The organism is Paraburkholderia sp. SECH2 (assembly GCF_030464795.1).
In the GTDB taxonomy this organism is placed as follows: Bacteria; Pseudomonadota; Gammaproteobacteria; order Burkholderiales; family Burkholderiaceae; genus Paraburkholderia; species Paraburkholderia aspalathi.
In genome coordinates this window covers 115344-230686 of the sequence record NZ_JALPRH010000003.1, presented here as the reverse complement: position 1 = coordinate 230686, position 115343 = coordinate 115344, and the positions used below count along the sequence as shown (strand labels likewise).

Sequence of the window (115343 nt, the reverse complement as noted above, 5' to 3'; positions counted from 1 at the left end):
CTTGTCCTGGGAAAGCTCGCGTTTCTTCAGCACACCGGCAGTATGCATCTTGCATGGGACAAGAGTAAGTGCCAAAGCGCTAACTCGGTCGACAGGAGACAGACATGAACGTCAACGCAGGGCCACGGCTCGACCGTTTGCCGATGTCGGGATTTCATCGGCGCATCATGTGGTTGATTGGCATCGGCATGTTCTTCGACGGCTTCGACATCTACGTCGCGTCGACCGTGCTCGGTGCAACGCTCAAAACCGGCTTCTCGACACTCGGCCAGAGTGCGCTGTTCGTGTCGCTAACCTTTCTAGGCATGATGCTTGGTTCGCTTGGCACCGGTTTTCTCGGCGACCGCTTCGGCCGCCGTTTCACGTATCAGGCAAATCTTGCGGTGTTCGGACTCGCGTCGCTCGGTGCGGCCCTCGCGCCGAACATGAGCGTGCTGATCGCGTGCCGCTTCGTGATGGGCCTCGGGCTCGGCGCGGAAAATGTCGTCGGCTATTCGACATTGACCGAATTCGTGCCGCCACAAAAACGCGGCAAGCTGCAAGGACTGATGGCCGTGTTCGTCGTGTCCGGGTTGCCGGTCGCCGGGCTGATCGGTTTGCTGCTGATCCCCGCGTTCGGCTGGCGCGCGATGTTTGTGCTCGGCGGCTTCGGCGCGCTAGGTGTCTGGTATGCGCGCAAGTCGCTGCCCGAGTCGCCGCGCTGGCTCGACTCCGTCGGTCGCCATGAGGAAGCCGACGCGATCCTGAATCGCATCGAAGGCGAAGTCATCGAAGCGCGCGGCGGCGAGCCGCTGCCGCCGCTTGTTGTGGCAAAGACGCCCGGGCAAGCGGCAACCTTGCTATCGTTTGGATCGCTTTTCAGCGGCACGATGCTGCAACGGATGATCGTGGGCTGCGTCACCCTCGTCGTCATCAATACGCTGCTGTACGGCTTCGTCACCTGGTTGCCGACCTTTTTCGTGCATCAGGGCTTCAGCATCGCGAAGTCGTTCGGCTTCGCACTCGTCATGTCGCTCGGCGCGCCAATCGGCTCCGCAATCGGCGCATTGACGGCGGACTCGTGGGGCCGCAAGCCGACCATCATCGGCGCGTCGTTCGCTGCAATCGTGTTCGGCGCGATCTATCCGTTCGTTTCGGATCCGCTGCTGCTGCCCCTTGTCGGCCTGTTACTGACCATTCCGATCTACGTGCTGGTCGCTCTACTGTTCGCGATTTACGTACCGGAACTCTTTCCGACCGAAGTCCGGCTGCGTGCATCGGGCATCTGCAACACGCTGGGTCGCGGCGCAACTATCGTCACGCCGTTTATCGTCGTCGCACTGTATGCGCAGCACGGCATTGTCGGTGTGCTGGCGTTGATGATCGGCCTGCTCGTCATTCAGATCGTCGTGGTTGCGTGGCTCGGCGTCGAGCCGACCGGCCAGCGTCTCGAAGACCTACAGCCCACCAACCTGCAAGCAAGCGATGCGATGCGCACCGACGCGCCGGGCGCCGATGCGCATGCATCGTCTCTCAAGTGAACCACCTGGAATTGATCTCTATGGACACAGTGAACCAGACACATCTCGATGCACAGCTTTTCATCGACGGCGCATGGATAGACGCCGACACCGGCCGCACGCTCGACATCGTTAATCCAGCGACGGGTGAAGTGATCGGCGCGCTCGCGGCCGCGTCGCAACAGGACGTGGACCGCGCGGTGCGCGCGGGCCATCGTGCGTTCGAAAGCGGTGCGTGGCGCGACATGCCGATCCAGCAACGCGCGCGTGTGCTAAACCGCTTCGCCGATCTGTTCGAAGCGGACCTCGAACAGTTTTACAAACTCGAAACGCTGAACAACGGCCGACCGATCTCGGAGACGCGCGCGCAGATCTCACGTCTGCCGCAGTTCTACCGCTATTTCGCGGCGCTTGCGCTGACGCGCCGCAGCGACGTGATTCCGATCGAAGGGCCCTACCTGTGCTACACGCAGCGCGTGGCGCTCGGCGTCGTCGCGTTGATGACGTCGTTCAATCATCCGCTGATGATTCTGTCGAAGAGTCTTGCGCCCGCGCTCGCTACGGGTAACAGCGTCGTCATCAAGGCATCCGAGCAGACACCGCTGACCACGGTGCGCCTTGTGCGTCTGCTGGATGAAGCAGGCGTGCCGAAGGGTGTCGTCAACGTCGTGAACGGCGAAGGACGCGAGGCAGGCGCGGCGCTCGCGCAGCATCCGCTGATCCGCAAGGTCGTGTTCACGGGCGGCACGGAAGTCGGCCGCTCGATTGGCGAAGCGGCGGCACGCACCTTCGCGCTGACGACGCTCGAACTCGGCGGCAAGGGCGCGGTGATGCTGTTCGACGATTTCGACATGGAGCGCGCGGTCAACGGCGCAGCGTTCGCCGCCTTCATCGGTGCGGGGCAGACCTGTGTGTGCGGCGCGCGGATTCTGGTGCAGAAGTCGATCTATTCGGAGTTTCTCGAACGTTTCCGCGCGAAGGCCGCGAGCATTCGCGTGGGCGATCCGGCCGATGTAAAGACCCAACTCGGGCCAGTGATTTCGGACCGTTCGCGTCAGCGCATTCTCGCGATGCTGGAGCGCGCGCAGGCGGCGGGCGCGAAGGTGCTGACGGGCGGCGGCGTACCGTCCAACCTGAAGCAGGGCTTTTTCATCGAACCGACCGTGCTGTATGACGTCGATCCGCGCTCGGAGATCGGTCAGGATGAAGTGTTCGGACCCGTCACCGTCGTGATGCCCTTCGACGACGAGGCGGACGCGATCCGCATCGCCAACGACACGCAGTTCGGCCTCGCCGCTTCCGTGTGGACGCAGGACGTCGCGCGCGCGCATCGCGTTGCGAGCAAACTCGAATTCGGCATGGTCTGGGTCAACGATCATCACCGGCTCGACCCGGCCTCGCCGTGGGGCGGTTTCAAGAACAGCGGCGTGGGGCGCGAGACGGGCGTCGAATCGTTCGATCAGTTCAGCGAGCCACGTGCGGTGACGATCAATGTAAGCGGCAAAACCGTCGACTGGTATGCGGACGATGGTGAGCTGAAACGTCTTAATTGATTCTTCCGAAATGACGCAAGAGGCTAGTGTGGGCGACCGGATTGTGCGAAGCGGTTCCTCGCGGGTCACGTAGCATGCATCGCGCAATGCCGAACCACGCTGTCGCCGCACTGTATGTCATCAATACAGTGAAATACCGGCCTAGGAAGCCCTATCGCGCGCCGCTATCGCCTGTAGTTGGCTAACACGGCGCGTATCGCCGGGTCATTCAAGTTTTCGCGTGTCACCGTCACCACGTCGACAAATATCTTGGGACGAGGCGGCTGGCCCTGCAAGGCAGCGACCAGCGTCTCGACCGACCGATAACCCATACGGTAAGAATCTTGCACAACGTCCGCGTGTATCACGCCGTGCTCAAGCGCATGCAGAAATTCCGGGCGCCAATCGAACACAACCAGACGAGGACGAGTACTCACGGGCATCTCTTCGACGACGTGCAAGGCCCCATAGGCTATCGTCTCGTTCGGAGCGAAGACCGCGTCGAGGTGCCCTACGTCACCGGACAGTGACTTGCGCACCTGTGCTTCCGTCTCGCGAAACTGATACCCGACGTAAGGGGCGATGACCACACGCCACCCCATTTCACGCGCGACAGCCAAAAACCCCTCTTCTCGCGCGGTTGTCGAACTGATATTCGGCGCGAGTCTTAGCACTGCAATTCTGGCGCCCTTGTGCAGAACGGGTACCAGACTCAGGGCCGCCGTTCTACCTGCTGCGAAATTGTCAGTGCTGACTGTGGAAATCGCGTTGTAGTCCCTGCTGCTCCGGTCGACGAATACCGTAGGAACGGCGATCGGAATCGGCGTCGCTACGTCTTGCAGTGGTTCGGGCGCCAACACGATACCCGCTACGCCGCTCTTCACCAGGTAGTCGATCATTCTCAACTGGATATTGGGTTCTGCGCCGAGTGACATTCCGTCGGAAGGGCTGCGCATTAGCAGTTCGACATGAAGATCGTCAGCGGCACGATGCATACCCCTGCTCATCGGCCCCCAGAAATCCAGGCCCGAGCCGGCGAGCACCACACCGATCTGGGTGGCAGACGCCGCCTGCACTATCCCCGCCAATACAGTAACCACTATAAGAAGTGAAAGCGTTCTGCGCATTGAGTATTGCCGTCGTACCGAATATGGGTTCTGCTGTGTACGCAACGCGGCTCAAAAGGGCCGCAACTGATTTAGCCCGTGTCATCGCGGAATAACCCGGATGACTTGTCCCAAGCATTGGGAAATTAATTGCACCCGAAGGAAGTGTCAATGCATTTCGGATATCAATCCCTCCGCCTCCAGCTTGCCTCGGCGACCTGAAAGGCCCGTGGTCATTCCCTTAGCGGATTAGGGGTAACCCCAAAAACCGAAATACATCCTTGCGAACAATGCGCTTAATTATCAGCGACCGCTTTCCTAAACTTTGCTTTACCTGCTATGGCCCTAGGCAGCGATCTGTGGTTTGCGTCATGTTATTACCGTGAAAGGTCGCGTGAGTTTATTTGATCGCCACGAGCCAGGCGTGCAACGACGCTACGGAAAAATATGAATGAGTCGTTTGCGTCGAAATTCCAGTCAAAACAAGGAGGAACCGGTCATGAAGAAGACAACCAGCACATTAATCGCGGCCGTCGCCGCACTCACGCTGTCGGGTGGCGCTTATGCACAGGCCAACAACACGCTGGCAACCCCGAGTGTAGTGTCGCCGGCCGCAGCGTCGCCAGCCAATACAACGAGCGGCTACGGCACGCCTGGCGCCACCAATTCGGACAGCGGCATGAGCACCGCGTCGCCGAACTCAGGCATGCCGAATGGCACGAGCAATAGCTCGACGTCCCTCACCAACCTTCCCGGGAGTCACAACACGCTGGCGACTCCGAGCGTAACGTCGCCGGCCGGCCAATAGTCCGAGTCCCTCGTTCGCCACCCGTCATAAGAAAGACCGCTGTCCGTAAGGGCAGCGGTCTTTTGTTTTTCTCCCCGTCCTCTTCCTGCCCTCATCCTGGCAGCGGTCGGGAATGGCCCTGGGTAGCCTCGATGCGTCAGATAAGAGCGTTGCTGGCGGCGGCCGCGCGGCCGCGCAGCCAGTTAATGCTCGCGAAGAGCAGCACGGCGAACACGATCAGCATCGTCGCCACCGCGAGGATCGACGGGTCGATCGAGTCGCGAATACCGCTCCACATTTGTCGCGGCACGGTTGTTTGATCCGGGCCGCCGATAAACAGAATCACGATGACTTCATCGAACGAGGTCGCGAAAGCGAAGACGCTGCCGGTCGCGACCGCCGGCGTGATGAGCGGCAAGGTCACACGCCTGAATGTGACCCAGGGCGTCGCGCCGAGCCCGGAAGCCGCGCGCAACAGACTCTGATCGAACGAAAGCAGTGAGGCCGTCACGGTGATCACGACGAATGGCGTGCCGAGCGCCGCATGCGCCAGCACCACGCCGGGATACGAGTTCACAAGACCAAGCGGCGCGAAGATCAGATAGAAGCCCGCGGCGACGACGACAATCGGCACGATCATCGGCGAGATGATGATCGGCATGATCAGCGAGCGCAGCGGAAACTGCGCGCGCGAAATGCCCAGCGCCGCGAGCGTGCCGAGACACGTGGCGATCAAAGTCGAAGCCGCGCCGATGCCGATGCTGTTCAGGAGCGATCGTTGCCAGGCCGCGCTCGTGAGCGCCTGCTCATACCAGCGCAGCGAAAAGCCCTGCAATGGGTACGAGAAATACGAGCCTGAATTGAACGAGAGCGGGATGATCGCGAGAATCGGCGCAATCAGGAAGAATAGGACAAGTGCTGTATGCAGCCGCACCCAGCGCGCGGCGACGCGTTCCGTCAGCACCGTGTTGCGTTTATCTGGCATATCGTTCCCTCGTCGTATCCGCGTGTGTCAACCGGGTCTCAACCGAAGCGCAAACGGTCGATGCCGACAATGCGGTTGAACAGGAAATAGAAGATCGCCGTGAAGATCACGAGATAGGCTGAGAGCGCACCGGCGAGGCCCCAGTTGAGTTGCGTGTTGGTCTGGATTGCGATGAGCTGACTGATCATCTCGTCGCCTGCGCCGCCGAGCAGCGCGGGCGTGATGTAGTAGCCGAGCGCGAGCACGAACACGAGGAAGCAGCCCGCCCCCACGCCTGGCAGCGTCTGCGGCATGTAGATCCGCACGAACGCAACGAACGGGTGCGCCCCAAGCGATTGCGCGGCCCGCACATACACGGGCGATACGCTCTTCATCACCGAGTAAATCGCGAGAATCATGTAGGGCAAAAGTACGTGCGTCATACCGATGAGCACACCCGCGCGATTGAAGATGAGCGGCAGTGGATGGGTAGTGAGACCAAGGCCCATCAGCAGGCTGTTGATTACGCCACCAGGTTGCAGCAAAACGTACCACGCAGTTGTGCGCACGAGCACCGAGGTCCAGAACGGCACGATCACAAAGAGCATCAGGCGGTTACTGCTTTTTGCGGGCAAATTCGCGAGCAGCCATGCGACCGGATAGCCGAGCACAAGGCACAACAGCGTGACCGTGCCGCTGATCGAGATCGTGCGTAGGAACGCTTGCCGATAGATCGAAGCGTTGTCCGGCACGAACGCGACCGAACCTTGCGGCGTCACTTGCGCATCGACGGCCGCGAGCAGAAAGTCGGGCGTCGGCGACGTGGCGGCGCGCTTCAGCAAGCGCCAGATTTCCGGCGAATTCCAGCGTGCGTCGAGTTCGACGAGCGCCGGTTTCCACGCGGGCGGCGCATCGGGGGGCAACTGGCGCGCGGTGCGCATCAACAGGCTACGAAACTCGGCCTGATCGAAGTTCAGCCGCCGCGCGACAGTCCCGAGCTGCCCGCTTTGCTGCGCCTCTTTGAGCCCCGCAGCGAGCAGAGCGAACATCCGCTCGTCCGGCACGCCCTGCCCGTCCCATGCATTGAGCGCGCGTGTGAGCGCGGGCATGCTGTCGGGCACTTCATGGTTCTCCACGCTGCGCGCGAGCAGGAGCGCAATCGGAGCGATGAACGTCGAAAGCAGAAACACGATCAGCGGCAGCGCGAGCAAAAGCGCTTGCACCGACGCACGGCGGCGCGCCTTTTGAAACGACGCGCGGCCGTCGGCCCTCGTCGGAGAGCCCGGGGCCGTGGCTCGGGCCGAAACGGGCATGTGGGTAGTCACGTTGGGCTCTCGTTGGACGATCGTGTTACTGCGTCAGCCACACCTGGAAACGCTTATTGATCTGGTCTGCGTTGTCGGCCCAGAAGTTCGCGTTGATCTGCAAGGCGCGCTTGAAGTTCTCGGGGGCAGTCGGCAGATCGGCGAGGCGTTGCTTGTCGACCAGCGCGATTGCATCCTTGCGCGGCGGCGCATACGCGATGTACTTCGACAGATCCGCATACGCCTTCGGCTGCGAAGCGGAGACGATGAATTTCGCGGCGGCGTCGGCGTGCTTCGCGCCCGTCGGAACGGCCCACCAGTCGAAGTCGTAAACCTGCGCGTCCCAGACGGTTTTGAATGGCTTGTTGTCCTTCTTCGCGGCGTCGGAAATGCGGCCGTTGTAGGCCTGCGTCATCACGACCGCGCCGTCTGCGAGCAACTGCGGCGCCTGGGCACCCGACTCCCACCACACGATGTTCGGCTTGATCGTGTCGAGCTTTTTGAACGCGCGATCCACACCGGCGGGCGTAGCGAGCACCTTGTAGACATCCTTCGGATCGACGCCGTCCGCAATCAACGCCCATTCCATCGTTACCTTCGGCGACTTGCGCAGGCCGCGTTTACCAGGGAATTTCTGCAGATCGAAAAAGTCGTTGACGGTGGTCGGAGCCGTTTTCAGCTTGCTCGTGTCGTACGCGTAGACCGTGGACCAGACCATGCTTGCAACCGCGCAATCGCTGATCGTGCCGGGGATGAAGTCGCTCGTCTTGCCGAGCGTCTTCTTGTCGAACTTCTGCAGCAGGCCTTCGTCGCAGGCAGTGATCGCATCGTTCGTTTCGAGGTCGATCAGGTCCCACGTGGTGTTCTTCGCCTGCTCCATCGCGGAGAGCTTCGCGAGGCCGCCGTCATACGATTCGGTCGAGAAGCCAATGCCGGTGGCTTGCGTGAACGGTTCGAAATAGGCCTTCTTGGCAGCCGCTTCATACGCGCCGCCGAAGGTCACGACGGAAAGCGTCTCCGCCGCCTGGACGGTCACTGTAGCGAATGCGAGTACGGCGAGTGCGGCGCTTTGTGCTTTGATGAGAGTGCGCATGTCAGTTGGCTCCTGCTGGTGCGGTCGTGATGATGGAAGGTGAGAGCGGTGTGGATGCGGGAATCACGGGCGCGCTGCGTGGCACGCTCATCGCGAGAATCTTGCAGTCGTCGTGGCGCCATGCGATCTCGATCGCGCTGCCGGGCGAAGGCAGCGCATGGCGCTGCGTATTGGGCACTTTCACGACGAAGGAGTCGCGCGAACCGAGCGCGAGGTGCACGCGATGATGATCGCCGCAATACACCAGCTCCTCGACGCGTGCGCGCACCACGTTGCTGTGTTCGTCGACGGGCACGCCCTCGGCGCTCGGGATATGTGCGCGCTCGGGGCGCAGCGCGAGCATCGCTTCGTCGCCCGTGCTCAGACCGGGTTCGCAACGGCCACGAATGACGCTGCCGTCCGAGAGCGCGAGCGTCGCCCACTCCTTGTTCGCATTGACGACGCGCCCGGTCAGCCCGTTGTTTTCGCCGACGAAGTTGGCGACGAAGGCGTTCTGCGCGTTCTCGTAGAGTTCGCTGGGCGTGGCGGCTTGCTGAATACGGCCATCGGAAAACACGGCGACGCGGTCCGACATGGTCAGCGCTTCGGCCTGATCGTGCGTCACGTAGACGATCGTAAGCGACAACTCGCGATGCAGGCGCATGATTTCGTATTGCATGGTTTCGCGCAGGCGTTTGTCGAGCGCACCGAGCGGCTCATCCATCAGTACCACGCTCGGCTCGAACACGAGCGCGCGAGCGAGGGCCACGCGCTGCTGCTGCCCGCCGGAGAGCTGCGCGGGACGCCGGTTCGCCAGATGCGGCAGTTCGACCATCTCGAGCGCGCGCTTCACGCGCGTCTTCTGCTCGGCGCGGCTGACGCGCCGCACAGAGAGCGGAAACGCGACATTCTCTGCAATCGTCAGATGCGGAAAGAGCGCGTAGTTCTGAAACACCATGCCGATGTCGCGCTGATGCGGAGGCTTGTCGTCGAGCCGCCGTCCGTCGAGGCGTATCTCGCCGCGCGTGGGCGATTCGAATCCCGCAAGCATCATGAGCGTCGTCGTCTTGCCTGAACCGGACGGACCCAGCAGCGACAGGAATTCTCCCTTGCTCACGTCGAGGTTCAAGTCATCGACGACGTATTGCGCGCCGTCATACGACTTGCTTACGCCCGAGAACGAAATGAAGGAAGGGTTTGACATCGTGATCGCGTCCTGTCGATGATGCGTCTTGATCAATGCGTTTTCTCGAACTGCATCGCGGCGATTTTGCTGGCGATGTAGCGGGCGAAATCATAGTTGGGCCGTTCGAGATGGCTTAAGTGACCGGGCTTCGCGAGCGGCGCGTGCACGCCGCGAAAGACGGCTTCCACGCCGCGTTTGTCTTCCGCGTTCACGTCGTCGAGCAGCTTCTTCAACGTCGTCATGTGCGCGTTGGCCTCGGTATCCGCGACGAACTCCGGCGCAAGCCCGCCGCCGAAGCGGATATGCACGCGATCCACGCCGTGAGGTTGCAGCACGAGATACCAGAAGTAGCCCGGCGTAAGCGTGACGAGATGCGTCGGGTAGATCGCGAGCAGCGCTGTGGTCTTGCGCCAATGTCCCGTGAGGCGCGTATTGTCCGGATGCGCGTTGCCGATGGGCAAGGACGCTTCCTTCGTGATCCAGTGATAGTTAAAAGCTGGATACCCCGGCGGACATTCCATTTCATCGAGCCGCGAATGCGGTCCTACCGTCGCGCGATGCAGCATGGGCAGGTGATAGCTTTCCATGAAGTTTTCCGCGAGGATCTTCCAGTTCGTGTCCCACACGTGCTCTTCATAGAAAGTTTCGATGTAGTCCGACATGCCGTACGCACCGATGAGCTCGTTTAGTTTGGCGAGTTGCGCGTGAACGGGCGGCGCGTTTTCGTCGAGTGTCACGTAGATCCAGCCTTGCCATTCTTCGCAGCGCACGACGGGCAGCTTGTAGCTTTCCTTGCAGAAGCCCTCTTGCCGATCCATGAGCGGCGCGCCTTGCAGGGCGCCATCCAGCGAATAGTTCCAGGCGTGATAGGGGCAGACGATGCGGCGCACGTTACCACGTCCTTCGAGCAGCACCGACATGCGATGCAGGCACACGTTCGACATCGCCTTGATCTGCATCTGTTCGTCGCGCAGTACGACGATCGGTTGCGCTCCAAGTCGCGCCGTCATGTAATCGCCAGGCACCTTGAGCGCACTGGCGCGGCCGACGCATTGCCATTCGCGCTCGAAGATAGCGCGCTCTTCCAGCGTGAGGAATTCGGGCGACGTATAGACACCGGGCGGCATTGCATGCGCATCGCCGAATGACCGTTCGCAACCCGTCTGCAGTTCGTCGACCAGCGCTTGCACTGCGATCGTCCTTGCCGGGTTGGCCATGGTGTCCCCCTTGATTCTTCACGGTGAAAGCGCGGCAACGCAAGGCTTTACGGCGTAGCGCTCAACATGGACACCAATCTATCAAGCCAAATTGCAAGCCAAAATATTGTTTTTAGATACAAAGCAAAGGTTTTGCCTATGCAGCGCGCGCAGACCTAAAGCAGACGATCGCGCTTTCCTGATCATGCGTCGATATGCAGGCGCCGTATATAGGTTTCGCAGAATGACGTGAAGCGATGCACGACCTGGCGCGGCTTCATCGTGCGCGATTGCGCGATGCCGAGCATCGTGGCGTTGACGTTGTCTTTGAAACGCTTAATGACGAACTCTTCGCCATCCACAGTGCGATTCGATTTGAGCGGAAAGTTCAGGAGGCTATAGCCGAGACCGTTGGCCACCATGCCGCGCACAACTTCCGGCTGCGACGAGCGGAACGCGGGCACGGGGCGGCTGCCCACCGCATCGAAGAGCGCGGCGAAATACTCGCGGCTGTGCGGCAGGTCGAGCATCACGTAGGGCTCGGGCAAGAGATCCGCGAGCGATACCTTGCGTGCGCGTGCCAGACGATGCGTCCTCGGCAGGATTGCGTAAGGCGGCAGCGAGAGCAGCGGCGTGAAGGCGATTTCCTCTGTCAAATCGAGGCTGTAGGTGAGCGCAATGTCGAGCGAGCCGTCGTGCAGGCCACGCAAGAGGCCATCCTGATGCGCCTCGACAGTGCGAAACGAGATACCCGCGTGCTCGTCGACGAATCGGCTAATCAGCCGCGGCATGAGCGGCGGCGCAAGCGAGACGAGGCAACCGAGCGTGATGACGCCCGTCATGCCGCCGTCCATTTCCTTCGCGGTCGTCTGCAATTCCTCTGCAATCTTCAGCAGATTACGCGCTTGCCCGAGCAGATCGCGACCGGCTTGCGTGAGCGAGAGACCGCTCGCGTGATGCCGTATGAAGAGTTGCACACCGAACGACACTTCGAGGTCCGCGAGCGCCGTCGAGATCGACGGCTGCGAAATGTGCAGACGCTTCGCGGCGGCAGTGAAAGACAGCGCTTCCGCGGTGACCACGAAATAGCGCAACTGGCGCAACGAGTAGCGCAACGGTTGACTCTCCATCTGCAACGCTCCGTGTTCAAAGTCCCCAATGGGCGGCATTGTGAAGCGATCAAAAAGGCTTGCATAGGTAAATCCGATGCTATGCATTTTTTAAATATATTTTTCAGATTCTGAATGGGCGCGTAGATTTTCACGAAAGACGAACGGACCAGGTGGCGACGCGCTGTCGGAAAACACTACCGGGTCCGCCACGATCGCGAGCCCTCGAAGGCCGCTACGCCGTGACACCGCGATCGAATCGAAACATTCCGCGTTTTCAGAAGGACACAGCTATGACAGTGGAAACAACGTCAATCGACACGCTCGTCGTCGGCGCCGGCCAGGCCGGCGTCGCCATGAGTGAACATTTGAGCAAGCTTGGCGTGCCGCATCTTGTGCTCGAACGCGCTCGTATCGCCGAGCGCTGGCGCACGGGACGCTGGGATTCGCTGGTTGCCAATGGTCCCGCGTGGCACGATCGTTTCCCCAATCTCGAGTTCGCCGACTTTGACCCCAACGCATTCGCGTCGAAGGAGCAGGTCGCGGACTATTTCGTCGCTTATGCGGAGAAGTTTGAAGCGCCGATCCGCACCGGTGTGGAAGTGAAAAAGGTCGTGCGCAATGCGGGGCGCCCAGGCTTCACCATCGAAACATCGGAGGGCACGATCGAGGCCAATCGCGTGGTGGTCGCGACGGGGCCCTTCCAGCGCCCTGTCATTCCGCCAATCGCACCGCAAGATTCGAGTCTCACGCAGATTCATTCCGCCGACTATCGCAATCCCGGGCAATTGCCCGAAGGGGGCGTGTTGGTGGTCGGGGCCGGATCGTCAGGCGTGCAAATCGCGGACGAGTTGCAACGTGCGGGCAAGCGCGTCTATCTGTCGGTCGGGGCGCACGATCGTCCACCGCGCGCCTATCGCGGCCGCGACTTCTGCTGGTGGCTCGGCGTGCTCGGCGAATGGGATGCAGAGGTCATGAAGCCCGGCAGAGAGCACGTCACCATTGCAGTGAGCGGTTCGCGTGGCGGCCATACGGTGGACTTTCGGCGTCTCGCGAATCAGGGCATCACGCTCGTGGGTCTCACGAAATCGTTCGATAACGGCGTGGTGACCTTCGAAGCCGATCTCGCGGAAAACATCGCGCGCGGCGACGAAAACTATCTGTCGCTGCTGGACGCGGCCGACGCGTACGCCGAGCGTAACGGTCTCGATCTTCCCGAAGAGCCCGAAGCCCGCGTCATTCCTGCGGATCCGGAATGCGTGACGCACCCGTTGCACGATCTCGATCTGGCGAAAGCCGGCGTGACATCGATTGTCTGGGCGACCGGATATGCAGTCGATTTTAGCTGGTTGAACGTCAACGCCTTCGATGAAAAGGGTAAGCCGAAACATCAGCGCGGCGTATCGAAGGAGCCCGGCATCTATTTCATCGGCCTGCCCTGGCTATCGCGCCGAGGGTCCGCATTCATCTGGGGCGTGTGGCACGACGCGAAGCACATTGCCGATCACATCGTCACGCAGCGTAAATACCTGGCTTACTACGACGACTCGCAAGGCCAGGCACCGAGCCGCGGCGAGGAAAGGGTTGAAAGCGTTGACAACACCTCCGCCGGCTCACGCATCCACAAAGTCAGCGAGATGGGCGTGAATTGATGCGTACGCCTCTTTAATCCGCGATCCATTTCTTCCTACATTAAGGTGCATTGATGAGCCAACCTACGCATGCCCGTATCCGCATGTTCAACACGAAGGATACGTATCCGAACCAGACGCTCGACAACGATCTTTGTCAGGCCGTGCGCGCCGGCAATACAGTCTATGTCCGCGGCCAGGTGGGCACGGACTTCGAAGGTCGCCTGATCGGCATCGGCGATCCGCGCGCCCAGGCCGAGCAAGCGATGAAGAACGTCAAGCAGTTGCTCGAAGAAGCCGGCAGCGACCTGTCTCACATCGTCAAGACCACAACGTTCCTGACTGACATCCGCTACCGCGAGCCGGTCTATCAGGAAGTCGGCAAGTGGTTAAAGGGCGTGTTTCCTATTTCGACCGGCCTGGTGGTGGTCGCGCTGGGTCAGCCGCAGTGGTTGATGGAAATCGACGTTATCGCGGTCATTCCGGATGGATGGACGCCGCCGACGGCCTAAGGAGCGGGACATGACATTCTCAATCGTCGGACGTTGTCCGGAATCCGGGCAGCTTGGCATCGCGATCAGTTCGTCCAGCATCGCGGTGGGCGCTCGATGCCCATGGTTGCGCGCAGGCGTGGGCGCGGTGGCGACGCAGAACGTCACGCTGCCCGCGCTTGGCCCGCAGGTTCTCGATCTTCTGGAGAACGGGCAACTCGATCCCACTACCGCATTGGACCGTGTGCTCGGCGCGAGCGAGTGGAGCGAGTACCGCCAGGTGACGGTGATCGATGGCCAGGGGCGCACGGCGTTCTTCAGCGGCAAGGAAGCGCTCGGCACGTATCACGCTGTCGCCGGCAAGCAGTGCGTAGCCGCAGGCAACATGCTCGCCGGCATCGAAGTAATCGAGGCAATGCTTCCGGCGTTCGAGCAGGCATCCGGCACGCTGGCCGATCGCCTGCTCGCGGCCATGCATGCCGCGATGGCTGCTGGCGGCGAAGCGGGGCCCGTGCATTCGGCGGCGCTCAAGATCGTGGGCGACGTGAGCTGGCCGATCGTCGATTTGCGGGTCGATTGGATCGATGACGACCCCATCGGTCAGCTCGACACGCTATGGCAAGCGTATCGGCCGCAGATGCAGGACTACTTGACCCGGGCGTTGAATCCGACCGCCGCGCCCAGCTACGGAGTGCCCGGCAATGAATGACAGATCCAGCCGGGCGCTGCTCGAACGGCTGATCGGCTTCGCCACGGTCAGCCGGGACTCCAATCTGGACATGATCGAATTCATTCGGGCTTACCTGGAAGAACTCGGTGTCGAAAGCGAGCTGTTCTACAACGCCGAGCGCACCAAGGCGAATCTGTTCGCGACCATCGGTCCGCGTGAGCACGGCGGCATCGTGCTGTCCGGCCACACCGACGTGGTGCCTGTCGATGGTCAGGCGTGGACCGTCGATCCATTCCGTCTCACTGAACGCGACGGGCGGCTGTATGGCCGCGGCACGGCCGACATGAAGGGCTTCATCGCTTCGGTGCTGGCAGCGGTGCCCGGGTTTCTCGAGCGCGAGCTGAAACAGCCGGTGCACCTCGCCTTTTCGTACGACGAGGAAGTCGGCTGCCTCGGCGTGCGGCCGATGCTGGCGGAACTTGAGCGGCGTGCGCACAAGCCGGCCCTGTGCCTGATCGGCGAGCCGACCGAGCTTAAGCCGGTGCTGGGCCACAAGGGCAAGCTGGCGATGCGCTGTCAGGTGAAAGGTGCGCCTTGTCATTCGGCTTATGCGCCGTATGGCGTCAACGCGATTCAATACGCGGCGCGGATGATCGGCCGCCTGGAAGAGATCGGCGAGCAGTTGGCGCAGCCTCAGCATCACGACGAGCGATTCGATCCGCCCTTCTCGACCGTGCAGACGGGCGTGATAAAAGGCGGCCGTGCGCTCAACATCGTGCCGGCCGAATGCGAATTCGACTTTGAAGTGCGCGCGTTGCCTGGTTTCGACGCAAATCAGGTAGCCGACGAGTTGCTGACCTACGCCGAGGTTGAGCTGCTGCCGAAGATGCGCGCCGTGCAGTCCGATACCGACATCCGCCTTCAGCCACTCTCCGCTTATCCGGGATTGGCTACGTCGCCTGACAGCGAAGCGGCGCGTCTTTTGGCGCTGCTTAGCGGTTCCACTGAGTTCGGCACGGTCGCATTCGGCACCGAGGGCGGGCTGTTTGATCAGGCGGGCATTCCAACCGTGGTCTGCGGACCCGGCAGCATGGACCAGGGACATAAGCCGGACGAATTCGTCACGGTCGAGCAATTGCGTAATTGCGATGCGATGCTGGCTCGGTTGGGAGATTACATTTCGGCCGCGGCCGCGTCGCGAGACGTATGCGTCAAATAGCGAGGCCACTGTCTCGCGCCAAAGTTAGATGATCTGCAAGACCACGTAACTCAAATACTTTCGAATGCCAGGCATGGCGATTCGGTGGACCGAACACGCCTGATTACGCAAGGCGCAGAGCATGCGACAGGAGTAAGCGCTTTGCACGGGACCAGAGTAACGCGCTAACTCCTGTCAACACTGGAGACAAACTTGAATACTTCCGAACGCGACGCTTCGCCGTTGATCGAAAAACACACCATCGGCTACGTGCCGCCAGAAGATCGCCATGGCAAGGTGCGCGACCTGTTCACGCTATGGTTCGGCGGCAATATCGCGCCATTGCCCATCGTTACTGGCGCACTCGGCGTGCAGATATTCCACCTGAACTTGCTGTGGGGCATCGTCGCGATCATCGTCGGTCAGGCCGTCGGCGGCGTGCTGATGGCGTTGCACTCGGCACAGGGCCCTCAGATGGGCATCCCGCAGATGATTCAAAGCCGTGCGCAGTTCGGTTCATGGGGCGCGCTGCTCGTCACCGTGATCGCAGGCGTGATGTACGTGGGCTTCTTCGCGTCCAATATCGTGCTTGCCGGGAAGTCTCTGCATGGCATCGAACATGGCATCCCGGTTCCTGTCGGCATCGTGATCGGTGCGGTGGGATCGGGGCTGATCGGGGTCATCGGTTACCGGCTCATTCATATTCTGAATCGCATCGGAACCTGGGTGCTTGGAATCGGGATTTTCGTCGGTTTCGGCTATATCCTCACGCATATCTCTACAGGCGATTTCCTGACGCGCGGCGGATTCAACTTCGCCGGCTGGCTCGCGACTGTTTCGCTGTCGGCGCTCTGGCAAATTGCATTCGCCCCCTACGTGTCCGACTATTCGCGCTATCTGCCGCAGAACGTGCGCGTCGCATCGACGTTCTGGGCGACCTACCTCGGCTGCACGATTGGCTCAACGCTCGCGTTCGTCTTCGGCGCGGTAGCCGTGCTCGCGGTGCCGCCCGGCGCCGACGCGATGGACGCCGTCAAGCAGGCCACCGGACCGCTCGGGCTGCCGATGCTCGTCCTCTTCCTGCTGAGCGTGATCAGCCATAACGCGCTGAATCTTTACGGCGCGGTGCTCGCGGCCATCACGTCGCTGCAGACATTCGCTTATCGCTGGATTCCCACGGCGAAGGCGCGTGCCGTGCTGTCGATTGCGATTCTCCTTGCATCCTGCTACGGAGCGATTGGCGCTTCGACGAATTTCGTCGGCAATCTGGTCGATCTCGTGCTCGCGCTGCTGGTTGTGCTGGTGCCGTGGACCGCGATCAACCTGATCGACTTCTATGTGATCCACAAGGGGAAATACGACATCCAGTCGATCTTCCAGGTGGACGGCGGCATCTACGGCCGCTTCAATCCACAGGCGCTGATTGCCTATGGGATCGGCATCGTCGTACAGATTCCGTTCATGAGCACGCCGATGTATACGGGTCCCGTGCCGAAGTATCTCGACGGCGCGGATCTCTCGTGGGTGATCGGCTTGCTTCTGACATCGCCGCTGTATTACTGGCTCGCGTCGCGGGACACCGCCTATCGGCGCAGACAGTCCGGCGCAAGTGTCACGCGTGGTCCGGCGAGACAGTCATGAGCATACTGCGCGGTCACGACGACCGTGCCGATTTTCTCGCCGGAATCGATCTCATGCTTCGCGGGATCGAGTCAGCGGGCCGTCGCTGATCTGCCATAGCCGTACCCTGCTGCTCACTTGCCGCCAGTAACATCGAGGAACGTGCCGGTGATGAAGGAAGCCTCGGCGCCTGCTAGCCATAGGATCGCCCGTGCAACCTCTTCAGGTTGACCGCCTCTTCCCATGGGGATCGAGTCTTTAACGCGATCCACCCGTCCCGGCTCGCCGCCGCTAGCATGCATCTCAGTGTAAATGTGCCCAGGGCGAATGCAGTTGACGCGTATCCCATCCCGCGCGACTTCTTTGGCGAAGCCGATAGTGAATGTTTCAAGCGCACCCTTCGACGCCGCGTAGTCGACATATTCGTTCGGACTGCCAAGCCGGGCCGATGCCGATGAGATGTTGATCACGGCGCCGCCCCGCCCGTTGTGGCGATACGACATCCGCTTCACCACCTGCTGCACACAGAGGATAGGGCCGATCGAGTTGATCGCGAAGATACGCTGCATCCGCTCGAATTCGAAATCCTCCAGCCGGGACTGCTGCGCAATGATCGCGGCGTTGTTCACCAGCACATCGATCCGGCCAAACTTCCGGTCGATCGCGGCGAATAGCTCAGCGACCTGCTCTGGATCTGCGCTGTCTGCGCGCATGGCTAAAGCCCGGCGCCCGAGCGCTTCCACATCAGCCGCCACCGCAAGGGCGGCAGACTCGTTGGAGACGAAACTGATCGCTACATCGTAACCTTGTGCGGCGGCAAGCCGCGCAGTCGCCGCGCCTACGCCGCGACCTCCACCCGTTATCAGAATCAACGGGGCCTGCGGAACAGCATTCATTTAGTGATCCTCCACGTGATAGTGCCGGTATAAAAGAGCGCAAACGCGCAATGTCAAAGGCCCAAACAAACCGCCCCACCCGCGACGATCACGCACGCGAGCCAGCGTTTTCCACTGACCGTTTCACGCAGAAACCCACGCCCGATCAGCACCGCGAACACCACACTGGTCTCGCGCAAGGCCGATACCGCACCCATCGCGCCCGACTGCAGCGCCCATATCACGATGCCATACGCCGCGATCGACACGAGGCCCCCGAAGAGCGATGAGCCGATTGCTATTGGCACCGTCTTTACAGGAGTCCACAGCGCCGCAATCCCACGCGTTGCGACGAACAGCATCGGCATCAGCCAATAAAACAGGAACATCCACGCGGTGTAGGCGAGTGCCGCGCCACCGGATAAACGCACGCCGATGCCGTCGATCACGGTATAGATGGCGATCGTCACGCCGGTCGTCAGCGCGGCCAGCAAACCTGTACGCGACACGCGCCCCCTCTCCAGGGCGATTGCGACGATGCCACCCGATATCATCACGATCCCGAGCACATGCAACGGACCGATCGACTCATGCGCAAAGAGCGCCGCGCCGAGCGTGACGAGCAGGGGCGACGAGCCGCGCGCGATCGGATACGCCTGCGCCAGATCGTTGCTGCGATACGACCGTACGAGCGTCACGTTGTAGACGATATGCACGAGCCCCGATGCGACGATGTACGGCCAGGCCGTGTCGGACGGTAACGGCGTGAACAGAATCACGACCGTAGAGGCTGCCGCGATGGCGATGCTCATCCATGTCATGGACAGGAACCGGTCGTCGTTGCCGTGCAGCATCGCGTTCCAGCTCGCGTGAAGCAGAGCGGCGAGGAGAACGAAGCCGCCGGTATAACTGAGCATTCGAGTTCCGGAAAGAGAAGGGATTAGGAAGAATATCTAGCTTGTGGCGGGCCATCAAACCAGATAAATTGGCCATTCGCGTTAGATAAACTATTTCGAATGAAGCGGACGTTGCCTCCACTCAATGCATTGCGTGCCTTCGAGGCCGCAGGCCGACTCGGCAGCTTCAAGGAAGCCGCTGCGGAATTGCACGTCACTCACGGCGCGGTGAGTCAGCACGTTCGACTGCTCGAGGAGTGGCTCGGCGCATCCTTATTCGAACGGCACAACCGGCGCGTGGTGCTGACCCCGGCGGCCGAGGCCTACCTGGCGGAAGTCGGTCCTTTGTTCGAGCAGCTCTCGCAGGCAACCGCCCGATATGGTTTGCTCGAAACGGTCTCGCGAACACTGTCCGTGAACGCGCCCGCGACCTTCACGTTGCGCTGGCTGGTGCCGAAACTGGCGCAATTTCGCGCCGAGCATCCCGACGTGGACGTCAAGGTGGAGACGTCGAACGAGTCGGTGGAGAGCTTGAAAGAGATCTATGACGTCGTTATCCGGGGTGGTCCGGACACGTTTTATGGCTACTCGATGCAGCTTTTCCTGTCCGAGGAGAGACTCCCGGTCTGCAGTCCGGCACTCTTGCAACGACTGCCGCTTCGGACGCCAGACGACCTACGGGAGCATACGTTGCTGCACACGTCGAGTCTGCCGCGACTCTGGCCGGACTGGCTGGCGAAAGCACAGATTTCCGCACTCCGGCCGGCTGCCACCCTCACCTTCGATCACTTCTACCTGACGTTGCAGGCTGCCATCGACGGCATAGGCATCGCGATGGGACCGACTGCGCTTGTCTCAGACGACCTTGCTACCGGCCGGCTTGTCGCGCCGTTCGCCGGCCCTCGCCTACCGTCGCGGAGCTATTGCACTTACGTTCCGGATGGGAGGTCTGCAGATGACGTGATCGTGCTGTTCCGCTCATGGCTCGAGCGCGAGGGGATGCGATCAGGACCGGAAACGGCCCCTTCGATGTGAGCTCGCTGCGCGCTATCGGAGCGGGGCGACTGAAGCGCTCCGACGCCTAGCTTATCGAGTCGACTGAAAACGCGATGTCCTTCTGCGCTTCGAGCACCCTCAGCCGCTCAGCCAGCGCAGCCCTGATCGAGTCGTAGGCACCGCCGCCAAGCGTCAGGCGTAACGGCGGATGTGCCGAGTCCGCCGCGACGATCATTGCGGTGACCGTCTTGCCGGCATCGCCCCGAATTGCAAAGCTGTTGGATGCGATTGCCCGCCTGACGTCGCCCGCCGGGGTATCGTCGTACTCGGGCATCGGCACCGCGTGATCGAGACCGGCACCGAACTGCGTGCTCGTCGGCCCGGGCTCCACGATCACGAAGTCGATGCCGAATGGCCCCACCTCCTTCGCTACCGACTCCACGAAACCTTCGATGCCCCATTTCGTAGCGTGATAGAGGCTGAAATTCGGGTAAGCGATCTGTCCACCTTCGGACGAAACCTGAACGATCCGGCCGCCGCCCTGGCGGCGCAGGTGAGGCAGCGCCGCACGGATGACCTGAATCGATCCTGTGAGATTGGTGGCAATCTGCCGCTCAATCTGTTCATCAGTCACTTCCTCGGCCGCGCCGAATAACCCGTAGCCCGCGTTGTTCACGACCACATCGATGCGGCCCATCGCTTCGAATGCGGCGGAGATGTTCGTGTGCACCTCGCGGATGTCGGTGACATCGAGTGTCAACACATGCAACCGGTCGTCGTACTGTTGTTTCAGCTCATCGAGCGCCCCCTCGTGCCGCAGCGTCGCGACGACCCGATCGCCGCGTTGCAGCAGGCGCTCCGCGAGTAGCCGGCCGAGGCCTGACGACGTGCCGGTGATAAACCAGGTCTTCACCATGGTGTGTCTCTCCATAGAGTGGATGGAATGGCATTGCCTGATCACCAGTCTAGGGACCCGTCATTGGTCAGAGAAGTCTCTATAGTACGTATGACCCCGTGAAAATTCGCCACCAATGACCAAGCCGACACTTGCCGATCTCACCGCGTTTTCCGCTGTCGCAACGCATCGGAGTTTCCGCCGTGCCGCCGATGCACTCGGCGTTTCGCGCTCCTCGCTAAGTCACGCCATGCTCGCCCTGGAGCGCGAATTGGGCGTACGCCTGCTCAACCGCACGACGCGCAGCGTGTCGCCGACAGAAGCCGGCGAAGCATTGCTCGCCCGGCTTGCGCCCGTGCTCCGCGATCTCGACGAGGCACTGGACGCCGTCGCCGATGCGCGCGGCAATCCGAGCGGCACGCTCAGGATCAACGCCAATGAGGGTGCAGCGCGACTGTTATTGAAAACGGTGGTGCCGCGTTTTCTGAAGCGCTTTCCCGGCATGGCGCTCGATCTGGTTGCAGAGGGGCGGCTCGTGGATATCGTCGAGCAAGGTTTCGATGCCGGAGTACGGCTTGGCGAGTCGGTCCCGCGCGACATGGTGGCGGTGCGCATCAGCGACGATCTTCGCTTCGTAGTCGTTGCGGCGCCTTCGTATCTCGCGGGTCGAACACCACTCATCACGCCCGACGACCTTCACAGCCACGACTGTATTCGCCAACGTCTGCCGAGCGGCAAACGCTACCGCTGGGAGTTTCGCAAGCACGGGCAGGAGGTGGCGATCGATGTTCCCGGCGTGCTCACGCTGGATCACAACGGTCTGATGGTCGAGGCCGCGTCCGATGGTTTGGGCCTCGCGTATGTACCGGAGTCCACGGCCCGCGACTGGCTGGACGACGGCCGGCTGGTTACCGTGCTGGAAGATTGGTGCCCGTTCATCCCGGGGCTCTGCCTGTACTATCCCGGGCATCGCCACGTGCCTGCTGGCTTGCGGGCGTTCATAGACGTGCTGAGAGAGGTCAATCACTAGCGCATGTGGATGTCCGTTGTCGAGGAGACTGGCCGACCGCCCAGGTCGCATGCCGTCTGCGCCGCCGTTGAAGACGGCGGCGCAGCTCCTTCAACTGAAGCTATTGCGCTGTCGGCGCGCTAACGCCATCGATGTCCGGCGCCCAACCCGAAGGGTTCGAGAAAATCAGCGCGTTCGTGTTGCCCGCCTTGAACGTGCCCGTTACAGCGAGCGTCGAGACGGTGCCCCAGCCACCGCTCGGCGGAAACGACACCGTGACAGGCGTTGATCCGTTAAAGCTGATGTCCGCGGAGCGCGGCGCCGAGTCGCCGTTCGCATAACCCACCAACACGGTGTAGGTACCGTCCGCGGGGACACTAATGTCGTTGATCGTCAACGTCCCGCCGTTGCCGATATAGCCGACGTCCGAGCCACCCGAACAAGCGCTGCATGTCGAAATACGCGCGCCACCGGCGAGTACGCTGGTCGACGCTTCTGCCTCGTAGGCGGCCTTGAACGGCGGTGTCGTCACCGGGCCGGCGACGACAGTGACTGTGCCGATCTCGGGCGTGGGCGCGCTGCTGTCCGCGCTCGACAACGTCAGCGAGTTAGCCCCGCCGGCTTGCAGCGGCACGTAGACCGTGACCGTGCCAATGCGCCCTTCGCCGCCGGTCGGCGGAAATGCCACGGTGGTCGGCTGGCCGCCGTTTGTCGAAAGTTGCGCGGTCAGCGTTTCGCGAGAGCGGTTCGCATAGGCAATCGCAACGTATCCGCCGGTGCCGGTCGATGCGACGTTGCCGAAGGTCACAGTGCCAAGTCCCCGAACGATCTTGCCGCCGTCGCAGTCCGAGCAGTGCGTGTACGACGCGCCACCGCCAAGTGAGGTCGGCTGGTAGGTCGTCGCGGCGACGTCCTGTCCGCTTACCAGGAGCATCACCGCGCCGCCCGCCGGCACCGTGGGGGCCGTATACGAAGTGACAAACGAGCCGAGTTGCTTGCTGGCCCAGAGATCACGCACACTCGCGTGCGCGTTCGGCACCAGGCCGAGTTGCTGCCACGTGACCGTCATCGGCGCGTCCGTCGCGCCGTTGTTGAACAGCACGACAGCACGCTGTCCCTGCCCGGCCAGAAGCTTCGCCCACACCTGCTGTGCGCCGGACTGCGCTACCTTTACGCCTTGTGTGCCAAGCAGGTCCTGGTCGACCGCAATGACGCCGGTATTGGTCATCAACTGCGTGGCATCCGCGGTCAGCGGCTTCGACAGGTCGTTGCCGAGAATCAGCGGTGCGCCGGCGATCGCCCACAGGCTCATGTGCGCCTGATCGTGAACCGCCGTCATGCCCATGCCGACCACCATCATGTCGGGGTCGTTGTAGAAGCCGGTGTGCTGGCCCTCGGGGTGATAGTTGCCCAGAAAGTTGCCGGTCACGCTGCCGAAGTTCGGCGCGCCGCTGTTCGGCCCATAGATGTCGCCCGTGGTTCTCCACATCCGGCCAACCCCGGCGGCCCACGCCCACGGTCCCTCGTTGAAGTCGGGGTACGTGCTGTTATTGGCGATGGTGCCCCAGTCGCAGATGCTGAGCGTCACGCGGTGACCGGTCTGCACGTACGCCTTGTCGATCGCATCGGCAATGGCCGTATAGGCTTGCTGCGGATCATAGCCGGCTGCGCTGCCCCCGCAGAAGTCGACCTTCACGAAGTCGAATCCCCACTGCGCGAATTGCAGGAAGTCGTGATCGTAATGCGCGAAATCGCTACCGACGAAATGCGTGCCGTTGGTTCGGGTGCCGCAACCCTGCGGGCCGGCGTCGATGTAGATGCCCGCTTTCAGCCCTTTGCTGTGGATATATTGCGCGATGGCTGGCATGCCGCCCGGCCATTGAGTGTTGTCGATGACGAAGTTGCCGTTGGCATCTCTCGTTCCTGAGGTCCACCAGCCCTCATCGGTATTCACGTATTCGTATTGCGCGCCGGATTTTATTTGCGCGTTAAGTGCGGAAAGTCCATCGGCTTCGGCCTTGATCGTGTTGTAATTCACGTTCTCCGCAAGGCTGTTCCATGACGACCATCCCATTGGCGGCGGCACCACGGCGATCTGACGCGAGAGGCGGCGGTTTTGCTGCGCCGCGGATTCGCTTTGCGCGGCAGAGACCGCCGCGGCGGTCTGTTGACTCTTCAGCGAGACGGCGGCGCCACTACCGTCCGACGCATCTCCGCCACAACCCGACAAACCCAACGACACACTCACGGTTAATGCGGTTAACAGCGAAATGACACAACGTCTGTACACGAGCAGGTTCATGTCTGTCTCCTGGTTGAACGCTTGACTCTTGCGGCAGGGCTGTTTTGGGAGTGACTATATTCAGGTCTGCTCTGGAACTCCAAAAATTTTTTGTTATCCCAGCACGTGGGAATGTTTAGGGATACAGAAATTTATGCATAAAAGATAAAATCGAAAATCCGTTATTAGACGGCAATGCGATTTGCTAGAGCAGTTGCAATTTCAAGCCTCATCCCGTTGTTTCTGCAGTGCGGAAAAAGTAACGAGTTCGACCTGACCATAGCAATTGGGAAGCGGTCGCGATAATCTCCAGCATGCGCGCCGCGCTGACCGTCGCGCCAAAGAGGTTCAGAAACATAACCGGAAGACGTTTCACAATGTCTGACCAACGCGGTAGTCAAACTGTCACGATGTCTGACCCAACCGGTAGCCAATCTGCATTGCGTCAAGTTGCAGCTTCGAGACTTTTTCTCGGCGCAACGATTGCGATGTTTCTGTCGGGTCTCGGCGCGTCGGCGGCTGCGCCACAGATTGTTCTGTTCCTCGCGAAAGAACTCGGCGCCTCGCTGCCGTTGGCGGGATTCTATTATTTGACGAGCCTTGCCGCGCCAGTCGCGGGGTATTTCGTCGGCCGCTACTCCGATCGTACAGGGAATCGTCTCGGTCTTTTTCGCCTTTGCGCTGTGGCGGGTTTTGTGGGCTGGGCGGGGCTCGCTCTCTCTACTTCGGTCTGGATGCCCTTCGTCATCGCCATCGCTTTGCTGGCCGTTTCCGGTGCGACCGCCTCGCAAATTTTTGCGGCAGTGCATGATGAACTCAGCGACAGGCCCGGCGAGGCAAATGAAAGTGTCGTTGCCATCATCCGTATGGCGCTGACCGGCGGATGGATCATCGGGCCTGTGCTGGGAGCGTGGGTGGCGGCTGCCTATGGCCTGCGCCCCATGCTTTGGATGACCGCCATCTGCATGCTTTTACAGATCGTACCCCTCGGAACGCTGAACCCGACCGCCAGGATCAAGCCAGAGTCGGCGAGTGAGCACGCGCATCACTCCAGCCTACGTGCCATGCTTCCACTGCTGACGTTCACAGGACTCTTCGTTCTGGTCTACGCAGGGGAGCCAGTGAAATACGGATTCCTGCTGATCTACATGGAAGAACACTTAAAGCTGAGTCCGGCCCTACGGGGAGCGGTCATCGGAATACAGCCGTTCATCGAGTTACTCATCATGCCCTTCAGCATCGGCCTCGGCCGCAAGCTCGGCAACGTGTGGTTGATGTGTATCGCGGCCGCCATGGGAGTGTGTGCCAATCTTTGCTTTGCGCTCTGGTCGTCCGCAGCGGGCATGTTCGCCGGACAGATTCTCATGGGCGGTGTGTGGGGCATATTTATGGTTCTGGGCATCATCGTCGCTCAACGCCTGCTTCCCAATGCGGTAGCGACGGCCTCGGCAATCTTCATGAGTTCGACTGCTCTCGCCTCGGCGTTAGGAGGCGTCGCGGGCGGTTTCGGCGTGGCGTTTCTGGGCCTTCCCAATGTTTTCCTGCTGCCAGCCCTTTTCGCGGGTTTAGCAGTTATTGGGCTGGCATTGATGGCACGCACTAGCCGAGTTACTCGTCGTGCGGCGGGACTTTGATGAGCACAAACCACAACACTGCCAAAATGATAAAGAAGGGAATCGAATGCACTTTGAGTCTTCCGGTGGAGATGACTCAGAGCATAGCGATTACAGCTCCGGATAGGTGTTTCGATCGGTTTCGCTGCCTTACGCTCCATGACTTTCATGGTCTGCACATACTCGAAACACAGCGCAGGACACTTCATTTCTACCGCGGTAATGAAGCGTAAGTTCGCAGCCGCGGCGAAAACCTCAACGCTCAGCTATTTTCCCCTTCCTTCACCGCCCGCCCATTGCCGTCAGCAATTGGCCGGCTCGCTCTGGCGACTCGCTATACGCGATCCCGTACAATAAGTCGTTTCGAATCCCGCGACAGATCGCACTTTGCTCCAGCCTTCAGCGCCATGAATCACGATATTGAACACGCTCTCGCCGCCGCGCAGGAGAACCTCCAGGCCGGTCGGCTCGACGATGCCGCAGGTCTGCTGCGCGGCATTCTGGCGAGCGTCCCCGACCACGGCGAAGCCCTTTCAGGTCTCGGTTATATCGCCGCCAACCAGGGCGATCACGCACGCGCAGCGGAGTACCTGGTGCAGGCATCGGCGCACGTGTCAATGTCTATGGATCAACTGAACTTCGCCGCACAGGTGTGTCAGTTGGCGCAGCGTCACGATGCTGCGATAGCGCTGTTCGAGCGCTGCCTGACGCAGTTTCCGCACCATGCTGCCTCGCTGTATGGTGTCGCAATGTCGCTGATACAGCTTGGCGAATTGCAGCGGGCACTCGAGGCGTTGGTGCATCTGTGCAAGATCCAGCCACAATCAGCCGAAGCGCATTACAACCGTGGCACGCTGCTCGGCACGATGGCCCGCTATGAGGACGAACTGGATGCCTACCGGCAGGCGATCACGCTCAAGCCGCGGTTCGTACGCGCATACGTTAATCTCGGGGTCGCGTTGCGAGATCTCGGGCGCTTTGATGAGGCACTGCTTCAATTCAAGAAGGCGCTCTCGATCGATCCGAACGACGCCGGCGCACGCACCAATCGAGCTCAGACGAATTTGCTGCTCGGCGAATTCGAACACGGCTGGCGCGAATACGAATGGCGTTGGCGTGATGGCACCTGCAGCCACGGTTTTCCGCAGAACACCCTATGGACCGGCACCCAACCGATAGATGGCAAGACAGTGCTCGTTCATCATGAGCAGGGGTTCGGCGACACGCTGCAATTCGTGCGCTTTGTGGATCGGCTCAGTACAGCTGGCGCTCACGTCGTGTTGCGTGTTCAGGATGCCCTGTTGCCGCTCCTCCAAAATTATCGGGGTGCGGCCGAAGTCATCGGTGAGACAGGGCAAGTGCCACATTTCGACTATCACATTCCAACCCTGAGTCTGCCGTTTGCGCTCAAGGTTCGTGCGCCCGATCTCGCGCTATCCGGTCCATATGTAGAGGCAGACGGTGCGCTTGCCCCTCAATGGGACGATCTTTTTACAGGCTCCATTCGACGGCCGAGCGTTGGGATCGTGTGGTCGGGAAGCCGTACGCATCTGAACGATCACAATCGATCCATTTCGCTGGAGCAACTGAAGCCGGTGTTCGATGCAGACGCGGATTTCTTCGCGTTGCAACCGGATGTACGCGACAGTGATCGCGCGCGCCTCGCGCAACTTGAGCAGCGCGGGGTGCTGCGCGATGTTTCCGGGCGGCTCACCACGTTCGCTGAGACTGCTGCGCTGATCGCTCGCCTCGACCTCGTGATCAGCGTCGACACAGCCGTGGCGCATTTGGCTGGGGCGCTTGGGAAGCCGGTATGGATTGCTTTGCCGTTCATGCCGGACTGGAGATGGCAACTCGACCGAAGCGATAGTCCGTGGTACGCAAAGGCGCGACTGTTTCGACAAACGACGCGAGACGATTGGACTGGCGTCGTTGCTGCGCTCCGCGCGGAGATCGACGCATTGCCGGGTCCAGACAACGGAGAATACTTGCCGTCGATCGAGTGTCCAGTTTAAAGCCCTCTTACGGACATTCGTCACGGTGATTCGACAGGCGGTTGCGGGTCGTTCACGGAAATCCGGCACGGAACCGGGTTGGCCATGAACCGGCATTCTCCCGCACAGTCGCATGGACATTTTCGCGGCCGTCACCCGACCCACTGCAAATGACGGTTACACTGGATAACCCATGTTCAGGTGCAAGGAGACTTCTATGAGCAAGCACGCCCTCGTATCGATTACCACCACCTTACTGTGCGCGGTTGCCCTGACGGGTCTGACCGCCACCCCTGCTCAGGCAGGCAGCGCGTCAGTGAAATGCCATCTGACCTACAGCATGTCCGGATGGTCGGCGATTTATCAGCATGCCGAAGGACGCGGCAAAGTAAGCTGCAGTAATGGACAAAAGGCCGCTGTCACCATCAGCGTGCACGGCGGCGGCCTGACCGCCGGCAAGTTCCACGTCAGCGGCCGCGGCGAAATCACCCATGTCTACAGCATCAAGGATGTGTTCGGCAGTTACGCGCAGGCCGGCGCTTCGGCCGGCGCGGGGAAGAGCGGTACTGCGCAGGTGCTGACCAAGGGAACCACGTCGATGGCGTTAAGCGGCAGCGGTGAAGGCGTGGACCTTGGTGTAGCGGTCGACGACTTCAAGATTGAACCGGTGCACTGAGACCGGGCACTGTCCGGTAAGGAGCCGACGTTCGATCACGGCCCTCAGATTGTTGACAGAGAGCGTCGGGTCCAACTGACTTCACTCTGAACCGACTCCGCGCGATCGTACGGGCGCGTTCGCCTCGAACTTGGCGCAATGCGTCGAGAAAAACGTGCGAATGTTGCGAATGTTCGATGAGCTCGTGAACAGACGGCGAGCAAGCTCATCGTAAGCAGCCATGTCCATGACATCTGCGACCACGACGAAATCCGGCCCTGGCGACACGCGATAACACTGCGTGACGGCCGGTTCCGCACAGATATACGACTCGAAACGCTGATGGTCTTCCGCCGTTTGCCGGTCGAGACTCACCTCGATGATCGCGGTCAGCGTCGGGCCGAGCTTCGAGTGATCGATGATCGCAATCTCGCGCTTGATCACGCCGCTCTCCCGAAGCCGGTTCACGCGACGCAGACACGTCGGCGGGGACGTATGCGCGCGTTCCGCGAGTTCGATATTCGACAGCGAGCAATTGGTTTGCAGAATGCCAAGAATGCGCAGGTCAAGCTCGTCGAGTGTGATGCCGGGCACGCGGACCTCGCAGCGAGTAATGAGTGAAATTAAATTTCACCACACTTCATCACCGATTCAAAATTCTATTTTCTGATAAATTATGAAATTTACTTTCATATGACCACCCTTACTATCGCAGCATCGGTTCCCTGTGAATCCTTTGCGGAGAAAAGTGATGTGTGGAATTGTCGGTGCGGTCGCCCAACGAAACATCCCGCCTGATCTCGTCAACGGCCTGAAGCGACTCGAATATCGCGGCTACGACTCGTGTGGCGTAGCGCTCTATCAGGACCGGGAGCTCGTGCGCGCACGCAGCGTAGACCGCGTCGCCACCCTGCAACAGGAGATATCCGATCGCGGCCTGTCCGGATATACCGGCATTGCACACACGCGGTGGGCAACGCATGGCAAGCCCGTCACGACCAACGCCCATCCGCACTTCTCGCCCAATGCCGAATCACCGCGAATCGCGCTCTCTCACAACGGAATCATCGAGAACTATGAGGAATTGCGCGAGACGCTTCGGGATCACGGTTATGTATTTTCGAGCCAGACCGATAGCGAAGTCATCGCGCATCTGATCGACTATCTGTACGACGGCGATCTGTTCGACGCGGTACGTGAAACAGTCGCACGGCTGCGCGGCAGCTACGCCATTGCGGTGATTTGCCGTGACGAGCCGCATCGGTTGGTGGGTGCGCGCGATGGCATGCCGCTTGTGATCGGCATCGGTGAAGGCGAGAACTTCCTCGCGTCTGACGCGATTGCGCTATCGGGCGTGACGGACAAGATCGCGTACCTCGAAAACGGCGACGTCGTGGACGTCCAGCTTCATCGCCACTGGATCGTGGACGCTGCCGGGCGACGCATCGAACGTCCCGTTCACACAGTTGCCGCGCACAGCGGCGCGGCCGACCTAGGCTTGTACCGCTACTACATGCAGAAAGAGATTTTCGAGCAGCCACGCGCCGTCGCGGACACCTTGCAGGACGTGTCGTCAATCATGCCGGAACTCTTCGGCGACAACGCCTGGCGCGTGCTGAATTCAGTCGACTCGGTCGTATTGCTCGCGTGCGGCGGCAGTTTTCATGCGGCGCTGACGGCTAAATACTGGATCGAGAGCCTCGCGCAATTGCCCGTCAATGTCGAGATTGCAAGCGAGTACCGATACCGTGAAAGCGTCGCCAATCCGAACACGCTAGTGGTGGCGGTATCGCAAAGCGGCGAAACAGCGGATGTACTCGGCGCCATTCACGTCGCGAAACAGCGTGGCATGCTGAAGACGCTCGCAATCTGCAATGTGCCGACCAGTGCGCTGGTCCGCGAATGTGCATTGAATTTCATCACGCGCGCCGGCATCGAGATTGGCGTTGCATCAACCAAGGCGTTCACGACGCAGCTTGTCGCGCTCTTCATGCTGGCGCTGACGTTGGCGCAAGTGCGCGGCCATCTGTCCGAGGACGACGAAAGAACCCATCTGCGTGCGCTGCGTCATCTGCCTGATGCGATGAGCAAAGTGCTCGCGCTCGAACCGCACATCATGGCGTGGTCCGAGATTCTCACTCGCAAGGAAAACATTCTGTTTCTCGGGCGCGGCATGCACTATCCGGTTGCACTCGAAGGCGCGTTGAAGATGAAAGAGATCTCATACATTCACGCTGAAGGATACGCGGCGGGCGAATTGAAGCATGGGCCGCTGGCACTGATCAGCGACCAGATGCCTGTGGTCGCCGTCGCGCCGAACGATCGCCTGCTCGAAAAGCTGAAATCAAACATGCATGAAGTGAATGCGCGTAACGGCAAGCTTTTCGTTTTCGCCGATATCGATTGCGGGCTTTCGCCGAGTCCCGATATCGAGGTGATCCGGCTTACCGAATACTACGGCTTGCTCTCACCTATCCTGCACACGATCCCAATGCAACTGCTCGCTTTTCACACGGCGCTCGCGCGCGGCACGGATATCGACAAGCCGAGGAATCTTGCGAAGTCCGTGACTGTTGAGTAATCGACACGCCAGCGTTGAGCCCGCTCTCGATTTATTCAGCGCACGCATTGGGCGCCCTCTTTGGAGGTCCAAGGAAGATCGTTTCGGGTCAACCAGGGTGGTGGGCTGTTCCACCTCGTTCTTCCGACGCATCAATAGCTCTTCCTAGCTTGATCAGATAGCGCTTTGCTTTTTGAAAGTCGCCGCGCCATAGCCACTTCAAGCAGCCGAAGAGCTCCCATGCCAGGAACCGGTCACCATAGCGAAAGACGGTCAGGTCCTGCTCAGTCGGTGCGGGCCTCGACGACGTCCTCGACTCAAGACAACGATCCCAATTGACTATCTCGACAAAAGGCTGCTCAAGGGTGAGCTCGGTATCAGGCGAGATGACGTGAAACTCGATAGAAGTTAAGTCGTTGAAGATAAGCTTTTGGAATGGACTGTCCGGATCATGCGCGCCATTAAACGTGATGAATACGTTCGTTGGGGCGATCTGCTGCTGTATCGTTTGGAACAGTGAATGCCCGGCTCCTCCAGAGCAAAAGGCAACGAGGTCGATATCAGAGAGGCGATCTGCCGTCCCTTTTGCAAATGAACCGACGACCACTGCACCGGTGCAATCTGGAGAATCTCGGACCGCGGCCGCGATTCGCATGAGAAGCGTGATCTGGGATGTTGTGGAAGGATTGTCTCTCCACCTTTTGAGAAAATCTTCGAAGCGCATCGGGTGGTCACGGATGGTTTGTGGAATGTCTATAGGATAGGACAACAATGCGTTCGAACGGCTGCTTTCGGCGAACCGCCAGGGCCGGTTAGGGCCACGTGCTGCCGATCGCTACCTTGCTAGACTCGGGCGTTGCACGCCGTTTACATGAGGCAGCGACCGGGTAGAAGCAGACCTTTCAAATGCCCATCGGCCACTAATGCCGCGTAAGCATCAGGTTCAAGTTCTGAACCGCAGCGCCGGATGCGCCCTTGCCAAGATTATCGAAAACCGCGGACAGCAAGACGTGCCCATGTTCCACGTTAGGAAACACGCTTAAGCGCATGTCGTTCGTACCGTTCAGCACTTGCGGATCCAGGTGCTTCAAGACGGACGATTCGTGCAGCGGCAAGACACGTACGTGGGCCGCCTCGGCATAGTGGCGTGCGAGGCATGCGTGTAGCGTGGCGCCATCCACATCGGGTGCCAGCAGCCGCAACTCCAAGGGCACCGTCAGTACGATGCCCTGGCGGAATGCACCATACGCAGGGACGAAGATGGGGCGCTGCGCGAGCCCGGCGTGCTGCTGGATCTCCGGGGTGTGCTTGTGCGCGAGTTCTAGACCATATACCTGGTATGAAGGCGCGTTGGCAGCACCCTGCCCCTCATGCTCCTCCACGCCGGCACGCCCCCGTCCGGAGTAGCCGGACACCGCATGAATGCTGAAAGGGTAGTTGCCTGGTATGAGCCCAGCCTGCAACAGCGGACGCAGCAAGCCAATGGCACCGGTCGGATAGCAACCGGGATTGGTGACCCGACGTGCGCTCACAATGCGCTCAGCCTGTCCCTGCGTCATTTCCGGAAAGCCGTATGTCCAGTCTGGCTGCGTGCGATGAGCGGAACTTGCGTCGATAACTCTGACGGCAGGATTAACAATGGCGTCCACTGCCTCGCGCGCAGCAGCGTCGGGCAGACAGAGGATGGCGATGTCGCAGGCGTTGATAGCCTCTGCGCGACGCCGCGGATCTTTGCGTTCTGCCGCGGGAAGCGTGACCAGTTTCAGATCGGTCCGGTCGCGCAGCCGTTCATGGATCTGCAACCCGGTGGTGCCTTGGTCGCCGTCGATGAAAACAACGGGAGAGCTCATAGGTGGAATACTCCGCTGAATATAGGTTGTAACAGGTAGAACGAGCCCCTATGTTCCATGGACGGCTAGAATAGAGAAAGTTGAATTTCATAACGTGAATATTCAGTTTTTCTGAATCTGGACGCCGACATGAGAGAGATCAGCCTGGACCGCTTGCGCACTCTGGTCGCCATTACCGACCGTGGCTCATTTGCCGATGCGGCGCGTGCATTGAACCTGGCGCCGCCAACGGTCAGCCTCCACATCGCTGAACTCGAAGAACGAATTGGGGCTCCCCTCCTGTCACGCAAGCGCGGACATGTCCGGCCGTCGGCGATAGGAGAGGTGCTGGTGGAGCGCGCGCGTCGACTGCTGGCCGATGCGGAGCAGGCGTTAGACGATATTCAACGCCAGGTGCAGGGGCTCGAAGGGCGCGCGCGGCTCGGTGCGTCGACTGGCGCGATCGCGCACCTGTTGCCGCAAGCGCTTGAGGTGCTGCGCCAACACCATCCCGCTATCGACATTCAGATTGCAGTACTCACGTCGCACGAAACACTGTCCCGACTGGCGGATGGAACGCTGGATGTCGGGCTGGTCGCACTGCCTCAGCCCCCGGTGGCTGGACTCGTGATAAAGCCTTGGCGCCGCGACCCCGTGATGGCCTTCGTGCCGGCGCATTGGCGGTGCCCGGCCCGCGTCACGCCTGAATGGCTCGCCGCCCAGCCTCTCATTCTCAATGACGCGACCACACGTCTCTCGCGTCTGACCGCGGAGTGGTTCGCGGCCGGGGGGCACCATCCTGTGCCGCGCATTCAGCTCAACTACAACGACGCGATCAAGAGTCTCGTAGCGGCAGGTTACGGCGCAGCGCTGTTGCCCCATGAGGCCACCACGCCCCTACCCGACAAGCGCATTGTCATGCGTCCGCTGCGCCCGGCGTTGTGGCGTCGACTCGGCATTGCACATCGCGCGGGGTACGTTGAGCGTTCCACGCAACACGTACTTGATGTGTTGTGGGACCTGCGATTGGCGTAGGTGGTGCCATTTGCCGCTTCGGTTCGTTCTCGCTGGGACAGTAGCCTTATTGCACGCCACGACGAGCGAATGGCCGGTTTGTAGAAATTTGACTGAGCGGACTGTGTCGATCTGAGCCGCTCGTCGTCCAGCTGAGTTCGGCCAGGAGCCGTCACTCACCGTCTGGCCCCGCATCCGGATCGCCCGGTGCGCCAGTGCCCGCCTCGCTTTGCGGCCGGCGGGCGCCGCAAAGCGCAAGCGGTTCTTCACTCGTTCGGCCAGAAAAGAAACGGCCCTGTACGTCTGGTGGGCTATCATGCCTATCCTCTCCGAAGTAGCTCCTTATGATTTCCGTCCGTAATGTCACGCTGCGCCGTGGCGTCAATGTCGTACTCGACCGCGCGTCCGTCACCTTCACCCCCGGCGAAAAGATTGGCCTTGTCGGCCGCAATGGCGCCGGCAAGTCATCCTTCTTCGGCCTTCTCAACGGCACGCTGCACGAAGACGGTGGCGAGTTCTCGATTCCCGCTGCGTGGAAGATGGGCCAGGTCGCGCAGGAGATGCCAGAGACCGAGCAGAGTGCTACCGACTTCGTCATCGAGGGTGACACCATCCTGCTGGCAGCGCAGGCCGAAGTAACCGCCGCAGAGGCCAGCGACGATGGCATGCGCATGGCGCACGCCTACATGGCCCTGCACGACGCCGGTGCACACGATGCTCCCGCACGCGCCCAGGCGCTGATCCAAGGCCTGGGCTTCAGTGCTGCGCAGCTTGGCCAGCCGGTCAACAGTTTCTCCGGCGGCTGGCGCATGCGCCTTCAGCTGGCGCGCGCGCTCATGTGTCCGTCCGACTTGCTGTTGCTCGACGAACCGACCAATCACCTCGACCTCGACGCGCTGGTCTGGCTGGAAGCGTGGCTCAAGCGCTACGAGGGAACCATGGTCGTGATCAGCCACGACCGCGAATTCCTCGACGCGGTGACGCAGGTGACCGTGCACGTCGACAACGCCAAGCTGGTGCGTTATGGCGGCAACTACAGCAAGTTCGAAGAGATGCGCGCCGAGCAACTGCTGTTGCAGCAGGCCGCGATGGCGAGGCAGGCGGACAAGATCGCCCATCTGCAGAAATTCATCGACCGTTTCAAGGCCAAGGCCTCGAAGGCGAAGCAGGCGCAGAGCCGGGTCAAAGCGCTCGAACGCATGGAGAAGATCGCACCGGTGCTTGCCGACGCGGAGTTCACCTTCGAGTTCAAGGAGCCGCTCAACGTCCCGAATCCGCTATTGTCGATGCTGGACGCGAGCTTCGGCTACCCCGCGCCGGCCGACGCAGCGCCGGACACGCCGCCGACGGTCATCGTGCGGGGCATCAACCGCTCCGTGCTGGCCGGGCAGCGCATCGGCATTCTCGGTGCCAACGGTCAGGGCAAGTCGACGCTGGTGAAGACGGTGGCGCACGAGCTGGCGCCGATTGCCGGCGAAATCAGCGAAGGCAAAGGCCTGAACATCGGCTACTTCGCCCAGCAGGAACTCGACGTGCTGCGTCCCCTCGACACGCCGCTGGAACACATGATCCGCCTTGCGAAGGACACGCCGGCGCACCTGCGTGCCCCCGGCCAGAGCGGCACCGAACAATCGCTTCGCACCTTCCTCGGCACCTTCAACTTCAGTGGTGACATGGTCCATCAGGCGGTCGGCACGATGAGCGGCGGCGAAAAGGCGCGGCTCGTGTTGTGCATGATCGTGTGGCAACGTCCCAACCTGCTGCTGCTCGACGAGCCGACCAACCACCTCGACCTCGCCACACGCGAAGCGCTAGGCATGGCACTCAACGAATTCGAAGGTACAGTGTTGCTGGTCAGTCACGACCGGTCGCTGCTGCGCGCGGTCTGTGACGAGTTCTGGCTCGTTACCAAGGGTGGCGTCGAGCCCTTCGACGGTGATCTCGACGATTACCAGCAGTTCCTGCGCGACGAAGCCCGTCGCATGCGCGAGCAGGCTACCGGGGAGCAGAGGGTCGTCGCCTGAACTACCTCCTGGTAGTTCCAGTTTGGACGCTGCCATAGCGCTCGCATCGAGTCGGACGGCCGCTTAGGGTCGTCCTGAGCGGGTCATCGTTGGCCTCATTGCGGCCAGTTTCGGTCGTTCGTCTCCATGTAACTTCCGGCTTTGTCCTCTCTTGCCAACTGTATTGCTTTTAAACTGTCGCGTGAGATAGTCAAACCTCGCTGAGTGGAGCCTATGGCCACAAAAAATCCAGCACACGTGGCGCACTGCCAATGTGGCGCGGTCGAGATCAGCGCTTGGGGTCAACCCATGATGGTCAATGCGTGCTACTGCGACGACTGCCAGACCGCAGCCCAACGTCTCGCCGCATCCGCCAATTCAGGGCGAGTGTCCAGCGTCGACGGCGGCACGGAGTTCATGGTGTTCCGCCGCGATCGCATTGCCTGCACGCGGGGCGCAGACCGACTCCAGGCGATGAGGCTGACCGCCCCCTCGAAGACCAGACGGATGATCGCGAGTTGCTGCGCAACACCGATGTACATCGCTTTTGACGACAAGCGGCCCTGGGTGTCAGCGTTCCGCTCCCCTTTCGGAGCGGATGCGCCGCCGGTGGAAATGCGGATCTGCACCCGATTCAAACGCTCGGAAGTGGAGGCCGAAGACGGCTTGCCCAGCCATCCCGGATACCCTCCGGCAATGATGGTCCGGATCCTGGCCGTCTTGCCGTTGATGCTGTTCAGCAAGCCGGTCGGCGCTTTGCCGTAGCGCGATTATTCGATGCTCTTGGATGCGCCAATGGCCGGCTGGGGTCAAGCTGTGCCGACCGTGTCGGGCCGCGCTCATCCAATAAGCGACACTCGACGGTCTTGTCAAAATTGACGACAATCCGTTGTCTGGCGCGCGCTTCGGACAACTACACCGTGTCAATGGCGACGTGCTCGACGCTTTTTGCTGCTGCCTGTCCACTTTCTTGCTTGTAACTCGTTTCTGGCTAACTGACTGATCTGAATCGATCCACTTTTCAGCCGTCGTTGTTTTCCTTCCATGCATACCGCCGTCATGCTCGCATCCCAGACCGGTTCTGCGAGGGAATCAATAACGGTTTCGGATCGCACTTGCACACGCACCAGTCATAGCTCAACGCCTGCTCGCGGCCATTGGCCCCCCTGTTCGGAAGACGCTCGCCGACGCATAGAATCCAGCCCATCGTGTCGCATTTGGGACATGAAACCTGATCGCCTTCATATGCGACCGCGCGACCGTTGAGGAGATCCGCGCGAGAACCGGCGAAGACTCGGCCGCCCGCCGTGGTTGTGTCGCCATCGCAGATATCAAAACGTTGATTCACTGATGATAGGTTCCTTGGAAAGACTGTGATGCGTTGAGTAAATCTCTAAGAGGCCACCGCTAAGGTGTGTCTGTGAAGGGGACGAAATGCCACTGCTCAAACTCAGGATTGAGCAGGGCATGTCGATATGAGAATTTACTCCCCAAATTCCGCAAGGCGTTTTCGAATATCCGCTGCGGTTTTAAATGGATACTCGGTCTGTTTGCCGTTTACTATTCCGTCAAACCCTTCCCCGAACCGTTCCGACAGGCGGTCCAACCGCACGAAAGGCGTGTCGGAGATGTCACCAACATAGCGATAGGCAAACACCTTATAGCGTGTTGTTACTGAATCCTGCGTCTGATTTTTCCACCTTACAAGAACGACCACGTCCCGTTTTTTCGTATAGAAGACCGTAACCACTTCTGGAGAAACATTATCCACAGCATATGAATCAACAATAGAGGGATTCGAGTCTGCACATTGCCAGTTTAGGCTCAATCCATATTTTTTAACATCTGATGGGTCATACCCATATCTGACAATTTTTAGATTGCAACCAGGCTGTATATTGCCGGCTGAAAGCGCATCGGGATATTGCTCCCCTGCCCAAACCAGAGCAGGTTGCAAAAAAACAAAAGCCAGGCAGAACCGAAGAAATTTAATTAAATTAATCAAATCAAAAACATCAGAAGTTTAATCGAATTTCGCGACGCCCGCGAACTCACGGATTACGCGCACCCACGACGGATAAATAGATCACTCCCTGGTTGTCCAGTCCTTACAACGACTCAGACTCTTTCGAATCGCCGCAGCATCCTTAAATCGAAAATGCACCACCTTACCTTCCTGCTTTCCGTCAAATCCGGAACCGAAAAAATCCGATATCCTCCTGTTTTCAGAGAAAATAATTTCCCCGCGCCCACCTCCCTTAGCCTCATACGCATGCACCTCATAATAATCGCCTTCTGTGCCAACCCCAGATAAATAGTATCGCCACTTGACAATTACAAAAAGAATCTTCCTCTCGCCAACTTTATTCTTAAAAATGCTAACCAACTCCGGAAAGGCAGGGCCGTCTTGATTAAATGCGGCAATGGGAAATATGCCTCCCCCTCGCGCAAGTTGAATCACAAGCTTTTCGGGCACCTCTTCGACATTGTGTATTTCGATCCAATCGGGAGCGGAAACGAAATCAATACGCAGCCTTTTAATACTCGGCGCATCAGAAGAATACTCCGCGCATACTGAAGTCGACAAAAATATCAACGCAACAGCTACATTGAGCTTTGCAAGAATGCGAAGAACGCCCTTCATGATCCGATACCTTTAAATACCCCTTCTTTCATGATTCTGTGATAATTATCTCGTCGAAGCCCGTAGCTATCAGTACCTCTATTTATCTGAGCAGTAATTGCATCAACCTTCGAGTTGGCATTCCCTTCAGTTGTTATATCAGCAATGTCGTAAAGTTTGTGCGAAATCCAATAATATACGCCGGATCGCGTCCCGTATTTTGTAGTGGCCAGCAACTCGGGATTTTCTTCAAAATTTTGATAATCGGAAGTCCAGTATTTCACGTAGCCATTAGTGAAGGCCTTATAGTTTCCTCGGCCGGTAGTCTGCTTCAGCCCTCTGCCCCGATATTTCCAGCCTTCGCCGCTATTTACATCCGAACTATTTCCATTTTTTCCAGCATATGCACGATTGGCAATAGCTTCAGCATTTGCTGGCGTCGGCGCGCGATAACCGTAGAGTTGGGCTTCCGAAGGATGACGTTGAAAGTATCCAAAAATATGCAGGCGCTGAGGGGTGTAGTAACGGAGGTCTTCTTCAAGAGCGCATCCTGGTCCAGCCTCCTGAAAAACCTGTGCGAAAAAATGTGTTAACCGCTGTTCGGTATCAAGGCGATACTGTGCCGCATTCTCGTTTATCTCATCGGCGATTCCTTGCAGTCTCTCGTCAGGCACAGCGGCGTTCTTCCAGATCTTTCTTAACATTGCCAAAGTAATCAGCCCTCGTCTTGTGGCGAAATTCGCAACCAGCGCAATCGGATGAATGTGATGCACGGTCGCACTAACAGGAAACCCCGCAACCTTGCCCTTCACATCGTTCCACCATTGAAGCTTGTGGATGCGCTGCAACTCGACCAGCCAGTTATCTTTCGCATTCCGCATCAGCGGCGTGATCGCGTTCCAACGCGACATGTCGCCGCCCCATTCGCTTTCGTAGCGAAGGATCACACGTGACAATGCCTGCGCGAGCCACGGCGTACGCATGGCGGCCTGCATGGCCTTGGCCGTGACCTTGCCGGCCGGATTCTCTTTAGGCTTGCTACTGGCACCATAGCTCGGCGGGGGCGCCAGCTTTGCAATCGTCTGCTCCAGCTTCAGCAACAACGGACTGCCATTGACTGCCGCGACCGACGGCTCGAATTCCGTCTGCTCCTTCCAGTCCGCAGAACCGGTGAGAACCAGATTTCGCCTAAAGGCATCCGCGAGATCGATACCCGTCGCGTCCACCTTCTCAAAGCCAGGCCACGCCCACGGACTCTGCCACTGCGTATCTGAATGCTTCTTTTCGCAGACCCAGCCCGAAGCCGGATGCCCGTCCGCGTCGCCAAATTTCACGCGCCACCATTGCGTCTTGGCATCATCCACAGCCTTTTCCCGCGCACTCAATCCATCGAGTTGACTGCGTGAATACACGAGCGTAAACGCGTTCGCCGGGTCAGCCACCTTTTGCAGGCTTAGCGGAAACTGAGTCCAGGCGGGTGTTGTCGCCGTTGCAGTCGCAAGTTTCTCCCGCTCAATCCAGACAGGCGCCCCCTCGGGCATAAGCAGGGTCGTGGTTGAGTCCTGATATCGCGGCTGCACCTTGACCCAGGGACCGCTTGCCGGACTATCCGGCGTCACGTCGGCGCGGTACAGGGGACGCCACTCACACAGCTTGCGATCCGCCGGAAGGACGTCCTTCACCAGTTTCGCGCCGGCATTTATCACGAGAAGTGGTAGCTGATCGGGGCGGAGGAACTGTGCCGCCCGCGCACGGCTTTTGTCGAGAAACGCGCTGAAGCCATCGTCGGCAAATACTTCAAGGTGCAAAAGCTGGCGTTTCGGTACAGGTGGCAGCGGCGTCGCGCGCTCGTAATCGTGATACTCACCGATCTGCCCGAGCGGCGTTCCGGCCTTGACGAATACCGGTGCCGGCGGAATCACCACCTGACCCACCGGGTCCGGTTCCTTGATCCCCTTCAGGTTCGGCTTGTAGAGCCAGCCCCAGTCGTTCTCAGGCGTGACCTTTGCGTTATTGGTTTCGGTTTTCCACGGCACATTCTCGTCCTCACCCCCGAAATAGCCGCCATTGACCGGACTGGTCATATGACCCGCAGTGATGCGCTTGATGTGCACCCACTGGCCACGCGTCTCGCTGATGATGACCTCGCTGCCTTCAGGCAGGAAACCAACCCGCTCACCCGCTGTGAAGCTTCCTGGCTTCTTGCCAGCCTTCGGCTCCGTCCAGACAAATGCGCCTGCCGCCCCGGTCGTGCCGTCCTTGGGCGCGGCCATCTGGCGATCCCTGCCCTGAACCCGAAACGCGTCAACGTTCAGCCACCACCACGGACGTTTCAGTTTCTCATCGGCCAGGTAGGTTGCCCAGTCCGCCGTGTGCATGTAGAGACTGTAGATATCGTGTGATTCGTCAGCGGGCTGTACGCCGGTGCTGTTGGGCGCAGGTGGCAGCGTCAACCTATGGCGTACCAGTACGAAACCGGTCGAGTACATGGCCCATTTGCCGTCCTTGAATTGCAGATGCGGATACGCGTCATCGATCTTGTAAGCGACGATGTACCCGTCCGCAATGCAGCGCACGCCGTCCTTGGTCCCGAACATGCCGACGCTGTTGTTCAAGTGGATACCGCCGTGCGGAAAGCCGTTGACTCCAAGGGGGAAAAAGCCGTCATCCATTCCGGCCAGTGCCTGATAAAAGGTCTGCGGGCTGGTCACCTCCTTGTAGTCCTTGTCCGGAAACGGGTAGCGCCACGTTAGCGGCGTAGTCGCCGAAGTCGGCCCGGGCGGCGCTGATGTGGGTGTGGGAGCTGGCGCTGGATGCGGGTGAGTCTGTGCGGTCATGCTTGTAACGTGTCGTATTAGTTGTGGTTAGTAATCCGGAGTAAGACGCAACATTGTCAGCCAGAGAACCGCGAACCGTGAGCGCCCGTATCCGGCAGGTCGGTCGTGTAAGGCAGGGATTCCTTCCTCAACTGCGAGTCCGGCGAATTCCTCTGCCAGGACACCGCTTTCTCGATGTAGTCGCCAGGTGTGGCATTCGTGATGTTGCACGGCGTAATACGCAGGTAGGAGCCACCCGCGCCAATCCAGACCTCCTCCTTCGCCGAGAGCACAAGCCTGCCGTTCGTGCTGGTAATCGTGAGATCCTTAAGCGCTGACATGGCGAGCTCATCGCTTTGCGCCTGGATCTGGACCTTTCCGCGCGCAGCAAGCATTTTTATTCCGAGCGTATGCGCGAAGAGCGAGAGTGCGCTTTCAGCCGCCATAACGATGCTCTTCAAGGCGCTGACGTTGAAACCCGATCCTGTCGTCACATTCACGTCCTTGCCCGCACTAACCGACACGCGATCAGACGTCAAAACAGCAACGCCCTTCGGCGAGGACAGCAGCACGACGGCCTCCTTCAACTCGTTCACGCTGTTCTTCAGCCATTCGTTTTCGGCCTTCAGATCGGCAATCTCGGCCTTGGCCGTGTTCGCCTGATCAGCGAGGCTCTGAGCCTGGATCTGTAGTGTCTGGAACTGCGTCATGGCTTCCGCCATGTCGGTCTGCTTGCCGTCCGCCTGTGGCTGCATATCGCTGCACAGCATCAGCCCGCCACCGGCACGCAGCACGCCGTGCTGATCAGTGCGCAGTTCAAAACCGCTGCCTCGGTGCTGACGTTTGCCGTTGACGATATGGCCCAGGGTCAACTGGCTCTTGCCTGAATGCTCGGTCGAGAGCCTGACGTGCTCCTCACCTTCCCAATCTTCGAGGTCGAACTCGTTGCCGCTCTGCGTATAAATGCGATTGCGCGACATCAGCCGATCCTGATTGGTAATCAGATCGACCTGGTGGTTCGTGTGATGGAAAGCGCTGATATACGGCTTGTTCGGATCGCCATCGCGGAACTCGATGACGGCTTCCGTACCTTCCACTACAGGAAAGTGGAAGCCGGTTTGCAAGCCACCCGCGAATGGTTTCGCAAGCCGCAGCGGCACGCTCTCACCGCCGGCAGGCCATTCGCCGTAGTCACAGTCGAAGCGAACGACGTAATAGCCCTGCTGTGTCAGATAGGCATATTTGTACTTGCCCGGGGACGTGACACGGGCACTCAGCGTTCCCGCGATTTTGGGCCACTTTTGATCTTCAATTTCTAACCGGAAACGCCGGTCTGAAGGAATGGCCTTGTAGGTGTTGCGATAGGGCTGGGCACGGCCGCCGGAGTGCGTGACTTCGATGATGACCTGACCGTGTGGTGCATCCGCCAAATTTTCGTCGGTCGTCAGGATGCGGCCGGGACGCAGTTCGCGCAGGTTGCTCTCGCCGGTGTAGACGACTTGCCAGGCGAGCGCAGCCTCATGGCGTAACTGCGCTTCCCACTGTGCGCCGGACTGGTCAAGATGGCCCGTGCCGTAGATATACGGCTGGCCGTAAGTCGTTTTGTCGCTTCGGGCGACGTTGGCTTCTGCCTTGATACGCTCCCAAGCCTGGTCAGGATTGTAGTCGGCGACGACATACGCCATGGGCACCATTTCGGTATCCATGCGCAGCGCTGATACGGATTCTTCACCCGTCATCAGCCCCGAGATGGGCCGATGCAGGGACGCGAGTTTAGGCTGATACACATAGTGATCGATATCGTCGCCAAAGATGACGACATCACCGTGTTCGCCCTGGATGATGTAGCTATACATGCCCTCCTGCTGCATGAGCATGTTGACAAAATCCCAGTCTCCCTGCTGGTACTGAAACCTGAACGGGTGCCTCGGGTATTGGCGACGCAGTTTGAAAATGAACTGATGCCCCTTCAGCTCGTTGCGGCGTAGGATCGCATCGATGATCTCGGGCGCGCTGCTGTTCTGGTAGGTCTGCGTCGTGTGGGGATTCAGGCAGCCGATGTGCGCCTTGAGAACAAGCTCGTAGCTGCTGAGGTCCTTTGTCGTCTTCGTATGTGCGAAGCCTGTAATGCGCCCCCAGTACACGACCGGCTCGCCGCCATCGTCGGGCACGAGTCTGAACTTCGCCTCATGTCCAAGGATCACATCGCGCGTCAGCTTCTGCGGGCAAGCCGCGACGATATCAACGCGATAGGACTGCCCCATTTTTTCGGCGGCACGGTATGACACCACCGAAATATCGCTGATCCTTTCCGCCCCGAACACCTCGATGAAATATTTCGCCTGGTCACTAGCCCCTGCGAGCTTCTTTGCATCCCGTTTAAGCTCGTCCCTATACTCAACTGTCGAACTCACAAAATACTCCGCTGTTACTGACCTGATCGCCGAAGCAGTAAACTAAACGTTTGAATCTGATCAGGTCAACCAAATATTTTTTGAGATAAAGTCGATGTCAATCTGAAGAGTGGAAAGCATGCTCGGCGATCGCACCAAGGGATGCACGGTCGATCGGAGTATTGAGCAATGAATCCGCTGTGCGCGAGCTGTTCGAACAACTCGGACATTTCGATCATCTGATCTATAGCGCGGGAGACGCGTTGCTTGCGAAGTATTTGACGCCGATGACGGAGGAAGGCACGAACGCCCTCCTCCTCGCCCCAGTCCGCCTTATCCTTTCGGCCAAATCAAACATTTTGCCTATAAGGTTAAAGTCAACCGCGGTGACCTCCCTTATAATTACCAAGCCGTCGGGAAACACCCAACGGCCGGGTTTGACAGCCCGTGGCAATAACCGCACACCCGCTCACGCGGGTCGTGCGTCTACCCCTGCACGTCTATATTTCAATGGGCGGGCCGTGGTGGGGGAGCCGCAAGGCTCGCCGGTTTGTTATTGCCCCGGTCTGTCAACCCTATTACGTGCCCGCTCACCCCTTCCCAAGCGAGTGTCGGGCGATCCGAGAAGTAACAGGGAGATCGCATCATGAGAAAGTCCACAAAAAATCAACCCGCTTCACGTCCGCCTGTCGACGCACTCCAGTACGAAAAGCTTGCCCTGTCGGCATTCGATTTATGCGACCGGCACCTGGTTCAACTGGATACATTGATCACACTTTCGTCTTCGATATGTAGGAATCCTTCCGTCACGCTTGAGGAAAGAAGACGTCGTCAGACACTCCTCGAATTGCTGGTAGACACGGCTGAGCAATATCAGCAGGAACTCGAATGCGACCGCGAGTTGTACAAGGTAATTGCGCTCGACGCCAAGGGCGTTCCGCAAAGCCGCATCACGGCACGCCATGCAGCGAGCCTGCTTGCAGAGGAGGTAGCACAACGAGCAGGAGCAGCCATAGTTACCGCAGACGCGCGGCAGCGCAAAAGCCCGTCATCGGAAAACGCCGCGGCTTTAAGAGCCGACGCTGCACAGCAACCGGTTGTCGCACCAAACTAGGCGATCGAAAAAACCACTGAGCGGTAAGGCGGCGCGTCCCAGTCCTTCAGCGATTCGTGCACTGAGACGGTTTTCGTCCAGACATCTACGACGACTTGGCGCGCGCCCGCCGCGCAGATACAACCGGCTTTGACCTGGCGCGAAAGTTCTGCTGCTCCTCGCCCTGCCCCAACGTCTCCTGGAGAAACGCGATGAAACTTTCCAGCTTCGGTGGCATGTGCGCGTCGGGCAGATGCACCACATGGATGGGCCAGGTCGGCGCCGGCCAGTCGGGAAAGAGACGAACGAGCCGACCCGCATCCAGATCTTCCTGCAGCATCATCTGAGGTTGGAGAATGATCCCCAGTCCCGCGAGCGCGGCCTCACGAAGCGCGAGACCACCATTGACATCAAGACGACCACGCACGGCGATGCGCTCCACGCCGTTACCGTCAGGTCGTGGAAAACGCCATTCACGTTCGGGACCAGTCGCTGTAGTAAAAGCCAGGCAGTTGTGCTGCGCCAGATCGGCGGGCACCTGCGGATGCCGGTGGCGAGCCAGATAGTCCGGCGACGCGCAGGCGATACGCGGTGAATGGGTTAACGGCCGCGCAATCAAGCCCGAATCCGGCAGCACGCCGGCGCGGATCGCGGCATCGAAACCTTCCTCCGCCAGATCGGCGAAGCGGTCGTTGAGGGACAGTTCAACCTGGACCTCGGGATAGCGGTCGAGATACGCAGCAAGCGCCGGCACGAGCACACGTGTTCCATAGATAACCGGGCAACTCACCCGCAATCGGCCACGCGGACTGCTCTGCATTTCCCGCGCGTCGAGCTCGGCGGAGTCCACCAGCGCCAGAATTTCGACGCATCGTGCGTGATAGCGCTTGCCGAGTTCGGTCAGGCTCTGGCGCCGCGTGGTGCGATTCAGCAGCCGGCCTTTGAGGCGTCGCTCCAACTCACGGATATGGTTGCCGACCATCGTGGGCGTCATCCCGCTGCCTTCGGCCGCCGCAGTGAAGCTGCCGCGTTCGACCACCCTCGCAAATATCGCCATGCTGCTGAATCGGTCCATTCGCAAGTCCTATTAAGGAGTGTTCGAAGAGATAGTAGGTTTATCAAGTTGAATTTAAGAATAATACTCGGGTCCTGGCTTCACGCCCAACCCACAGCGAGGACTCGCCATGACTATTGCAAGCACGAACCTTCAGCATCAACATATCGTCCTGCTGGGCGGCACGTCGGGAATCGGCCTTGCCACGGCCCATGCCGCGCTCGCAGCCGGCGCCTCAGTGACGGTGGTTTCATCGCGCAGTCAGCGTGTCGCCGAGGCCGTCGCCGGGCTCGGCGATCGGGCCAAGGGATACACGGTCGATCTGAGTAATGAATCCGCTGTGCGCGAACTGTTCCAACAACTCGGACCTTTCGACCATCTGGTGTACAGCGCGGGAGATTCGTTGCAAATCGGCGCGCTCGCCGACATGGACCTCGAGACGGTCCGTCAGATTTTCGATGTGCGAGTCTTCGGCGCCATTGCCGCCGTCAAACATGCGGCGCCGTATCTCCGTCCCGGCGGCTCCGTGGTGTTGACCAGCGGTATCGCCAGCTTGCGACCACAAAAGGGTTGGGTGGCGCTTGCCGGTGTCTGCAGCGCGATGGAAGGCTTGACTCGGGCACTCGCCGTGGAGTTGGCGCCCATTCGCGTCAACCTGGTGAGTCCCGGTTTAGTACGCACGCCGCTGTGGGCCAATCTGTCCGAATCAGAGCGCGAGGCACTCTACGCGGCAAGTGACGCGGCTCTGCCTGTGGGGTATGTCGGCGAGGCAGAGGACCTCGCGCAAACCTACCTCTATTTGATGACCAACCGCTACTCCACGGGACAAACCGTCGTCGTGGACGGCGGTGGCGTGCTGGTCTAAGAGACCGGATAGCCTGGTGCGGACCGTCCGACCAGGTCTATCAGCGATACAAGTACTTAGTTGAATTGATGCCGGGCTGGCAATCGTTACCTCATTCCCCCGGCACCCTCACCCATCCCTCCATCAGCACCCGTGCACTCCGGCTCATGATTGCTTTGGTGACCGCCCACTCCCCGCCTTCTTCTCTAGCCTCGGCGCCCACTCGCAGCGTCCCCGACGGATGGCCGAATCGCACCGCCTCGCGCGCCCCACCACCAGCGGCGAGATTCACCAGCGTCCCTGAAATCGCTGCAGCCGTACCAATCGCAACAGCAGCGGTCCCCATCATCGCGTGATGCAGCTTGCCCATCGACATCGCGCGCACCAGCAGATCGACATCGCTCGCAGCAACACGCTTGCCGCTGGAAGCCACGTAGTCCGCAGGCTTGGCGACAAACGCAACCTTCGGCGTATGCTGCCGCGTCGCGATCTCATCGATGTTCTTGATCAGACCCATGCGCACAGCACCATGCGCGCGAATGGTTTCGAACATCGCGAGCGCCTTCTCGTCGCTATTGATCGCGTCCTGTAGTTCGGTGCCCTTATAACCGATCGCTTCCGCGTCCACGAAAATGGTCGGGATACCGGCGTTAATCATCGTCGCCTTCAGCGTGCCGACACCCGGCACCTCGAGGTCATCGACCAGATTCCCCGTCGGGAACATCGCGCCGCCGGCGCCGTCTTCTTCAGCAGCCGGGTCCATGAATTCGAGCTGAACTTCGGCAGCCGGAAACGTCACGCCATCGAGTTCAAAGTCGCCAGTTTCCTGCACAGCGCCATCGGTAATAGGCACATGGCCGATGATCGTCTTGCCGATATTCGCCTGCCAGATACGCACAACAGCCACGCCGTTCTGCGGAATCCGGCTCGCATCGACGAGACCCGCGCTAATCGCAAACGGCCCCACCGCGGCAGAAAGATTCCCGCAATTGCCGCTCCAATCGACAAATGCCTTATCGATAGAAACCTGCCCGAACAGATAGTCCACATCATGATCCGGCTTGCTGCTCTTCGCGATGATGACCGTCTTGCTCGTGCTGGAAGTCGCGCCGCCCATCCCGTCGATCTGCTTGCCATACGGGTCCGGACTGCCGATCACACGCATCAGCAGCGCATCGCGCGCGGCGCCTGGCACCTGGGCCGCCTCCGGCAAATCCTGCAGCCGAAAGAACACGCCTTTGCTGGTGCCGCCGCGCATGTACGTCGCCGGAATCTTGATCTGAGGTTTGTGAGCCATGAAAGTAGTGTCCTGATGAGAGAAGCTCAAAAGCCTTAAGCCGCAGCCTTCGTCGATTCAAGAAAGTCCTGTGCGAAGCGTTGCAACACGCCGCCGGCTTCATAGATCGACACCTCTTCCGCCGTATCCAGGCGGCACGTCACCGGTACCTCGACGCGCTCACCGTTCTTACGATTGATAACGAGCGTGAGATCCGCACGCGGTTTGCGTTCGCCGATCACGTCGAAGGTTTCAGTACCGTCGATAGCGAGCGTGAGGCGATTAACACCAGGCTTGAATTCCAGCGGCAACACACCCATGCCCACCAGATTCGTGCGGTGAATCCGCTCGAACCCTTCCGCAACAATCGCTTCCGCGCCGGCAAGACGCACGCCCTTCGCCGCCCAGTCACGCGACGAACCCTGACCGTAGTCAGCACCGGCAATCACGATCAGCGGCTGCTTGCGTTCCATGTAGGTTTCGATCGCCTCCCACATGCGAGTCACCTTGCCCTCCGGCTCGATGCGCGCCAACGACCCGGCCTTCACCTTGCCGTCTTCCAGCACCATCTCGTTCTTCAGCGTCGGATTCGCGAAGGTGGCACGCTGTGCGGTCAGGTGATCGCCACGGTGCGTTGCGTACGAATTGAAGTCCTCTTCCGGCAAGCCCATCTTGGCGAGGTACTCACCCGACGCGCTGTCCGCCAGAATCGCATTCGACGGCGACAGGTGGTCAGTCGTGATGTTGTCGCCCAGCACAGCCAGCGGACGCATGCCCGCAAGCGTCCGCTCACCAGCAAGCGCGCCCTCCCAATACGGCGGACGGCGGATATACGTGCTCATCGGACGCCAGTCGTACAACGGATCAGCCTTCTCACCGGTATCGACAGAGACCGCGAACATCGGCTCATACACCTTGCGGAACTGCTCCGGCTTCACGCTCGAAGCGACGATCGCGTCGATCTCTTCATCTGACGGCCAGATGTCTTTCAGCTTGATCTCGTTGCCGGCAGCGTCGACGCCCAGCACATCCTTCTCAATGTCGAAGCGGATCGTGCCGGCAATCGCATAGGCCACCACGAGAGGCGGCGAAGCGAGGAAAGCCTGCTTCGCGTACGGATGGATACGGCCGTCGAAGTTACGGTTACCGGACAGCACCGCCGTCGCATACAGATCACGATCGACGATTTCCTTCTGGATCACCGGATCCAACGCACCCGACATGCCGTTGCACGACGTGCATGCATACGCGACCACGCCGAAGCCCAGTTGCTCCAGTTCCGGCAGCAGGCCGGCTTCTTCCAGATACAACGTGACCGCCTTCGACCCTGGCGCGAGCGAAGTCTTCGCCCACGGCTTGCGGGTGAGTCCACGTTGATTGGCGTTACGCGCCAGCAAGCCGGCGGCGATCATGTTGCGCGGATTGTTGGTGTTCGTGCAGCTCGTGATCGCAGCGATGATCACCGCGCCGTCCGGCATCAGACCCAGCTCGTTCTCCACCTTGCCGCTGATGCCGCGCGCAGCCAGTTCGGAAACCGGCAAACGACGATGCGGATTCGACGGCCCCGCCAGCGTGCGCACCACGGTAGACAGATCGAACTTCAGCACGCGCTCATATTCGGCGTGCTTCAACGTATCGCCCCACAGGCCGGTTTCCTTTGCGTAGGTCTCGACCAGCTTGACGAGTTCGTCGTCGCGGCCGGTGAGCTTGAGGTACTTGATGGTCTGCTCATCGATGTAGAACATCGCCGCCGTCGCGCCGAATTCGGGCGCCATGTTGGCGATGGTCGCGCGATCGCCGAGCGTCAGGTTGGCCGTGCCTGCGCCGTAGAACTCGAGGTAGGCGCCTACCACTTTTTCTTTACGCAGGAATTCGGTCAGCGAGAGCACAACGTCGGTCGCCGTGATGCCCTCAGCCGGCTTGCCCGTGAGCTCCACACCGACGATATCCGGCAGCCGCATATAAGACGCGCGGCCCAGCATTACGCTTTCCGCTTCAAGACCACCCACGCCGATTGCGATCACACCGAGCGCATCCACCATCGGCGTATGCGAGTCGGTGCCGACCAGCGTATCGGGGAAAGCCACACCGTCTTTCACCTGCACCACCGGGCTCATGCGCTCGAGGTTTATCTGATGCAGGATGCCGTTGCCCGGCGGAATCACGTCGACGTTCTTGAACGCGCGCTTGGTCCAGTTGATAAAGTCGAAGCGGTCTTCATTGCGGCGATCTTCAATGGCGCGGTTCTTCGCGAACGCATCCGGATCGAAACCGCCGCACTCGACGGCAAGCGAGTGATCCACTACGAGCTGCGTCGGCACAACCGGGTTGACCATCGCAGGATCGCCGCCTTGTAACGCGATCGCATCGCGCAGACCGGCGAGGTCGACCAACGCGGTCTGGCCGAGAATGTCGTGACACACCACGCGCGCCGGGAACCACGGAAAATCCAGCTCGCGCTTGCGTTCGATAATCTGCTTGAGCGACGCCGTCAACGTCACCGGATCGCAGCGGCGCACGAGGTTTTCGGCCAGCACGCGCGAGGTGTACGGCAGCTTGTCATAGGCGCCGGGTTGAATTGCATCGACGGCGGCACGCGTGTCGAAGAAATCCAGTTGGGTGCCGGGAAGGCGTTTGCGGTTGGCAGTATTCATGGCTTAGGGGACAAAACAAAAATGATCCGGGGACGATGGCGGCAGCCGTGCTTCACAATCCGCTGCCCCTCTTTCAGTCGGCGCTTCGCTGGCGCATCAATCGGACAGTCTGTGTAGTTTATAGCTTGCGGCGGTGCGCCGGCTTGCCGTGTGTTTTGTTGATGCGCCGGACAACGTGTCGCACCAGGCACTGCAATAAGCTCCGCAAAAAAACAGCCTTGGCTCGGGGGTTCCAGCGAGCCAAGGCCCAAACTTCATTACGCCGCGCTCACGAGACGCAATGGAGGAGAAACGCTTGCGGCTTTGCGCTTACTCGCTTAGACGCGTTTGGCCAGCGGCACGAACGGCAGATCGTCGGGACCGGTGTAATTCGCACTCGGACGAATGATCTTGTTGTCGATCCGCTGCTCGATAATGTGCGCGCTCCAGCCTGCCGTACGGGCGATCACGAACAGCGGCGTGAACATCGCCGTGGGCACACCCATCATGTGATACGAAACCGCGCTGAACCAGTCGAGATTCGGGAACATCTTCTTCGCTTCCCACATCACCGACTCCAGGCGCTCGGCGATGTTGAAGAGCTTGTTGTTGCCCGCTTCCTTCGACAGCTTCTTCGCGATTTCCTTGATGACCTTGTTGCGCGGGTCGGAAATCGTGTACACCGGGTGACCGAAACCGATCACCACTTCCTTGTTCTCGACGCGCTTGCGGATATCGGCCTCGGCCTCATCCGGCGTTTGATAGCGCGATTGGATTTCAAATGCGACTTCGTTAGCGCCACCGTGCTTCGGGCCGCGCAGCGCACCGATTGCACCGGTAATCGCCGAGTAAATATCCGAACCAGTACCGGCGATCACCCGGCCCGTGAACGTCGACGCGTTGAATTCATGCTCGGCATACAGGTTCAGCGACACATGCATCGCGTCGACCCATGCCTCCGACGGTTCCACACCGTGCAGCAGATGCAGGAAGTGGCCGCCGATCGAATCGTCATCGGTTTCGACTTCGATGCGCTTGCCGTTGTGCGAGTAGTGGTACCAGTACAGCAGCATCGAACCGAGCGAGGCCATCAGCTTGTCGGCGATGTCGCGTGCGCCCGGCAGGTTGTGGTCGTCTTTCTCGGGCAGCACGGTGCCGAGCACCGACACGCCGGTGCGCATCACATCCATCGGGTGCGCGGCAGCCGGAATCCATTCCAGCGCGGCTTTGACGTTAGCGGGCAGACCGCGCAGCGCCTTGAGTTTGGTCTTGTAGGCGGTCAGTTCGGCCTGCGTCGGCAGCTTTTCGTGGACCAGCAGATACGCGATCTCTTCGAATTCGCATGCACCGGCGATGTCGAGAATGTCGTAGCCGCGGTAGTGCAGGTCGTTGCCGGTCTTGCCGACCGTGCAAAGGGCAGTGTTGCCAGCCGTCACGCCAGACAGGGCGACGGATTTCTTCGGTTTGAAGGCGCCTGCGTTCGGCGTGCTGTTATCGGCTTCACTCATAATTTCGTCTCCAACTGCGGGGTTGCGTTCGTGCGGCAATCAGCGCGCCGAGCTTGTCTTGCGGGGTTTCGATGCGGTAACCGGTGAAAACGGTGGCTATAACGCAAAGAATGGGCCATGCGGACCGCACGCCGCTAAGTGCCTGATTTAACAAAAAATCCTGTCCTGGGTACATCGCCACCTGATTTCACAAGTGAAATCGAAGATTTCAAATTCGAAAACGACAGGTGCATAATAGGCGGACTTCTCGCCCTTCCCGCCTCTCTCCAGACAACGAGCCCCGCCGTGAGCACGCCCCCCTTCGACCCCGCGCAGCGCCCTCGTATCTGGGCCGTCAGCATCAGCCGTCTGCGTGATCTGTTTTTCGACATTGCCGGCGAGTACGTCGAACGCGCCGATCTGCGCATCGTCGCGCATGGCTTCGAAGACGCCGTGCATGAGATCGACGCGGTCGGCGCCGGGCGTCCGGATGTCGTGATTGCCGGCGGCTCCAACGGCGCGTATCTGAAAACGCGCGTCAGCGTACCGGTCGTGCTGATCGGCCCAACCGGCTTCGACGTGATGCACGCGCTAGCGCGAGCACGGCGCGACGGCGCCAAAGTCGCACTCGTCACGCACGGCAACACGCCAGACGAAGTGCGGCGCTTCATCGCCGCGTACGGCATCGACGTGACATTTGCGTCGTATCAATCGGCGCAGGATGCGGAGAGTGTCGTTCTCGATCTGCGCGATCGCGGCATCCAGGCCGTGGTCGGCCCTGGGCTCATCGCTGATCTCGCGGCGAACGCCGGCATGGGCGCGGTGTTTCTGTATTCACGCGCATCGGTACGCGCCGCGTTCGATACCGCACTCGAAGTCGCACAGGCCACCCGCCGCGAAACAGTTCGGCGTCAACGGCTCGACAATCTGCTGCAGCATCTGCGCGACGGCGTCGTCGCGCTCGATGCGCAAGGGCGCGTCGAAGCGATGAACCAGCGGCTTGCCAGCGTGCTCGGCATCGATGCAGCACAGGCAGTGGGCCGAGCGCTGCTCGATCTCGCGCCGGATCTCGCCGGCAGCTTGCCGGACGCGGACGGCGACACGTTCTGCACGGTGCGTGGCGCGAGCTACGTCGTGCATCGCGGGCCGCTCGCGAGCAGCAGCTCGGCGGCAGGCACCGTGCTGACGTTTCAGGAATCGCGCGCGGTCGAACGGCTCGACCGCACGTTGCGCTCGCGGCAGCGCGTTCAACAGTTCAGCGCGCGTTATCAGCTTGGCGATATCGTCGGTGTATCCGATTCGATCGAACGGGTCCGTACGCTCGTGCAGCGCTACGCCAAATCGGACGCCACCGTGCTGATTCTTGGCGAAAGCGGCACAGGCAAGGAGATGGTCGCGCAGAGCATGCATCAGCTGAGCGCGAGGCGCGACTTCGCCTTCGTCGCTATCAATTGCGGCGCGTTTCCTGAGGCGTTGCTCGAGAGTGAGTTGTTCGGTTATGAGGAGGGTGCGTTCACCGGCGCACGCAAAGGCGGCAAGGCGGGGCTGATCGAAGTGGCGCACCGCGGCACGCTGTTTCTCGATGAAATCGCCGAAATGCCGCTGTCGTTGCAAAGCCGGCTGTTGCGCGTGCTGCAGGAACGTGAAGTCGTGCGGCTTGGCTCGACAGAGCCGACGCGAGTGGACATCCGGGTCGTCGCGGCGACGCATCGTGCGTTGACCGAGGGCATCGAGGTCGGCAGTTTTCGTGCCGATCTTTACTACCGGCTCAACATTCTGAGCATCGCACTGCCGCCGCTGCGTGAGCGGCCAAACGATCTGCTGCCGCTCGCGGTCGAACTGTTGCTGCAGGCGGCGTCGCGTGAGCCGAGACTGGCGGCTCGCTTGCCCGATGCGGATGCGGCGAAGCGCGTTCTCGCTAGTCTCAGCGAGCCGTTTAAGCGTTACACGTGGCCGGGAAACGTGCGTGAACTACAGAACGTGATCGAGCGGATTGCGGTTGAACTGGCAGATGCGGATATGGGCACGGGCACGGATTCAAACAGCGCAGCAGAAACCGTCTTCACGCGCGAGGTTCTGCGCACCGTCGCACCTGAAATCTTCGATCAACCCCACACGCGCACGAAGAAAGCAGCGCTAACGTTACGCCAGCGCAGCCGTCACGTGGAAGCAGACGAAATCCGCGCCGCCCTCGCCGCCTGCGACGGCGATCGCGATGCGGTTTGCCAGGCGCTCGGCATCAGCAAGACGACGTTATGGCGGAAGCTGAACGCGGCGCAGTAGCCTGAACCACGCCACCATGCTTCACAGCATTCTTCGCCGCGTTCGCGCCAGCGCGCGCGATGAACATGCTGGGTGTCATTCCACAGCATCGCTTGAAATGCCGGCCAAAGTGGCTTTGATCGAAGAATCCCACTTCCGTCGCGACGACCGATCCCGGCACACCTTCGAGCAACAAAGTCTGCGCCCGCTGAATCCGCAACCCGCACAGATAGCGATATGGCGACGAACCATACTGCTGACGAAACACCGTCGCGAAGCGCGACACGCTGAGCGCGGACAGCGCAGCGAGTTGCGCGAGCGTCACCGGCTCGTCGAAATGGGCTTCGATAAACGCCCGGGCGGCATTGAGGCTGATGGACTGTTTCATGACGTCGCGATAGTCGAGCGGGGCGCGGCTTGCTTCGCGAACCGGGTGACGGAAAACACGTCGAGGGGAATGTCCGTACGACCTGTATCGACGAGTTCGGCCAGCGTCTCGCCAACACCCGGACCGATCTGGAAACCTGAGCCGCAAAAACCGAACGCGTAGTAAAGACCGTCGACCTTGCTGCTCGGCCCGATCACCGGCTCACCGTCCGGCAGATAACTTTCCACGCCGCTCCACACGCGGATCACATGCAGCGGCGCCATCGCCGGCACGAGCCGCCGCAACTGCGCGACTTGCCGCACGGTATTGCGCGGCAGCACCGATGCGCGGCACGTCACGGCATCCGCCGGCCCAGCGGGACCGCCACCGAGAATGATATTGCCGCGCGGAATCTGGCGAAAATAGATGCTCTCTTCCTTGATCGATGTGAACACCCCCATCGACGACTTGAACACATACGGCACCGGCTCGGTCACGGCCATCTGCGGTCCGCTCGCGACAAGCGGAACGGGTTCGCCGAACTGTTCGGTGAGACGGCTCGCCCAGGCGCCCGCGCAGATCACGAGTTGCGCGGCCCAATACACCTCGCCGCCCGCGCTCTCCACGCGAAACCGGTCGCCGCCTTTTTCGACGCGCACGATCTCGGTGTTCTCGATCACCTGGGCGCCGAGCCGCGCGGCTGCACGACCAAACGCAGGTGCAGCGAGACGCGGATTGGCGTGGCCATCGAGTGGCGAAATCGATGCCGCCAACACCTCGCGTCCGAGAAACGGAAAGCGCTGAAACATGGCGTCGCCGTGCAGCACCTTGAGGTCGAGACCATACGCGCGGGCGTCGATCGCATATTGATCGAAATTCTCCACGTCCTTCTGGTGGTAGCACACGCGTGTGTGGCCCGACGCCAGAAACTCGATGTCTTCACCGAGCAGTTCCGTGGAGCGTTGCCATGTGCGCAGTGCGCGATTCGCCATTGCCAGTTGCGGCAGCGCGCGACCTTGCCGGCGAATGCCGCCGAAGTTCACGCCACTCGCCTGTTGTCCCGTGAGCCCACGTTCGAGCAGGATTACCGAACGCCTACGCTGACGCAGGAAGAAGGCGGTCGTCGTCCCCATGATGCCGCCACCGATCACGATCACGTCGGCTTCGTTTGTAGTCGTCGTACTCATTCGCTCACCTCTTCGGTAAGCGCCACAGGTAGCGGTTTAACGGGCGCCTGGCCGCGCAGCCGTCCCACTGAGGACAACGGCACACAAGCCGCCGCCGCAATGATCTCAGCGCCTGCGTGACCGCAATAACGCCCCTGGCAGCGGCCCATGCCGACGCGCGAAAACGCCTTGGCGCGATTGGTTTCCTGCGCGCCGGTCGCGTGCACCACACGACGCAGTTCGCCCGCTGTAATCGCTTCACAACGGCAGACGATCGTTTCATCCGGCAAGGACGCGGCGAATTTCGCCGGCCACGGAAAGGCTTCGCGTAAGCCCGCGGCAAAGCGTGTGAAACGTGCGAGTTCGGCGCGCAACTGCTCGACGCCTCCAACATGCATGCCGTGATCGCGCAACGCCGCCAAGGCCGCGAGACGGCCCGAACGTTCGGCTGCGTCCGCACCGCGCACTCTTGCGCCGTCTCCCGCGAGGTAGACGCCCTTGATGCTGCTACGGCCGTCGTCGTCGATTTGCGGAAGCCATTGCTGCGTGTTGTCGTCAAACAGGAAGCGGCACCCCGCGAGATCCGCAAGCTGCGTCTCGGGACGCAGGTGATAACCGAGCGCAACGGCATCGCACGCCAGCGCCAGGCGTTCGCCGCCGGGCAACGCAACCACGACGCCGCTCACGCCCTCTTGCGGCGAACCTTGAATCTCCAAAGGCTGCACGCCGCGATATACCAGCACGCGAGCCTTTGCGAGCACACGCGTCAACGCAATACCCTTTTTGAGCGCAGCAGGAATCGCCAGCAAACGCGGCAGCGCAGCCACACGCTGCATGAACGTCGACGTATCGAGCACGGCGGCCACCTGTGCGCCCGCCTTCACATATTGCGCAGCAACGAGATACAGCAGCGGGCCGCTGCCCATCATCACGATACGCGAGCCGATCGCACAGCCCTGCGATTTCAGCGCGACCTGCGCGCCGCCGAGGCTATACGTGCCGGCCTGGTGCCAGCCCTTGACCGGCATCAGCCGGTCCGTCGCCCCGCTGCAAACGATCAGGGAATCGAACCTTAGCGTCTGGTAGCGCGTGCCGCTTGCCAGATGCACGGTGTTCGGCGAAATATTCCAGACCAGCGTTTCCGGCAGATAATCGATCTTGCCCTTCAGCGCATCGAAGCTTTCGTGCAGCGAAGCGGCGCGTTCAGCTTCGGTGCCGTACAAGGTCTCGTAGCTACGCGAAAACCCTTCCGGTTGCCGCCGATAGATCTGGCCACCGTCACGCCGCCCTTCATCGATAACCGTCGGCCGCAGCCCCGCTTCAACCAGCGCCTCTGCGGCGCGCACGCCCGCCGGCCCGGTGCCGATGATCACTACACGCGGGGCCATACACCCTCCGCGGCTTCGGCCAGCTTCGTCACGATCGACATGCCCGGCGCCGCAGGCGTGCTGCACGCCCGCATGCGTTCGCCTTGTGCGGTCCAGACCCAACAATCCTGGCACGCGCCCATCAAACAGAAACCGGCGCGGCGGCCATCGCCGAATTCGGAATCGCGCAACGTGCTCACGCCGGTCAGCAAGGCAACCATCAAGGTGTCACCCTCGGCGGCTTCGCGCACGACACCGTCCACGGTAATCGGAAACGTCTTGCGCCCCGTCTCCGCGAGTCGCACAAATCGTCCGTTCATACCGGGGCCGCCTCTTCGGTCTGCAAGCGATTCAACTCGGCGGCCGGATGATGGCAAAGAATCTCCGCGCCCGAAGGCAATTTCTTAAGGGACGGCGGCGTCATATTGCACATTCCGTCGATACGCACTGGGCAGCGCGCGCGAAACGCGCACAACTCGGGAATATCCGCGCTCTCACCCATCGCCGGCAGCGTGGCACAACCGATCTCGCGGCGCGCATCGAGCCAGCCCGGTTTCAAAGCGGGCACCGAATCCACCAGCAATTCCGTGTACGGGTGATACGGCGGCGCCGCGAGCACGTCACGCTGCCCGGCTTCCACGCGATGCCCCGCGTACAACACGATCACTTCGTCGCAGATCGCCCGCACGGTCGAGATATCGTGGCTGATGAACATGTACGACACGCCGAGTTCGCGGCGCAATTCGGCCAGCAGGTCGAGAATCGCTGCGCCGACCACCGTATCGAGCGCGGAGGTCACTTCATCGCAGAGGATCAACGCGGGGTCGGCCGCAAGCGCGCGCGCCAGATTCACGCGCTGCTTCTGACCGCCGGACAGTCCGGCAGGCGTGCGCGTGGCAATCGAAGCCGGCAGCTTCACCAGATCGAGCAACTCCAGCATGCGTTTCTTCGCAGCCGAGCCACTCAGATGGTGATAGAACGCGAGCGGACGGCCCAGGATATCGGCGATCGAATGGCTCGGGTTCAGCGCCGTATCGGCGTTCTGAAACACGATCTGGATCTGACGATACTGCTCCGGTGTGCGACGCGACAGTTGTGCGGGCAATGGCTTGCCGTCGAACAACACTTCGCCGCCCGCGCGATCGACAAGACCGGCCACCACGCGCGCGAGCGTCGTCTTGCCGGAGCCGGATTCACCGATCACGCCGAGCGTGCTGCCGCGCGGGATCGACAAACTGACGTCGTCGAGCACGCGCACGGCGGGATTGCCGAAGCGATCGATACGTCCATAACCCGCCGAGAGTCCGCGAATTTCGAGCAGCGGCGGGATGTGTTTGCCGAGATTCTTCGGAGTCTCCAGCTCCGCTTCCGGACGGCGCGTAGCGGCAAGCAGTTGACGCGTATAAGTATCCACCGGCGCATCGAGCACTTGCGCGACCACGCCGTTCTCTTTCACCGCGCCGCCATTCAGCACGACGATGCGGTCCGCCATCTGCGCGACCACAGCCAGATCGTGCGACACGTACACGGCGGTCGTGCCGAGTTCGCGGATCACTTTCTTGAAGGCCGCGAGCACTTCGATCTGCGTGGTGACATCGAGCGCGGTGGTCGGCTCGTCGAACACGACAACAGCCGGATCGGTGATCAACGCCATCGCGGCCATCAAACGCTGCAACTGGCCGCCGGACACCTGATGCGGATAACGCTCGCCGATCGTCTCCGGCGCGGGCAGCGCCAACGCGCGAAACAGGTCGATCGCTTTCGCGCGCGCCGCGTCTTTCGTCATCAAGTGATGCAGCAATGCCGGCTCGGTCACCTGATCCATGATCGTGCGCGCCGGATTGAAGCCTGCCGACGCACTCTGCGCGACATACGCCACAGTCCGTGCCCGCAATGCGCGACGGCCCTTCGCATCGAGCGACAGGACATCCACCTCGCCGACGCGCACCGAGCCGCTGCTGATCGAACATCCTGCCCGCGCATAGCCGAGCAAGGACAACGCGATGGTCGTCTTGCCCGAGCCGGACTCGCCGATCAGCGCCAGCACCTCGCCCTTCTTCACCGAGAAATCGACTCCCTTGACGATCTCCGTCACCGGCCCCGGCGCGGCACCCGCGACAACCCGCAGGCCCTTCACTTCAATCATGTCCCGATCCGCCATCATGCACCTCCATGGCTACGGCCACGACGCCGCAAGTTGTCGATCAGCAGATTCATGCCGATGGTCAGCGTCGCAATCGCAACGGCCGGCATCAGAACGGCAGGCGCGCCCTCGGACAGACCGCCGATGTTCTCGCGCACGAGCGACCCCCAATCGGCATTCGGCGGCTGCACGCCAAGACCGAGGAAACTCAGCCCGCTCAGCAGCAGCACGATGAACACGAAGCGCAAACCGAAATCGGCAAGCATCGGATGAATCATGTTCGGCAGCACTTCGACGCGTGCGATATAGAAGATGCCTTCGCCGCGCGCTCTCGCCACCTGCACGTACTCCAGCCCCATCAGGTTCACCGCGAGCGAGCGCGAAATACGAAATGCGCCGGGGATATAGGCCAAAGCGGCAACCGTCGTCAACATCGGGATCGACGAACCGAACGCCGCAATCACCACGAGCGCGAGCACCTTGCTCGGAATCGAAATCAGCGCGTCGAACAGACGGCTCAGGATTTCATCGACCCAGCGCCCGGACACCGCGGCGAGCAGACCGAAGAACGTGCCGATCAAACTGGCGAGCACGGCAGCGGCCAGCGCGAGGCCCATCGTATAACGCGCGCCGTAGAGAATCCGGCTCAACATATCGCGGCCGAGATAGTCGGTGCCGAGCGGATACGCCGCGCTATAGCGGCCAAAAATCTCCGTCGACGTCAGCGTTCCGCCTTTATACGGTGCAACCAGCGGCCCAATGAACGCGACGATCAGCCAGAAAGTCACCAGCACGAGACCGATCAGGCCGAGCACGGAGAAGCGGTGCACCAGCCGTTTCAACACGCCCTGCTTCAGCGCGGCCGTTTCGACGACCGGCGTCTCGATGACGGGTTCATCGACGCCCAGGTCGTACAGCTCGGTGGTGGCATGGGGAACATGAGGAACGTGGGGATTGGTAGGTTGGCTCATCATCGACGCAGCCTCGGATTGGATACGATTTGACACAGGTCGGCGATCAACACCAACGCGAGATACGCTGCGCAGAACACCATCACGCAGCCCTGCACGAGCGGCATGTCACGGTTGGTGACGGCGTCCACCATCAGGCTCGCGAGGCCGGGATAGTTGAAGATCGATTCCACGATCACCACGCCGCCGAACAGATACGACAGGCTCAACGCCACCGCATTGGCAATCGGGCCGATGGTGTTGGGCAACACATGCCGCAGCACCACACGGGCGGGCGACGCGCCCTTCAACACCGCCATTTCCACATACGACGAATTGAGCTGATCGAGCACCGCGGCTCGCGTCATGCGCGCCATTTGCGCGACGATCACGCAGCACAGCGTCATCACAGGCATCGCGTAGATGCGCAGCAGCGCACCGAACGAATGGACCTCCGAGAGATACGACAGCGCCGGCAGCCAGCGCAGCTTGACGGCGAAGATCAGCACGGCGATGGTGGCGATCAGAAATTCCGGCACGGCCACTGTCGAGAGCGTAAGCACGTTGAGCGTGCGATCGAGCAGCGAACCACGGAACATCGCTGACGAAATTCCAATCAGCAAGGCCACAGGCACCGAGACCAGCGCCGTCAGCCCAGCCAGCACTAGCGAATTCGGCAGGCGCGTGGCGATCAGCTCGCTCACGGGCAGATTATTCGACAGCGAGGTGCCGAAGTTGCCGCTGACAATATGAAAAAGCCACTCGAAGTAGCGTTGCAGCGCCGGCTGGTCGAGCCCGAACTGATGCCGCAATGCCGCGACAGCTTCCGGTGTTGCCGCCTGGCCGAGCGCCTGTTGAGCGGCATCGCCGGGAAGCAGCCCGGTGATGGCGAACACGACCGCGGAGACCAGCAGTAGCGTAAGCAGCGCGAGGCCAAGGCGCGCGGCGATGAGTCGTTGCGCATGTGCTTTCATCGAAAGTCGGCTCCAAGGGTAAAGCCGCACGCCGCAAACAGGCGGCGTGCGTATTGCCGGGTTCGACTTCCCAGTTCGTCAGACTGGAAACCCTTTGTTACTGCTCGTCAGACACGAACGACTCAGGCATCCAGCCAGACGTTTTCCGCAAACATGAAGCCCATCAGGCCAGCCAGCGGAATCGAGCCGAGGCCCTTGAGTTTCGTCGTGTAGGCATCGAGCGAACTCTGGAACAGCGGAATACCGACGCCGCCGTTTTCATGCACCAGCACCTGCATGTCGCCGTAAATCTTCTTGCGCTTCGCATCGTCCGGTTCGCCGCGTGCAGCAAGCAGCATCTGGTCGAACTTCGGGCTCTTCCAGTTCGCTTCGTTCCACGGTGCGTCCGACTTGAAGAACTGGGTGAAGATCACGTCGGCGCTCGGACGCGCGTTGACGTTGCCGAAACCCAGCGGATGCTTCATCCAGTGGTTCGACCAGTAACCATCGGACGGCACGCGCGACACCTGCAGATTCAGACCGGCTTGCGGCGCGACCTGCTGCAGGAACATCGCCATTTCAACCGAGCCCTCTGCTGCCGGCGAAGCAAAAATCTGGATCGGCGCGCTGCCGACCTTCGCCTTCTGGAAATGGAACTTCGCCTTGTCCGGATCGAAGGTACGCTGCGGCAAGCCGGCCAGGTAGTACTTGTTGGTCGGATCGATAGGCTGGTCGTTGCCGATCGCGCCGTACCCCTGGAAGATCGCGCGGCGCATCTGCTCGCGGTCCTGCAGGTACATCATGCCTCGCCGAAAATCGTCGTTGCCGGTAATGCCGCCTTCGTCGCGAACCACCAGGTCGGTGTACAGACCCGTCTTCGTCTCCAGCACGGAGAAGCCGCCGGCACCCTTGATCTGCGTGGTCGAACGCGGGCTCACCGCGTTGATCAGTTGCACGTCGCCCGAGAGCAGCGCGTTCACACGCGCCGACTCGTCGCCAATGCCGATCAGTTCGACTTCGTCCAGATGCGGCAGGCCCGGCTTCCAGTACTTCTCGTTCTTCACGCCGACCGTACGCACGCCCGGCGAGAATTCCTTGACCTTGAACGGGCCCGTGCCGACCGCCGTTTTGAAATCCTTGGTGCCGTCCTTGATGATCTGGAAATGCGAGGTGGCGAGAATCACCGGCAGATCGGCGTTCGGACCTTCGAGCGTGATCGTCACTTCGTTCGGACCCGTCGCCTTCACTTCCTTGATCTGATCGGCGAGCGTCTTCGCTTTCGACGCCGTCGCCGGATCCTTATGACGCATGATCGAATACACCACGTCTGCCGGCGCGAGCGACTTGCCGTCGTGGAACTGCACGCCGGGGCGCAGCTTGACGACCCACACCGTCGCATCCGTCGTTTCCAGCGCGGTGGCGAGCGCCATCTTCGCGCCGAGATGCGAATCGAGTTCGGTCAGGCAGTTGTAGAACATAAAGCCGCGAACGTAGTCCGTACCGAGCGCGCCCTTTGCCGGATCGAGCGTGTCGGCGGCCGATGCGGACTGCGTCGCCACCCGGATCTTGCCGCCCTGCTTCGGCTTCGCTTGCGCAAAAGCCTCGCCGCTCGCGGTCAGAAGACCCGCGCCCGTCACCGACATCATCCCGGCCGCGGCCATCGCGCGCAGCACGCCGCGCCGCGACGCGCCTTTTGACGTCAAGCGCTCCAACTCGGTACCGAGTTGAAGAGCGTCATATTGTGAGGTTTCCTTATTCATCGAACTTCTCCGCGAGGGTGACAGGGATAGCAGCGTGGTTTTTAATGGCAAATGCAACAGTGAAGAATCAATAGAAAATGTCTTTGATGCGGTAGTACGTCCCCACCAGCGGCAGGAACCAGGGTTTGCCGGTGTGGCCTGGAATCGCCGGCCACTCCGACTCGCGCCACGGATTGCGCTCTTCGTGGCCGTCCATCACGTCGGCCATCACCTGGCCCATGTGCGTCGACATCTGCGTGCCGTGGCCGCTGTAACCCAGCGAGAAGTAAATTCCATCGTGCTGCCCGGCATGCGGCAGGCGGTCCGCGGTCATATCCACGAGGCCGCCCCAGCAATAGTCGATGCGCGCATTGGCCAGCATCGGGAACATCGCCGCGAGACCTTGCTGCAGAATCCTGCCGCTCTTCGCGTCCGATGGCCGCTCGGACGCCGTGAAGCGTGCGCGGCCACCGAACAGCAAACGTGAATCGGGCGTCACGCGAAAGTAGTTATGCATCAACCGCGTGGTGGTATACGCGCGCCGGTTCGGAAACACCTGTGCCAGCAGTTCCGGCGCCAGCGGTTCCGTCACGACGATGAACGAACCCACCGGCGCAAGCCGCCGCCGGTACCAGCCGAACGGACCATGCCGCGACGGGCCGGTGGCGATCAACACCTGCTTTGCGCGCACTTCACCGCGTGCGGTGGTGATCTTGAAGCCGGCGCCGTCCTTCGCGATCGCGGTGACCGCCGCGTTTTCATACAGCTTCGCGCCGCGGCGAACCGCGGCATCGGCGAGCCCGACCGTGAACTTGCCCATATGCATCTGGCCGCCGTGCCGTTGCAGTAACCCGCCGTAAAAACTGTCCGACTGGATCTCGCTGCGAATCCGCTCACGTCCGATTAATTCGATATCCGTATCGACTTCGCGCCGGATCAACTCCGCCGTCTTCTCCAGATGCGCCAGGTGATGCGGTTTCGACGCCAGTTTCAGCTTGCCGGTCGCGCTGTAATTGCAATCGATGTTTTCCTCGCGAATCAGACGCTCGACCGTATCGACCGCATCCGAAAACGCGCGGTAGCAGGCGCTCGCCCGCTCCACACCGAGTTGCGCAACCAGCGCGACGAAGTCCTGCGCGACGCCGGTATTGACCTGCCCGCCGTTGCGCCCGGACGCGCCGCCGCCGATGCGCCCTGCGTCGAGCACCGTCACCGAAGCGCCGCGCTTGCCCAAGGCCTGTGCCGCCGAGAGTCCGGTGAAGCCGCCGCCGATCACAACGACATCGGTTTGGCCTTCGACCGGACCTTCACACGCCGAAACGAGCGGCGGTGCGGTGTCGAGCCAATAGGAATCGAGCTTCATCCGGTCTGTCCTTGAGATGGGCAATGAGCGAGGCGATCAATGTGCAAACGTCGCTTACAGGCCGAGTTCCGCGGCCAGATGCGGAATGTCGTTGACTTCGTAGTACTGGTAGTACGGCGTCGACGGTTCGTGGCCGCGCTTGACGAAAGCCTTGTGCTTGATGCCCAGGTCGTGTGCGGTCATCAGGTCGTAGCGCAGGCTCGACGACACGTGCAGCACGTCTTCCGGATTGCAATTCAGTTGGTCGAACATGTATTCGAAGCCTTGCATGCGTGGCTTGTACGACTGCGCCTGCTCTGCCGTGAAGACGGCGTGGAACGGCGCGCCGAGCTTGTCGACGTTGCTCTGGATCTGGTTGTTCGACGCGTTCGAGAGAATCACCAGCTTGTACTTCTTCGCCAGACGCGAGAGGCCTTCCGGTACGTCCGGATGCGGACCCCAGGTCGGCACCGCCGTGTAGATCTTCTCGGCTTCCACTTCATTGAATTCGACATTCATGCGCTTGCAGGCGCGGCGCAACGCATTGACGACCACGTCGCGATACGGCTTCCATGCACCGAGCACTTCGTCACGACGATAGCCGGAGTAGAACGTAACGAGCTTCTCCAGGTCGTCGCCTTGCAGCACATGGCCGAACATTTCGCGGGTCATGTCGGCCATGCGAAATTTTGTCAGCGTGCCGTAGCAGTCGAAGGTGATGTACTTCGGTTCGAAATCGATCATGGTGCAGTCCTATCGTGGTGGTGAACTCACATTGAGTTCAGTGACGAAAACAGTTCAAGCTCACTTCTGTTAAAGATTTAATCAGCGCAAAAACATAGATGTTCCTGATTAGGGCGCCGCTGATGACACAAACCATGCGTTTTTAGGCCGCTGCGCAGCACAGTCTGCGGTGGGTGGGCTGAAAGCCCCGTCCGTATTGGCTTTGCGGGATTCGGCTCTGGCCGGTTCGTTGCACGGACCGGTGAAAGCCGAACCCGTGAAACCGCGTACGGGTTTCCGCTTACGAGTCCTTGCTGACATCAAGGCCGCAAGTCGATCAACACGCTCTTGAAGCGCAGGTTTGCCTCGTAAGCCTGGCGACCGAGGTCCTTGCCGATGCCCGAACGCTTGTAGCCACCGGTGGGGATCATGAAGTCGGAAGTCCGGCCGTAGCGGTTGACCCAGACCGTTCCCGCTTCGAGGCCGCGCACGAGGCGCAGCGCCCGGCCGAGGTCGGCGGTGTGCACGCCGGCAGCGAGGCCGTACTCGGGATGCTGGGCGAGTGCGAGCGCTTCTTCTTCGGTGTCGAAGGTTTGCAGTGTCAGCACAGGGCCGAACACTTCTTCGCGCACGGCCTCGGAGTGAGCGGTGACGTCCGTGAGCAAGGTAGGTGTATAGAACGCGCCATTCGCCCCAACGTTGGCCCGCACGCCGCCAAACCGCAACGTCGCGCCCGCCTCCAGCGTGCGTCCGACGATCCCTTCAATGCGCGCCGCCTGTGGCGCGGAGATGATCGGCGACAACGTCGTACCAGCGGCCCACGTCGCACCAGGCTTCAACTCGGCGAAGACCTTGCCGATGCGCTCGGCGAGCGGCTCCGCCAGGCTTCGCTCGACCAGCAGCCGCGAACCCGCCACGCACACCTGGCCGGCATTGCCGGTAATAGCGCCGGCAATCCGGCGCGCTACGTCGTCGAGACGCGGGGCGTCGGCGAACACGATTTGCGGACTCTTGCCGCCCAGTTCGAGCGTGACCGGCTTCGTGCCGCTGTTGGCGCAGGCCGCCATGATCGCGGCGCCGGTACGCGTGGAACCGGTGAAGGTAACTTTGCTGATCTTCGGATGGCGCACCAGTTCGTCACCGGTGACACGGCCATCGCCCTGAATCACGTTGAAGATGCCGGCCGGCACACCCGCCTGCACGGCCAGTTCGGCGAGCCGCAACACCGAGAACGGCGTCATTTCCGAGGGCTTCAGCACGACGGCGTTGCCCGCCGCCAGTGCAGGCGCGATCTTCCACGACGCCATCACCAGCGGGAAATTCCATGGCGCGATCGCCCCGATCACGCCGTACGGCTCGGCGATCGTCATGCCAAGGTGGTCGTGGTCGGTCGCGGCCACATCGCCACCCACCTTGTCGGCGAACTCAGCGTAGAAGCGAATACCTTCGGCGGTGAACGGCACGTCCCAGCCCACTGCCTGAGCAATCGGACGCGTCGAACCGAGCGCCTCCAGACGGCCCAGGAACGGCGCATCGGCTTCGACCAGCTCGGCGAAGCGGCGCAGGATCTTCGCGCGCTCGCGCGGCGCCATGCGCGCCCAGCCGCTTGTTCTGAAGGCTTGCCAGGCGTTCTCCACCGCGCGGTCCACCATCTCGCCGCCGGCGACCGGCACGGAGGCATAGATCACGCCGTCCGAGGGGCGCGCCACCTCGATGCGGCGCTCACCGCCGCGCTCGTTCTCGTCGACATACTCACCGCCGATAAAATGCCCGCTGCGAATCGCGACGTCGTCCGGATTGAAGCTGTCCATGAGAAAGGTTTCCTGTGTGACTGCAGTGGGTCCCGGGCGGTGCGTCTTGAGCGCGCCGCCGCCATGGCAAAATCGTAGAGCCGCAGGCGCGGCATATATCGCCGACAAAAATCCCCACGCAGCAGAACACGCTTGTAATGCACGATGAAACGCGGCGTTTTGCATCGATTTGCGATGCGGCCCTCTCGAGCGGCCCGGATAAAAAGATCGTCCTAGTCACACCGCGCACCGAATGACAAAGTGACGGCGTAAGCCTTCAGCCATCCAGGGAGTACGGCGTGTCCGATCCGATTACCTACAGACGCTTTACCCACGAGGACATCCCCGCCGCGCATGCGTTGACGGTCGAGCTCAAATGGCCGCATCGCCCGGACGACTGGAGATTCGTCGCTCAACTTGGCGTGGGCTTCGTCGCGGAAGATGCGAGCGGCGTGATCGGCACGGCGTTGTGCTGGAAATACGGCGCCGACCGGGCCTCGCTCGGAATGGTGATCGTGTCCCCCGAGCAGCAAGGGCGCGGCATCGGCCGGAAGTTGATGGAGTTGGTGCTGGAAGAACTCGGCGGCCGGGTCACGTTGCTCCACGCCACCACGGCGGGGCAGCCTTTGTATGAAAAGCTCGGCTTTCGCGCGATCGGCACGCTCGACCAGCATCAGGGCGCCGCATTTCAGCCGCCCCTCGTTTCATTGCCGCCTGGGGAACGCCTGCGCCCGCTCGGTTCGAGCGATACGGCTCGGCTGGTCGAACTGGCCTCGCAGGCAAGCGGTCTGGATCGCGGAGAAGTCTTGCCCGCCCTGTTGAGCGCCGCCGATGGAATCGCCCTCGATCGCGACGGCGAACTGGTCGGCTTTGCCCTGTTTCGCCGCTTCGGACGGGGCTTTGCGATCGGACCGGTGGTCGCCCCAGAGTCAGAAGATTCCAGTCGCGCCAAAGCGTTGATCAGCCACTGGCTCGCGCTGAACGAAGGCGTGTTCGTGCGTATCGATACGCCGGGCGAAAGCGGGCTGACCGAATGGCTGGAGCAGTTAGGGCTGCCGCGGGTGGATACGGTGGTCAAAATGGTTCGGCATGCCACGCCGGCCGATCTTGCGGCCGCCGGCAAGGACGCGCCCTATCTGCAATACGGCATCATCAACCAGGCAATCTGCTGATCCACCATGGCCTTCCTTTATAAAGCCGACCCGGCGCGTGGTGCGCAATGGGCCAAACTTTTCGCGCAGAAAGCACCGAACCTGCCGTTTCACGTCTGGCCCGATCTCGGCGACCCGGCCGCGATTCGCTACCTCGCCGCCTGGCAACCGCCGGAAGATCCCACCCGCACCTTCCCGAACCTCGAAATCGTGTTTTCGGTCGGCGCGGGCATCGACCAGTTCGACCTGTCGGGCGTGCCGGCGCATATCCCGGTGGTACGGATGATCGAGCCCGGCATTATTGAAGGGATGGTCGAGTACGTCACGCAAGCCGTGCTGACGATTCATCGCGATCTGTTCGACTACGGCCATCAGCAACAACAGCAAATCTGGCGTGAACTGCCCGCCCAGCCGGCCGGCGCTCGCCGCATTGGCGTGCTGGGGCTCGGCGTGCTGGGCACGGCGGTGCTGGAAAAGCTGCGGCTGTTCGGCTTCACCTGCGCCGGTTGGAGCCGTTCGCCGCGCGAGATCGAAGGCGTCGATTGTTATGCAGGCGAAGGCGCACTAGATGCGTTTCTCGCCCGCACCGACATTCTGATCTGCCTGTTGCCGCTCACGCCCGCCACACGCGGCCTGCTCGATGCTGAATTGTTCGCGAAGCTGCCGCGCGGCGCGTCGCTGATTCAAACCGGGCGCGGTCCGCATCTGAATCAGCCCGATCTGCTGGCAGCGTTGGACAGCGGCCAGTTGCACAGCGCCATTCTCGACGTCACCGATCCCGAGCCGCTGCCCGCCGGTCATCCGTTGTGGACGCATCCACGTGTGCGTCTCACGCCCCATATCGCCAGCTCGACACGGCCCGAGAGCGCCGTCGACGTGGTGCTCGAGAATCTGCGCCGCCATCGCGAAGGCCTGCCGATGCTCGGTCAGATTGACCGGACCCAGGGATACTGACTCCGGGACACTGAGCGCGCGCCGCGGCGCTGAATGAAACGCCCGCCCGTCGCGACTTTTCAGCGTCCGCAGCACAAAATGCTGAGGTCGCACGTCAAAACGCGTCGGACGCGCTTTTCAGGCAATTGTTTAGGTGAGCAGGCGATTGCCCTGGGTCAGTAGTATGGAACGGTCAACAGCCCTTTCCCGCGACGAGAACCCATCATGCCGATCCATTCGCTCATTGAAGCCGACCGCAAGCATCTGATTCACCCGGTTATCAACTACCGCGTGCACGAAGCCCGCGGCGTCACCGTCCTCGAGTCCGCCAGCGGCGCGTTCCTGCGCGACGCGGCCGGCAACGAACTACTCGACGCCTTCTCCGGCCTGTGGTGCGTGAATGTGGGCTACGGTCAGCAAAGCATTGTCGACGTCGCCACCGAGCAGATGAAGAAACTGCCCTACGCGACCAGCTATTTCCATTTCGGCTCGGCCCCGGCGATCGAACTGGCGCAAAAGCTGGTGGAGGTGTCGCCCGCTTCGCTGCAACACGTGTACTTCACGCTCGGCGGCTCCGATGCAGTCGATTCGGCCATCCGTTTCATCACGCACTACTTCAATGCGACCGGCCGCCCGTCGAAGAAGCACATCATCGCGCTGCAACGCGGCTACCACGGCTCGTCGACGATGGGTGCGGGGCTCACCGCCTTGCCAGCCTTCCACCGCAATTTCGATCTGCCGCTGCCGAACCAGCATCACCTGCCGTCGCCGTACGCGTACCGCAACGATTTCGCCGACGACGCCGCGTTGATCGCCGCCTCGGTGGCCGCGCTCGAAGCCAAGGTGGCCGAACTCGGCGCGGACAATGTCGCAGCCTTCTTCTGCGAACCGATCCAGGGCTCGGGCGGCGTGATCGTGCCGCCGGTCGGCTGGTTGAAAGCGATGCGCGAAAGCTGCCGTAAGCTCGGCATTCTGTTCGTCGCCGATGAAGTCATCACCGGTTTTGGCCGCACGGGTCCGCTGTTCGCGTGCCAGGGCGAGAACGTCGAACCGGACCTGATGACGGTGGCAAAGGGTTTGACCTCCGGCTATGCGCCGATGGGCGCCGTGCTGATGTCTGATGAAATCTATCAAGGTATCGCCGATGGCGACGCTGAAGCGATCGTCGGCCACGGCCATACGTATTCGGCGCACCCGGTCAGCGCGGCGATCGGCCTCGAAGTGCTGCGCCTCTATCACGAAGGCGGCCTGCTCGCGAACGGCGTGGCACGTGGCCCGCGTTTCGCCCGCGGCCTCGACGCGCTGCTCGCGCACCCGCTGGTGGGCGACTCGCGCCATCGCGGCCTGCTCGGCGCACTCGAACTGGTATCGGACAAGGACAGCAAGACCGGATTCGATCCTGCGCTGAAACTGTCCGAGCGGATCGCTGCGGCGGCGTATGAAAACCGCCTGATTTTCCGCGCGTTCGGCGACAATATTCTCGGCTTTGCGCCGGCGCTCTCGTACACCGAGGCCGAGTTCGATCTGCTGTTCGAACGCCTCGAAAAAACCCTCGACGACGTTCTGGCGCAAGCCGATGTCCGGGCCGCGCTGAAGGTCAAAATTCATGCCGCTGCGTGCTAGAGTAGAGGGCCCTTCGAGACCCTCTCACCCATCGCCGGAGCGATAACGTTACGATGAGCAGCGACAGCAAGCTGGACCGGATTGACCTGCGCATACTTTCCCAGTTGCAAAAGAAAGGCCGCATAACCAACGTCGAGCTTGCCGACGCGGTCGGCCTTTCGCCCAGTCCTTGCCTGATCCGGGTCAAGCGTCTGGAGAAGGCCGGCTACATCATCGGTTACGGCGCACAGATCCAGCTCGAGAAGCTCGGCGACGTGCAGATCGTGTTTACCGAAGTCACGCTCGCCGATCATCGGCGGGAAGACTTCATCAAGTTCGTGAACGCGATCAAAGACGTCGACGAAATCGTGGAGTGCCATCTGGCGAGTGGCGGCTACGATTACCTGCTGAAGTTTGTCACTCGCAGCGTGAGCCACTACCAAAGCATCATCGAGGGTCTGCTGGAACGCGATATCGGCATCGAGAAGTACTTCAGCTACGTGATCATCAAGTCGCCGTTCGTGAAGAGTCACTATCCGCTCGAAACGCTGTTCTCGCAGAACCACAACTAGTCCAGCAGCCCCTTACGGATAATCGCTAAACCGGGATGTCGGTTCGGTTTCCGTTGTCGCCGGTGTATAGCCTGGCACATTCGCGCGAAACTGATTGAGCAGACCGTTATCGACCTGCGAAAAGCCTTTGAGCTGAAGTTGCATCAACACACGCGTGCCGGTGCTGGGCGACGTGGTCGAGCTGGTGGCGTTGGTGTATTTCTCGAACGCCACGCCGAGCGACCAGCAATCCGCATCGTATTGAAGTCCCAGCAGGCCCGCGATCAGCCGGTGGGCGCTCATGTCGTAATTGACGCGCGCCACGCTCACAACGTTGTGCATTAACGGCCATTGCTCGGACACGATGAACTGATTGACCGGTTGATAATCGAGCGTGGTGTTGGCGCGCGTATAGCGATACGCGACATTCAACACCTCCCGTGAAGCCGGCGACCAGCCAAAGCCGGCTTCCGCATTCGTCAGATAGTGGTTGGCCTGGCTGTACTCCACGGCCTGTTCCGCTGAAAAACCCGCCCCCAGCTTGTACGACGCGCCGACAATCACACTCGTGCGCGCCACGGTGCCAATCGCATCGTCTGTGTTGAGCGTCACGCGGGGCGTACGAAAGTCGTACTGCTCTGCAAGGACGAAACGGGACCGCTCATCGCCGTTCGTCGCATCAATGAAGCGCGTCGTCAGCGCTGCCGTAACGCGGTTGGCATCGGACACCCGGTCATTGCCGACGAAGCTGTTCGGCATGAACAGTTCAGCCAACCCGAAATCGGCCGTAGCCGTATCGAACAGCGGCGCGTATGCCTGGTTGCGGTAAGGCGTGTACACATAGAACAGCCGCGGTTCGAGGGTCTGGATATACGACTGCCCGAAGAGCCGCACGCTTCGCTCGAAGCGCATACCCGAATCGAGGGTGAAGGTCGGCACGTTGACGTTAAACGTCTTGGGCTGCCCGGCGGGCGCATCCGATCCGATCGTAGTCAGGTCATACGCCGCGAAATGCCATGCGAGCTTCGGCGTGATGAACCAGCCTGGACGCTCGATCGGATAGCTGACGTAAGGGTTGAAAACGAAGCGGCTGCCTTGCGTTGCATCGGCCGACGAAATCGTGAAGCGCGTCGCATCCGCTTCGGCGCCGAAGTCGAAGCCCCCCACGTTATAACGCGCGTACTTAACATTGACCTGCGGTTCGCGGTTATAGGTCGAGTCGCTGGTAAAGGCCTGCCACCGTTGCTCGCGAGCCAGCACGCTCCACGGCCCGTTTGAGTAAGTCAAACCCGCTTCCTGCTGATACAGCGTGGTGGAGCCCGTCGGAAACGCAACACCCGACGCAAGGTCGGTGACCACTGTCGAGTCCGACACCCGGTTGTAATTGACGTAGGCGCCGAAGCCCGAGCCGAAGTTCCAGTTCTGTTTCAGCGCGATCGAGTAACGATCGGTGTTGGTGATCGCATCGTGTGGCAGCCACGCGACCGAGATCGTCCCCGAATCGTTCGGCTGCAGATAGCGGTAGTCCGCCGTCAACATCTCGCCTCGCTTCGACATGATGCGAGGCGTCAGAGTTAAATCGTAGTTCGGCGCGAGGTTGAAGTAATACGGCAACGCAACGTCGACACCGTTGGTCGAACTGATCGAGAACGTCGGCGGCAGGAGGCCGCTGCGACGTGCGCCGGACAAGGGAAACGATAGCCACGGGCTCGCCAGCAACGGCACGCCCTGGAAAAAAAGCACACCGTTGTGTGCGATTCCCTCATCGCCGCCGCTGTCGATGTCGAATTCGGAGGCCTTCAGATACCACGCGGGATCGGATTCGCATTGGCAAGTGCTGTACGTACCGTGATGAACGACCGTGCGCTCGCTATCGACCAGATCGACGCGTTGAGCGCTGCCCCACCCTCCCGTCAGATGAAACCGGTACTTCGGCACGCTCATGTAGCCTTCATTCGCTTCGACGTAGAAATGCGCGTCCGGGCCATCGAACACATTGCCGTTGTCGACGAGTCGCACTTGTCCGTACGCGTCGACCTTGTCGGTATCGACGTCGTAGTGCAGCGCATCGCCTTTAACGATCGATGCGTAACGCCGCAGTTGCGCGTGACCTTTTAGCGAAACGTCGGTGTCGGTGGTCGCGGTCACCGAATCGGCGATGGCCGCAGTAACGGGTTTGTCGCCCGGCCGCAGGGGTTGCTCGGTCAGTTGCGGATCGAGCCGCAGACCCCAGACGCCGTCGAGCGGTTCCGGAATCGCAGACGCACCGACTAATTGCGCGTGCCCGGCAAGCGGCATGCATCCAGCCGTACCCAGCACGAAAGAAACGAGAGGCCTTAAGCGTAGGCGTCGAAATACACCGCGTAGTATCAAAACAGATAAGGATCGGAAAGGATGACAGACGCATCAAGGCGAACGGAAGCCCTGACTTGCGTCAGGATGAACAGCAGCGAATGCACACGGCGCTATTGAAGTGTGACGTCCTTGGCGCGGGGGTCCGCTGGCGTGCCTGCCCCGCTCGCAGCGCCGCCCAGCGCCTGAAGCAGATAGGGAATCTGCTCCGCAGGCAACGAAAACGACAGCCCTGCGCTACCGGACAGACGGAACCGGATCACCACCATTTCCATGCCGTTCAGCCGGCCGACTTCCCAACCCTGGCAGTGCAGCGCGAAGCCCATGTCCTGATTGTTATGAATCACGCGGTCGGCGTGCTCTATGGCGTTCGGCAACGCCACCAGCAGATCGTTGAGCACCGAACGGTGCAGCGCCGCCGTGGGTTGGTTGCCGTGAATCAGCAGATATTGACCGTCCGCCGTCAACTGCATATCGGTGATCGAATTCAGCACGAAGGTCGACGGGTCAGACATGACGCGCGCCCTCCCCTGTAACCTCGTAGCGGCCTGCCGCCTCACTCACCGTGTCGCCGGGCACGGCGCGAAGCGTGCGCACCGATGCCATCGCAAGATGGACTGAATAGATCGGTGAGGAACTCACGCGCAAGACAGCAGCAAGAACCGCCGGTGAAAAAAATTCAATCATGACCACTTCTCCAGATCGCGTTACGCAGGTAGCGGAATCGACAATTTGACAATAGCAGTGCAAAGTCGCCGCCAGGTTACGCGCGGACTACGCTTCTTTTGAGTCTGTAACGCATTATTTCGAAGCTCGCGCTCCAATCGGCGTCAGCCTGCGCGGGTGCACGCTGCGCACCCTGGCGGCCGGAATGGTCGGAAAGTTTTCAGTAACGATCGGCAGAAAACGCGTCCCTATACTTCGCGCTTTCCAGTGTCATGGAACGTCGTTTCGAATGCGTCGCTTGCCTTCGAGCGCTCCCGTCTGCGCTCCGCGCGCTGCATCAGGACTGAAAACCCAAGATGAATCTTCAAGTTTTAACGAGCCGTATCGCCGGCGCACTCTCGCTCGTCGGCGTCGCGCTGACAAGCGGGGCAGCCCACGCAGCGCAGCCGTTCGTGGTGCAGGACATCCGGATCGAGGGCTTGAAGCGCGTCGAACCCGGTACCGTGTTTGCCTACCTGCCCATCAAGCAGGGCGCCACGTTTGACGACGATAAGGCTTCGGAATCGATTCGCGCGCTGTACGCCACGGGCTTCTTCAATGACGTCAAGATCTCGACCGAAGGCAATGTCGTCATCGTTCACGTTCAGGAGCGCCCCGCGGTCGGCACGATCGACTTCGCCGGCATTCACGAGTTCGACAAGGAAAATCTGACCAAGGCACTCGGTGCGGTCGGGCTTTCGCAAGGCCGCTACTACGACAAGGCGCTAGTCGATAAATCCGAGCAGGAGTTGAAACGCCAGTACCTGACGCGTGGCTACTATGCCGCCGAAGTGACCACCACGATCACGCCGATCGACCGCAACCGGGTCGCGATACTGTTCTCCGTCGCAGAAGGGCCGAACGCGAAGATCCGCCAGATCAACTTCATCGGCAACAACGTTTTCAGCACGGACACGTTGCGCGACGAAATGCAGATGTCCACGCCGAACTGGTTCTCGTGGTACACGAAGAACGACCTGTACGCGAAAGACAAGCTGACCGGCGACCTGGAGCGCATCCGCACGTACTACCTGAACCGCGGCTATCTGGAGTTCAACTTCGAGTCGACCCAGGTATCGCTTTCGCCGGACAAGAAGGAGATGTACCTCACGGTCACGCTGCACGAAGGCGAGCCGTACACGGTTTCGTCGATCAAGCTCGCCGGCAATCTGCTCGATCGCGAAGCCGAGCTGAAGAAGCTGGTCAATATCAAACCCGGCGAGCGTTTCTCCGCTGAAAAATTACAAGCCACTACCAAGGCGATCGTCGATAGGCTCGGCGAATACGGTTACGCGTTTGCCACTGTCAATGCGCTGCCGCAGATCGATCAGGAACACCACAAGGTCGACCTGACGCTGCAAGTGGACCCGAGCCGCCGCGTGTACGTACGTCACATCAACGTGGTCGGCAACACCCGTACGCGTGATGAGGTGGTGCGCCGCGAAATGCGTCAGCTCGAAAGTTCGTGGTTCGATTCGAACCGACTCTCGCTGTCGAAAGACCGCGTCAACCGTCTCGGCTACTTCACCGATGTCGACGTCACCACGGTGCCGGTGGAAGGCTCGCCCGACCAGGTCGATGTGGACGTCAAGGTGAGCGAAAAGCCGACCGGCGCGATTACCTTGGGCGCGGGTTTTTCGTCCACCGACAAGGTGGTGTTGTCAGCCGGGATTTCGCAGGATAACGTGTTCGGTTCCGGCACCAGCCTCGCCGTGAACGTGAACACCGCGAAGACCTACCGCACCCTGACCGTGACGCAAACCGATCCGTATTTCACGGTGGACGGCATCAAGCGGATCACCGACGTCTACTACCGCACCTCCTATCCGCTTTACTACTACACCGACACGAGTTTCCGGATCATCACCGTGGGTGCGGATCTGAAGTTCGGCATTCCGTTCTCCGAATCCGATACCGTTTACTTCGGCGCCGGCCTCGAACAGAACCGGTTGTCCATTGATTCGTCGACACCGCAGAGCTACAAGGACTACGTAGCCGAATTCGGCAGCGTGGTGAACAACGTGCCGCTCACCGCGGCCTGGGCTCGGGATAACCGCGACAGCGCACTGGTGCCAAGCCGCGGCTATTTCTTCCAGGCCAATGGTGAAGTGGGCACACCGGCTGGCAACACCGAGTACTACAAGACCGATGTGCAGGCGCAGTATTACTACTCGTTCTCACGCGGTTACATTCTCGGCTTGAATTTTCAAGGTGGCTACGGCAACGGCTTCGCCGGAAAAGCCTATCCGATCTTCAAGAATTACTACGCGGGTGGTATCGGCTCGGTACGCGGCTACGAATCGGGCTCGCTCGGCCCGACCGACAAGACGACCGGCGACCCGATCGGCGGCTCGCGCATGGTCGTGGCCAACATCGAGATGACCTTCCCGCTGCCGGGCAGCGGCTGGGACCGCACGCTGCGCGTCTTCACCTTCATGGATGCGGGCAATGTCTGGGGCACAGAAGGCAACAGCAATGGCGCCAACGGCCTGCGGTATAGCTACGGCGCGGGTCTTGAGTGGATTTCGCCGATCGGCCCACTCAAGCTGTCGCTGGGTTTCCCGCTGATCAGACACTCCACCGACAAGTACCAGGTATTCCAGTTTCAGATCGGCACATCGTTCTGATCACGCCGTTCTGCTTTCCAACACCCGCGGTCATGACATGAAGACCGCGGGCGTTATCTGCATCATTCCTTCCCGCTTTCAGCCGCGCAGAGGCGCCCAACCGGTATGACCCGGTTCGGTGCCCGCTCAAAGCACCGCATCTGCGCCCTCCCGCCCCAAGTTCACAAAGTCTCCTTATTTTCACCATCGTTGCTCCAACGTTGCTATCTATCATTCGCTCATCATCAGCGCGACCGTGTCCGGTCCGCTTTCTGAGTTCGATAGGTCGCTCCAAAGCAGCAGATGGTTGAATTGGCTGAACGTGAACATCGCACGGGCTGCAACCGTCGATTCCGGTTGGGAGGTAACGCAGATTTATGACGATCAGCCTTCTTGTAGTCGAACCCGATCAAGCCATTCGGGATCAGTTGCGCTTTCATCTTCACAAGAATCAGATCGCACTCTCGGTGCTGTATAGCGCGGCTCAGCTTGTCAGCCGGGTGGAACTGGAGTGTCCGTCAGCGATTCTATTGCGCGCCGAGTCGCCGATGAGCGAGGCGCGCGAGGCGCTCCGTCAATTGCGGCTTGCCGGCTACGACATGCCCATCTTCGTACAAAGCACCTCTGATGAGATCGTCGACAAAATCGTCGCCTTCGAATTGGGTGCGGACGACTATATCGTCGACCCAATCGATCCATACGAATTGACCGCCAGAATCAAACGCGCCGTGCAACGCTGCAACCGATCGCTTTGCGACGCGCCGGAAATTCGTGAGAAGGTGTTGTTCGGCGACTACCAGATCGACTTCGCTACGCGGCGTCTGCTCAAGGACGGCTGCGAAATCTCGCTGCGCTCCGGCCAGTTTGCGTTGCTCAAGCTGTTCGCAAGCAATCCGATGCGAATCCTGACGCGTTCGATGGTCAACAGCCAGCTAGGAAGAGCGGAGAGCCAGAAGGCCAGTCTGGATGTTGCGGTCTGCCGCTTGCGCGGCGTGATTGAGACAGACCCGGGCAATCCCAGGTTCATTCAGACCTTGCGCGGACGAGGCTATATGTTCGTACCGTCGCTCGAGTAGATCGAATAGATTGGATAGTTCGAATAATTCGAGTAACAAGCCTTACTTGAGGCATGCGAAAGCGAACGGCATAGCACGACACGTTGCGTGCTTGCCGCCATACTGCGTTATTTCTGGCCTTCTTCTAACGCGAGCTGCATGATCGGCCCCGTCATCGCGGCATCGATCACGTCGATGATGTCGGCATAGCCCACATAGTCGGAATACAGGTCACTGGTCGCTGCCAGCAGGCCACCGAATCCGTAATGGAAGTCTGCCGGAACGATTGACCTGAACCCTGAGGCATAGTGTGGCCGTGGCGCGCAGCTATTCAGCTCATCAACAACGCCGGCAGAAACACTGTGATTCCCAAGTGCGAGAGCATTAATACTCTCCTGGCGCAAACCATGGCGAATCGGAGCGCAGCAAATCGATACCACGACCAGGACGACAATAATGATGCGCATAATGGACGTGTTCAAAGTTGATCTTGAAAGTCAGACAGCCGTAGGATAACGAAGTTTTTTTGGCTCAATTACAATCCCTTTCTGCTGGCCTGAATTACATGCAGCAACGAGCTTATGCAGCATTCAACCGCGCCGCAGACGCCCGCGTCCCGCAGGTGCAGAAGGGTCGTCCGCCAGCGTGTGGCGTTGACCGTTGCGATGCATCCGCACGCGTTCCCGAATCTCGGCCACGGTCGCGGCGCCTGGCACGGCAACGCAAGAGTATTCACCGTTGCGATTGATCCATTCGACAATCCGGCAGCACTCGCCCCACGGCTGCATGAGCGGTGCGGACACGCGGCAGCCACGTATCTTCATGACGTCGGTGGCGAGTGGTGCGTTAGCGCCGTTTTCAGCGGTGCCGCGCGTAGCGGCAGCTGTTGCTGTCTTTCGGCCGGGCCGGAAACCGCGCGACTCGGCACGGTTCACAGGTGAGGAGACTTGCATGAGATTGCTCCACTGACGGATCTGATCACCGGACATGGCCTCTTTGAGACCACGGTAAAAGTGCCATACCATCATATCCAGACAACACGCAGAGACAACGAAGAAAGGATGGAGAAGTTGTGGAGATTCGTCGGCAAGTGTGGATTGACGTAGCATTCATCTAGAATTCAGCCATGCAAAGTGAAACTATCCGAATTCGTCCAAGCCGCCCTTTAGGGACCTTTCTCTCGCGCGCGCGGCAGCAGCGAACGAAGATGCGCTTTGGCATTACGTGGAAAATGTTTCTCGCCGTTTTAATCGCCTGTCTGGCGATTTCCCTGACGATGGGCTACGCCTTGCGCGTGAGCTTCGAAAACGGCTTCCTGCACTATGTTCGGGAACGCAACGCCGGGCGCATCAAAGCCGTCATGGCGAAGGTGACGAGCGAATACTCCGCTCACGGCAACTGGAATTTCCTGCGGGAGCATCCCGAGGCATGGCTCGCGCTGCTGGACGGCGCCGCGCACGACGCCTTGCGCGAAGAGCTCGCCACAGCGCAGACGGGCAAGCTGCCGGGCTGGCGAACCTTTCCCGGGAGCGGCAGCGTACAGCAACTGCTTGGGCCGCTCTCCGGCCCGTCCGAAGGGCCGCACTGGGGCATGCGCCTGCCACCGGCGCCACCGTCCGGTCCCGACATTGCGATGGAGCGCGACCGTGTGTCGGCAAGCGGTGTCGTAGGCGGCGACAGTCGCTATGACCGGCCGCCTCCTTCAGTCGCTTTAGCGTCGTCTCCCGTCTCGCCCCCGTCGCATGACAGTGTGACCCGTGACACGCCGCCCGAGGGGCCGCCCGTCACACTGTACGACGCCCGCCATGAACTCGTGGCAAGCACCGGCCAGCCGCCCCCACCCGGCAGCACGATGCGCCCCGTCGTCTACGCAGGCAAGGTGGTCGGCTGGCTTGCCGTGAACGGGCCCGACACCCTTTCGGACGCCGCCGACATCGCTTTTCAGGCGCAACAGAAACGCGCGACCTGGGAGATCGCGGGCGTGGCGATCGTGCTCGCGGCGCTAGTCGCGCTGGTCCTTGCGCGCATCGTGCTCGCACCGGTCAAGCGCTTGATGAATGCGACCCACCGCCTGGCCGGCGGAGACTACACGGCCCGGGTGCCGGCCGGCAGACGCGACGAGCTTGGCCGGCTTGCGGGCGACTTCAACGTATTGGCCGATTCGCTGCAAAAAACCGAGCGCTCCCGGCGCGATTTCATCGCGGATATTTCACACGAACTGCGCACGCCGCTCGCCGTGCTCCGCGGCGAACTGGAAGCCATCGAAGACGGCGTGCATGTGTTCAACCGCGATTCGCTCACTTCGCTGCAAACCGAAGTGAACATGCTCAACAAGCTCATCGAAGATCTCTACGAGCTGTCTCTGAGCGATGTCGGCGCACTCAGCTATCGCAAGACGCCGACCCATGTCGGGCAACTGGCGCGGGCTTCGATCGAGGCCATGCGGGAGTCGTTCAAGGCGAAACGGATCGAGCTCGACCTGACCTGCATGCCGGACATTGCGGATACGACCTTCGCGGTCGATCCCGCGCGCTTCGTACAGCTGTTGAAAAACCTGTTGCAGAATTCGTTGCGTTATACCGATCCGGACGGCCAGGTGCGCGTGTCGCTTTCGCAAAGCGCCGGCGGTTGGCAACTCGACGTACAGGACTCCCTGCCCGGTGTGCCCGAAACCGCGCTCGCGCACCTGTTCGACCGCTTCTATCGCGTGGACGAATCACGCAGCCGTCAGAACGGCGGTGCGGGCTTGGGCCTCTCACTGTGCCACGCTATCGTGACGGCGCATGGCGGCACGATCGGCGCCAAGGCCTCGCCTATGGGCGGCGTCTGGATCACTGCCCGCTTTCCATCGGAAGGAGACGTGACAACATGACCGAAGGGCGCCCTTCGCACATCCTGATCGTCGAGGATGAACCCAAGCTCGCCGCCGTGCTCGAAGCGTATTTGCAGCTCGAGGGCTTCGTCACCACGATCCTCAACGATGGTCATCAAGTGATGCCCTTCATTCGCTCAACGCCACCGGCGCTGATGCTGCTCGACCTCATGCTGCCCGGCCGCAGCGGCATGGATATCTGCCGCGAGCTACGGCAATTTTCGGCGTTGCCCGTGATTATCCTGACTGCGCGCATCGACGAAATCGATCGTCTGCTGGGTCTTGAGATCGGTGCCGACGACTACGTCTGCAAACCGTTCAGTCCGCGCGAAGTGGTGGCGCGCGTCAAGGCGATCCTGCGCCGTGCAACGCCCGCCGCGGCGGCTGCGGACGGCTTGCCACAGGGGCAACCGGGCTCACAGGGTCTCCAGGTCGACGAGCAGTTTCATCACGCCTTACTCGACGGTAAGGAACTCAAGCTCACCCCGCTTGAATTGCGGCTCCTCGCGCTACTGATGAAATCGCCGGGACGCATTTTTTCCCGCGACTACCTGCTGAGTCATCTCTACGACGATCACCGGGTGGTCACCGACCGCACCATCGACAGCCATATCAAGAACCTGCGCCGCAAGCTGCAGGGCGCGCGGCCGGACAGCGAGCCTATCGCGTCCGTGTACGGCGTGGGTTACCGTCTGGAAATCTGACGCTGGCCGTTTTCGAACTCAGCTCGCCTTTTCCGCCGCCGTTGTATCCGGCGGCGGACTCCATTGCGCGAACTCCTCACTCAGAAAGTCGACGCATACCCGCACCTTCGCCGACTGAGCGAGCCGCGCCGGATACACCGCCCACAGATTCGCGGGTTGCGTGACGTCCGGTAACACCTGCTGCAACTGGCCGCTGTCGAGCAAGGGCCGCACATCCCACATCGAGCGCAGCACGATTCCGCGTCCGGCCAACGCCCATTGCACGGCCACCTCACCGTGATTGGTCGACAGCGGTCCCGTGACTTTGATCGATGCCGCCTCGCCGCGCACCGTCAAACGCCACAGACCGAATGGATGGTCGCGCTCCTTGATCGCAAGACACGCGTGCGTCGACAGGTCCGCGAGTTGACGCGGCGCGCCGTGGCGCGCGAGATATTCCGGCGACGCGCACAGTACCCGATGATTCGACGCGAGCCGTTTGGCGATCAGATGCGGCGCGATTTCGTCGCCGATCCGGATATCGAGGTCGAAGCCTTCGCCGCCCACGTCGACGAGACGGTCAAACAGGTCGAGCCGCACGCTCAGTTGCGGATACCGGTCGGAGAACCGGGCCAGCGCGGGGGCGACGAAACGGCGGCCAAAGCCGAAGCTGCTGGAGATGCGCAACTTGCCGCCGGGGATGCGGCGCGTGGTCGAGACGTCTTCCACCAGTTGGTCGACGTCGTCGAGAATCTTTTCGGCCCAGGTGTAGACCCGTTCACCGGCTTCTGTGATTGCGACGCGCCGCGTGGAACGGTGCAATAAACGCGTACCGAGCGTAGTCTCGAGCACATTGATGCGTTTGCTGACGTACGCCGCGGACACCGACAGCGCCTCCGCCGCCGCGCTGAAACTCGATTTGCGCGCCACTTCGCAAAACACGCGCAAATCGCCTAGATCGGGTGATGGGACGGCGTTCATAGGTCGCTCGGTGGCAGATTGTTTGTACACGATTCGTGCACAGTGGCTTAACTAAAGCGACTATTTTAAGCTCAAACAGCAGGAATAAAATAAGCGCTATCGAACCATCGAAATTCCCAACGGAGGAGCAGGAACATGTCGAAGACCTATCGGATTGCGGTCATTCCCGGCGACGGCATCGGCGTCGAAGTGATGCCGGAAGCCATTCGCGTGCTGGAGACGGTGAAAAAGCGCTTCGGCATCGAACTGGAGTATCAGCACATCGAATGGGCGAGCTGTGAGTACTACGCCAAGCACGGCAAGATGATGCCGGACGACTGGAAAACCCAACTGCAATCCGCCGACGCGATTCTGTTCGGCGCGGTCGGCTGGCCCGACACGGTGCCCGACCATATCTCGCTGTGGGGGTCGCTGCTGAAGTTCCGGCGCGAATTCGACCAGTACATCAACCTGCGCCCTGCCCGGCTCTTCGCCGGTGTGCCTTCGCCGCTGGCGGGCCGCAAGGCTGGCGACATCGATTTCTGGATCGTGCGTGAGAACACCGAGGGCGAATATTCGTCGGTGGGTGGCGTGATGTTCGAAGGTACCGAGCGTGAGTTCGTGCTGCAGGAATCCGTGTTCACACGGCACGGCAGCGAACGTGTGCTGAAGTTCGCGTTCGACCTCGCGCAACGGCGCGAACGCAAGAAGATCACCGTAGCGACGAAGAGCAACGGCATCGCGATCAGCATGCCGTGGTGGGACAAATGCGCGGCCGGCGTCGCGGCGCAGTACCCGGACGTGGCGTGGGACAAGCAGCACATCGACATTCTCTGCGCACGCTTCGTGCTGAACCCGGATCGTTTCGACGTGGTGGTCGCCACCAATCTGTTCGGCGACATCCTCTCCGATCTCGGTCCTGCCTGCACGGGCACAATCGGCCTTGCGCCGTCGGGCAATCTGAACCCGGACCGCAAGTTTCCGTCGCTGTTCGAACCGGTGCACGGTTCGGCGCCTGACATCGCCGGCAAGAACATCGCCAATCCGATTGCGATGATCTGGTCCGCCGCGATGATGCTCGACTTCCTCGGCAATCACGAAGGCAAGGAACGCGAGGCGCATGACGCGATTCTCGCGGCGATCGAAGCAACGCTGGTCGAAGGCCCGCATACGGGCGATCTCGGCGGCAAGGCGAACACCACCGAAGTCGGCCAGGCAATCGCGGCTAAACTCGCCTGAGCCTAACGATCTGTCGCGATCTGTCGATCCCAACCCTCTGCGAGGACACGTTCGAATGAGCATGGAAGCCTACCCCATCGAAGTCGAATTCCCCGATATTTCGGTTCACGAGCAATCGTCGTCCGGCGTCGCCTACGTTCATACGTTCGATTCCGGCGTGCCGGGACCGCACGTGATGATCAACGCGCTCACGCACGGCAATGAAGTGTGCGGGGCGATCGTCGTCGACGAACTGCTGCGGCGCGCGTTGAGGCCGCGTCGTGGAAGCCTCACGCTCGCCTTTGCGAACGTCGCTGCGTATCGGCGCTTCGACCCAGCCAAGCCCGACGCCGCCCGCTTCGTCGATCAGGACTTCAACCGCGTATGGACCGCCGCGGTGCTCGACGATACGTCGCGCACGTCGAGCGAATTGACCCGCGCACGCGAGATGCGCCCGGTGATCGACACGGTCGACGCACTCCTCGATCTGCATTCGATGCATGAGAAATGCAAGCCGCTGATCGTGGCGGGACCGCTGCAGAAAGGCATCGACCTTGCGGTGCGTCTCGGCACGCCCGCTACGGTGATCTGCGACGAGGGCCATCCCGAAGGCCGCCGCATGCGCGATTATGAAGGCTTCGGCACGACGGATAGCGCAAAGCACGCGTTGCTGATCGAATGCGGACAACACTGGGAACGAAGCGCGGTCGCCGTGGCCCGCGACACGACCGCGCGCTTCCTGCTGCTGGCGGGCGTGATCGATGAAGCCGATCTGCCGGACGGCTGGCTGGCGCCGCTGCCGCCCACCCAGCACATCGTCCGCGTCACGCAGCCGGTGGTCGCGACCAGCATGGATTTTCGTTTCGCTGCGCCCTACACCGGCCTGGAGATCTTTCCGGATGCCGGCACGGTCATCGGCTGGTCGAACGGCGAAGCAGTGGTCACGCCTTACGACAACTGCATGCTCGTGATGCCGTCGCTGCGGCAGTTGCGGCCTGGGGTCACCGTCGTGCGGCTGGGCAAGATCGAACAAACCGTGACGAACGCCGACGCAAACACAAGCGGCCGATGAATCGGCTCATGCACATTCAAAAGGTAACGTGAAAATGAAGGTTCAAAGCATCAAGCAAAGCGTGAATCTGCAGAATCTCGAGGACTGGGGCAAGGCGGGGCTGCCGGGCACGACGCCGATTCAGGTGTCCGGCGTGCAGCGCGTGATCAAGGGCAGCGAAGCCATCGACACCGGTATTTTCGAATGCACGGCGGGCACATACCGCCGCTCGGTCAAGCAGGCTGAGGTGATGCACTTCATCGCGGGACGCGGCCGCTTCACGCCCGATAACGAAGAGACCATCCATTTCGAAAGCGGCGACACGCTCTTTTTCGAAGCCAATACCGAAGGTCTTTGGGAAGTCGAGGAAACCATGCGGAAGGTCTACGTGATCTTCTGAGCACGACCCCGGGCGCCGCCCCCGGTGCTCGCCCCCACACCTGCTACGCCCCATCCCGGCGCACCCTGCGCCGCGGCATCCCCAGCCACTCCCACTGTCCTGTCGCGCTGCCTCATTCGATGAGGCAGCGGCGCCATAGTCGGGTAATCCCGCGTTGCCCCTCGTTGTCAAACTACTTACAGTTCGGCCTGTTCTTATAGAGAATCAGCGTTCTTTATACGAACAAATCAGCCGAATTTATTGACGCCCGGATCGCCTGTATCTTCTCGCAGGTCAAGGCAGGTCAACCTGTCCGAGTACTATGCATTGTCGAAGCGCATCGATCTGTATGCGCTACAGGCGTTCCGGCGCACCAACGGCAACGCGCCTGGCACGGCCGGTTCGGGCCTCATCATCACGGCCGGCGCGACCATCGGCGACGGCTTACCGAGCGCGCCACCGGCATAGGCATCGTGCACCGCGTCCAACCGGCGTACGATCGTAAAAGAAAGGAAGGCTCGTTACGGCGGGCCTTTACGTATTGTGCAGTCAGGAGACCAGCATGAGCCGCAGCAACGCTGTGAACGTTCAAACGTTTATCAACGACCACCCCTTCTCGCCGTTCCAGTGGCTCATCTTTTTCATGTGTTTCATCATCGTCCTGCTGGACGGTTTTGACACGGCCGCGATCGGCTTCATTGCCCCATCGCTGATTTCCGAATGGGGCATCACCAGGCCGGCACTCGCGCCAGTGTTGAGCGCGGCGCTGTTCGGTCTCGCGTGCGGCGCGCTCGTCTCAGGTCCGCTGTCCGACCGGCTTGGGCGACGCTCGATGCTGCTCGGCTCGGTGCTGCTGTTCGGTGTGACCTGCTTTGCTTCGGCGTTCTCGAACAGCATCGAACACCTGACGATATTGCGCTTCGTCACCGGCGTCGGCCTCGGCGCGGCCATGCCGAACGCCGTGACGATGATGGGCGAATACTGCCCCGATCGCCGCCGCGCGACCGTGATCAATCTGATGTTCTGCGGCTTTCCGCTCGGCGCGGCCTTCGGCGGCTTTCTCGCAGCGTGGATGATTCCGCACTTCGGCTGGCGCAGCGTGCTGGTGCTCGGCGGTATCACACCGCTGTTGCTGCTGATCGTGCTGGTGCTGAAGATGCCGGAATCGGTCCGCTACATGGTGGCCAACAGCAAGCCGGTCGAACGGATTCGTGCAGCGCTGGCGCGCATTTCGAGCGACGCCGCGCAGGCCGACAGCTTCGTCATGACCGAAACCGCGCCGCAAACCGGCGGCAAGGGCATGGGCGTGGTGCTCTCGCGCTCGTACATCATCGGCTCGGTGATGCTGTGGATCGCCTACTTCATGGGCCTCGTGATCTTCTACGCGTCGATCAACTGGATGCCGATTCTGCTGAAGGACGCCGGACTCACGCCGCAACGCGCGACGCTGATTTCCGCACTGTTCCCGCTCGGCGGCGTAGGCGCCGTGCTGTGCGGCGTGCTGATGGACCGTTTCAACGCGAACCGCATCATCGCGGCCTGCTATGCGCTGACCGCGGTGAGCGTGTATTTCATCGGCCAGGCGGTTGGCAATGTCGGCGCGCTGGTGTTTATCGTGTTCGTCGCGGGTGTGCTGATGAATACCGCGCAATCGTCGATGCCGGCGCTTGCCGCCGCGTTCTACCCGACACAAGGTCGCGGCACGGGCGTGGCGTGGATGCTGGGGATCGGCCGCTTCGGCGGGATCGCCGGCTCATTCCTCGTGGCTGAATTGACGCGCCGCCACTTCACCTTTGGCGGCATCTTCGCGATGGTTGCGGTGGCGGGTCTGATTTCGTGCGTGGCGTTGCTGATCAAGCAGGCGGCACGGCCGCATGTGGCGGCAGGGACCGGCGCGAAAGCGGAGTCGTTTGGGCATTGAAAAGGCGGGCGGTGCGAGTAAAAGGCACCGTCCGTCACTTCCCGATAAACTACGCCGTTATTGATTCGTGCGGGCATGGCAATGGTCAATACCATTGCCTTTGCACCGTCGCCCATCTAACGACAGGATTCAGTCAATGAAACGCGTAGTTGTATCGGCCGTGCTCGCACTGTGCCTCGCGCAGCCGGCCGTTGAAGCCGTTGCACAAACAGTCAGCGATCAATGTTTTGCGATCGGCGATATTGCCGGCCAGGTGGCCTCGTGGCGTGCCCACAAGAAGACGAAAGCGCAGGCACTTGATCAAGCGGCCAAGTACTACAAAGGTAAATCCGACCGGCAAGCAGTCTCCGCCATCGTCGAAAAGATCTACAGTCCGAACGCCCCTCACATGACGTCCGATCAGGCCAGCATGGCGTTCACTTCGGACTGTGCCAACCAGCAGAAATCGCAGGCACCCGCGCAGTAGTGCCTGCTATCCGCACTAGTGGTTAGCGCCAGGGCTAGCGCTTCCTGAACGCATCCAGCGACGTCAACGCGTTGCCGTGAAAATCGAACAGCGTGTTGTTGTCCCACTGATCGCCCGCGCCGACTTTCCATCCCACGTTCGGCGTCGGGATCCATTCCGGCTCCCACCAGAAGACGCCCTTGCCGTGGCCACCGGGTATCGCTTTCACGATATCCGTCACCGCGCCGATAAATTGCGCCTGACCGGCCGGCGTCTGGGGGAAGGTCGTGGAGCCGGTATTGGTCATCGAGTTGGGTTCCGAGTCGCCGTCGCTGGTGGTCCACGGATACGCGGTCTCGACGACCATCACGTCCTTGCCATAGCGCGTCGCCATATCGTTCGCGTTGTTCTGCAAGTCGCTTAGCGCGCCTTGCCACTGCGGGTAGTAGGACAAGCCGATTACATCGAACGTAACGCCGCGTTGCACCGCACTGTCGAACCACCAGCGGCTCGTTGCATTGTTGCCGCCGCTGTCGAGGTGCAGCATGACCTTGATCCGTTCATCGACCGATTTGACCGCATCGTGCCCGGCCTTCAGCAGTTGCGCGAGGTTGTCCCACTGATCGTACTTGCCGAGCGGCCACAGCATGCCGCCCGTGATTTCATTGCCGACCTGAACCCACTCCGGATGCACGCCATCGCGCTTGAGCATCGTAAGGACCTTCGACGTGTACTCGGACAGCAACGCGCAGGTTTGCTCGATATCCTTGCCGGCCCAGTCGTGTGGCGGATACTGCTTGCCCGGATCGGCCCACCAGTCGCTGTAGTGGAAATCGATCAGTATGCGCATGCCGAGCGCAGCGGCGCGGCGAGCCAGAACGCGAACATGTTCGGCATTGTTGTAACCGGCGGCGGGACTCTGGTCAGCCGGAAAAAAGTTCGGATTGCCAGGATCGTTCCACACTTTGATGCGGATCGAGTCGACACCGTGACTCTTCAGAATGAAGAGACAGTCGAGCGGCATACCGTGCTCGTAAAACTTCGCGCCGTTGGCCTCGAGTTCCAGCAGCGTCGACACGTCCGCACCCTTTGCAAACCCGCGGCCATGACCGAACACGCCAAGTTCGCCGGCAACGGCGGGCACGCCGACCGTTGCGCCGACACCAGCGGCAGCCCCAGCAGATGCGAGCCATCCGAGCATTTCTCTTCTGTTCATCTGTCATCCTCCATCGATTGAATGGCGGTTCTTCTAGAGGCCGCCTGTTCCGGGTTGAAGCGCTTAAATTTCTGCCTCCAATAACGCCTTCTTCTACCTTGATAAAACGTTCAGACGCGAGGGCCTACGTGTTCCTCCACGCGCAGACGTCGCCGGTTTTCAATTCCGAATGTCCCAGCACAAACGTCGCATTGGCTGGCGCAGGCGCTTGCACTGGCTCCGGCCCGAAGTTGAACGCGAAGGTCAGATCGCCGCGCCGGCGAATGCGCAAGCCATCAGCCAGGTGCTGCGTCTCGATGCCGGCATCTTTCGCGGCCCGCTGCAACACCTCGCGATGCAACGCGTGCGACAACCAACCCGCCACATAGCGAACCCTTCCGTGGGTGAGGATCGCGGGCCACGTGTCGTCGAATTGCGCGTCGACGGTTGTCTCGCCATTGGCGCGAACGTGCTCGCGCCAATGCAGTGCAACGCCCTGCGTGTCTCCGATCGAAAGCGCTGGCGTAAGCGTCGGACGCAGCGTTTCGACTTCGAGCACCTGCATCGGCAGAACGCGTTGCAACGCGCCGGGCGGCAAGCTCGAAGGAATGGCAAAGGTCGTGGTCTTCGAACCGCTCCTCGGACCGAATACCCATTGCGCCGAACTCTGCTCGATCTGGTCGACGAGCGTGTCGTTGATCACGGCAATACTCGGCACCACCACTAACCGGTACGGCGAAAGATCGGCTTTGCTCGACACGATATCGACATCGAGGCCGAGTTCACGCAGCGCCTCGTAGTAGTCGAACGCCAGCGTCTGGTAGTCGAAGGTTTTGCCATGACGCTGAATCTCGAACATCCACTGCGTCTCGTAGTCGAACACGATCGCCGTGGCCGCGCGCGTCGGCGCACCGAGTCCGGATAGCGCCGCGGACGAGGCAATTTCATGCGCCGCCTGCTGCACTTCGAGGCCGCCAGGCGACAGTTCGTTGTTCGGCAAGTTGAGACCCGAATGCATCTGTTCCTGCGCATACGGACACTGACGCCAGCGGAAATACGACACCAGTTCCGCACCATGCGCGAATGCTTCGTATGCCCACAGCCTGACCATGCCCTTCGCGGGCACCGGATTCCACGGCGCCCAGTTCACCGGCCCCGCCTGTTGCTCCATCACCCAGAAACGGCCGGCGCCGATCGCGCGGTAGCGGTCGTGATCGAACGCCGAGACGTCCGGATGCGCGGTACGTGCGTAACGCGCCTTCTGCTCTTCAGGCAGTGCGATCGATTCCGTGCGCGCGATCGGATAGCTATCCCACGCCGCCACGTCGAGCGCGTTGTCTTCGGCGAAGCGGTAATGATCGAAGGTCGTGAAGAAGCCCATGAAGTTATGCAGAAGATCCGCCTTGGGCGCATGCTGACGCAGCACGTCGATCTGCTCGCGATGGAAGCTGGCTACCTCATCCGACATGAAACGGCGGAAGTCGAGCAAATGGATCGGATTGGCGTCGGTGGGCGTGCGGTTCGGCAGGCCGATCGTATCGAACGACGGATACTCCATGCTCCAGAACACGTTGCCCCATGCATCGTTCAACGCCTCGACGCGCTCGTAGCGATGCTGCAACCACGTCTGAAAGCGCGCCAGCGCCGCGCCCGAATAGCTCGGCACAGTCTCGTGGCAGCCGAGTTCGTTATCGGTCTGCCACGCAACGATAGACGGGTGCCGTCCATAGCGCTCCGCCATCGCGGTGACAATGCGCACGCACTCACGCCGATAGGTTTCGCTGGAAATATCGTAGTGGCGACGCGAGCCGAAATTCCAGCGCACGCCGTCCGCACGTACCGGCAACACGTCCGGGTGCGCATCGATCAGCCATTTCGGCGGCGACGCGGTCGGTGTGCCTAGCACGAGTTTCAGCCCTTCGGCCGCGAGCGTCTCAACGGCTTCATCGAGCCAGTCCCAGGCGAATTCGCCGGCGCGCGGTTCCATCCGGCTCCACGCGAATTCGGCGATCCGCACATGCGTGATGCCGAGCTCGACCATACGTTTCGCATCGTCGGCCCACATCGAACGCGGCCATTGTTCGGGGTAGTAGCAAACACCAAGTTGCATGAGAAAGTCTCTTTGTTAAATGACGGCGAACGGGCGATCAGCCCTTGCTTGCGCCGAAAGTCAGGCCGGCGACGAAATGCTTCTGCATCAGGAAGAACATCAGCACGGAGGGCAAAGCAGCGAGTACCGAGCCGGCGGCAACCAGATTCCATGCCGTCGTCCACTGGCCTTTAAGCGCGGCGACGCCCACCGTGATCGGAGCAGCCTCATCGCCTTGTGTGAGGCACAGCGCCCAGAAGTAGTCGTTCCAGACAAACGTGAAGACGAGGATTCCCAACGCAGCGAGCGCGGGACGAATCAGCGGCAGCACGATGCGCCAGTAGATCGTCCATTCGCTCGCCCCTTCCACGCGCGCCGCCTCGATCATCTCGAACGGCAACTGCTTGATGAAGTTACGAAGGAACAGCGTGCAAAAGCCGGTCTGAAACGACACATGAAAAATCACCAGTGCCCATACGCTGTTGAAGAGGCCCACTTTCAGCGCCATGTCGCGAACCGGGATCATCAGAATCTGAATCGGCACGAAGTTGCCGGCTACGAAGGCGAACAGCACAGCGGTATTGCCCGGGAACCGGTAGGTCGCCAACGCGAAACCCGCCATCGAAGCGAGCACGATCGCGCCAATCACCGAGGGCACCGTAATTAGCACGCTATTGGCGAAGTAATGAAGCATCGGCGTTTGCGTGAGCGCCGTGCCGTAGTTTTCGATTAACGCAAAATGCTTGGGCCAGCCCCAGTAGGCGCCTTGCGACAACTCGTCCGACGAGCGGATCGACGTGACGAGCACGGCCAGCATCGGCAGCAGCCATATCAGCAGCGCAAGCGGCAGCGACGCTTTGTACAACGTGCGGTTGAGCGGTTTCCAGCGTTCGACGGGAAGGGGATACATGACGCGTAACTCCTGGAAATCAGTGTTCTTCGCGCAGCATGCGGCGCAGATGGAACACGATGTAGACGAGCATGATGGCGAACAGCACGACGGCAATCGCCGCGGAATAGCCTTCGCGGTAGTACTTGATCGCCTGGTCGTACATGTAATAGGCGAGCACGGTCGAACTATCGAAGGGACCGCCGCCACTCATCACCGCGATCAGGTCGAAGCTGCGCAGCGCGCCAATCACGGTCAGGACGACTGCCATGAATGTGGCTGGCCGCAGTTGCGGAAGGATCACGTGCCATAGCAGACGCACGCCTTTTGCGCCCTCCATGCGAGCCGCCTCGACCACTTCGGGATTGATACCTGTCAGCCCGGTGAGATACAGCACCATGCAGAACGGCGTTTGCGGCCACAGCGCGGCGAAGATAATGCCGAAGGTCACCGTGTGCGGATCGCCGAGCACAGGAATGCCATGACCAACGATCAGACGCAGCAAGCCGAAACCCGGATCGTAAAACCAGCTGAACACGAGCCCGACCACCACGCCGGATAGCACGAATGGCGCAAAAAACAGCGACTTCACGACCCGCATGCCACGGATATGCTGGTTCAGATACAACGCGAACAGCAGTCCGAGCGGCGGCGCCAGCAGGAATAGCGCGAGCCAGATCAGGTTGTTCTTGAGCGCCGTATAGAACGTGTCCGCATGAAACAGTTCGATGTAGTTATCGAAGCCCGCGAACGTCTTCGGCGTCATGCCGTCCCAGTTGTAAAAGCTGAGCGAAATACTGCTGATGATCGGGTAGACCACGCACAGGCAAAACAACACACAGCCCGGCAGCAGGAAGAAAAGCGCCGCGCGGTGCTGATGACGGCGCGTCGTGGAGACGTGCCGGTGCCGCGCCGCGGGTAGGCGGCGCGCTGCGGAATGAGACATGATCGGCCCTGGTCGAAAATCGAAGGAGATCGAAGGCGAGCGCCAGCGCTTGCTGCCTTGCTGGCGCTCCGGGGCTTACTTCTTGTAGATGCGCTTACGGGTCGCTTCGAGGCGGACCAGCACGGCGTCGAGTTGCGACGGATCGCTGTAGAACTGCTGCATCGCCTTCATGCCTTCGTCGGCCATTTCCTTCTGCATGTCGCGATCGTAGAACTGCGCAATGCCGCCCTTCGTGTTGGCAAGGGTCTGGAAACCGACCTTCGAAATCTCGTCTTCGGGTTCAGCGGATTGGCTGTTCGACGGCAACTGCCCCCAACCTTTCGCGAGATCTGCGTTGATCTGCGGCTGTTCCATGAAGGCCAGCAGTCTGCGGGCATCGGCCTTGTTCTTCGCCTTCGCCGGAACTAGCAGCACATTGACCGGGCCGTCTTCGGCCATCGGCACGTTCGCGTCGACCACCGGGAAGCGGAAGAAGCCGGTCTGCGGCCGGACCGAGGCGGGGATGCTCGCCGAGAAGAACGTGCCCATCAGCATCATCGAGGCCTTGCCGCTCACGAGAAACGGTGCGATCGAATCGAGGTCGTAGGAGAGCGCGTTGTCGATGAAGTAGTGATCGTCGATCAGCGTTTTCCACGCGGTGTAGACCTTTTTAACGCGCGCATCGGTGTAGGGAATTTCACCGGCCATCAACTGCTGATGGAATGCGTTGCCGTTGATGCGCAGGTCGAGATAGTCGAACCACGCGGCAAGCGTCCAGCTATCGCGCGCCGCAACGGCGATCGGAGCAACGCCGCTGGCCTTCAGCTTCTTGCAGGCGTCGAGAAATTCATCCCACGTTTTCGGTTCGCCCTTGATGCCGGCCTTCTCGAACAGATCCTTGCGATAGAAGAAGCCGTAGGCGTCGTAACCGAGCGGCGCGGCATACTGCTTGCCCTTATACGTTGATGCTTCCTTCACCGACGCATACTGTTGCGACCAGCCGTTTTTGCTCCAGTCCGACGACAGGTCTTCGAGCAGGCCGCGTTGCGCGTAATAGGCCATGCGCTCGCCGTCGTGCCACGACACGACATCTGGCGGATCGGTGGCGAGCCAGCCGCCCATCTGCACCTTGTACGCTTCCTCGGTGATGTAGGTCACCTTGAGGTCGACGTCGGGATTGGCTTTCTTGAACTTGTCGAACGCGTCCTGCCACGTCGAGCGCTGATTACCGCGCGCCGAGACGTTGACGGTCAGCGTGGCCGCGTCGGCCGCAGTGGCGCAGAGTGTGCCTGCAACCAGCGCGGCCGCAATCGACGCGTATGCCAGACGGCGAAGGCGAAGAGAAATCATCTTATGTCTCCTTGACTACCTTGTTGGCTGACAGCGGCTCGCTGCCAGACGATTACCCGCTCTTTGGCGGAATAGGGTTGTGTGATCAAGCGGCGACCCGCTCGGGCTCGAACGTGCTGCGTCGCAGTGCAACGCCGTCCGCATCGAACAGATGACATGCGGCAGGCGGAACGTGAATGCAGATGCGCTCGCCCGATCCAATCGGCGTATCGCCCGCGGCCTTGGCGATGAGCGTGCCGCCCGCGTGATCGGCGTGAATATAGCTGTGCTCGCCGAGTCGTTCCGATAGAACAGTGACGCATTGAATGGATTGCTCGTCGCCGGAGAGGTGCAGATGTTCCGGGCGCACGCCGAGCGTGACAGACTGCCCGCGCTGAAGACGTTGACCGTCCACGTGAGCGACCAGCCGTTCGCCGCTTTCCGTCAGCGTGACGGCTACCTTGCCCGCTTCGATCGAATCGACCACGGCATCGATGAAATTCATGCGCGGCGAACCGATGAAGCCCGCCACAAAGCGCGACTTCGGATGGTGATACAACTCGAGCGGTGCGCCGCTCTGCGCAATGCTGCCGAAGCGCTCGGCGTCCGCGCCTGCATGCAGCAGCACGATTCTGTCGGCAAGCGTCATCGCCTCGACCTGATCGTGGGTCACGTAGACCACGCTCGCGTTCGCGAAGCGTTGGTGCAGGCGGGCGATTTCGACACGCGTCTGGCCGCGCAATGCGGCGTCGAGATTCGACAGCGGTTCGTCGAACAGGAACACACCGGGTTCACGGACGATCGCGCGGCCGATCGCAACACGCTGCCGCTGCCCGCCCGAAAGCGCTTTCGGATAACGGTCAAGGAAGGCGTCCAGTTGCAGAATGCGCGCGGCCTCGCGCACCTTCCGGTCGATCACGTCCTTGGGCTGCTTCGCGAGTTTCAGGCCGAACGCCATGTTGTCGAACACGGTCATGTGCGGAAACAGCGCGTAGCTCTGGAACACCATCGCCACGCCGCGCCCGGCGGCGGGCACATCGTTCATGAGGCGGCCGCCGATGTGCAGTTCGCCTTCGCTCAGGTCTTCGAGACCGGCGATCATTCTCAGCAGGGTCGACTTGCCGCAACCCGAGGGTCCGAGAAACACGCAGAACTCATGCTGAGCTATCTCGAGATTTACACGCCGGACCACCGGCGGATGGTCACCGTAAGACTTTTGCACGTTCGTAAGACGAATCGTAGCCATGTTGTTGCCCTTTGGATTTAACCGCTTAAATTTCTAGGAAAAATAAACGGCCAGCTCTTGTGCAGCAGGCATTTAATCGCTTAAATTCGAGTCCGAGGGGAAAAGTCATGATGAGTGTCTCCGCTGTGTTTTCCAGCAACTTATCAACGTCGCCCGTTGCTTGCAACATTTGAATCGCGCTCCCTGAATATGGGATAAATAGTAAATGGTCACCCTTTCCGAAGTCGCAAAGCGCGCGCACGTCACCGCCGCCACCGTTTCCAATGTCCTGCGCAACCGCGAGAAGGTCCGCCCGGAGACGGCCGAACGCGTGTTGAAGGCCATCGCCGATCTCGGCTACCGGCCCAACCTGAACGCACGCGCGCTGGCGGAGGGCCGCTCGTCGACCTTGGCCCTGATGCTGTCGAACATCTCGAACCCGTTCTACCCCGAGTTCGTCTCGGCCGCCGAACGGGCGGCACGCAAAGCCGGGTACTTCCTGATGGTTTGCAATACTGACGACGATGCGGAGATCGGCCGCGCGTATCTGAACCAGATCGCTGGCACGCTCGCGGACGGCGTCCTCGTGATGAACACGGACATCGCGATCAACGACTTGTGCGCGTCGGCCACGCACAGCGCGCCGATCTTGCTGGCGATGTGGGAACACCCTGAGGCTCCGCCCGCGTTGCCCTGCATCGCCGTGGATTTTGCTCATGCGGGTGCGCTTGCCGCGAGGCATCTGCTCGAACTGGGTCACCGCGAGATCGGCCTTCTGATCGGCGATGGATGCGGCGGCTTGCAAGACGCGCGCTCCAACGGATTTCGCGCGGTGATGCGCGAGGCCGGAATCGAAACAGACGCTGCCGCGGTGCTGCAGATCCGCGACTCGATCGACGCTGGCTACGCCGCCTGCATGCAGTTGATGGCGAGCCGCCCTCACCTCACCGCGATTTTCGCGACCAACGATCTGCTGGCGATCGGCGCGGCCCAGGCATTGATCACGCTTGGCCGCGCCGTGCCGAACGATGTCTCGGTCATCGGCATTACGGACATTCAACTCGCACACCAGGTGCATCCTGCGTTGACGACGGTCGCGATCCAGACGGCGGCCGTCGCGGAGTTGTCGATCGAGAGTCTGATCCGGCTGATCCAGACGCCTGAACAACAACCGTCGATGGTGCTCGCGCCACCGCCGCAACTCGTCGTACGCGCTTCGACGGGGCCGCGGCGGGTGCGTTGAGGTGCGACCGCGCAACACGGCCGTCGCCAGCCGCCACCCCTCGCGGCCTGCCGCTTCACCGCACATTCAGCACAAAATGCTGTGGCGGCGTGAAAAAAAAGCGGCGCGCACCGTCAAAGGCCCGCTGGGATGATTTCATTGACTGCGGCGTACGCGTAGCATCAACGTGTTAGTCGCCCGCAATCTACCTTAAGTGCGCGGCCGCACCGCCGCATCGATGACTCGCCCTCGCCTCATCCTGGGCAACCCGAAGGAGCAACCCCGATGTCTCTCGCATTGACCCGCAAAGAACTGATTCGCCCACAGAACCTGATCGATGGCAAGTGGATCGACGCCGCCGACGCCGCGCGCTTTCCCGTCACCAACCCGGCCACCGGTGAATTGATCGTCGAAGTCGCGAACAGCGGTGCTGCGGACGCCCGCGCAGCCACCGACGCCGCGGCCCGCGCGTTCCCCGCGTGGCGCGACAAGCTGCCGCGCGAACGCGCGGAGATTCTGCGTCGCTGGCATGCGCTGATCGTCGCCAATACCGAAGACCTCGCCACGCTGATGTCGACGGAACAAGGCAAGCCGCTCGCGGAAAGCCGCGGCGAAGTCGCCTACGGCGCCTCGTACGTCGCGTGGTTCGCCGACGAGGCGACACGCATCTACGGCGATCTGATCCCGCAGCAACAGCGCGGCAAACGCATGAGCGCGGTGAAGGAACCGGTCGGCGTGGTCGCGGCGATCACGCCGTGGAATTTCCCGCTGGCGATGATTGCGCGCAAGATCGCCCCCGCACTCGCAGCCGGATGCACCGTCGTGGCCAAGCCCGCCGAAGACACACCGCTCACGGCACTCGCGCTGGCGGCGCTTGCCCAGGAAGCGGGCTTGCCGGACGGCGTGCTGAACATGCTGTCGGCTTCGCGTGACCAGGGCATTGCGGCGGTCGCTGACTGGCTCGCCGACGGACGCGTGCGCAAGATCACGTTCACGGGCTCGACGCCGGTCGGCAAGCATCTCGCCCGCGAATCGGCTGGCACGCTGAAGAAACTGTCGCTGGAATTGGGCGGCAATGCGCCCTTCATCGTATTCGACGACGCCGATCTCGACGCGGCGGTCACCGGCCTGATGGCCTCCAAGTTCCGCAATGGCGGTCAGACTTGCGTGTGCCCGAACCGGGTTTATGTGCAATCAGGTGTCTACGCGCGTTTCGCCGATCTGCTCGCGAAACGGGTCGCCGCGCTGAAGGTTGCGCCCGCAACCGATCCGGACGCGCAAATCGGCCCGATGATCAACGAACGCGCAATCGACAAGATTGCCCGGCACGTGGAAGATGCCGTCAAACACGGCGCAAAAGTGCTGACAGGCGGCAAGCGCCTGACCGAACTCGGCCCGAACTACTATGCGCCGACCGTGCTGACCGATGCACGGGACGACATGATCGTCTGTTGCGAAGAAACCTTCGGGCCGGTGGCGCCGCTGTTCCGTTTCGATGACGAAGCCGAAGCGATCCGCCTTTCCAATGACACGCCGTTCGGCCTCGCCGCCTACTTCTACACGCAGGACGTGCGACGTATCAATCGCGTCGCAGCCCAGCTCGAAGCGGGCGTGATCGGCATCAACGAAGGCGCCGTGTCGAGCGAAGCGGCGCCGTTCGGCGGGGTGAAAGAATCGGGCTATGGCCGCGAAGGCTCGAAGTACGGGCTCGACGATTACATGTCGATCAAGTACCTGTGCCAGGGCGGACTGGATTAAGAAGCCGCCGCGGCGCCAGAACCTCCTCCGGCACGCCGGCATTGCACCGTCCACCGCATAACCCGTTATCCTCTTCCTACTGAAGATCAGGAAACACGGATATGAATCTTAGGGCGTTGCAGTGCTTCGTGATTCTGGCGGAGGAGCTCAATTTCAGCCGCGCCGCCGAGCGCTTGCATATCGCGCAGCCCGCGCTGAGCCAGCAGATCCGTTCGCTTGAAGAGCGGCTCGGCACGCAGCTGGTCGATCGGGCAAGACGCCCGCTGAGTCTGACCGAAGCCGGTCACTACCTCTGCACGGAGGCGCGTCAGATTCTCGGTTCGTTGGAACAGGTATCTCTTACGGCGCAAGAAATCGGTGTCGGCCGGCGCGGCTGGCTCAGCATCGGCTTCACGCGCTCGGCGATGTACAGCATCCTGCCGCCCGCACTCAAGGCGTTTCACAACGCGTTCCCGCAGGTTGAACTCAAGCTCTTCGAATTGCTCACTGAGGAGCAAACCGATGCGTTGCGCGACATGCGCATTCACATCGGCATCGGGCGGCAGCCGCTCGCGATTGATGGCTGCACGTCCTATCCCTTGCTGCGCGAGCGCGTCATGGTCGCGCTCGAACCGGGTCATCCGCTGGCCGCACACAAGACCGTGCGAATTGCCGAGCTCGCCGATACGCCCTTGATTCTGTATCCGAAGCACCAGAACGCACAGTTCAAACGCTCGGTGCAAACGCTCTATCGCGATGCCGGCGTAACCCCGGTCGTCGCTCACCAGGCCTATGAAATTCAGACCGCGATTGCACTCGTAGCAGCGGGCCTGGGCGTGACGTTCATAGGCGAATCGGTTGCGCGCCATGGACGCACGGACGTCGTGTACCGGCACCTCAGCGGTCCCGGTTCATCATACCGATCGACGCTCGCAGCCACCTTTCGCACCGACGACGCCTCACCGCATCTACGCGCCTTCCTCGCCTGTCTCCCCGCGCCGCTTGCTGACGCCACACTATAAGTAAAAACCTATACAAGCATAAGCAAGCGGTCTTGGACTCTCCGTCCGGGCGTTCTTATCATGGGCCTCATGCTTCAGCCGCTGTCCGTTCATGAGCGCATCAGCATCAGCGCCTGCAGGCACGAACGGTAACCCCTGAAGCCCGGCCGTCAAATACGCGGCCAACGGGACACTGCCGGCGTTCGATCCGGCAGGCCGACCATAAGAACGCCGCCACGGCTCATGAAGCCGTCGCAGCAAGGTAGGAGACAGCATGACCTCATTCGACGAAGCCACCACCATGCGCAAAGTGTACGGGCGATTAATGCCCCTGCTCTTTGCGATGATGTTCTTCAACTATCTGGACCGGATCAATATCGGATTCGCCGCGCTGGACATGAACAAGCAGTTGGGCTTCAGTCCAGCGGTGTTCGGTTTCGCCGGCAGCATCTTCTTCGTCGGCTACATGTTGCTGGAAGTGCCGAGCAACCTGTTGCTGCATCGGGTCGGTGCACGCCGCTGGATCGCGCGCATTCTGCTGACGTGGGGCGCGGTTGCGGCAGCCACCGCCTTCGTCTTCAACGACTCGAGCTTCTATGTGCTGCGCTTTCTGCTGGGCGTGATGGAAGCGGGCTTTTTGCCGGGCGTGGCGGTTTATCTGACGAAATGGTTTCCGGTGCGCTACCGGGCACGCGCGGTGGGCGGCTACATCATCGCGGGTTCGTTTTCGGCGGTGCTGGGCGGTCCGATCTCGACAACCTTGATGACCTACGCGAACGGCATTCTCGGTTTGCAGGGATGGCAATGGATGTTCATCCTCGAAGGCATCCCGGCGATGGCGCTCGGTCTGCTGACGCTGCGCATCATGACCGAACGTCCGGCCGACGCAAAATGGCTCTCCGATGACGAAAAGCGCTGGCTGGAATCGACGCTCGCGGCCGAACGCGAAGCCGTTGGTGGCACCAAACATTTTCCGCTGCTGCGCGTGGCGAGCGACATCCGCGTATGGAGCCTCGCGTGTCTGTTCGGTTGCGCGCTGGTCGGCATTTATGGCCTCTTCCTATGGCTGCCGCAGATCGTTAAAAGCCTCGGCCATCTGAGCAATATCGAGGTCGGCTTTCTGTCCGCCGCGCCGCCGCTGCTTGGCGTGTTGGGCACGTTCCTGATCAGCCGCAGTTCCGATCGCACAGGCGACCGCAAGAAGCACCTCGCCTTCGTGTACGGCATGAGCGCATTGGCGATTGCCGGCAGTGCGTATGCGCCGAACCCTGTGATCGCCTACGCGCTGCTGTGCCTGACCGGTTTGTTCATCTATGCGGGCAACCCGCTGTTCTGGAGCCTCGCGTCCTCGTTCAGAACGGGCGCCGCGGGCGCCGCGACGATTGCGCTGATCAACACCATCGCGCAGTTCGGCGGCCTGGTCGGTCCCTGGAGCATCGGGCTGGTGCGCAACGCCACCGGCAACTTCAAACTGGCCTTGCTGACGATCGCAGCGTTTCTGGTGGTCGCGACGATCATCGCACTCGTGATGCGCGTCACGCCGTCTGAAGATGAAGCCGCCTCGCTCGCGACCGGCGACCCTGCCCCGCGCACCTGAGCGCCCTGACCGACGAAACAGCGAACGCTTAGCGCGGACAGATAAGCATTCACAACGACACTCACGGATTTTTCACACCATGATCATCGATTGCCACGGTCACTACACCACCTCGCCGCCGCAGCACGAGGCTTGGCGCGCGCAGCAGATCGCCGCGCTGAAAAACGGCGGCTCGCCGCCGCCACGGCCCCTCATTACCGATGACGAAATTCGCGAGAGCATCGAAACCGGCCAGATTCGCATCCAGCGCGAACGCGGCACCGACCTCACGATCTTTTCGCCACGCGCCGCCGGCATGGGGCACCACCTCGCCACGGCCGAAGCCAATGCAGTCTGGTCGAGCGAATCCAACGATCTCATCCATCGCGTAGTGTCGCTGTTTCCGCGCAACTTCGTCGGGGTGTGCCAGTTGCCGCAAGCGCCGGGCGTGGCGCCGGCCAATTGCATCGCCGAACTGCGGCGTTGCGTGGAAGAACTGGGGTTCATCGGCTGCAATCTGAATCCGGACCCGTCCGGCGGACATTGGTCGGGGCTGCCGATTACGGACCGCTCGTGGTATCCGCTCTATGAAGCGATGGTGGAACTCGACGTGCCGGCAATGATTCACGTGTCCTCGTCGTGCAATCCGAATTTTCATGCGACGGGTGCGCATTACATCAACGGTGACACCTCGGCTTTCATGCAGTTGCTGCAGGGCGATCTGTTCGCCGACTTCCCGACCTTGCGCTTCATCATTCCGCACGGCGGCGGCGCGGTGCCCTATCACTGGGGCCGCTATCGCGGACTCGCGCAGGACATGAAGCGGCCGCTGCTCAGCGAGTATCTGATGAAGAACGTGTTCTTCGATACCTGCGTGTATCACCAGCCCGGCGCCGAACTGCTCGCCAAAGTCATTCCGGTCGAGAACATCCTGTTCGCCTCGGAAACCATCGGCGCGGTTCAGGGTATCGATCCGGAAACCGGCCACTACTACGACGACACGCGGCGCTATATCGACGCCATCGAATGGCTCAGCGCCGCGGACCGTCAGCACATCTATGAAGACAACGCCCGCGCGGTGTACCCGCGGCTGTCCCATCAACTCGAGAAGCAATTCGCCACGCAAGGGGCAACGATATGACTGTCACTACGAATCCCATCGGCTGGCGCGAACACGAATCCGCGCCTCAGGCCAACCCGGCAACGCTCGACGCATTGCGTGAACTGGCGGTTTCTCTCCTCAGCGACAACATGGCGCGCGCGAGCGGCATGGTCGGCTTGCGGCCGTATCATCAGCCCAAACCGATGGCCGGCACCGCGGTTACGGTCCACACCCGCCCCGGCGACAACCTCGCGATCCATCGCGCGTTCGACTTTTGCCGGCCGGGCGACGTGCTCGTGATCGACGGCGCCGGCGAACTGACGCAAGCGCTAATGGGCGAGATCATGGCCAGCTTCGCGGAGAGTCTGGGCGTGCAGGGCCTCGTGATCGACGGTGCGATCCGCGATGTCGGCGCGCTACGTCAGCGCGATTTCCCGGTGTACGCGCGCGGCGTGACGCATCGTGGGCCTTACAAGAACGGTCCTGGTGAGATCAACGTGCCGGTCACGGTCGGCGGGATGGTGGTTCATCCTGGGGACATCATCGTTGGCGATGAAGACGGTTTGCTCGCGATCTCGCCGGCTGACGTGGAAGCGGTGATCGAAGGCGCACGGCGGCAGAATGCGAAAGAAACGGCGGCGTTGAAGTCGATCGCCAATGGCAGTTTCGACCGTTCCTGGGTCGTGCCGCATCGCGATCGGATGATGAACGGCTGACTTCCCGCACGACGCCAGAGCGTGCATGATGCTGACTGGTTCCTGCCGCGTAGCTTGAGTCGCGGCGAACCAGCTAACATCGTCCCAACCCTGCAGGAATCGTGTGCCTCATGGCGGAATATCTGAACGCTGCAATGCTTCTTGAACTCGCGCAACGTGCGGAAGAGCGCGCTGCCGCGCCTTGCATGTGTACAAAAACACCGCTGGACGGCTGGCACTCGCAACCGCTGTCTCTCGACGAAACGCAGTTCAAGGAAATCGGCACGCTTGCACCGGAGGACGATCCGGAACCGACGTTCAGCGAATACCTACCGGGCAAAACGACCTACTGGTCGGCCGAGGCCCCCATCGCACCACGTTACTTCCCGTACAACCGCTGTGCCGTCTGGCAGTGCACGTTGTGCGACCGTCTTTATCTGCGCTACACGGAAGGCGGTGGCTACTTCGTCGATCGCAGGATTCGCGCTGTACAGTCGGCGCTGATCGAGGACGTTCCGCTTCCCGAGTAACGTTAGAGATGCAACGCGCGGAGTTAATGCCCCGGCTTCAGCGCCGCATACGTCCCCGGCGTGATTCCATAGGCTCGCTTGAAAAGCCGGTTGAGATGGCTTTGATCGTAAAAGCCGACGGCCGCGGCAGCACTCGCCGCGCTATGTCCCGCCGCGAGCATGCGTTTGGCCGCGAGTAGCCGCACCTGCGTCGCATAGGCGTGCGGTGGCAGGCCAAACTCTTTGCAGAAGGCACGGGTGAGGTAATAGCGGCTCAACCCCACAAGCTCCGCCAATTCGTCGACCGGAATGTCGCGCGCATAGTTGGCAGCGACGTACTCCCGCACCTGCGCCATCTTGTGGGCCTCCCGCCGTGCTTCGCCGAGCTCGTGCCGCGATTGCCCGTAGCGCCCGACCAGCATCCCCATCGCCGCCCACCAATTCGCCTGCCGCTCCATCAGCGAGACCGAGCCGTGCTGGTCGAGACTCGCATGCGCCTTGACCAGCAGGCCGGCCAGATGCGCATCCTGATAGAGCCCCGGCGGGATCAGAAGCGGTTTGTCCGGACGCGAGTCGGGTGAAAACACAGCACCCAGCGCGCCCAGTCCTTCCATGTCGAGATAAATGGCGCGGTAATTCCATTCGCGGCCTTCCCACACCTCGCCGCTGTGATATTCGCCAGGTCCGAACACGAGCACGCTGCCGGGTCCGGCGACTTCGCTGCCGGTGCGCGTATGACACTGCCCCGCACCGGACTGCGTCATGACAATGACGAGTTCGTCGTGCAGATGCCGGTCGAATTTGTGCTCGCCGTAGCGGGCACTCGCGAGACAGGCGCCGTCGAGCGCGCCGTCTCGCCAGCACACCACTTCCGGCTCGCTTTTATCCGATGTGTCCATGGCTCGCTCTCCCGGGATGCCCTTCAAACCAGCTCTATTCTGACCCGGCGATTGCGGCGCCCCTTGTTTTCTATCTTCACGATGCGGATCGGTTTCGATTGCGCCGTGTTGGTCAGATGCGTGCCGCCGCAAGCCTGCCGGTCCAGGTCGCCGATTTCGACGATCCGCACCGTGCCGTCGGAGGTCGGCGGCGGCGCCACTGAAAGACTGCGGATCAGGCCCTGCGTCGATTTTGCCTCCGCTGCGCTGACGTAGTAGGTCCGAACGTCCATGGCGCTGCGGATCACCTCGTTGGCGGGCTCCTCGAGCAGGCGCAATGCGTCGTTATCCGCCTCGGGCAGATCGAAATCCATGCGGGCGGTGCCGTCGGCATTGATCTGCGCGCCGGTCACGAGTGCGCCGGCGAAGCGCTGATACACGAGGGCGTTGAGAATATGCGTGGCCGTATGAAGCTGGGCGACGGTGGAACGCCGGGCCGCGTCGACGGCCACGTGGACCTCGCCATTCAGTTCGAGCGGTTCGTCGAGCAGATGCCAGAGCATGCCGCCTTCCGGCGCGACGCCGGTAATGCGGACGGCACCGTGCGCGTGGGTCAGGGTTGCGGCGTCCGACACCTGACCGCCACCGCCCGGGTGCAAGGCCGTGCGGCCCAGCACGACGGCGCCGGGCCGCGAGGCGATCACGCTCGTCTCAAACTCGAGTAGGTCCGGCTGCTCATGGCAAAGATAGTGCGCCACCTTGAATTCCCCGCATGAAATGACTGATTACGCCTAGGATACTCAGTCTCATAGGAGGTCGTCTTGGTCAAAAATGCCCTGTGCGGTTGGGGCCGGACCGTGGCCGCCTGTCTTTTTTGCAAGTCAGGCGAAAGGCGGCCGGTGAGCCGCCACGTCCTTGGGCGATCAGACGGACAGCGTCTGCTGAAGGTTCAGATTGGGCGAATTGAGCGTCAAATCCGTGTTCAGGTTGGGCAAATTAAACGAATGGCCGCCGGAAACCGTCTGGTCGAGGCCGCCTTGCGCGGCCCACTGGAAGTTGCTCACGCCAGAAACACCGTCCGCACCGGACACGTCGTGCGTCTCGATCTGCTTATAGACGTCCGGGTTCTGCAGCATGTACGACGCTGCGGCGGACACGTCGGACGGCGTGCCGGCGGGCGGATTGTTGGCGAGCTTGTAGAGCTGATCGGGATCGAGCGACGAGATGCCGTTCTGGCTCATGTAGCTCGCCAGCGCGCCGGACGCGCTTTGCGCATCCATCATGGCGCCTTGGGTCGAGGTCGAATCGAGCGTATCAGTCGTGCTCGGCGACGGCTCGCTGTCGAGGCCGCCTTGCGCGGCCCACTCGAAGTTGCCCACGCCGGAAATACCGTCAGCACCTGACACGTCGTGCGTCTCGATCTGCTTATAGACGTCCGGATTTTGCAGCATGTACGACGCCGCGGCGGACACATCGGGCGGCGTGCCGGCAGGCGGATTGTTGGCCAGTTGATAAAGCTGATTCGGGTCGAGCGACTTGATGCCGTTCTGGTTCATGTAACTCGCGAGCGTGCCCGACGCGTTCTGCGCCATCGCGTTCTGTCCCACCGACGACGAACTTTGCTGCAACACCTGGTTGATCATCGCATCGACTTGCTGCTCCAGCTGCTGGATGGACTGATCTTCTGAAGAGAACGACGAGTCGAGGCTGGGTGTGGCAAAACTGGAGACGGCGTCGTTGGCGATAGCGGTCATGGGATCCTCTGCAAGGGAAGATAGACCGCCATCGGTCATGCGGATGTGAAACGAAACACAGCGGCGGTCCGGGGTCGTCTAATGCTAATTGGGCCAATTGGGCCGGTTTCGGCCCATGCGAAAAGCGGTCCGAAAATGCGAAGCCATGTCTGTGTGAGGGGGAATGCGTGGCATCCGGCACAGCACATCATTGGACCTGCGCAGCGCCGCGCGCGGCCTGCTCTTCGCAGTACGCCAGGTACTTATCGTAGGCCTGCTGCGGCGGCGTTTTGGCGTACTGTCCGTACAGACGGTCGATAAAGGTCGTCAATTCCGCCTGCGCGTACAACTGTCGTTCAATCGGCATTGCCGCCGCTACATGCTGCGCCTTGCGCAACTCGTCTTCCTTGCTGACGCCAGCATCGCGGTCCTGGGCGATCAGCTTCGCGTTGTTCGCACGCGTCGTGCAGACCTGCGTCATTGCCGACGAAGCCTGTGCACGCGCGGATAACGGGCTTAGTGCTGTGGCCGATGCAATCAGCGCTGTCACGGCGATGCCGCGCGCGAATGGCAGAAAGGAGGTGCAAGGCGAATCGCTTCGGGGTACGCCGATCATCCGGTCCTCGTTATATTCGGTTGTAAAAGCCTGCCGTCGAGCAGCGTCGACGCACTTTCGTCGTCGGCAAAACGACTGATCGACAGCACATGATCCAGCGCCCAGACGCAGTGAAACCAGCCGGTTGGAATCACCAGCAGATCGCCCGGTTCGAGCATGACGTCCACGCCAAGCGCACCGGCAAAGCGCGGAAAGCGTGCCAGGTCCGGAGCCGCTACATCGACGCGGCAAGGGCGATACGTGTTGAATGCATCGAGCGCGTAGACAGCGCCTTCCTGAGCAGGCGCATAGAGCCGCACCCGCTTGCGGCCGTGAATCTGTGCAAGAAACGAATTCGCCATATCACAGTGCAAACGCGTAACCAGTGAGGCGGCGCTGGCCCGCCCGAACCAGAGTTGCCCCGCGCCGAACATATGCGCCGGAAGCATCGGCAATGAAAAACGCGCTTCCCATGCGGGCGGCAGGAGGCAGCCTTCCGTGTAGGTGGCGGCGCCTGCGCTGGCGAGAGGCTGTACGGCGAATCCGTCGATAAAGTCGGCAACGGTTTGCGGAAGGCCGCTCGACGGATTCGCGCGCAGTACAGTAGCGCCCTCGTGAGTACACCAATCATCGAGTGTCCAGGCGACTTCGGGCCAGCTCACCATGCCGCGCAACACCAGCGGGACGGAGGCATCGAGCGTGTCTGCGAGTGCCGCGTGCAGGTCCTGATCGTCGCAGCCGCTGGCCCGCAGCGCCGGCACCGTCGCTAGCGCTGTGGGTGCGCGCCGCCGGGCTCGCTCCAGCGCCATGCGTGCCGCCGCCGAGGGACGCTTGAGCAGTTGCAGCCAGTAAGCGGCGAGCCGCTCAGCGCCGTCGATTCGCACGCCGCCGAACGCCATTGCCGCCGCACTGCGCGGATCGAAGCCAGTGGGATCGTCGAGCATCGCGCTTAACAACGCGCGGCTCAGCGTGATTCGGGCTGCGGCGCGGTGCACGTCGTCGGGTGGGATCGACGTCGACTCGATCCGCGGACCAAACGTGAAACGGCGGCTGGCATCCGCGCAATCGCTGACGATCAGATCGACGGCCACCGCTTGTGGCGGCGCCACGTAATGTGCGCTAAGCCGCGCTTCCAGAACCGCGCTGAGTTCGACATGCGCCGTCATGCTCACCATGGCTTGCGCCAGTAGACCGCTTGCGTGTTCACACGCGTAAGCGGCGCGTCGATGCGATGCACGGCGCGGTATTCGTCAACGGCGCGTGCGCAGCCAGTCGGCAGGCCATAGTCGTCGACGATCACGAAGCCACCCGGTGACAGGCGCGGATACAAGGCCTCGAGTGCGTCACGGGTCGAGTCGTACCAGTCGCCATCGAGACGCATCAACGCGAGGCGCTCGATCGGCGCGTCCGGCAACGTATCGGCGAACCAGCCCGGCAGAAAACGCACGCGGCGATCGAGCAGGCCCGCGCGCGCGAAAGCTTCGCGCACGGTCGCCAGATCGCTGCGCAGCAGGCCGACCGCGCGCATCAGGTGATGCCAGATGGCATCGCGCAAATCCGTGGCAGGGTTCGGCGCGGGCAGACCCGCGAACGAATCGGCCACCCAGACGTTGCGGCCAAAGCCGCCGAACGCGGTCAGCGCGGCGCGCATCAGAATCGTCACGCCGCCGCGCCATACGCCCGTTTCGATGAAGTCGCCCGGCACGCGCTCGTCGATCACGAGGCGCGCCAACTCGACGACGTTATCGAGTAGCACGTCGTCGCACATCGTCAAACGACGCGACTCGTGGTGCATGTGGTTGAGCGCATCCGCCATGCGCGCCGGCTCGATCCCGGCAACCTCAGCCGCCGTGCGATGCAGTGGCGCGAGCCATTCGGCAAACACACGGTCCGCATCGGCGAGCCGTTCGACGCAATCGTCGGCGGTGATTGGCGCAGTTTGGGCCGCGGCGGCTTGCGCGAGGTCGTGAATGTCGGCCGCGCCGCCAATGTAGCGGCGGATCATCGCCAGATACGCATAGGCGCGCTCGTCGTCCGCGATCAGCATGGATAGCTGCGGCTCGGGGCCGGACAAAGAAGCGGAAGAAGGACTCGAAGGATTCAATTCCATCGCGGATTCGGGTGGACGCTCGGACCGTTAGCGGACGAGACATGTGCGGGAAAGCTGCCACGCGCAAGGCTCGGCGCCGCGGCAAGCCCGAACCAGTATCGGCCGACGCGGCCACCCGTTCAGCTGAATCGCGAACGGATGCATGCTCATGCGAACCGCGGAGGATCGGCGCCTCTGTGCGCCAGCCAGCAAGGGTGTCCCATCCACTGCGTGCGGTTTTCGATGCAGCCTTTCGTGTCGAGCCACGCAGCGGCGTGCCGGATCAGGTGTGATGGCACCATCGCCCGCCTTCCCCTTCCGCCAATGACTGGTTTTCCGCCCCGCCCCGCGCAGTTGCTGCGCCCGTCGATGACCTGCCTCGTGGCCGGCTGCCTGCTCGCACTCGCCGGCTGCGCGACGCCGCCTAAACCGCCCCCGCCGACGGCAGACGAGTCCTTGCCCGTGGCCTTGCGAGCCAACCAGGACGAGGTGCTCCAGGAAGTCATGACCACCCATGGCGACGAAACCTACATATGCCGCCGCATCAAGGCGGCCCCAGTCGCGCTGCCTGACACGATCCCTGGCGTCGCCCGTGACGGCACGCAGCTGCTCTGGGATCCTTTGGGTTCCGAAGCAACCCTCGTCGACGCCGCCGGCCAAAGCGTCGGCACCGTCGCGCCGGGCCGCTACTTTCTCTCCTACGACGGCAGCTACGTGATCGGCAACGTCGCCGCCGAAAGCCAGGTAGGCGCCAATGCGCTGACCTGGGCGCGCTACACGGCCCGCTTCGTCGCGGCCCCGCGCCCGGGCGAGGGCCGTTTCGCCGACGTCAGCTCGATCCAGCGCATCGACACCACGGGCGGTGTGCCGCCGCAACCGTCGTGCGAACTCGAGGGCGCGCATCTGCTCGTGCCGTACGGCGCGACCTATATGTTCTACCGCGCTAAAGGCCGCGCGCCGGTCGCCTTGTCGGCGAATCAGGCCAGGCAGTAACCGAGGAGTCGACGATGCAATTCGGTTTGTTCATGACGTTGCCTGCCCCTGAGCCGAAACCGGCAGCCGAGCTTTACCAGCGCGCGATCGCGATGGCCGAAGCCGCCGATACGCTCGGCTTCAGCCACCTGTGGCTCGCCGAACATCACTTCACGAACTACTCGCACTCGTCACGGCCGCTGATGCTGCTGTCCCATATCGCCGCACGCACTCGCCATCTGCGCCTCGGTCCGGCGATCGTGCCGGTGCCGCTGCATCATCCGCTCGTGATTGCGGAAGAACTCGCCACGCTCGATGTGTTGAGCGGCGGACGTGTCGAAGCCGGGCTTGGCAGCGGCTATCAACGCTATCAGTACGAGCGCTTCCAGCTCGTCAAAGGCGCCACCTCCGCCCGCGACGACGAAGCGATCGACGTGCTCTTGCAAGCACTACGCGAACCCGTGTTCTCGCACCAGGGCGAGTACTTCAACATTCCCCGCACCGGCCTCGTCCCGCAACCGCTGCAACGCGCGATGCCGGTATGGCTCGTCGTCAATTCGAGCCGGCGAGCGTCGGTCGAACAGGCGGTGCGACGGCGCGCAAATCTCTTCACCGGCGTGCTCGAACCCATTTCGAAGCTGACCGACGTACGGCGCCATTATCCGGACCTTGCCCCTGCACTCTCGACTGTACGCATCGGCACGCAGCGGCCGGTGTTCGTCGCGCAGAACGAAGCTCAGGCCCGCGAGGCCGTCGAACATGCGCGCTGGAACGGACGCGCGACGCTGCGCCTGCGTCACGACATGGGCGACGTGGTGGACGGCGTCGTGCCGGACCAGCCGCTACCCGACGAACCGTCCGACGACGCGCTGCGTAACGATTTCCTCGTGATCGGCACCGCCGACGAATGTATTCACCAATTGCGCCGGATTCAAGCCGGCCTCGGCTGCGATTATTTCAGCGCGAGCTTCTGGTTTGGTTCGATGCCGCATGAGATGGCGATGGAGTCGATGCGCCGGTTCGCACGCGACGTGATGCCCGCATTCGCGAACGGTGCGCTTGCAGCGACCACCCAGCAAGCGCCGGCATCGCGCCCGCAATGGGAATCCACCTTGGCGTGGTGAACGCATTCAGCGCGCATGACACGCGTTCCTTCGCACGACGTTTGCATCTGCCACGTTCGCATCCTCGGCCCTCACTTCGGACTTCCAGCACTGCAATGTGACGTGGCGATGAAAATTCGTCATCGTCGGCGAGTTGCCGACGCGACCGTCCTCACATGGGAGACCGCTCGTGCCATTCGGGATTCGCAACCCTTTCTCACGCGGCGCACCGCCCGTTCAGCAACAGCAGCAGCCTGCGGCCCCGCAGGCGAATCAGCCGCAGAACAATGTACCGCTGCCTGAAACGAGAGTGGTTGGCGGCCCGCTCGACAAGCTGCGCGCATTGCGCAACCATCTGCCCAGCGCGCCAGTGCAGACGCCGCTTGGACCAGGGCAGACGCATAGCGACCCGATGCCGCAAGGCTCGCCCCTCAACGACCTGACCGGCAGCGGTGCGAACAGCACCTTCACGCCGTTCCACGCACGGACCACCGTGCGCGCATCGCGGCCCGCGCCGGACATCCTGCCAAGCCCTGGGCAAATGCACACGCCGAAGGCCAACGCGAGCACACCGCTGGGCGTCAATTCGCACAACAACACCAATGTGAAGACTGCGGTCGGCAAGAACGAGCGAGCCTTGTCGCAAGCAAGCACCGAACTGCGCGACCCGGCCAGGGCCGACGCGCATCTTGCCGAGAGCTTTCCGGCTGAAGCGGGTACGCAGTTCGCAACCGAGCGCGACACGCTGCTGGCCAATATCCGCGACGCGATTCCGCAAGGTCAGCGCGGCGACCCGCCGCTCGCGAAGTCGCGCTATCTCGGTCACGCGCTCGCCGAAGCGACAGGCGGCAACGTGCAACGCGCGAACGACGTGCTCGGCGTGCTGCAAGGCACGATCCAGAATCCCACTCCGCAGCAGACGCGCGACGCGTTCGCGACACGCTGCGCGATGGCGCGCTCGCGAGCCGCGTTTCACGCGCTGCGCAACGTCGAAGCGGCGCCACCGATGGGCGGCAACATCCAGGCGCCGACCGACCGTGACCGCAAGGTTCACGCGGAAGCCGACTGGCAAACCTGGCGCGCCGCCGACACGCTGTTGTCGGCATGGCCGAACGGCATGGAAAAACCCGGCACGCTGCCCGAACTCGCGGAATCGGCCAACGCTATGCTGCCGGCCGCCGAACGCGACGCCAACACCCAGGTCGCGCAAAGCCAGCAGCAGGCCGCGATCAGCCTCGCGTTGACGCCGCATACACAGACCGCCAAGGCGATGCTGTGCGGCAATGCATTGCTCGAGAGTCCGCGCGCGCAACCGCAAACACATCTTCGTTCAGCGTACCTCGCGCATCGCAACGGCATCGCCGAAGCTGATGTCGGCCAGGTGCAGAATCGTATGTACTCGGTGGTCAAGCATGCGCAGCGCAACGCGACGTCGGCACGCACCGGCTCGTGGATGAATCGCACGGCGCAGCGGTTTCGCAGCGGCGTCAAGCAAAGCTTCGGCCACGAGAAGGATCCGATCTCGGCGCTCGGCATGGGCACCGCCGGCGGTCTGATGGATCATCCGGACAAGGACTTCAGCACACTACAATCCATCGACACGGTGGTCGACGCGCTAAACACGCAGGTGGTGAACGCGCCGCACCGGCAGCGCGGCCAGGCGCCGGACAACGCGACGATGAACGCCGCTGTGCGCGCCGCCGCGCTACGCAACTGGAAGGGAAATATCGGCGCCAAGGGCTGGTTGCGCGACGACACGAAATTCGGCCGTCTGCAACGCAATCAGATTGCGCGCGACGTTGCAGGCGCGCTGAACATCGATAAGGACACGGTGCGCAACAGCCCGGCGTTCCGCGATCTACCGAAGATGAACGCCGAGACGCTGCGCGCCTGGGCAACCGAGTCGGGCGCGGATATGAATGCGCCGATCGGCGCGACCAACCGCACGCTTGGCCAGAATCTCGACCGCATGCAGGCGATCCGTCAGGATCCGGTGGCGACGCCGGCCACGCCGCAAGGCAACATCGATTCGTTATGCCATCTGGTCGAAAACGTGCCGAAGACGTGGAGCGTGCAGATGTCGAGCGGCGGCGTCTACGGGCTCGACGCGAACATCTCCGAAAACATCGCAACCGCGCTCGGCCTCGTCGGCGCGCCGAGCGCTTCGGTGGCGCCGGACGTGCGCTATCTGAAAGGCCGTCACGCGCTGCTCGAAGTCGGCTCCACCTCGCATCACGGCGAAATGTTTATCGGCACCGACAACCGCAAGTCCGCGCACCTGGGCGTCGGCGGCTTCATCGGCTGGTCACTCGCAGGCGGCAAGGCGATGGCGAGCGGCTACGGGTCCGTGATTGGCGGCCGCGACACCAGCAATCCGCGCGGCGTGGTAATCCGCACACCGTTCGACCAGACCGGCAACAACGACCCTGAGGCCTGGCGCGGCAAGATGACCGACGTGGTGCGCACGCTCGGCGGCTCCGGTCCCGGCGGACAACTGCCGCGCACAAAGGACGAAATGTGGAATGGCATGGCGGACAGGTTCTTTGCCGATCCGGACGTGTCGATCGGCTGGGTCGACAACAAGAGCCGTTCGAACTACGGCTCGCTTGCGGTGACGGGTGGCGCGCGTTATGTGACCCCGGCCAACGTCAAGTTCGGGCCGCTCGTAACGGGCGAGGCCGTGTTCAGTTCGAGCAAGGCTCACTCGACCGATCAGAGCGGCGCGCGCAATGTCGACAAATCGAGCAGCGGTCATCGGTTCGCAGTCAATGGCAGCGCCACGCTGGTATCGAGCCCGCCGCCCGTGCCGATCGGCAACGCCGGGCCATTCAATTCACTGTCGTTTTCGAGCGCACCGCTGGTCGGCTTCGGCACGACCTTGCTGCAAACGGGCACCGGTTCGACGCTGCGGCTCTATGAAGAGAGCGGCGACATCGTGCCCGAGCGCACCTATCGCGACACCGAATTCACCAGCGTCGGCAATTACCTGCAATACATCGACAGCCGCAATGATGCGTGGGCGCATTCGGTAAACGGCGGCCAGAACGCATTGAACACGTACCAGACCAAGGTCAAGCTCAACGCGACGCGCGGCAATCAATACTATGGCGAACGGCAGCGCATCGTGCCGGAAGCGGCTGCCGAAATCAACGCGTATCGCGGCACGCTGCGGATGTTCGAGCAAGGCGGACGCACGCCGACCCAGGACGAGCAGAGGGAGATGCTGCGGATTCGCGGCGAAATCGCGCGCTTGCTCGAATCGCCGACAAGCTGGACGAATCATGTGCTGTACAGCTACGAGTCGAATTCGGCGTCGCGCACGTCGGGGCTCTCGTATGTCGGCACGGCGCAGGCGGTCAAGCAGGTCAGCGCGCAGCGGGAACTCAGTTCGTTGTCGGTGCCTTGACCGTGAACTGAGCGCGCCTAGCCTTCGAGCACGGCGCGCACCCGCTCACCCATCGCGTCGAAACGGGCGCGTTGCAAGCGCGCATAGTCGTCGTATGTGGCAACCAATGCGCCGCGCACACCGTCGTTCTGCAGCGATGCGATGGCTGCGAGCGCGGCGTGTGCGCCGTCGTCGCCATCGCATGCCGCGCTCCATGACTCGCAACCCACCTCGCTCAGGAGACGTTCGATGCGCGCGTCCATCGACAGTCCGAACACCGGCACGCCATGCGAGATCGCGAGTACTGCCGCGTGATAGCGCGTTGTCACCACGCATGCTGCATGCGCGACCGTGGCGGCCACTTCGTCGAGCGTATGCGGGCCGCGCGCGACGATGTCGATTGGGAATGGCACACGGGCCGCCAGATCGGCGCAGGCGCCGCTATCGAGTTGCTCCATGCCAACCAGCACCGGCGTGTAACCCTGCTCCCTCAAGCCGACAGCGATCTGCACGAAGCGATCGAGATAGGCGTGATAGGCCTCGGCGCGCGCCGTGTTCCAACTGTGAAAATGCAAAGGACCATAGCGCAGCGATGATGCCTCGCCGCGTGCGTCGAGTTCACGCGCCCGCGCGGCGTCGGCATGCACTGGCCACCAGAACGGATTGTTCGGGCATAGCGCGACGCGCCGTGAACTGAGCGCCGCGTTGCTTGCGTCAGCGGGCGCCCGATAAGTCCAAGCGGTATCGGCGCCCACTTGTGCGCTAACGCCGAGCGAAGCAAGTTGTACACGCGCAGCGTCATTGCGGCAAATGACTTCGCCGGCTTGCGCATTGCGTTCGACAAAGCGCGTGAGCGCAGTGCTCATCGTGCCGCTATCGACACCGTATGCAATCGCCGGCCGCCGATGCGCATGCGCAAGCGCAATCCCGCCGATCAGCACGCCCGCCAACGAGTCGGAAAACTTCGACGTATAGGTCGAGCCTTCCACGTTCAGCACGAGATCGGCATCGCGCACGGCGGCGCCGAGCGCATCGGGCAGATAAGGCAGCGAAGGCGTGAGGCGCGGCGTGCCGGCAAGCAGCGGATGATCGAAGCAGTCGCCGAGCGCAAACAGCGTGATATGCGGCTCGCGCGGCGCGAGCAGGCGACGCAACTGGGCGATCGTCTCAATCGTGCGCAGATCGGCACCGGTGTTGCCCGCGCCGCTATAGCCAAGCAGCAACACGCGCGGCGCGTCACGATTCGCGCCTGGATCGTTGCGGCCGGGCGCGCGCCGTGCCGCGTTGATGCGTTGCTGCATGTCGTCGAGAAACACCTCGTCCGGCGCGGGTGCGCTTGCATAGCGATTCAACGCGGCAAGCGAACGCTGCAACGGGCTCTCGACAATATCCCAATCCATCACGTCGCTCCCAAAGCTTGCGCGAGTTGCTGCATTTGCAGCGCGCCGGAATACGGTTCCACCGCCACTTCGATGATCGTCACGCCGGCGTGATCGCGTGCTTCGGCGAGCGCCTCGTCCAACGCGTCGCGCGTCTCGACACGGCGATGCGCGAGCCCGAACGCCTGCGCGAGCGCGCCGATATCTAGTTTGTAGGGATTGCGG

At 61.4% G+C, this 115343-nt stretch carries 98 protein-coding genes (1 of these 98 only partly in view); 44 read left to right on the top strand and 54 right to left on the bottom strand.

The features are described 5' to 3' along the window. The first annotated feature begins 104 nt into the window (after positions 1–104). On the top strand, positions 105–1520 hold the full coding sequence (locus M0D66_RS08150) for an MFS transporter (protein ID WP_211702582.1): 1416 nt from the start codon (positions 105–107) through the stop codon (positions 1518–1520). A gap of 20 nt (positions 1521–1540) precedes the next feature. Then, positions 1541–3052, top strand: coding sequence for an aldehyde dehydrogenase (locus M0D66_RS08145; protein WP_266210522.1), 1512 nt, complete (start codon positions 1541–1543; stop codon positions 3050–3052). Positions 3053–3216: 164 nt separating this feature from the next. Here M0D66_RS08145 and M0D66_RS08140 read toward each other — a convergent pair whose 3' ends face one another. Then, the gene (locus M0D66_RS08140) at positions 3217–4158 is read right to left on the bottom strand and encodes a substrate-binding domain-containing protein (RefSeq protein ID WP_266210521.1); all 942 of its coding nucleotides are present in this window, start codon (positions 4156–4158) and stop codon (positions 3217–3219) included. Between the two features lie 478 nt (positions 4159–4636). Between M0D66_RS08140 and M0D66_RS08135 the strand changes: the two genes are divergently transcribed. Further along, on the top strand, positions 4637–4945 hold the full coding sequence (locus M0D66_RS08135; RefSeq protein ID WP_266210520.1) for a hypothetical protein: 309 nt from the start codon (positions 4637–4639) through the stop codon (positions 4943–4945). A gap of 136 nt (positions 4946–5081) precedes the next feature. Here the strand turns inward: M0D66_RS08135 and M0D66_RS08130 are convergent, their stop codons facing one another. The 6 genes from M0D66_RS08130 to M0D66_RS08105 all read right to left on the bottom strand — a co-directional run bounded on the left by M0D66_RS08130 (position 5082) and on the right by M0D66_RS08105 (position 11776). Beyond that, the gene (locus M0D66_RS08130) at positions 5082–5909 is read right to left on the bottom strand and encodes an ABC transporter permease (RefSeq protein ID WP_093646123.1); all 828 of its coding nucleotides are present in this window, start codon (positions 5907–5909) and stop codon (positions 5082–5084) included. A 38-nt stretch (positions 5910–5947) separates the two neighbouring features. Continuing rightward, on the bottom strand, positions 5948–7201 hold the full coding sequence (locus M0D66_RS08125) for an ABC transporter permease (RefSeq protein WP_266210630.1): 1254 nt from the start codon (positions 7199–7201) through the stop codon (positions 5948–5950). Positions 7202–7238: 37 nt separating this feature from the next. Continuing rightward, on the bottom strand, positions 7239–8285 hold the full coding sequence (locus M0D66_RS08120) for an ABC transporter substrate-binding protein (RefSeq protein WP_200653322.1): 1047 nt from the start codon (positions 8283–8285) through the stop codon (positions 7239–7241). Position 8286: 1 nt separating this feature from the next. Beyond that, positions 8287–9468, bottom strand: coding sequence for an ABC transporter ATP-binding protein (locus tag M0D66_RS08115; protein ID WP_266210519.1), 1182 nt, complete (start codon positions 9466–9468; stop codon positions 8287–8289). Between the two features lie 32 nt (positions 9469–9500). After that, positions 9501–10667, bottom strand: coding sequence for an SRPBCC family protein (locus M0D66_RS08110; protein ID WP_266210518.1), 1167 nt, complete (start codon positions 10665–10667; stop codon positions 9501–9503). 182 nt (positions 10668–10849) lie between these two features. Further along, positions 10850–11776 carry a LysR family transcriptional regulator gene (locus tag M0D66_RS08105; protein ID WP_093646132.1) on the bottom strand — a complete coding sequence of 309 codons (927 nt, stop codon included), beginning with the start codon at positions 11774–11776 and terminating at the stop codon, positions 10850–10852. Positions 11777–12048: 272 nt separating this feature from the next. On the opposite strand from M0D66_RS08105, the gene M0D66_RS08100 reads away from it, so the two are divergent. From M0D66_RS08100 to M0D66_RS08080, 5 genes are all read left to right on the top strand, one after another. After that, complete coding sequence (locus M0D66_RS08100) at positions 12049–13407, top strand: NAD(P)/FAD-dependent oxidoreductase (RefSeq protein WP_200619152.1); 1359 nt, start codon at positions 12049–12051, stop codon at positions 13405–13407. A 53-nt stretch (positions 13408–13460) separates the two neighbouring features. Continuing rightward, positions 13461–13898 carry a RidA family protein gene (locus tag M0D66_RS08095; protein WP_266210517.1) on the top strand — a complete coding sequence of 146 codons (438 nt, stop codon included), beginning with the start codon at positions 13461–13463 and terminating at the stop codon, positions 13896–13898. 10 nt (positions 13899–13908) lie between these two features. Further along, the gene (locus M0D66_RS08090) at positions 13909–14586 is read left to right on the top strand and encodes a DUF1028 domain-containing protein (protein ID WP_266210516.1); all 678 of its coding nucleotides are present in this window, start codon (positions 13909–13911) and stop codon (positions 14584–14586) included. Next, complete coding sequence (gene argE / locus M0D66_RS08085; RefSeq protein ID WP_266210515.1) at positions 14579–15766, top strand: acetylornithine deacetylase; 1188 nt, start codon at positions 14579–14581, stop codon at positions 15764–15766. The genes M0D66_RS08090 and argE overlap by 8 nt, the downstream gene beginning before the upstream one ends. Before the next feature lie 192 nt (positions 15767–15958). Then, positions 15959–17386: a cytosine permease gene (locus M0D66_RS08080; protein ID WP_266210514.1), complete on the top strand. Its 1428-nt coding sequence runs from the start codon at positions 15959–15961 to the stop codon at positions 17384–17386. Positions 17387–17499: 113 nt separating this feature from the next. Here M0D66_RS08080 and M0D66_RS08075 read toward each other — a convergent pair whose 3' ends face one another. Both M0D66_RS08075 and M0D66_RS08070 read right to left on the bottom strand, forming a co-directional pair. Then, positions 17500–18261 carry an SDR family oxidoreductase gene (locus M0D66_RS08075; RefSeq protein WP_266210513.1) on the bottom strand — a complete coding sequence of 254 codons (762 nt, stop codon included), beginning with the start codon at positions 18259–18261 and terminating at the stop codon, positions 17500–17502. Positions 18262–18314: 53 nt separating this feature from the next. Beyond that, positions 18315–19157, bottom strand: a complete 843-nt coding sequence (locus tag M0D66_RS08070) for a DMT family transporter (RefSeq protein WP_266210512.1) — start codon at positions 19155–19157, stop codon at positions 18315–18317. Positions 19158–19256: 99 nt separating this feature from the next. On the opposite strand from M0D66_RS08070, the gene gcvA reads away from it, so the two are divergent. Further along, positions 19257–20171, top strand: a complete 915-nt coding sequence (gcvA, locus tag M0D66_RS08065; protein WP_266210511.1) for a transcriptional regulator GcvA — start codon at positions 19257–19259, stop codon at positions 20169–20171. Positions 20172–20217: 46 nt separating this feature from the next. Here gcvA and M0D66_RS08060 read toward each other — a convergent pair whose 3' ends face one another. After that, positions 20218–21048, bottom strand: coding sequence for an SDR family oxidoreductase (locus M0D66_RS08060; protein WP_093646149.1), 831 nt, complete (start codon positions 21046–21048; stop codon positions 20218–20220). Between the two features lie 115 nt (positions 21049–21163). Here M0D66_RS08060 and M0D66_RS08055 point away from each other — a divergent pair, with 115 nt between their 5' ends. Further along, entirely contained in the window at positions 21164–22057 is an 894-nt protein-coding gene (locus M0D66_RS08055; protein ID WP_200619146.1) for a LysR family transcriptional regulator, read from the top strand. Between the two features lie 100 nt (positions 22058–22157). Here the strand turns inward: M0D66_RS08055 and M0D66_RS08050 are convergent, their stop codons facing one another. Continuing rightward, the gene (locus M0D66_RS08050; protein ID WP_266210510.1) at positions 22158–24338 is read right to left on the bottom strand and encodes a carbohydrate-binding protein; all 2181 of its coding nucleotides are present in this window, start codon (positions 24336–24338) and stop codon (positions 22158–22160) included. A 356-nt stretch (positions 24339–24694) separates the two neighbouring features. On the opposite strand from M0D66_RS08050, the gene M0D66_RS08045 reads away from it, so the two are divergent. The 3 genes from M0D66_RS08045 to M0D66_RS08035 all read left to right on the top strand — a co-directional run bounded on the left by M0D66_RS08045 (position 24695) and on the right by M0D66_RS08035 (position 28600). After that, complete coding sequence (locus M0D66_RS08045; RefSeq protein WP_266210509.1) at positions 24695–25951, top strand: MFS transporter; 1257 nt, start codon at positions 24695–24697, stop codon at positions 25949–25951. Between the two features lie 386 nt (positions 25952–26337). Then, a complete protein-coding gene (locus M0D66_RS08040) occupies positions 26338–27945 on the top strand; it encodes a tetratricopeptide repeat protein (protein ID WP_266210508.1) in 1608 nt (535 codons plus the stop codon). 196 nt (positions 27946–28141) lie between these two features. After that, on the top strand, positions 28142–28600 hold the full coding sequence (locus M0D66_RS08035) for a hypothetical protein (protein WP_093646159.1): 459 nt from the start codon (positions 28142–28144) through the stop codon (positions 28598–28600). An 81-nt stretch (positions 28601–28681) separates the two neighbouring features. Here M0D66_RS08035 and M0D66_RS08030 read toward each other — a convergent pair whose 3' ends face one another. After that, positions 28682–29173, bottom strand: coding sequence for an Lrp/AsnC family transcriptional regulator (locus M0D66_RS08030; protein ID WP_266210507.1), 492 nt, complete (start codon positions 29171–29173; stop codon positions 28682–28684). Positions 29174–29330: 157 nt separating this feature from the next. On the opposite strand from M0D66_RS08030, the gene glmS reads away from it, so the two are divergent. Then, positions 29331–31160 carry a glutamine--fructose-6-phosphate transaminase (isomerizing) gene (glmS, locus tag M0D66_RS08025; RefSeq protein WP_266210506.1) on the top strand — a complete coding sequence of 610 codons (1830 nt, stop codon included), beginning with the start codon at positions 29331–29333 and terminating at the stop codon, positions 31158–31160. Between the two features lie 88 nt (positions 31161–31248). Here the strand turns inward: glmS and M0D66_RS08020 are convergent, their stop codons facing one another. Both M0D66_RS08020 and argC read right to left on the bottom strand, forming a co-directional pair. Then, the gene (locus M0D66_RS08020) at positions 31249–31908 is read right to left on the bottom strand and encodes a nucleotidyltransferase domain-containing protein (RefSeq protein ID WP_256457624.1); all 660 of its coding nucleotides are present in this window, start codon (positions 31906–31908) and stop codon (positions 31249–31251) included. Between the two features lie 151 nt (positions 31909–32059). Further along, positions 32060–32989, bottom strand: coding sequence for an N-acetyl-gamma-glutamyl-phosphate reductase (argC, locus tag M0D66_RS08015; RefSeq protein ID WP_266210505.1), 930 nt, complete (start codon positions 32987–32989; stop codon positions 32060–32062). Positions 32990–33118: 129 nt separating this feature from the next. Here argC and M0D66_RS08010 point away from each other — a divergent pair, with 129 nt between their 5' ends. From M0D66_RS08010 to M0D66_RS37945, 3 genes are all read left to right on the top strand, one after another. After that, positions 33119–34003: a LysR family transcriptional regulator gene (locus M0D66_RS08010; RefSeq protein ID WP_200619141.1), complete on the top strand. Its 885-nt coding sequence runs from the start codon at positions 33119–33121 to the stop codon at positions 34001–34003. Between the two features lie 323 nt (positions 34004–34326). Beyond that, positions 34327–36006 (top strand): ABC-F family ATP-binding cassette domain-containing protein, encoded by a 1680-nt coding sequence (locus tag M0D66_RS08005; RefSeq protein ID WP_266210504.1) that lies wholly within the window; start codon positions 34327–34329, stop codon positions 36004–36006. 213 nt (positions 36007–36219) lie between these two features. After that, positions 36220–36750: a GFA family protein gene (locus M0D66_RS37945; RefSeq protein ID WP_367619539.1), complete on the top strand. Its 531-nt coding sequence runs from the start codon at positions 36220–36222 to the stop codon at positions 36748–36750. Between the two features lie 292 nt (positions 36751–37042). Here the strand turns inward: M0D66_RS37945 and M0D66_RS07995 are convergent, their stop codons facing one another. The 5 genes from M0D66_RS07995 to M0D66_RS07975 all read right to left on the bottom strand — a co-directional run bounded on the left by M0D66_RS07995 (position 37043) and on the right by M0D66_RS07975 (position 43838). Then, positions 37043–37333 (bottom strand): PAAR domain-containing protein, encoded by a 291-nt coding sequence (locus tag M0D66_RS07995; protein ID WP_200653309.1) that lies wholly within the window; start codon positions 37331–37333, stop codon positions 37043–37045. Between the two features lie 135 nt (positions 37334–37468). Next, positions 37469–37990 (bottom strand): hypothetical protein, encoded by a 522-nt coding sequence (locus tag M0D66_RS07990; protein WP_266210502.1) that lies wholly within the window; start codon positions 37988–37990, stop codon positions 37469–37471. A gap of 81 nt (positions 37991–38071) precedes the next feature. Continuing rightward, positions 38072–38629, bottom strand: a complete 558-nt coding sequence (locus M0D66_RS07985) for a hypothetical protein (protein ID WP_093646184.1) — start codon at positions 38627–38629, stop codon at positions 38072–38074. Beyond that, positions 38626–41319, bottom strand: coding sequence for a lytic transglycosylase domain-containing protein (locus M0D66_RS07980; protein ID WP_266210501.1), 2694 nt, complete (start codon positions 41317–41319; stop codon positions 38626–38628). Before M0D66_RS07980 ends, M0D66_RS07985 begins: the two co-directional genes overlap by 4 nt. Positions 41320–41501: 182 nt before the next feature. Beyond that, entirely contained in the window at positions 41502–43838 is a 2337-nt protein-coding gene (locus M0D66_RS07975; protein ID WP_266210500.1) for a type VI secretion system Vgr family protein, read from the bottom strand. A gap of 625 nt (positions 43839–44463) precedes the next feature. On the opposite strand from M0D66_RS07975, the gene M0D66_RS07970 reads away from it, so the two are divergent. After that, entirely contained in the window at positions 44464–44931 is a 468-nt protein-coding gene (locus M0D66_RS07970) for a hypothetical protein (RefSeq protein WP_266210499.1), read from the top strand. 85 nt (positions 44932–45016) lie between these two features. On the opposite strand, the gene M0D66_RS07965 is transcribed toward M0D66_RS07970, so the two are convergent. Beyond that, positions 45017–45967, bottom strand: coding sequence for a LysR family transcriptional regulator (locus tag M0D66_RS07965; RefSeq protein ID WP_266210629.1), 951 nt, complete (start codon positions 45965–45967; stop codon positions 45017–45019). A gap of 127 nt (positions 45968–46094) precedes the next feature. On the opposite strand from M0D66_RS07965, the gene M0D66_RS07960 reads away from it, so the two are divergent. Continuing rightward, the gene (locus M0D66_RS07960; RefSeq protein WP_093646194.1) at positions 46095–46829 is read left to right on the top strand and encodes an SDR family oxidoreductase; all 735 of its coding nucleotides are present in this window, start codon (positions 46095–46097) and stop codon (positions 46827–46829) included. Positions 46830–46920: 91 nt separating this feature from the next. Here M0D66_RS07960 and prpF read toward each other — a convergent pair whose 3' ends face one another. From prpF to prpC, 3 genes are all read right to left on the bottom strand, one after another. Next, a complete protein-coding gene (gene prpF / locus M0D66_RS07955) occupies positions 46921–48105 on the bottom strand; it encodes a 2-methylaconitate cis-trans isomerase PrpF (RefSeq protein ID WP_266210498.1) in 1185 nt (394 codons plus the stop codon). 35 nt (positions 48106–48140) lie between these two features. Next, on the bottom strand, positions 48141–50738 hold the full coding sequence (gene acnD, locus M0D66_RS07950; protein ID WP_266210497.1) for a Fe/S-dependent 2-methylisocitrate dehydratase AcnD: 2598 nt from the start codon (positions 50736–50738) through the stop codon (positions 48141–48143). 317 nt (positions 50739–51055) lie between these two features. After that, positions 51056–52225, bottom strand: a complete 1170-nt coding sequence (gene prpC / locus M0D66_RS07945; protein ID WP_266210496.1) for a 2-methylcitrate synthase — start codon at positions 52223–52225, stop codon at positions 51056–51058. A gap of 285 nt (positions 52226–52510) precedes the next feature. On the opposite strand from prpC, the gene prpR reads away from it, so the two are divergent. Then, complete coding sequence (prpR, locus tag M0D66_RS07940; RefSeq protein ID WP_266210495.1) at positions 52511–54487, top strand: propionate catabolism operon regulatory protein PrpR; 1977 nt, start codon at positions 52511–52513, stop codon at positions 54485–54487. Here prpR and M0D66_RS07935 read toward each other — a convergent pair. From M0D66_RS07935 to M0D66_RS07885, 11 genes are all read right to left on the bottom strand, one after another. Next, entirely contained in the window at positions 54444–54854 is a 411-nt protein-coding gene (locus M0D66_RS07935; RefSeq protein WP_093641162.1) for an AraC family transcriptional regulator, read from the bottom strand. The two genes, prpR and M0D66_RS07935, sit on opposite strands and share 44 nt — an antisense overlap. Further along, a complete protein-coding gene (locus tag M0D66_RS07930) occupies positions 54851–56020 on the bottom strand; it encodes an FAD-binding oxidoreductase (RefSeq protein ID WP_266210494.1) in 1170 nt (389 codons plus the stop codon). Before M0D66_RS07930 ends, M0D66_RS07935 begins: the two co-directional genes overlap by 4 nt. Next, entirely contained in the window at positions 56017–57387 is a 1371-nt protein-coding gene (locus M0D66_RS07925; protein ID WP_266210493.1) for an NAD(P)/FAD-dependent oxidoreductase, read from the bottom strand. The genes M0D66_RS07930 and M0D66_RS07925 overlap by 4 nt, the downstream gene beginning before the upstream one ends. Next, complete coding sequence (locus tag M0D66_RS07920; protein ID WP_054039288.1) at positions 57372–57686, bottom strand: (2Fe-2S)-binding protein; 315 nt, start codon at positions 57684–57686, stop codon at positions 57372–57374. The genes M0D66_RS07925 and M0D66_RS07920 overlap by 16 nt, the downstream gene beginning before the upstream one ends. Beyond that, positions 57683–59527, bottom strand: a complete 1845-nt coding sequence (locus tag M0D66_RS07915; protein ID WP_200619188.1) for an ABC transporter ATP-binding protein — start codon at positions 59525–59527, stop codon at positions 57683–57685. The genes M0D66_RS07920 and M0D66_RS07915 overlap by 4 nt, the downstream gene beginning before the upstream one ends. Next, entirely contained in the window at positions 59527–60483 is a 957-nt protein-coding gene (locus M0D66_RS07910) for an ABC transporter permease (RefSeq protein ID WP_054039292.1), read from the bottom strand. Before M0D66_RS07910 ends, M0D66_RS07915 begins: the two co-directional genes overlap by 1 nt. Then, a complete protein-coding gene (locus M0D66_RS07905) occupies positions 60480–61433 on the bottom strand; it encodes an ABC transporter permease (RefSeq protein ID WP_093641177.1) in 954 nt (317 codons plus the stop codon). Before M0D66_RS07905 ends, M0D66_RS07910 begins: the two co-directional genes overlap by 4 nt. A gap of 122 nt (positions 61434–61555) precedes the next feature. Continuing rightward, a complete protein-coding gene (locus M0D66_RS07900) occupies positions 61556–63172 on the bottom strand; it encodes an ABC transporter substrate-binding protein (protein WP_093641180.1) in 1617 nt (538 codons plus the stop codon). Between the two features lie 67 nt (positions 63173–63239). Then, a complete protein-coding gene (locus M0D66_RS07895; RefSeq protein WP_266210492.1) occupies positions 63240–64514 on the bottom strand; it encodes an FAD-binding oxidoreductase in 1275 nt (424 codons plus the stop codon). Positions 64515–64568: 54 nt separating this feature from the next. Continuing rightward, a complete protein-coding gene (locus M0D66_RS07890) occupies positions 64569–65237 on the bottom strand; it encodes a haloacid dehalogenase type II (protein WP_093641185.1) in 669 nt (222 codons plus the stop codon). A 299-nt stretch (positions 65238–65536) separates the two neighbouring features. Continuing rightward, on the bottom strand, positions 65537–67027 hold the full coding sequence (locus M0D66_RS07885; protein ID WP_200651205.1) for an aldehyde dehydrogenase: 1491 nt from the start codon (positions 67025–67027) through the stop codon (positions 65537–65539). Between the two features lie 278 nt (positions 67028–67305). On the opposite strand from M0D66_RS07885, the gene M0D66_RS07880 reads away from it, so the two are divergent. From M0D66_RS07880 to M0D66_RS07865, 4 genes are all read left to right on the top strand, one after another. Further along, positions 67306–68178: a GNAT family N-acetyltransferase gene (locus M0D66_RS07880; RefSeq protein WP_266210491.1), complete on the top strand. Its 873-nt coding sequence runs from the start codon at positions 67306–67308 to the stop codon at positions 68176–68178. Between the two features lie 6 nt (positions 68179–68184). Continuing rightward, positions 68185–69111, top strand: coding sequence for a glyoxylate/hydroxypyruvate reductase A (locus tag M0D66_RS07875; protein ID WP_266210490.1), 927 nt, complete (start codon positions 68185–68187; stop codon positions 69109–69111). A 204-nt stretch (positions 69112–69315) separates the two neighbouring features. Beyond that, entirely contained in the window at positions 69316–70713 is a 1398-nt protein-coding gene (locus M0D66_RS07870) for an aspartate aminotransferase family protein (RefSeq protein WP_093641196.1), read from the top strand. Positions 70714–70766: 53 nt separating this feature from the next. Next, positions 70767–71264, top strand: a complete 498-nt coding sequence (locus M0D66_RS07865; protein WP_054039304.1) for an Lrp/AsnC family transcriptional regulator — start codon at positions 70767–70769, stop codon at positions 71262–71264. A 12-nt stretch (positions 71265–71276) separates the two neighbouring features. Here M0D66_RS07865 and M0D66_RS07860 read toward each other — a convergent pair whose 3' ends face one another. From M0D66_RS07860 to M0D66_RS07850, 3 genes are all read right to left on the bottom strand, one after another. Continuing rightward, on the bottom strand, positions 71277–73541 hold the full coding sequence (locus M0D66_RS07860) for an LPS-assembly protein LptD (protein ID WP_093641199.1): 2265 nt from the start codon (positions 73539–73541) through the stop codon (positions 71277–71279). 167 nt (positions 73542–73708) lie between these two features. Beyond that, positions 73709–74110 carry a hypothetical protein gene (locus tag M0D66_RS07855; RefSeq protein WP_093641202.1) on the bottom strand — a complete coding sequence of 134 codons (402 nt, stop codon included), beginning with the start codon at positions 74108–74110 and terminating at the stop codon, positions 73709–73711. Further along, positions 74103–74282: a hypothetical protein gene (locus M0D66_RS07850; protein WP_093641205.1), complete on the bottom strand. Its 180-nt coding sequence runs from the start codon at positions 74280–74282 to the stop codon at positions 74103–74105. Before M0D66_RS07850 ends, M0D66_RS07855 begins: the two co-directional genes overlap by 8 nt. A 335-nt stretch (positions 74283–74617) precedes the next feature. Between M0D66_RS07850 and bamA the strand changes: the two genes are divergently transcribed. Beyond that, a complete protein-coding gene (bamA, locus tag M0D66_RS07845; RefSeq protein ID WP_211702558.1) occupies positions 74618–76927 on the top strand; it encodes an outer membrane protein assembly factor BamA in 2310 nt (769 codons plus the stop codon). Between the two features lie 356 nt (positions 76928–77283). Next, positions 77284–77982: a winged helix-turn-helix domain-containing protein gene (locus M0D66_RS07840; RefSeq protein ID WP_200651209.1), complete on the top strand. Its 699-nt coding sequence runs from the start codon at positions 77284–77286 to the stop codon at positions 77980–77982. 107 nt (positions 77983–78089) lie between these two features. On the opposite strand, the gene M0D66_RS07835 is transcribed toward M0D66_RS07840, so the two are convergent. After that, a complete protein-coding gene (locus M0D66_RS07835; protein ID WP_266210489.1) occupies positions 78090–78443 on the bottom strand; it encodes a hypothetical protein in 354 nt (117 codons plus the stop codon). Between the two features lie 108 nt (positions 78444–78551). Then, positions 78552–78914: a DUF2866 domain-containing protein gene (locus M0D66_RS07830; protein WP_234486647.1), complete on the bottom strand. Its 363-nt coding sequence runs from the start codon at positions 78912–78914 to the stop codon at positions 78552–78554. Between the two features lie 254 nt (positions 78915–79168). Between M0D66_RS07830 and M0D66_RS07825 the strand changes: the two genes are divergently transcribed. Both M0D66_RS07825 and M0D66_RS07820 read left to right on the top strand, forming a co-directional pair. Next, a complete protein-coding gene (locus M0D66_RS07825; protein ID WP_093641213.1) occupies positions 79169–80833 on the top strand; it encodes an ATP-binding protein in 1665 nt (554 codons plus the stop codon). After that, the gene (locus M0D66_RS07820; protein ID WP_093641216.1) at positions 80830–81537 is read left to right on the top strand and encodes a response regulator; all 708 of its coding nucleotides are present in this window, start codon (positions 80830–80832) and stop codon (positions 81535–81537) included. Before M0D66_RS07825 ends, M0D66_RS07820 begins: the two co-directional genes overlap by 4 nt. An 18-nt stretch (positions 81538–81555) precedes the next feature. Here M0D66_RS07820 and M0D66_RS07815 read toward each other — a convergent pair whose 3' ends face one another. Beyond that, entirely contained in the window at positions 81556–82497 is a 942-nt protein-coding gene (locus M0D66_RS07815; RefSeq protein WP_093641219.1) for a LysR substrate-binding domain-containing protein, read from the bottom strand. A 135-nt stretch (positions 82498–82632) separates the two neighbouring features. Here M0D66_RS07815 and M0D66_RS07810 point away from each other — a divergent pair, with 135 nt between their 5' ends. From M0D66_RS07810 to M0D66_RS07785, 6 genes are all read left to right on the top strand, one after another. Further along, the gene (locus M0D66_RS07810) at positions 82633–83715 is read left to right on the top strand and encodes a tartrate dehydrogenase (RefSeq protein WP_093641222.1); all 1083 of its coding nucleotides are present in this window, start codon (positions 82633–82635) and stop codon (positions 83713–83715) included. A 55-nt stretch (positions 83716–83770) separates the two neighbouring features. After that, positions 83771–84766: a succinylglutamate desuccinylase/aspartoacylase family protein gene (locus tag M0D66_RS07805; RefSeq protein ID WP_266210488.1), complete on the top strand. Its 996-nt coding sequence runs from the start codon at positions 83771–83773 to the stop codon at positions 84764–84766. Positions 84767–84800: 34 nt separating this feature from the next. Next, positions 84801–85145 carry a cupin domain-containing protein gene (locus M0D66_RS07800; RefSeq protein WP_093641227.1) on the top strand — a complete coding sequence of 115 codons (345 nt, stop codon included), beginning with the start codon at positions 84801–84803 and terminating at the stop codon, positions 85143–85145. Between the two features lie 306 nt (positions 85146–85451). Then, complete coding sequence (locus M0D66_RS07795) at positions 85452–85592, top strand: hypothetical protein (protein ID WP_266210487.1); 141 nt, start codon at positions 85452–85454, stop codon at positions 85590–85592. A gap of 94 nt (positions 85593–85686) precedes the next feature. Next, the gene (locus M0D66_RS07790) at positions 85687–87045 is read left to right on the top strand and encodes an MFS transporter (RefSeq protein WP_211702554.1); all 1359 of its coding nucleotides are present in this window, start codon (positions 85687–85689) and stop codon (positions 87043–87045) included. A 136-nt stretch (positions 87046–87181) separates the two neighbouring features. Next, on the top strand, positions 87182–87511 hold the full coding sequence (locus tag M0D66_RS07785; RefSeq protein ID WP_266210486.1) for a hypothetical protein: 330 nt from the start codon (positions 87182–87184) through the stop codon (positions 87509–87511). A gap of 34 nt (positions 87512–87545) precedes the next feature. On the opposite strand, the gene M0D66_RS07780 is transcribed toward M0D66_RS07785, so the two are convergent. From M0D66_RS07780 to M0D66_RS07755, 6 genes are all read right to left on the bottom strand, one after another. Beyond that, positions 87546–88706 carry an arabinogalactan endo-1,4-beta-galactosidase gene (locus M0D66_RS07780; protein WP_093641236.1) on the bottom strand — a complete coding sequence of 387 codons (1161 nt, stop codon included), beginning with the start codon at positions 88704–88706 and terminating at the stop codon, positions 87546–87548. A gap of 124 nt (positions 88707–88830) precedes the next feature. After that, entirely contained in the window at positions 88831–90795 is a 1965-nt protein-coding gene (locus tag M0D66_RS07775) for a beta-galactosidase (RefSeq protein WP_266210485.1), read from the bottom strand. A gap of 37 nt (positions 90796–90832) precedes the next feature. Further along, positions 90833–91684 (bottom strand): carbohydrate ABC transporter permease, encoded by an 852-nt coding sequence (locus tag M0D66_RS07770; RefSeq protein ID WP_266210484.1) that lies wholly within the window; start codon positions 91682–91684, stop codon positions 90833–90835. Between the two features lie 19 nt (positions 91685–91703). After that, positions 91704–92609 (bottom strand): carbohydrate ABC transporter permease, encoded by a 906-nt coding sequence (locus M0D66_RS07765; RefSeq protein ID WP_093641242.1) that lies wholly within the window; start codon positions 92607–92609, stop codon positions 91704–91706. A 75-nt stretch (positions 92610–92684) separates the two neighbouring features. Continuing rightward, a complete protein-coding gene (locus M0D66_RS07760; RefSeq protein ID WP_093641246.1) occupies positions 92685–93938 on the bottom strand; it encodes an ABC transporter substrate-binding protein in 1254 nt (417 codons plus the stop codon). 85 nt (positions 93939–94023) lie between these two features. Further along, on the bottom strand, positions 94024–95163 hold the full coding sequence (locus M0D66_RS07755) for an ABC transporter ATP-binding protein (protein WP_266210483.1): 1140 nt from the start codon (positions 95161–95163) through the stop codon (positions 94024–94026). Between the two features lie 205 nt (positions 95164–95368). On the opposite strand from M0D66_RS07755, the gene M0D66_RS07750 reads away from it, so the two are divergent. From M0D66_RS07750 to M0D66_RS07720, 7 genes are all read left to right on the top strand, one after another. After that, a complete protein-coding gene (locus tag M0D66_RS07750) occupies positions 95369–96385 on the top strand; it encodes a LacI family DNA-binding transcriptional regulator (RefSeq protein WP_200618448.1) in 1017 nt (338 codons plus the stop codon). A 264-nt stretch (positions 96386–96649) separates the two neighbouring features. Beyond that, entirely contained in the window at positions 96650–98122 is a 1473-nt protein-coding gene (locus M0D66_RS07745; RefSeq protein WP_266210482.1) for an NAD-dependent succinate-semialdehyde dehydrogenase, read from the top strand. A gap of 101 nt (positions 98123–98223) precedes the next feature. Then, positions 98224–99123, top strand: coding sequence for a LysR family transcriptional regulator (locus tag M0D66_RS07740; RefSeq protein ID WP_200618450.1), 900 nt, complete (start codon positions 98224–98226; stop codon positions 99121–99123). Positions 99124–99376: 253 nt separating this feature from the next. Then, positions 99377–100699: an MFS transporter gene (locus M0D66_RS07735; protein ID WP_093641261.1), complete on the top strand. Its 1323-nt coding sequence runs from the start codon at positions 99377–99379 to the stop codon at positions 100697–100699. Positions 100700–100778: 79 nt separating this feature from the next. Next, positions 100779–101819 carry an amidohydrolase family protein gene (locus M0D66_RS07730; RefSeq protein ID WP_266210481.1) on the top strand — a complete coding sequence of 347 codons (1041 nt, stop codon included), beginning with the start codon at positions 100779–100781 and terminating at the stop codon, positions 101817–101819. Continuing rightward, positions 101816–102496, top strand: coding sequence for an RraA family protein (locus M0D66_RS07725; RefSeq protein ID WP_093641266.1), 681 nt, complete (start codon positions 101816–101818; stop codon positions 102494–102496). Before M0D66_RS07730 ends, M0D66_RS07725 begins: the two co-directional genes overlap by 4 nt. Before the next feature lie 110 nt (positions 102497–102606). Next, positions 102607–103005 (top strand): hypothetical protein, encoded by a 399-nt coding sequence (locus M0D66_RS07720; protein WP_266210480.1) that lies wholly within the window; start codon positions 102607–102609, stop codon positions 103003–103005. A gap of 23 nt (positions 103006–103028) precedes the next feature. Here the strand turns inward: M0D66_RS07720 and M0D66_RS07715 are convergent, their stop codons facing one another. The 6 genes from M0D66_RS07715 to M0D66_RS07690 all read right to left on the bottom strand — a co-directional run bounded on the left by M0D66_RS07715 (position 103029) and on the right by M0D66_RS07690 (position 108300). Beyond that, complete coding sequence (locus tag M0D66_RS07715) at positions 103029–103883, bottom strand: AraC family transcriptional regulator (RefSeq protein WP_200618454.1); 855 nt, start codon at positions 103881–103883, stop codon at positions 103029–103031. 23 nt (positions 103884–103906) lie between these two features. After that, complete coding sequence (locus M0D66_RS07710) at positions 103907–104620, bottom strand: alanyl-tRNA editing protein (protein WP_093641275.1); 714 nt, start codon at positions 104618–104620, stop codon at positions 103907–103909. A gap of 165 nt (positions 104621–104785) precedes the next feature. Then, positions 104786–105616 carry a hypothetical protein gene (locus M0D66_RS07705; protein ID WP_266210479.1) on the bottom strand — a complete coding sequence of 277 codons (831 nt, stop codon included), beginning with the start codon at positions 105614–105616 and terminating at the stop codon, positions 104786–104788. Between the two features lie 187 nt (positions 105617–105803). Next, positions 105804–106211: a hypothetical protein gene (locus M0D66_RS07700; protein ID WP_266210478.1), complete on the bottom strand. Its 408-nt coding sequence runs from the start codon at positions 106209–106211 to the stop codon at positions 105804–105806. Then, entirely contained in the window at positions 106208–107365 is a 1158-nt protein-coding gene (locus tag M0D66_RS07695) for a cupin-like domain-containing protein (protein WP_266210477.1), read from the bottom strand. Before M0D66_RS07695 ends, M0D66_RS07700 begins: the two co-directional genes overlap by 4 nt. Further along, a complete protein-coding gene (locus M0D66_RS07690; protein ID WP_266210476.1) occupies positions 107359–108300 on the bottom strand; it encodes a TylF/MycF/NovP-related O-methyltransferase in 942 nt (313 codons plus the stop codon). Before M0D66_RS07690 ends, M0D66_RS07695 begins: the two co-directional genes overlap by 7 nt. 348 nt (positions 108301–108648) lie before the next feature. Here M0D66_RS07690 and M0D66_RS07685 point away from each other — a divergent pair, with 348 nt between their 5' ends. The 3 genes from M0D66_RS07685 to M0D66_RS07675 all read left to right on the top strand — a co-directional run bounded on the left by M0D66_RS07685 (position 108649) and on the right by M0D66_RS07675 (position 113760). Then, on the top strand, positions 108649–109272 hold the full coding sequence (locus tag M0D66_RS07685; RefSeq protein ID WP_244869524.1) for a DUF3455 domain-containing protein: 624 nt from the start codon (positions 108649–108651) through the stop codon (positions 109270–109272). Positions 109273–109286: 14 nt separating this feature from the next. Beyond that, positions 109287–110375 (top strand): LLM class flavin-dependent oxidoreductase, encoded by a 1089-nt coding sequence (locus M0D66_RS07680; RefSeq protein WP_266210475.1) that lies wholly within the window; start codon positions 109287–109289, stop codon positions 110373–110375. A 169-nt stretch (positions 110376–110544) separates the two neighbouring features. Next, the gene (locus M0D66_RS07675) at positions 110545–113760 is read left to right on the top strand and encodes a hypothetical protein (RefSeq protein WP_266210474.1); all 3216 of its coding nucleotides are present in this window, start codon (positions 110545–110547) and stop codon (positions 113758–113760) included. A gap of 17 nt (positions 113761–113777) precedes the next feature. Here the strand turns inward: M0D66_RS07675 and M0D66_RS07670 are convergent, their stop codons facing one another. After that, complete coding sequence (locus M0D66_RS07670; RefSeq protein WP_266210473.1) at positions 113778–115139, bottom strand: polysaccharide pyruvyl transferase family protein; 1362 nt, start codon at positions 115137–115139, stop codon at positions 113778–113780. Continuing rightward, positions 115139–115343, bottom strand: partial view of a 2-succinyl-5-enolpyruvyl-6-hydroxy-3-cyclohexene-1-carboxylic-acid synthase gene (menD, locus tag M0D66_RS07665; protein WP_266210472.1) — the 3' portion only. Its footprint extends 1787 nt past the window's final position; 205 of the gene's 1992 nt are visible here — the last part of the coding sequence; its start codon lies beyond the right edge, outside the window; the stop codon is at positions 115139–115141. Before menD ends, M0D66_RS07670 begins: the two co-directional genes overlap by 1 nt.

Coding starts and splice junctions, on each gene's coding strand:
- M0D66_RS07735 (WP_093641261.1), top strand. CDS start 99,377: ATGACCTCATTCGACGAAGCCACCACCATGCGCAAAGTGTACGGGCGA.
- M0D66_RS07685 (WP_244869524.1), top strand. CDS start 108,649: ATGACCTGCCTCGTGGCCGGCTGCCTGCTCGCACTCGCCGGCTGCGCG.
- M0D66_RS07905 (WP_093641177.1), bottom strand. CDS start 61,433: ATGAAAGCACATGCGCAACGACTCATCGCCGCGCGCCTTGGCCTCGCG.
- M0D66_RS07970 (WP_266210499.1), top strand. CDS start 44,464: ATGAGAAAGTCCACAAAAAATCAACCCGCTTCACGTCCGCCTGTCGAC.
- M0D66_RS07765 (WP_093641242.1), bottom strand. CDS start 92,609: ATGTCTCATTCCGCAGCGCGCCGCCTACCCGCGGCGCGGCACCGGCAC.
- M0D66_RS07700 (WP_266210478.1), bottom strand. CDS start 106,211: ATGATCGGCGTACCCCGAAGCGATTCGCCTTGCACCTCCTTTCTGCCA.
- M0D66_RS08055 (WP_200619146.1), top strand. CDS start 21,164: ATGACCAAGCCGACACTTGCCGATCTCACCGCGTTTTCCGCTGTCGCA.
- M0D66_RS08135 (WP_266210520.1), top strand. CDS start 4,637: ATGAAGAAGACAACCAGCACATTAATCGCGGCCGTCGCCGCACTCACG.
- M0D66_RS07690 (WP_266210476.1), bottom strand. CDS start 108,300: ATGGAATTGAATCCTTCGAGTCCTTCTTCCGCTTCTTTGTCCGGCCCC.
- M0D66_RS08010 (WP_200619141.1), top strand. CDS start 33,119: ATGAGAGAGATCAGCCTGGACCGCTTGCGCACTCTGGTCGCCATTACC.
- M0D66_RS08110 (WP_266210518.1), bottom strand. CDS start 10,667: ATGGCCAACCCGGCAAGGACGATCGCAGTGCAAGCGCTGGTCGACGAA.
- M0D66_RS08035 (WP_093646159.1), top strand. CDS start 28,142: ATGAGCAAGCACGCCCTCGTATCGATTACCACCACCTTACTGTGCGCG.
- M0D66_RS08130 (WP_093646123.1), bottom strand. CDS start 5,909: ATGCCAGATAAACGCAACACGGTGCTGACGGAACGCGTCGCCGCGCGC.
- M0D66_RS08100 (WP_200619152.1), top strand. CDS start 12,049: ATGACAGTGGAAACAACGTCAATCGACACGCTCGTCGTCGGCGCCGGC.
- gcvA (WP_266210511.1), top strand. CDS start 19,257: ATGAAGCGGACGTTGCCTCCACTCAATGCATTGCGTGCCTTCGAGGCC.
- M0D66_RS07770 (WP_266210484.1), bottom strand. CDS start 91,684: ATGTATCCCCTTCCCGTCGAACGCTGGAAACCGCTCAACCGCACGTTG.
- M0D66_RS07915 (WP_200619188.1), bottom strand. CDS start 59,527: ATGGCGGATCGGGACATGATTGAAGTGAAGGGCCTGCGGGTTGTCGCG.
- M0D66_RS07920 (WP_054039288.1), bottom strand. CDS start 57,686: ATGAACGGACGATTTGTGCGACTCGCGGAGACGGGGCGCAAGACGTTT.
- M0D66_RS08125 (WP_266210630.1), bottom strand. CDS start 7,201: ATGCCCGTTTCGGCCCGAGCCACGGCCCCGGGCTCTCCGACGAGGGCC.
- M0D66_RS08145 (WP_266210522.1), top strand. CDS start 1,541: ATGGACACAGTGAACCAGACACATCTCGATGCACAGCTTTTCATCGAC.
- M0D66_RS07985 (WP_093646184.1), bottom strand. CDS start 38,629: ATGAAGGGCGTTCTTCGCATTCTTGCAAAGCTCAATGTAGCTGTTGCG.
- M0D66_RS07815 (WP_093641219.1), bottom strand. CDS start 82,497: ATGAACGCCGTCCCATCACCCGATCTAGGCGATTTGCGCGTGTTTTGC.
- M0D66_RS08150 (WP_211702582.1), top strand. CDS start 105: ATGAACGTCAACGCAGGGCCACGGCTCGACCGTTTGCCGATGTCGGGA.
- M0D66_RS08115 (WP_266210519.1), bottom strand. CDS start 9,468: ATGTCAAACCCTTCCTTCATTTCGTTCTCGGGCGTAAGCAAGTCGTAT.
- M0D66_RS07865 (WP_054039304.1), top strand. CDS start 70,767: ATGAGCAGCGACAGCAAGCTGGACCGGATTGACCTGCGCATACTTTCC.
- M0D66_RS07745 (WP_266210482.1), top strand. CDS start 96,650: ATGTCTCTCGCATTGACCCGCAAAGAACTGATTCGCCCACAGAACCTG.
- M0D66_RS08070 (WP_266210512.1), bottom strand. CDS start 19,157: ATGCTCAGTTATACCGGCGGCTTCGTTCTCCTCGCCGCTCTGCTTCAC.
- M0D66_RS07935 (WP_093641162.1), bottom strand. CDS start 54,854: ATGAAACAGTCCATCAGCCTCAATGCCGCCCGGGCGTTTATCGAAGCC.
- M0D66_RS07860 (WP_093641199.1), bottom strand. CDS start 73,541: ATGCCGCTTGCCGGGCACGCGCAATTAGTCGGTGCGTCTGCGATTCCG.
- M0D66_RS07885 (WP_200651205.1), bottom strand. CDS start 67,027: ATGGACAGCTTCAATCCGGACGACGTCGCGATTCGCAGCGGGCATTTT.
- M0D66_RS08075 (WP_266210513.1), bottom strand. CDS start 18,261: ATGAATGCTGTTCCGCAGGCCCCGTTGATTCTGATAACGGGTGGAGGT.
- M0D66_RS08050 (WP_266210510.1), bottom strand. CDS start 24,338: ATGAACCTGCTCGTGTACAGACGTTGTGTCATTTCGCTGTTAACCGCA.
- M0D66_RS07890 (WP_093641185.1), bottom strand. CDS start 65,237: ATGATCGATTTCGAACCGAAGTACATCACCTTCGACTGCTACGGCACG.
- M0D66_RS07805 (WP_266210488.1), top strand. CDS start 83,771: ATGAGCATGGAAGCCTACCCCATCGAAGTCGAATTCCCCGATATTTCG.
- M0D66_RS07715 (WP_200618454.1), bottom strand. CDS start 103,883: ATGGACACATCGGATAAAAGCGAGCCGGAAGTGGTGTGCTGGCGAGAC.
- M0D66_RS07775 (WP_266210485.1), bottom strand. CDS start 90,795: ATGCAACTTGGTGTTTGCTACTACCCCGAACAATGGCCGCGTTCGATG.
- M0D66_RS07755 (WP_266210483.1), bottom strand. CDS start 95,163: ATGGCTACGATTCGTCTTACGAACGTGCAAAAGTCTTACGGTGACCAT.
- M0D66_RS07960 (WP_093646194.1), top strand. CDS start 46,095: ATGACTATTGCAAGCACGAACCTTCAGCATCAACATATCGTCCTGCTG.
- M0D66_RS07900 (WP_093641180.1), bottom strand. CDS start 63,172: ATGAATAAGGAAACCTCACAATATGACGCTCTTCAACTCGGTACCGAG.
- M0D66_RS07780 (WP_093641236.1), bottom strand. CDS start 88,706: ATGAACAGAAGAGAAATGCTCGGATGGCTCGCATCTGCTGGGGCTGCC.
- M0D66_RS07930 (WP_266210494.1), bottom strand. CDS start 56,020: ATGAGTACGACGACTACAAACGAAGCCGACGTGATCGTGATCGGTGGC.
- M0D66_RS07840 (WP_200651209.1), top strand. CDS start 77,284: ATGACGATCAGCCTTCTTGTAGTCGAACCCGATCAAGCCATTCGGGAT.
- M0D66_RS07750 (WP_200618448.1), top strand. CDS start 95,369: ATGGTCACCCTTTCCGAAGTCGCAAAGCGCGCGCACGTCACCGCCGCC.
- M0D66_RS07790 (WP_211702554.1), top strand. CDS start 85,687: ATGAGCCGCAGCAACGCTGTGAACGTTCAAACGTTTATCAACGACCAC.
- argE (WP_266210515.1), top strand. CDS start 14,579: ATGAATGACAGATCCAGCCGGGCGCTGCTCGAACGGCTGATCGGCTTC.
- M0D66_RS07875 (WP_266210490.1), top strand. CDS start 68,185: ATGGCCTTCCTTTATAAAGCCGACCCGGCGCGTGGTGCGCAATGGGCC.
- M0D66_RS07680 (WP_266210475.1), top strand. CDS start 109,287: ATGCAATTCGGTTTGTTCATGACGTTGCCTGCCCCTGAGCCGAAACCG.
- M0D66_RS07720 (WP_266210480.1), top strand. CDS start 102,607: ATGGCGGAATATCTGAACGCTGCAATGCTTCTTGAACTCGCGCAACGT.
- M0D66_RS07705 (WP_266210479.1), bottom strand. CDS start 105,616: ATGACCGCTATCGCCAACGACGCCGTCTCCAGTTTTGCCACACCCAGC.
- M0D66_RS08095 (WP_266210517.1), top strand. CDS start 13,461: ATGAGCCAACCTACGCATGCCCGTATCCGCATGTTCAACACGAAGGAT.
- M0D66_RS07740 (WP_200618450.1), top strand. CDS start 98,224: ATGAATCTTAGGGCGTTGCAGTGCTTCGTGATTCTGGCGGAGGAGCTC.
- M0D66_RS07895 (WP_266210492.1), bottom strand. CDS start 64,514: ATGAAGCTCGATTCCTATTGGCTCGACACCGCACCGCCGCTCGTTTCG.
- M0D66_RS08105 (WP_093646132.1), bottom strand. CDS start 11,776: ATGGAGAGTCAACCGTTGCGCTACTCGTTGCGCCAGTTGCGCTATTTC.
- M0D66_RS07670 (WP_266210473.1), bottom strand. CDS start 115,139: ATGGATTGGGATATTGTCGAGAGCCCGTTGCAGCGTTCGCTTGCCGCG.
- M0D66_RS08120 (WP_200653322.1), bottom strand. CDS start 8,285: ATGCGCACTCTCATCAAAGCACAAAGCGCCGCACTCGCCGTACTCGCA.
- M0D66_RS07800 (WP_093641227.1), top strand. CDS start 84,801: ATGAAGGTTCAAAGCATCAAGCAAAGCGTGAATCTGCAGAATCTCGAG.
- M0D66_RS07725 (WP_093641266.1), top strand. CDS start 101,816: ATGACTGTCACTACGAATCCCATCGGCTGGCGCGAACACGAATCCGCG.
- M0D66_RS08060 (WP_093646149.1), bottom strand. CDS start 21,048: ATGGTGAAGACCTGGTTTATCACCGGCACGTCGTCAGGCCTCGGCCGG.
- M0D66_RS07820 (WP_093641216.1), top strand. CDS start 80,830: ATGACCGAAGGGCGCCCTTCGCACATCCTGATCGTCGAGGATGAACCC.
- M0D66_RS07810 (WP_093641222.1), top strand. CDS start 82,633: ATGTCGAAGACCTATCGGATTGCGGTCATTCCCGGCGACGGCATCGGC.
- M0D66_RS37945 (WP_367619539.1), top strand. CDS start 36,220: ATGGCCACAAAAAATCCAGCACACGTGGCGCACTGCCAATGTGGCGCG.
- M0D66_RS07830 (WP_234486647.1), bottom strand. CDS start 78,914: ATGCAAGTCTCCTCACCTGTGAACCGTGCCGAGTCGCGCGGTTTCCGG.
- prpF (WP_266210498.1), bottom strand. CDS start 48,105: ATGGCTCACAAACCTCAGATCAAGATTCCGGCGACGTACATGCGCGGC.
- M0D66_RS07695 (WP_266210477.1), bottom strand. CDS start 107,365: ATGGTGAGCATGACGGCGCATGTCGAACTCAGCGCGGTTCTGGAAGCG.
- M0D66_RS07925 (WP_266210493.1), bottom strand. CDS start 57,387: ATGGCCCCGCGTGTAGTGATCATCGGCACCGGGCCGGCGGGCGTGCGC.
- M0D66_RS08045 (WP_266210509.1), top strand. CDS start 24,695: ATGTCTGACCAACGCGGTAGTCAAACTGTCACGATGTCTGACCCAACC.
- M0D66_RS07760 (WP_093641246.1), bottom strand. CDS start 93,938: ATGATTTCTCTTCGCCTTCGCCGTCTGGCATACGCGTCGATTGCGGCC.
- M0D66_RS07850 (WP_093641205.1), bottom strand. CDS start 74,282: ATGATTGAATTTTTTTCACCGGCGGTTCTTGCTGCTGTCTTGCGCGTG.
- M0D66_RS07910 (WP_054039292.1), bottom strand. CDS start 60,483: ATGATGAGCCAACCTACCAATCCCCACGTTCCTCATGTTCCCCATGCC.
- M0D66_RS08040 (WP_266210508.1), top strand. CDS start 26,338: ATGAATCACGATATTGAACACGCTCTCGCCGCCGCGCAGGAGAACCTC.
- M0D66_RS07870 (WP_093641196.1), top strand. CDS start 69,316: ATGCCGATCCATTCGCTCATTGAAGCCGACCGCAAGCATCTGATTCAC.
- M0D66_RS07785 (WP_266210486.1), top strand. CDS start 87,182: ATGAAACGCGTAGTTGTATCGGCCGTGCTCGCACTGTGCCTCGCGCAG.
- glmS (WP_266210506.1), top strand. CDS start 29,331: ATGTGTGGAATTGTCGGTGCGGTCGCCCAACGAAACATCCCGCCTGAT.
- prpC (WP_266210496.1), bottom strand. CDS start 52,225: ATGAGTGAAGCCGATAACAGCACGCCGAACGCAGGCGCCTTCAAACCG.
- M0D66_RS08090 (WP_266210516.1), top strand. CDS start 13,909: ATGACATTCTCAATCGTCGGACGTTGTCCGGAATCCGGGCAGCTTGGC.
- acnD (WP_266210497.1), bottom strand. CDS start 50,738: ATGAATACTGCCAACCGCAAACGCCTTCCCGGCACCCAACTGGATTTC.
- M0D66_RS08140 (WP_266210521.1), bottom strand. CDS start 4,158: ATGCGCAGAACGCTTTCACTTCTTATAGTGGTTACTGTATTGGCGGGG.
- argC (WP_266210505.1), bottom strand. CDS start 32,989: ATGAGCTCTCCCGTTGTTTTCATCGACGGCGACCAAGGCACCACCGGG.
- M0D66_RS07825 (WP_093641213.1), top strand. CDS start 79,169: ATGCGCTTTGGCATTACGTGGAAAATGTTTCTCGCCGTTTTAATCGCC.
- M0D66_RS08005 (WP_266210504.1), top strand. CDS start 34,327: ATGATTTCCGTCCGTAATGTCACGCTGCGCCGTGGCGTCAATGTCGTA.
- M0D66_RS07855 (WP_093641202.1), bottom strand. CDS start 74,110: ATGTCTGACCCGTCGACCTTCGTGCTGAATTCGATCACCGATATGCAG.
- M0D66_RS07730 (WP_266210481.1), top strand. CDS start 100,779: ATGATCATCGATTGCCACGGTCACTACACCACCTCGCCGCCGCAGCAC.
- bamA (WP_211702558.1), top strand. CDS start 74,618: ATGAATCTTCAAGTTTTAACGAGCCGTATCGCCGGCGCACTCTCGCTC.
- M0D66_RS07965 (WP_266210629.1), bottom strand. CDS start 45,967: ATGGCGATATTTGCGAGGGTGGTCGAACGCGGCAGCTTCACTGCGGCG.